This window comes from Saccharomonospora piscinae (assembly GCF_005862235.1).
In the GTDB taxonomy this organism is placed as follows: domain Bacteria; phylum Actinomycetota; class Actinomycetes; order Mycobacteriales; family Pseudonocardiaceae; genus Saccharomonospora; species Saccharomonospora piscinae.
Window position 1 is genome coordinate 284,070 of sequence record NZ_VCEK01000004.1, and the last position, 114,307, is coordinate 398,376.

The window sequence follows — 114,307 nt, forward strand, 5'->3', positions numbered from 1 at the left end:
GAGAAGGCCACCGGTGCCTGGCCGGGCAAGGAGTAGGTTCCTGCTCCACCCGCCCGGGGTGTACCGGCCGCAGGACGACACGGCCCTGCTGACGGAAGCACTGGCCGAGGTCACCGTGCCGCCCGGAGCGCGGGTGCTGGATGTGGGCACCGGTACCGGTGCGCTGGCACTGACGGCCGCGCGGGCGGGTGCCGGGGAGGTCACCGCCGCCGACGTGTCCCGCCGGGCGCTCGCGACCGCGTGGGTCAACGCGCGGGTGCGGCGCCTGCCCGTGCGGCTGTGCCGGGCCGACGTGGCGACGAGCCCGCCGCGAGGACCGTTCGATCTGGTGCTGGCGAACCCGCCGTACGTTCCGTGGCCGGGCGGTACGCGGCCGTCGCATCGCTGGGACGGCGGCGACGACGGGCGGGCCGTGCTCGATCCGCTGTGCGGGGTGCTGCCCGCGCTGTTGTCGGGGCGGGGGTGCCTGCTGCTGGTGCAGTCCGCGCTGTCGGGGGTGGACCGGACCGTGACGGCCTTGGCCGAGGCGGAACTCAAGACCGCCGTCGTGGCACGCAGGCGGGTTCCGTTCGGGCCGGTGCTGCGCGGCCGCGCGCCGTATCTCGAACGGCGGGGCCTGATCGCGAGGGGAGAGCGTGAGGAGGAGTTGGTGGTGATCCGTGCCGACCGGACGCGACGAGGCGGCTGACGGCCGGGGGCGGGAACCCCGGCGGGTCACGGTGGTGCCGGGCGGACCGGTACTGGTCGAGGGCCCCGTGGAGCTGTGCCTCGACGACGGCACCACCGTCGTCTCCGACCGCTTCCAGGTCGCCGTGTGCGCGTGCCGCCGCAGCAGGACCTACCCGTTCTGCGACACCAGCCACCGCCGCAAGCGCCGCTGAGGTGCGCCGGTCCGGCGCACACCGGCACCGGCGCTGGGCCGTCTACGCCGTCACCGGGAGGCGCAGTGCGCTGGAGCCTTCGCGCCAGTGGCGCAGGGTGTGGGCGGCGAGGTGGCCTTCGAGCAGCTCGGTGGCCTGGATTCCGAACACGACGTCGGCGGCCAGTTCCGGTTCGCGCGCCAGCAGGTCGCCGATCACCTCGCGGCGCATGACCTGTTCGTGTACCGCGTCGGCCTCGACGTGCTCGGTGAAGAAGAACCGGCACGCCTCCGGTGCGCCGAGGCGGTCGAGCGCCAGCACCATGCGGTGCGCGCTGGGCGCGGTGCTGATCTCGGCCGCCGCGAAGTGGCCCACCAGCGCTGCCCGGAGGCCGCGGTGCAGCCCGAACAACGACATCAGGTTCACCGTGGCGAACGCCTCCGGCGGAACGTGCTCGACGTAGCCGAGATAGCCGGTGCGCAGCCCCGCCGCCGCCAGCAGGTCGGCGTAGAGCTGCGAGTGCATCCGCTCGCCCCGGCCGCCGCCGAACTCGTCGAACTCCACCGCCACCAGCGCCGCCTTCGCCTGCCCGCGCAACCGCGGGATGACCCAGGCGTGCGGGTCGGCCTCCTTGAGGTGGTAGATCGACCGCATCGCCAGGTACTCGCGAACCTGCGGCCAGCTTCCCCGGTCGCGCAGCCAGTGCGTCAGGCCGTCGCCGTTCACGGGCTCGACCAGCAGCTCGTCGAGGGCCTCGGTCACGTCGGCGGCCACGCCGTGCCCGGGCACGTCCGCCCGTAGCGCCGCGAGAAACCGTTGTTCCAGGGCGTTGCGGAGCCGCAGCAGTTCGGGATGCCACTCCCAGGCGGCGTCGACGTCGACGAACCCGCGGTAGTGCAGCTCGTAGCACACCTGCAACGCCACTTGCAGGTCGTCACCGTAGGGCTTCGGCCTGCCGATGTCGGTCGGCAGCCGGGCACGCGGGCCGGGCCGTTCCCGCAACGCCGTGATCACCGCCGCGGACAGCGGGCCGCGCGCCAGCGGCAGTGCGGCCACCGGCGCGGGCGACGGGTCCGGCACTCGTGGGGTGCTCACTGTGGTACTCACACCACCGGGCTACCCGAGCCCCCGTGGGCGTACACGAGGTGCGGATCACCAGCAGAAGGGGTTCCACCAGGGGCAGCCGTCGTCGTCCTCGTCGTCGTCATCATCGTCGGGCGGGGTGGTGGTCGTGGTGTTCGCGGTCGACGACGTCGGTGGCTCGGGATCACCCGGATCGCTCGGCTGGCTGGGCTCGCTCGGCTCGGACGGGTCGGACGGCTCCTCCGGAACGGTGCTGTCCTCGTCGGTCCGCTCGTCCTCCCCACCGCCGGAGTCCTCGCCGTCGTCCTCCTCGCGGCCGTCGTCGCCGGTCGTGTCGCCACCGCCGTCGGGGTCGGGTGTGGTCGTGGTCCCGGTGTCGACCGTGGAGTCGGTGACCACCGCGCTGCTGTCGGTGTCGCTGGTCCGGTGGGATGCGGTCGGGATCGCGCTGGTGGGTTCGAGCGAGAGGCGGTCGGGATCGACGATCACCACGGTGCCGTCGTAGTCGTCGGCGCGCTCGCTGCCCTCACCAGGAGCCAGCGCGACCACGACCGCCGCGACGAGGCAACCCACGACGACGGCACCCATGACCGCGAGCAGGCGCAGCCGTGACCGTGGCCCGGGAGGAACGCGGTCGTTCCAGTCGTCGTCGGCGGAAAGCCGTCTCACCGACACATCGTTGTCCAGGTTGTCCACGCGCTAGCCTTCCGGACCGGGTATCAGCCGAGCGGAGCTGTCTCACCGTAGATCATTACGCTCCGCCACCACGGTGAGGCATTGTCCCGGAACGCGCACTCGCTGTGGCAGAATCACCCGATTTCGATCCGCCGTTCACCGTGAGCGATGTCGGGTGTCACAGGGCGTGTCCGTCGGCTGGTTCCGTCCACAGTGGTATTGCGAGTGGGCGTGCTCGCGGAGAAACGCGACGAGCCGGTCGTCGAAGCCGACCTCGTTCTCCAGGTTCGGCAGGTGCCCCACACCGTCGAGCACGGCCAGCGTGGCGGCGGGGATGCGCTCGGCCAGCAGTTCGGCCTCCGGCACCGGCGTCAGCACGTCGTCGGTCCCGACCACGACCAGGGTGGGCACGGCGATGCGGCCGAGCAGGTCGACGTGGTCGTCGCGCTGCGCACGGCCCCGCAGTGCCGCCGCCGCGCCCTCGGGTGAGGTGTGGCGCATCATGCGCCACACGTGTTTCACCGTCGAGGGCAACGCGCGGGCGCTGTCCTCGGCGAGCAGCCGTGCTCCCAGCGCCGCCGCGTGCCCGTCGATCCCGTCCTGTGGCAGCGCGTCGGCCAGCGCGAGCCGCTGGGCCCGCACCTCGGGGGAGTCGGCGCGGGCCGAGGTCGCCGCCAGCACCAGCCCGTCGAGCCGGTCACCGAGGTGCCGGTAGCACTCCAGCGCCAGCTGTCCGCCCATCGACAGTCCACCGAGGACGAACCGGTCGAGACCGAGGTGATCGATTAGCGCGGTGAGGTCCAGAACGTGGCGCTCGAACGTCGTGACCGGGACCGGCGGGGTGAGCGGGCTGGCGCCGTAGCCCCGCAGGTCGGGTGTGACGACGCGGTAGCCCTCGCGGACGAGCCGCTGGATCTGGGGCCGCCACATCGTGCGGTCGAACGGGTGGCCGTGGAGGAGAACGACGGGAGGTCCGTCGCCGTCGTCGGCATAGCCGAGGGTGACACCGGGGAGGGCGATCGAGGGCATACCGCGACGCTATTCACGGAGCCAGCTCAGAGCAATAGAAACATTGTGCTCGGTGCAATAATGCGGTATGCGTGACTACCGCTCCATCGCCGACGGCATCGCCGACGACATCGCGGCCGGGCGTCTGCGGCCCGGTGACCGCCTGCCCACCCAGCGCCGTTTCGCGAGAACCCACCGCATCGCGGCGTCCACGGCCGCGCGCGTCTACCGCGACCTGACCAGGCGAGGGCTCGTCGTCGGCGAGGTCGGCCGTGGCACGTACGTGCGGGCGGCACCCGTGCGCCCTGATCCCGCACTCGCCGAACCCGCGGCGGCCACGACCGTGGACCTGGAACTCAACACGGTCCTGCCGCCGGGCTCGCCCGCCTCGCTCGACGCGCTGCGGCCCGGACTGGACGGCCTGCTGCGTCCCGACGTCCTCGCCGCCGCGCTGCGCTCGCGCAGTGTCACCGGAACGCCCGAGGCCCGCGCGGCGGCGGTGCCGTTGCTGTCGCGCGCGAACTGGTCGCCGTCGCCCGGCGACCTGGCGTTCGCGGGCAACGGTCGCCAGGCGATCGCGGCGGCCGTGTCCGCGCTGCTGGGCGTCGGCGGCAGGCTCGGAGTCGAGTCGTTCACCTACCCGGTGATGAAGGGCATCGCCGCCCGGCTCGGGATCACGCTCGTGCCGCTGCCGGTGGACGAGCAGGGCCTCGTTCCCGGTGCCGTCGCCGACGCGGGTGTGGACGCGCTCTACGTCCAGCCCACGCTGCACAACCCGCTGGGCGTCACCATGCCGGTGAACCGCCGGGAGGAACTCGCGGACGTGCTGCGGCGGCACGAGCTGTACGCCGTCGAGGACGCGGTCTACACCTTCCTGCGCGACGACGCGCCGCTGGCGGCCTACGCTCCCGACCGGACCGTGCTGGTGGACAGCCTGTCCAAGCGGTTCCTGCCCGAGCTCACAGTGGGGTTCGTGGTCGCACCGCCCGCCGTGGCCGGGCGGGTCGCCGCCGCGCTGCGCTCCGGTGCGTGGGCGGCGAGCGGCTTCGCGCTGGCCGCGGCGACCCGGTGGATCGAGGACGGCACGGTGTCCTCGGTGCAGGAAAGCAAGCGGGCGGACGCGGCCGCGCGGACAAGCATCATCCGAACTGGACTGTCCGGTTTCACCGTGCGATCCGACGACCGCTCCTACCACTGCTGGTGGGAACTCCCCTCCCCGTGGCGGGCCGACACCTTTCTCGCCGCCGCCGCGCGGCGGGGGATCGCGGTGAGCCCCGCGGGAGCCTTCGCGGTCGGCGCGGCCCACACCCCTTCCGCGGTGCGGCTCGCCCTCGCGGGACCCGATCTTTCCACTGTGGAACACGCCGTCACCGTGCTCGCCGATCTGGCGCGGCGCGACCCCGAGTCGGAGGGCGTCGAATGATCGACTCGTTTCACCCGTGCGGTGGGTGGGTAGCCGCGCCGTGGAGGTGAGCACGATGGCAACGACCGTCGAACGACTGCACTCGGCGCTGTCCGGGGCGGACTTTCCCGCGCAGCGGGACGATCTCGTGCGCAGTGCGGAGAACGCGAACGCGGACGCGGACACGATCAAGGAACTCCGGGGCATCCCGCCCGAGAGCTACGGCAGCCTCGCCGACGTCGAGCGCGCGGTGTCGTTCGCGTCCCCGGAGAGCGACCACGAGCGGGCGAAGCGCCGGGGCAGGCACACCAAACCGGGGCTGGCCGAGCAGGAGAAGGACGTGCCCGAGCACCCGATCGTCGAGGAGCTCGGCGAGAACCGGGGAAGCTGACTCGTTTGTGCGGCCGGGCGGCGGGTAGCTCCTACAGCGCGAGAGTCGGACGAGAGAACAAGGCGATCATGGAGCTTCCCGCTAACGGCGACCTGGACGACTCCCCGGCCCGGCTGGCCGCGCTGGCCGAGGACGCCGTCAGGGCACTCGCCCTGCGCACCTCCGGTCCGGTGGACGGCGACGTCCTCGCCAGCCCCGGCGAGATGTACGAGGTACTGGGGTCGATGAAGCTGCTGGTCGACCATCTCGCGCGCTGCGTGCCCGAGCTGGCGACCTGGCTCGAACAGTGTCTGTGGTGCGGCCGGGTCGGCGGTCGTGATCCCGAGGTGTACGGGGCCACGGCTGAGTCGATCTTCGAGGTCACCTCGGCACTCGCGCGGGCTCACCGGCTGGGAGTCGGCCTGAGCCGGGAGTTGCAGGCCGCGCAGGCGGCCAGCACGGACCTGGTCGTCAGCGAGTGAGGCGGGCCGGGCCCCGGCTCAGCCGGGTTCCGGCTCCGGCCGCCGGGGCTCGGGCGGGGCCAGCTCGTTGGTCTCCCGCTGCTGCTCGATGGCCTCGATGAGTTCCGTGAAGCTCATGTGTGCCACGAAGGTGATGCCCTCCCGGCGTGCTTCCTCGGTCAACTCCGCCGTCGTCTTGCCGTACATGTTCTCGCCTGACATGAGGTCCTCCGCATTCGCTTACGCCTTTCGGGTATCCCCCGGAGCGAAGCGTTAACCCGATCGGACGCTGCGGGAGGCGTCACATGTCCTCGACGTTCACTCTCGGTACGGTCGCGGGGATTCGCGTGGGCGCGCACTGGAGTGTGCTCGGCATCCTGGTGATCCTCGTGGTCGCGCTGGGGTTCCGTAGCTGGCCGGTGATCGTGCCGGGCTACGCCGCCGTCGCCTACGTCGCGGCGGCCGTGGTGGCGGCGCTGCTGTTCCTCGTCTCGCTGCTCGCCCACGAACTCGCGCACGCGGTCGTGGCCCGGCGGCAGGGGGTCGAGGTGAACGACATCACGCTGTGGCTGCTCGGCGGGCTGGCTTCGCTGCGCAGCGAAGCGAAGACCCCCGGCGCCGACCTGCGCATCGCGGCGGCGGGGCCACTGGCCAGTGTCGTCGCCGCCGCCGTGTTCGGTGCGCTCGCCTGGCTGCTGGTGGTGGTCGACGCCCCGACGCTCGTGGTGCTGGTCGCCGCCTATCTGGCCGTGCTCAACGTCGTGCTGGCCGCGTTCAACCTCGTTCCCGCGGCACCGCTGGACGGTGGGCGCATCCTGCGTGCCGCGCTGTGGGCGTGGCGCGGCGACCGCGACCGGGCGGCCTGGTGGAGCGCCAGGGCCGGGCGGGGCTTCGGCATCGCCCTCATCCTGCTCGGAGCGTGGCAACTGCTGTTCGTCGGCACGGGAAACGGGCTGTGGTGGGTGCTGATCGGCCTGTTCGTCGTCACGGTCGCCGGCGCCGAGGAACAGCAGGCACGTCTGGGCAGCACGCTGGCCGACGTCCGGGTGTCCGAGGTGATGAGCGCGGACCCGGACACCACCGAGGGAGCCCGGTCGGTGCACGACTTCCTGCACGGGGTGCTGCTCCAGCGGCGGCACTCGGCGTTTCCGGTGGTCGACGAGCAGGGCCGGGTCGAGGGCCTCGTGACCCTCAACCGGCTGCGGTCGGTACCGCTCGCGCAGCGCGCGACCACCACGGTGCGCGAGATCGCCGCGCTGCTCGCCGACGTGCCCGTCACCGAACCGGACGCCCGGCTCACCGACCTGCTGCCCGCACTGCGCGACGCGGCCGACGGCAGGGCGCTCGTGTTCGACGGCGACCGGCTCACGGGCATCGTCACGCCCACCGACGTCAGCAGGGCCGTGGCGGTGCGTGGTCTCGTGGCAGGCAGTGGTTCCGGCGGCTCCGGCGGCTAGGGACGCCTGCCCACACCCGTGGCGAGTTCGCCGAGCCTGCCTCCCGGCACGGACGGCGCCAGTGGCGGGGTGTCCCGGCCCGCACGCTCGGCCAGGCCGGTGAGGAACTCGGAGATCGCCTCGGCCGCCGAATACCGCGGAGCCCACCGCAGTTCGGTGCGTGCTCGCGTGGTGTCCATCAGCGGCAGCCGCACCACCGCGTCGAACAACCCCGGCGAGGCGGGCACCAGCCGCAGGTTCCAGGCCGCCGACAACGCGGACCGCAGCAGCCGAGACGGCATCCGCACCGTGCGCGCGCCCAGCAGGCCCGCGAGCAGGCGCCCGTCGACGGGCTCGTCGGCCGCCACGTTGAAGGCGCCGCGCACGTCGCGCACCGCCGCGAGCCGGAACGCCTGCCCGGCGTCGGAAGAGTGCAGGACCTGCATCCGCAGATCCCGGGGGTTCGGCACCACGGGCACCAGGCCGGGGCGCAGGAGCCCCGCCGGGACGAAGGGGCCGAGGAACAGCCGCCGCTGCTGGCTGGCCGACTCCCGCCGGAAGACGAAGCCGGGCCGCAGCCGCACCACCCGGGTACCGGTGTGCTCGGCCTCGAACGCGTCCAGCGCCCGCTCCAGGTACGCCTTCTCCCGGGTGTACGCCGCGCCGGGCCAGCCGTGCGTGGGCCACTGCTCCGACACCAGCCGGTCCTTCGGGCCCGGCGAGTAGGCGCCCACCGACGACGAGTACACCAGCGCGGGCACCGCGCACCGCCCCGCCGCCTCGAAGACCCGGACGCTGCCCAGCACGTTGTTGCGCCACGTCGTCACCGGATCGCGGGTGGGCTGGAACAGCCACGCCAGATGCACGACCACGTCGGCGTCCTCGAACAGTGCGTCGAGGGCCGCGTCGTCGGCCTTGCCGAGGTCGAGCGGCTCGATCCGCAGTTTCGGGTGCGACCAGCGGGGCTCGCGCCGTGCCACACCGATGATCGAGGACACGCCGGGGTCGGCGCCCAGCGCCTCCACCGTGCTCGTGCCGATGTTGCCGGTGGCGCCGGTGACGACGACGCGCAACCCGCTCATCCGGCGCTCCCGGCGTCGCGCACGAGGGCCACCAGCCGGTCGAGCGCCTGCTCGATACCGCGGTCGACCTCCTCGCTGTACTCCCCGCCCAGGGTCTCGGGCTGGGAGCCCGAGAAGGTCACGTGCAGCGTGGCGAGGGTGGCCTGCCCCGCCGGTGCGCCGCCTCCGGTGTCGTGCGGCTCGACCTGCAACCAGCCCTCGTAGTCGCGGTCCGTGCCGCCCCAGCGCAACCGCATCCGGTCGCGGTCGGCGTCGAGGTAGCCGTCCTCGTCGTGGACCTCGCTGCCGCTGGCGATCCACGCGTGCAGGGCGCCGTCGCCCTCGGGCTCCACCTCCACGCCCTCGGGAGTCCAGCTGTCCAGCACCGACGGCGACGACGCGAGGTCGAAGACGACCTCCGGCGAGGCGGCGATGACGCGGGTGTGCTCGAAATCGGCCATGCGGCGGGCATACCCGTCCCGGCGGCGGCTATGCCGGGACGTGCCGGTCAGCGCCGGTCACGACGCGCGCTCCGTCGCTACGTGAGCCCTCGCAGGCACCACGACGGCGGGCGAGTGCCCCGGATGCTGGCCACCATGTCCACGACCTGCCGCGTTCGGCGCACCTCGTGGGCGCGGAAGACCGCCGCGCCCTCCCACGCGGCGACCGCCGTCGCGGCCAGCGTGCCGTCGACGCGCTCGCCCAGCTCGGCGTCCAGGGTCTCGCCGATGAAGTCCTTGTTCGACAACGCCAGCAGCACCGGCCACGGTGTCGACGTGAGCTCCCGGATCCGGCGCAGCAGTTCGAGCCCGTGCCACGTGTTCTTGCCGAAGTCGTGGGTCGGGTCGATGAGAATGCCGCCGCGCGGCACACCGAGCTCGGCGACGTGTTCGGCGCGGGCCGTGACCTCCTCCGCCACGGCGGCCACGACATCGGTGTAGCGCACGCGATGCGGCAGACTGCGCGGCGAGGCGCCGCCGGTGTGGGAGCACACGTAGCCCGCGCCGAATTCGGCGGCCACCTCGGCCAGCGCGGGATCGGCGGACTGCCAGGTGTCGTTGATGAGGTCCGCACCCCGCTCACACGCCCGCCTGCCGACCTCCGAGCGCCAGGTGTCCACGCTGAGCAGCAGTCCGGGATGGCGGTCGCGCACGGCGGCCACCACGGGCACGACGCGGCGGATCTCCTCCTCGGCGCTCACGTCCGAGCCCGGTCCCGCCTTCACCCCGCCGATGTCGACGATGTCGGCGCCGTGGGCGACGGCGGCGTCCACGGCCCGCACCGCGGCGTCGAGGCCGAAGGTGGCGCCCCGGTCGTAGAACGAGTCCGGGGTCCGGTTGACGATCGCCATGACGAGCGCCCGGTCGCGCTCCACCACGCGCCCACGACAATGCAGGGTGACCACGACGCGACCCTAGCCGCCGGATGACGCACTCCGCCGCCGTGCCGTCAGATCCAGCCTTCCTCCCACGCGCGGCGGGCCGCCTCGTAGCGGGTGGACACGCCCAGCTTGGTCATGGCCGACGACAGGTAGTTGCGCACCGTGCCCGGTGCAAGGTGGACCCGGTCCGCGATGGCGCCGACGGTGGCACCGGTGTGGGCGTGGCGCAGCAGTTCCAGCTCGCGCTCGGTGAGCGGGCACGCGGTGGCCGTCAACGCGGACGCGGCGATCTCGGGGTCGACATAGCGCCTGCCCGAGTGAACGTCTCGCAGGATCTCCGCGAGCCTGCTCGCCGCGGTGGTCTTCGGGACGAACCCCCGAACACCGGCGGCCAGCGCCCGTTTCAGCACCCCCGGCCGTGCGTGCCGGGTGACGATCACGACGGGCACGGCGAACTCGGTGTGGACCAGGCTCGCCGCCTCGAGTCCGTCGGTGCCGGGCATCTCCAGGTCGAACACCGCCAGGTCGGGCCGGGTGCCGCGCACCAGAGCCACGGCCTTCGCGCCGTCACCGGCCTGCCCGACGACCTCGATGTCGTCCTCCAGGTCGAGCAACGTGGCCAGCGCGCCGCGGATCAGGTCCTCGTCGTCGGCGAGCACGATCCGGATCAGTTCGATCACCTCCGCGCGGGGGCGTGCCCGCCCAGCTCGAATGTCGCGGCCTCACCCGAGCCGGTCACGCGGGCGGCCACGTCACCGCCGAGTGCGGCGAACCGCTCGCGCAGCCCGGCGATGCCGCTGCCGGGCCGGGCGGGGCCCGGGGTGACGCCGTCGTTGGCCAACCGTACGCGGACGGTGTCACCGCCCGTGTCCAGCGTCAGCGTGCAGGAACTCGCGTGGGTGTGCCGCAGGATGTTCGTGGTGCCCTCCCGCACGAGCGAGCCGAACAACGCCTGCAGGGGCGGCGGGACCTCCCGCGCGGCTCCTCGGACCTCGGTCTCGATTCCCGCGGCGGCGAGGACGTCGACGGCGTTGGCGATCTCGCTGTGCAGGGTGGTGGCCCGGTAGCCGTGGACGACGGTGCGGGTGTCGGTCAGCGCCGTCCGGGCCAGCTCGGTGAGTTCGGCCGCGTGGGCTCGCGCCGCGTCGTCGTCGCGGCCGATGAGCCGCTCGGCCAGCTCGCCCTTCAACAGGATCGCCTGGAGGTGGTGGCCCTGCACATCGTGCAGTTCGGCGGCGAACCGGAGGCGTTCCCGTGCCACGGCGAGTTCCTCCGCCATCGCCCGGGCCCGGTCGATCTCGACGACCATGTCCCAGAACCACAGCTGGGCCACGTCGATGACCACGATGGTCACGACGAACGCCGCGGCCAGCCCGGCCAGCACCCACGGCCACCACGCACCACTCGCGTCGTCCCTGCCGGAGGCGGCGACCAGGCCGGCCGTCGCCGTCGTCAGCGCCAGAGCCAGCGTCAGCCACAGCCGCCTGCCGGGTGCGGTGTTGCTCAGTATGCCGCCGGCGAGCAGCGCGGGGGCGAACGCCCACGACGTCGGATTGGCCACGACCACGATCGCGTAACACCAGATCGCGGTCGCCACGGCGAACGTCGCCAGGTGCTCGGCCGTCGGTCCGGTGTGCCGGACCCGCTCCCGCAGAGCGTGGCTGACGAACCGCATGCGCTGCACGATCGTGAGGACCGTGGTCAGCACGGCGGGCACCAGGATTTCCGCTGTGTGGGTCCGGTCGGCGACGCTTTGCAGCACGGGCAACGCGGCGAGGTAGCCGATTCCCGCCAGCGACCACCACGTGTAGCGGCGCAGCCGGTGCAGGCCCTTGCGGGTTCCGTCGGGTTGGTCGTCGTTCACTTCGCGGAGTGTACGCGCGGGTGCCCGCATGACAGATGTCATCACCGGGGCGTGCGCGATCGCATGTGGACCGTTGACGCCCGGCTCTACCGCCGGCCTCGCGAGGGCGGCCAGGCTGGCGGCCATGAATGAGGTGATGGTCGACGTCCAGGGGCTGCACGTCGCCTACGGCGATTTCGTCGCCGTGCGCGAGGTGAGCTTCTCGGTGCGACGGGGAGAGCTGTTCGCGCTGCTGGGGACCAACGGAGCGGGCAAGACGACGACGATGGAGACACTGGAGGGGCACCGGAGGCCGACCCGGGGCACCGTGCGGGTGGTGTCCAAGGACCCGTTCCGCGAGCGGGCGAGCGTACACGGCCAGTGCGGCATCATGCTCCAGTCGGGCGGGTTCGCGGGCGATCTCACGGTGCGCGAGACCGCGCGTCTGTGGAGCCGGATCGTGACCAGCCGGTCTACTGTGGACGAGGGGCTGGAGCGGCTTGGGCTGGCACATCGCGCGGGCGTGCGGGTCAAGCAGCTCTCGGGCGGGGAACGGCGCAGGCTGGATCTCGTGCTGGCCACGCTGGGGCGGCCCGAGGTCCTGTTCCTCGACGAGCCCACGACCGGGCTCGATCCCGAGTCGCGGCAGGCGACGTGGGAGCTGGTGAGCGAACTACTGGCCGAGGGCACCACCGTGCTGCTGACCACCCATTACCTGGAGGAGGCCGAGCGGCTGGCGCACCGGCTCGCGATCATGCACGAGGGCCGGATCGCCGTGGCGGGCAGCCTCGCCGACGTGCTCGCCCGCTACCGTGCGCGGATCGACTTCCGGGTGGTGGGCGACGCGGGTGCCGCACCGGTTCCCGACCTTCCCGTGCTGTCCGGGACGATCGAGCCGCAGCGCGCGGCCGAGCAGGCGGTGCGCGTGGTGACCGACGACCTGCAGGGTGATCTGGAGCGGGTGCTCGCGTGGGCGCGGACCCACGGGCTGCGGCTGCACGGCCTCAGCGCCCGGCACGCCTCGCTCGACGAGGTGTTCCGCGACGTCGTCGACTCGGGACGGCCGCAGGAGGTGGCGGCGTGAACGTGCGGAAAATCGCGGCCATCTCCGGAGCGGAGGCCCGGCTTCTGGTGCGCAACACGGCGGTCGCCGTGGCGGCGCTGGTGATGCCGCTGGTCATCGCGGGCATGTTCGTCGTGTCGGGGCTCCAGCAGTCCCCGCCGGACGGGTGGGGCTATTTCGTGGCGCTGATGCTGGTCACGGTGTTCGGTATGTCGGGCTGTATCTCCGCGGCGGGCACGCTGACCTACCGCCGGGACGAGCTCTACCTGAAACGGCTGCGGTGCTCGCAGTCCTCCGACGCGACCATCCTCGCGGGCGTGCTGGCCCCCGCCGTGGTCGTGACGATCGCGCAGTGTGCCATCGTGCTGGCGATCATCGGGATCGCCGCGTCGTCGCTGCCCGCCCACCCGCCGCTGCTCGTGGCGGTGATCGTGCTGGGCACGGTGATGAGCGTCGGGCTCGGCATGGCCACCACCGGGTTCTCGTCCTCCGGTGAGCAGGCCCAGACCGTGGCGACCCCGGTGTTCTTCGTGCTGATCGGAACGGCGATCTGGGCCGGGATGAGCCTCGGCGACGGGCCGGACGGACTCAGCCCGGTGCAGGCCCTCTCACCCGGCGGTGCGGTCGTGCAGCTCGCCCAGCTTTCCTACGACTCCGGCAGCACGCTGGCCGGTGCGGCGGCCGAGGCGCTGCCCTCCTTGGCAGCACTCGCCGGGTGGGCCGTGGTGGGCGCGGGCGCGGCGCGCAGGTACTTCCGCTGGGAACCGCGCGCCTGAGGTGGCCGGGGGCGGGCCGGACCGTGAGCCAGGCCCGCCCGGCGCCGGGTCTCACCGTCCGGGCTTGCGTGCCACACCCGCCACCGCGCGGGTCCGCGCGGGGTCCCCGACGAAGGTGTCGTCGGGGCGCCACTGCGGCAACCACACCAGCCCGGGGTCGAGCAGGTCGAAGTCGTCGAAGAACTCCGCGATCGCCGCCCGGTCGCGCAGCCCGTTCGAGCCCTGCACCGCCGTACGGGAGCGATAGTTGTCGCTGATCTCCTCGAACGCCTCCTTGGCCCGGTCGTCGCCGGTGTCGACACAGGCGTGCGAGAGCACGAGCAGGCTGCCCGGCGCCAGCCGTTCCCGGTAGAACGCGAGCGTGCGTTCGGGCTCCCGCTCCGAGGGCAGCAGGTGCAGCAGTGCCACGGTCAGCAGGCAGATCGGGCGCCGGGGGTCGATGCCCTCGCCGACGATGCGCTCCCACAACTCGGGGCCGTCGAAGAAGTCACCCGCCAGCGCGCGATGCCGTTCGGGGTCGGCGGTGTCCTCCAGCAGGATCTGGGAGTGCGCGTGCGCCACCGGTTCGTTGTCGATGTAGACCACGCGCGACTCGCCGGGCGCCACCTCGTCGGCGGTCTCGTGGACGCTGCCCTGGGTGGGCAGGCCGCTGCCGATGTCGACGAACTGGCGGATGCCTTCCTCCGCCGCGTGGCGCACCGCCCGGCGCAGGAAGGCGCGGTTCTCGCGCACCGCCTCCCGGATCTCGGGGGCCAGAGCGAGCTGTTTCTCGGCGAACTCGCGGTCGACGGCGTAGTTGTTCGTCCCGCCGAGCCAGTAGTCGTAGACCCGGCCGGACGAGGGGCGGCTCAGGTCGAGGTCGAGAGATCGTTTCGGTGTCGGCACGGGCGAAGCGTAGCGACCAGGGTGCCGCGAAGGCCACCTTCGCGGCACCCTGACCGAGCCGTCTCACTCGTAGATCGCGGCCTGGATCTCCGGCGAGTCGATGTTGTCCTTGTCGTACCAGTAGAAGTTCGTGTCGATGGTCTCCGGCAGTTCCTCGCCGTTGATCGCCTTGGTGGCCGCCTCCACGAGCTGGCGGCCCATGTCGATGGGGTCCTGGGTGACGGCGCCGGTCATCGTGCCGTCGTTGATGGCGTCGATCTGCGCCTGGCCCGAGTCGAAGCCCACCACGGTGAGCCCGTCCGCGCCGCTCTCGCGCACTCCGTTGATCACACCGATGGCCGAACCCTCGTTGGAGGCGTAGATGCCGTCGAGGTCGGGGTTCGACGAGATGATCGACTTGGTGATGTTGGCGGAGGTGAGCTGGTCGCCGCCCCCGTACTGCGGGTCGAGCACCGTGATGCCCGGCGCGTTGGCTTCCATCCACTCCCGGAAGCCGTCGCGGCGGTCGGTGCCGGAACTGCTGGTCTGGTCGTGGACCACCATCGCGACCGTGCCCTCGCCGCCCAGCTCTTCGGCCATGTTCTTGGCGGCCTCGGCCGCGGCGGCCTTGTTGTCGGTCGCCACCGTGGTCACCGGAATGTCGCTGTCCACGCCCGAGTCGAAGGCCACCACCGGAATGTCCTGTGCCTGGGCCTGGTCGAGTAGTGGCGCGGCGGCCTTGCTGTCGAGTGCCGCGAAGCCGACCGCGTCGGGGTTCTTGGCGAGGTCGTTGGTCAGCATGTTCAGCTGCTCCTCGACCTCCTGCTCGGTGGCCGGGCCGACGAATGTCACCCGCGCGCCCTGCTCGGCCGCGGCCTCGTCGGCACCCTGCTTCACGGCCTGCCAGAACTGGTGCTGGAAGCCCTTCGACACGATGGCGATGTACGGCTCGTCGCCGCCACCCCCGCCCTCTCCGGAACCCGAGCCGCACGCGGCGAGGGTCAGTGCCAGCGCGGATGCCGCGGCCGCCGCGAGGAACTTGTGCGTTTTCATGACCAGATCTCCTTTGTTCTGGTGGGGCGGCGTGTCAGGCCGACACGTCCTTCGTGCGCATCCGGTCGGTGTAGACGGCCACGAGGATGACGCAGCCGAGGATGACGTTCTGCCACTCCTGCGGGATGGACATGATCTGCAGCCCGTTGTTGAGCACCGAGATGATCAGCGCGCCGATCAGGGTGCCCACGATGGAGCCCTTTCCGCCCGACAGCGACGTGCCGCCGATGACGACGGCCGCGATGGCCTGCAGCTCGTAACCCATGCCGGTGGCGGGCTGCGCGGAGCCGAGCCGGGCCGAGATCATCACACCGGCGAGTCCGATGAACAGCCCGGCGAAGGTGTAGATGACGATCTTCCACCGGCGCACGTCGATACCGGACAGCGCGGTGGCCTCCTCGTTGCTGCCGATCGAGTAGGTGTAGCGCCCGAGCACGCTGCGGGTCAGCAGTACCCCGGCGATGATGGCCACGGCGAGCAGGATGAGCACCGCGTTGGGGAAGTCCACACCGGGGATCAGGTTGCCGCGCGACAGCTCCACGTAGCCGGGCACGTCGTTGAAGTAGATGGGGCTGCTGTCGGACAGCACCAGCGCGAGCCCCTCGGCCACGAGCATCATCGCCAGCGTCGCGATGAACGGGGGGATTTTCAGCAGCGCGATGTTGAGCCCGTTGACCAGTCCCACCAGGCCGCCGAACAGCACCGCCGCGAGCACACCCAGCGGCAGGGGCAGCCCGAGGTCCACGAGGAACACCCCGGACATCACCGCGCACAGCGCCATACCCGTTCCGATGGACAGGTCGATGCCGCCCGCGATGATGACGAACGTGGTGCCGATCGCGAGTGTGCCGATGACGACCGTGGAGAACAGGATCGCGGTGAAGTTGTCGTAGGTGAAGAAGTACGGACTCGCGATCGAGAAGAACGCGTAGATGGCGATGAGACTGGCGAACGCCAGAAGCTGCTGGAGCCTGCTCTTCAGCAGGCCCGAGACGCCACTGTCCGATGTGCTCGTCGACTGCGGGGTGACCGTTGTCATCGCTGAGCCTCTTTCCCGGCCTCGTCGCCGGCCGTGTCCTCGTCCCCGCCGTTGTCCCCGGGGCGCAGCGTCGCGTAGTGCATGATGTTCTCCTGACTGGCCTCCGCCGCGTCGAGTACGGCGGTGAGCCGTCCCTCGCTCATCACCGCGACGCGGTGCGACATGCGGAGGATCTCGGGCAGCTCCGACGAGATCATGATGATCGACTTGCCCTGCTCGGCCAGGTCGTTCAACAGCGCGTAGATCTCGTCCTTGGCTCCCACGTCGATGCCCCTGGTGGGCTCGTCGAAGATCAGAATGTCGCAGTCGGTGACCAGCCACTTGGCGATGACGACCTTCTGCTGGTTGCCACCCGAGAGATGCTTGGCGATCTGGTCGATCGACGGCGTCTTGATCTTCAAAGTCTCGACGTAGCGCTGCGCGACGCCCCGGGTCTCGCCGTCGCGCACGAAGCCCGCCGTCGAGAACGAGCGCCGCAGCGCCCCGAGGGCGATGTTCGCGCGCACGTCGTGGTCGAGCAGCAGTCCGAATCGTTTGCGGTCCTCGGACAGGTAACCGATGCCGTGCCGGGCCGCGTCGGCGGGCCGTTTCAGGCGCACCGGTTCGCCGTGCAGGGTGACCGTGCCGCCGCTGATCGGGTCGGCACCGACCAGCGCCCGCGCGACCTCCGTGCGCCCGGCACCCATCAGCCCGGCGAATCCGAGGATCTCGCCTCGCCGCAGGTCGAACGCGACGTCGGTCAGCAGTTCCTTGGTCGACAGCCCGCGCACGTCGAGCACGACCTCGCGGTCGTCGCGCACGCCCACCGGACCGGTGTCGGTGTCGAGCGACCGGCCGACCATCCTCGCGATGATCTCGGCCGTGGTGGTCGTGGCCGACTCCACCGTGTCGATGTACGCGCCGTCGCGGATCACCGTGACCCGGTCGCAGATCCGCCTGATCTCCTCCATGCGGTGCGAGATGTAGATGGCGCCCGTGCCGGGCCGCACGAACCGGCGGATCAGCTCGTGCAGCGTCTGGACCTCGGCCTCGTTCAGCGCGGCGGTCGGCTCGTCGAGGATCAGCACCTTCGGCTCGTACGACAGCGCCTTGGCGATCTCGACCATCTGTGCCTTGGCGACGGTGAGGTCGCCCACGATCGTCCTCGGGTCGAGCGGCAGGTGCAGGCGGTCGAGCAGCGCGGCCGCGTCGGCGTTGAGCTTGCGCTCGTCGAGCAGCATCCGGGCCCGTCGCGGTTCCCGCCCGATGAAGATGTTCTGCGCCACCGTCAGGTGCGGTACGAGGTTGAGCTCCTGGTGGATGATGCTGATGCCGAGCGAGGTGGCTTCCTTCGGGCTGCCCGCGCGGTAGGGCCTGCCGTCGAGGGCGAACTCGCCCGCGTCCGGGGTCTCGATGCCCGACAGCAGCTTCATCAGCGTGGACTTGCCGGCACCGTTCTCCCCGACGAGCGCCAGCACCTCGCCGGAGCGCAGCTCCAGCCGCATGTCGTCCAGCGCCCTGACTCCGGGGAACGTCTTGCGCACACCCTCGACGCGCAGCAGCGTCTCCGGGGCCGCCGTGGCCGTCTCGCTCATTCGTTGCGCTCCCTCGCGTCGGTTGCCCCGAGCCGGTACACCGCACGGGCCGTTCCGCCGAGCACGGCCGCCTGCTCGCCGGGCGACAACTCGGCCACCAGCTGTGCGGTGGCTCGCCACATCGGCTGGTAGCCGCCGTGTGGCAGGGTCATCGGCCAGTCCCCGCCGTACAGCAGGCGGTCGGGGCCGAAGGCGTCCAGCGCCGCCTCCCACGCGGGCCGCAGTGCCTCGGTCGTCACCGGCCTGCCCGGAGCGTGCAGGCCCGAGACCTTGGCGACGGTGTTCGGCCTGCGTGCCAGTTCGGTCACGACCGCGTGCCACTGGGCGAACTCGGCGGGGTCGTCCGGCGGTTTGCCGAGGTGGTCGAGCACGATGCGCAGCCGCGGAAGCGCGTCGGCCAGTTCCACGGTGGCGGCCAGGTGGCGGGGCCAGGCGTCGGGGACGTCGAACGGCAGTCCGTGCTCGGCCAGCGCGGCCAAAGACGTCCGCACCCGCGGCAGCGCCAGGAAGTCGGCTCGCGGATCGTCGTGGACGAGGTGCCGGACCCCGCGCAACGCCGTGTGAGCGCCCAGCTCCTCCAACCGCTCGCGGGCCTGGCGGGGCTCGTCGAGCCGGACCCAGCCGACCACGCCGGCCAGCCACGGGTGCGCCGCGGCCTGGGAGAGCAGGAAGTCGGTGTCGCGGTCGGAGTCCTCGGCCTGGACCAGCAACGCCGAACCGATGCCCGCCTCGGTCAGCTCCGCGCGGGCGCGCTCGGCGGTGACGGTGGTGTGCAGGGGGCCACCCGGTGGAATCCAGGAGTAGGAGCTGACGGAGAGGTCCCACACATGCAGGTGGGCATCGACGACGGCGTCGGCGGGCCACGGAAACGACACTGTCGACACTGTCATAGCCGCGTCAGTCCTCGCTCCCGCAGGGCCGCCCACAGTGCGTCCGGGACGGGGGCGGCCATGCGTCGGGTGTTGTCACGTACCTGGCCGGGGGTGGCCGAACCGGCCACGACTGTACGCACCGACTCGTCGGTGAGGGAATACCTCAGCGCCGCCGTCGGCAGGTCCACTCCGAACTCCCGGCACACGCCCGCGACGGCGCGTGCCCGCGCCAGAACGTCGCCGGGGACGGGCGCGTACTCGTACCGCCCTCCTGGGCCGGGTTCGGAGCTGGTGAGCAGGCCGGAGTTGAAGACGGCAGCGGCGATCACGCCGATGCCGCGACCGCGACACTCGGGCAGCACGTCCTCGGCCGCCGACTGGTCGAGCAGCGTCAGCCTGCCCGCGACCATGAGCAGATCGGGGACGCCGGTCCGCGCCGAGGCCAGCAGCGCGGGGGTGGCCTTGGAGCCCACGCCCACGGCGGCCACGACGCCCTCGTCCCGCAGGGCCGCGAGGGTGTCGAGGCCCGGCCGCAACGCGCCGTCGAGGCCCCCCAGGCCGTCGGCGGCGCGGTACTCCTCGGGATCGTGCAGGTACACGACGTCGACCGAGTCCAGCCCCAGCCGGTGCAGCGACTCGTCGAGTCCGCGCCGGATGCCGTCGGGGGAGACGTCCCACACCCGCTCCTGGTCGGCGGGCACGACGAAGTTGTGGGCGGTGTCGAGTGCCCCTGCCGGTGCGTCCACGGGCCGGGGACGCAGCCGCCTGCCGACCTTGGTGGAGACCACGAAGTCGGCGCGGGGCTTCGTGGCGAGGAAGGCACCGAGCCTGCGCTCGGACAGCCCGAGCCCGTAGTGCGGAGCCGTGTCGAAGTAGCGGATGCCGAGCTCCCACGCGGTCTCCAGCACCGCCCAGGCAGTCTCGTCGCTCATCCGCTCGTAGAGGTTGCCGAGGTTGGCCGCTCCGAGCGACAGCGGGCCGAACCGCGCGCCCACATCAGTCATGCGCGTACTCCCGCAACGACGCGGCGTACATCTCGGTGCCCGCCCCCGGCGTCGTGGGCGCGCGGTAGCGGCCGTCGCGCACCACGACCGGCGACAGGAAGTGCTCGTGCAGGTGATCCACGAACTCGATCATCCGCCCCTGGGTGCTGCCGGACACGGCGACGTAGTCGAACATCGCCAGGTGCTGCACGGCCTCGCACAACCCCACACCGCCCGCGTGCGGGCACACCGGCACACCGAACTTCGCGGCCAGCAGCAGGATCGCGATGTTCTCGTTGACCCCGGCGACGCGGGTCGCGTCGAGCTGCAGCACGCTCAGCGCGTCGGCCTGCAGGAACTGCTTGAACACCACGCGGTTGGCGATGTGCTCGCCGCTGGCCACCGGAACCGGCGCCACCGCCCTGGCGATGGCCGCGTGGGCCAGCACGTCGTCCGGGCTGGTGGGCTCCTCGATCCAGGCCAGGTCGAACGGTTTCAGCTCCGTCACCCAGCGCACCGCCTCGTCGACGTCCCACCGCTGGTTGGCGTCGACGGCGATGCGAATGCCGGGCCCGCACGTGTCGCGGGCGATGCGGAGCCTGCGCAGGTCGTCGTCGAGGTCGGCGCCGACCTTGAGTTTGATCTGCGTGAAGCCGTCGGCCACCGCCTCGCGGCACAGCCGGGCCAGCTTCTCGTCGTCGTAGCCGAGCCAGCCCGGTGTGGTGGTGTAGGCCGGGTAGCCCTCGGCGAGCAGGCTCCGCTGCCGCCGCGCCCGCCCCGGCTCGGCCGCGCGCAGCAGCTCCAGCGCCTCCTCGCGGGTGAGCGCGTCGGTGAGGTAGCGGAAGTCGACCAGGTCCACGAGCTGTTCCGGGCTCATCGCCGCCAGCACCTGCCACAGCGGCCTGCCCTCGCGTTTGGCCCTGAGGTCCCACAACGCGTTGATCACGGCGCCGACGGCCATGTGCATGACGCCCTTCTCGGGCCCCAGCCACCGCAGCTGGGAGTCGTGGACGAGCTCGCGCCACACCCCGCCGAGGTCGTCGAGCGTGGCGTCGACGTCGCGGCCGACGAGGTGGGACTCCAGCGCGCGCAGCGCGGCCACCTGGACGTCGTTGCCCCTGCCGATGGTGAAGACGAAACCGTGGCCCGAGAGCCCGTCGTCGGCGTCGGTGAGAACGCGCACGTAGCTGGCCGAGTAGTCCGGGTCGGGGTTCATCGCGTCCGAGCCGTCCAGCGTCTGCGACGTCGGGAAGCGCACGTCGTGGGTGTGCAGGGCGAGAATGCGCGCCACGGAAGCTACCGCCTTCGTTGTCCGGGGTGACTCACTGCGGCGAACGATAGACATCCGATGTATCGGGCGTCAAGACTTTCGCTCGGCAGAGGCAGGCGGCATGATGGTGCAGGCGCACAACCAAAGACCCGACCAATGATGCTGGCCCCCGTAAGGAGTACACACCGTGAGATTCGCCCGCCTCGGCCCGGTCGGCGCCGAGACACCCGTCGTGCTCGACGGCGACACGGCCTACGACCTCAGCGCGCTCACCTCCGACCTCGACGGCGCGTTCCTGGCCTCCGGGGGCACCCGGCTGGCGGCCGGTGCGCTCGCGGCGGGGGAGCTGCCCGTGCTCGCCGACGCCGCGCGGGCCAGGGTCGGTGCGCCCGTCGCCCGGCCCGGCGCGGTGATCTGCGTGGGCATGAACTACGGCGCGCACGCCGCCGAGTCCGGATCGGCGCCCCCCGAGGTGCCCATCCTCTTTCTCAAGACGCCGAACACCGTCGTGGGCCCGTACGACGACGTGGCGATCCCGCCCGGCAGCGAGCGCACCGACTGGGAGGTCGAACTCGGCATCGTCATCGGCCAGTCGGCGTCCTATCTGGACTCGCCGGAGCGGGCGCGGGAGCACATCGCCGGATTCGTCGTGGCCAACGACGTGTCGGAACGGCAGTACCAGCTGGTGGACTCCGGCGGCCAGTGGAGCAAGGGCAAGTGCGCTCCCGGCTTCAACCCCGTGGGCCCGTGGCTCGTCACCCCCGACGAGGTGGACCACACCGCGCTGCGGCTGCGCAGCTGGGTCAACGGCGAGGCGAGGCAGGATTCGCTCACCTCGGACATGATCTTCGGAGTCGACCATCTCGTGTGGTACATCAGCCAGTACGCCGCGCTGGAACCCGGTGATCTGATCATGACGGGAACGCCCGAGGGAGTGGCCCTGTCGGGCCGGTTCCCGTACCTGGCTCCCGGCGACGTGGTGGAGCTGGAGATCGACGGTCTCGGCAGGCAGCGGCAGACGTTCACGGAGACGAGGAGGTCCCGGGCATGACAGACACCACGGAGTTCGGCGGAGTGCGTGCCCTCGTGACGGGTGGTGCGTCGGGCATCGGCGCGGCCGTCGTGGCGGAGCTGCGCGAGCGGGGAGCCACGGTGGCCGCCCTGGACCGCAGCGACGGCGCGGCCGACGGCGGGTACGCCGTGCGCGCCGACGTCACCGACGACGACTCCGTGCGCGCCGCCGTCGACGAGGTGGCCGGCCGGTTCGGCGGGCTGGACGTCGTCGTGAACAACGCGGGCACCGGAGCGCAGGGCACGGTGGAGGCCAACGGCGACGACGAGTGGCACCGCGTGTTCGACGTGAACGTGGTCGGCATGGTGCGGGTCAGCAGGGCGGCGCTGCCGCATCTACGGCGCTCGTCGCGGGCCGCGATCGTCAACGTCGGCTCGATCGCGGCCACGGCGGGACTGCCGCAGCGCGCGCTGTACAGCGCCACGAAGGGCGCGGTGACGGCCCTGACCCGCGCGATGGCGGCCGATCACCTTGCCGAGGGCATCCGCGTCAACGCCGTCAATCCGGGCACGGCCGACACCCCGTGGGTGGGCAGGCTGCTCGACGCCGCCGACGACCCCGAGGCCGAGCGCGCCGCGCTGGAGGCGCGCCAGCCGCACGGGCGGCTGGTGTCGGCGCGGGAGATCGCCCACGCCGTGGCCTACCTCGCGAGCCCACTGGCGAGCTCCACCAACGGCGTGTCGCTGGCCGTCGACGGCGGCATGCAGGACCTGCGGCCGCGCCGGGGCTGACGCTGGCTGCACCGCCTCCGGTGCCGAGATCACGAGTCGTGGCGGGTCAGGCGCAGGGACGTGTGGGGCAACTCGCCGGGGGAGCGGGTCGCCAGAGCGCGCCACCCCACGGGCCAGACGTGGTCCCGCCCGGCGACGGCGCGGGCGTCCTCGAAGTACGTGTGCCGCGAGACCAGTGTGCGGGCGAAGTCCGCACGTCCACCGAACCGAGCCGCCGCGAAGTCCGCGTTGCCGTGGAACCGTGCCTCCGCGAAGTCGGCTCGCCCGCCGAAGTCGGCGTGGAGGAACCGCGCCTCGCCTGTGAACTCGGCTCCGCGGAATCCGCAGGGGCCGAGGAACACGGCGCGGTCGAAGCGGGCGATTCCGGCGAAGAGGGCACGGTCGAATGCGGTCTCACCGACGAAGCGCGCACCCGCGAACGTGGTGTTCCGGTGGAGCCGGCGGTCGCTGAGGTCGAGCTGGTGCAGGGTGGCTCCGGTGAGGTCGATGTCGAGGTCGTCGCCCCAGTATTCGGGGTCGGGGGGCAGCTCGCTTCGCGGTGCGCGGTGGACGTGCTCGCGCAACAGCGTCTGCACGGTGTGGCGGACCTGAAGCTCCTGCCGGTGGGCGGTGCGCTCCGCCTCGCTGAGCTCGGCCGCGTCCGGGTCGGGGGCCGACATACGCAGGTACGCGCACCACACGTTGACGATGAGGCGGCGCTGGACCGGATGCTCCTGCCCGAGCCGCTCCAGCGCGTACAGGCCGCCGAGCCGCAGCGCGGCGCTGTCCTCGCCGAGTTGCTCGACCGCGACGGTGTAGAGGTCGGTGACCCGCCGCTGGTCGGCGTCGTGCCGCGTCGCGGTGTCCATCAGTTCGGTGGAGCGCTGCCGTCGCACCGCGAGCAGCAGGGTGAACGCGGCGCCCGCCCCGCCGGTGGCGGCCAAGCCCGTGCGTACGGACTGGATCTCGATCGTCGCCCGCTGCGCCGCCGTCCCGACCTCGCCAGGCCAGGTCCACCACGCGACACCGGCCCCGATGGCGACCGCGGCGGCGGCGTAGGCCGCCACCAGCCACCACGACAGCGGACGCGGCGCTGGCTCGGTGAAACGCCGGCGCGGCCGTGCCGTGATCATGCGACCACTATGCCGATCCCGCGTGGCGAAGGCGAGGGGCTGTCAGAAGTCCGATCAGGACGGTCGAGGAGGTGGGGGCCGCCCCGTCAGTGAGCCCGGGGCGACGTCCTGGGCGGCGAGAAGCTCGTCGCCGTGCTCGGTGGCCCAGCGCGCCAACGCTGCCACCGGGCCGTCGAGCAGGCTGGCTCCGAGCGGCGTGACGGCGTAGTCCACCCGGGGCGGCGCCTGCGCTCGGCGGTGCCGCGTGATCAACCCGTTCGTCAGCAGCCGGTGCAGCGCCTCGGTGAGTGCCTTGTCGCTGATACCGCCGATGTCCGCACGCAGGTCCCGGCGACGGCGCGGACCGCCATGCAGTGCGGCGAGCACGACCGGCCAGATGTGGGTGAACAGGTCCGTGGCCGCGCGGAGGCGGCAGTCCGCGACGGCGTGTGCGCGGTCGTGACGGTCGCTCATCGGCACAGTCTGCCGTGCCGAAACGCACCGTTCGGTGCGGATCGGGCTGGCTACGATCCCGGCCGAGTGATCGAGAGAAAGGGCAACTCATGCGAATCGGGATTCTGGGCACGGGCACGCTTGCGCTGGCACTGGGACGCCGCTGGGCCGAAGCCGGGCACGATCTCGTGGTGGGGGGCCGCTCGGCACCGAAAGCGACCGCTGTGGCGCAGCGGCTCGGTGGAAGAGCGGGCACCTTCCTCGCCGCGGCCACCGAGCGGGACGCCGTGTTGCTCGCCGTGCCGTGGTCGGCGGTGGAGGACGTGCTGAGTCAGGCGGAGGCCCAGCAGCGGACCCTCGCTGGGACCACGGTGATCGATCCCGCCAACGCGCTCGACGACACCGGTGCTCTGCGAACCGCGCCCGCGGCCTCACACGCGGAACACGTTGCGACGCTGGCGCCTGGTGCGCACGTCGTCAAGGCGTTCCACCTCTGGCCCGCGCGGCGGTGGAACGAGCACGAGGACGCCGGGGACACGGTGGTGATCTGCGGCGACGAACCCGGACTGCCCGTGGTGAGCGCCCTCGTGCGGGATGCCGGAGCCACTCCCGCGGTACTCGGCCCGCTGTCACGGGCACGTCAACTGGAGGAGACCGCGGGCTTCGCGCTCGGTCTCGCACTCGCGGGAACCGAACCCCGGTCGGCGCTGCCGGCGGTCGGTGCCCGCTGATGGCCGGTGGCACGCGGCACCGGCCCGGCCCGCTAGTCCCTTCGGACCAGGGTCTCGCGCAGCCACTCCTCGACACCCGCGATGTGCACGGTCGCCCAGGACCGGGCGACGTCGGGCTGCCGCTGCGCGAGCGCCTGCTGGATGGCCCTGTGCTCCGACAGGGTGCGGGCCACGGCGGCGTCCTGGGTGATGCCCCGCCACGTCCGCGCCCGCTGGGTACGCCCGGAGACACTGTCCACGAACGAGCACAGCACCTGGTTGCCGGAGCCCGCCGCGATGCGGTGGTGGAACTCCAGGTCGTTGGTCACCAGCTGCTCGACGGTGGGATTGTCGCCCAGCGAGTCGAGCAGCGTCCCCAGCTCGGCGATGTCGGCCTGGGACATCGACCGCGCCGCCATCGCCGTGGCTGCGGGTTCGAGGATGCGGCGCACCTCGAGGAACTGCAGCACGGTGTCGTCGCGGTGGAAGTCCACGACGAAACCCATCGCGTCCATCAGCAGCGCCGGTTCCAGGCTGGTGACGTAGGTGCCGTCACCCTGCCGGACGTCGAGGACGTGGATCAGCGCCAGCGCCCGCACGGCCTCGCGCAGCGAGTTGCGGGAGAGCCCGAGGCGGTCGGCGAGGTCGGCCTCGCGCGGCAGCCGGTCGCCGGGACGCAGTTCACCCGCGACGATCATCTGTTTGATCGCTTCGATGGCGCTGTCGGTCACGGACACGGGTTCACTCCGCTTTCGGTCTCGCGGTCGCGCTGCTCGGCCAGGCTCCACACCAGCGGAATGCCGTCGTCCTCGCCCGAGTAGTCGTCGGCCTTGGCATGCAGTGGAGCGACGGTGGCCTGCCAGCGCACGTTGGCGGGGTGATCACGCAGTGCGTCGCGCATGGCGTGGTAGTCGGCCACGTCGATGAGGTGGAACAGGTGCCTGCCGTCGCGCCAGATGCGCCAGTCACGAACGCCGTTGTCGGCGAGCGCCGCGGCGACGTCGGCGGGAATCGTCTCGTGGACGGCCTCGTAGTCGGCTTCCCTGCCGTGGTCGAGCACGGTGTGCAGAGCGATCTGGGGCATCGCGGCTCCCTTCGGGTTCAGCCGTCACGATACATCCGATCTTTCGTCCGGGGGAGGTTCGGTCCGCTCCCGGCCGTCCTGCCGGAGCGCGGCACGAGCGCGGATGACGGCCTGGCGCGCTCGCGCCGTCCATGCGGGGTAGATCTCCCCGGACAGAGAGGTGGCGCACGCGACGAAGTGCCGTAGCGCCCTCGCAGGCTCGCCGTCGTGCAAGTACACCTCACCGAGGGCGTAGGCGGTCAGAGCCTCGCCGTAGCTGTCACCTGCCTGGCGGAACATCGCCAGGCAGGTGTCGAGCAGCCGAAGCCCCGCCTCGCGGTCGCCGGTGGCGGTCCTGGCCTCGCCAAGCCTGCGCAGGGTGATGCGCTCGCCCTTGCGCCAGCCGAGTTCGCGGCTCAGCCGCAGGCTTTCCTCGTAGTGCGCGAGCGAGTCGGCCGCACGACCGGACTCGAAGGTCGCGATACCGAGGACGCGCAGGAACGCGGCCCGGTGAGTCCCGCAGACCGCCTCGTTCAGTGCGAGTGCCCGGCCGCACACGGCCACGGCCTCGTGGCGACGGCCCCGGTGCAGCAGACTTCCGGCCCGCACCAGCCAGACACGCAGCAGGCCGTGCACGTCGCCGAGCGCGGTGAACACCGCCTCCGCCCGCACGGCGTGGCGGTCGGCGTCCTCCAGCGTCCCGGCCATGACCGCGCACGCAGCGAGACCGGTGAGCGCGTAGGCCGCGGTGTGGTCGTCGGCAGCGCGGTCGCCGCGGTGCCGCAGCCGGTGGAACTCCTGGCTCGCCTCCCTCACCCGGCCCCGGTCCACCTCGACATCGGCGCGGACGAGCCGCAGGCGCGTCTCGATCTCGCGCGCACCGGTGGCCCTCGCGTGCGAGGCCACGGTGTCCAGGACCCGCACGGCGTCGTCGTGACAGGCCGCGTTGATCAGGTAGGGCGTCAGATCGCATGCGAGCGAGGCCGCCGCGGTCAACTCGTCCGCCGTGTCGATCAGGGAGAGCAGCGTGGCCCGTTCCGCGTCGAGCCAGGCCCGCGCCTCGGGACTCGGTTCCACCCGGTCGGGGCTGCCCGGAGGCGGCGGCGCGAAACACAGCGGGAACTGACGGGACGCGGTGACCACGTGTGTGCGTGCCTGGGCTACCAGCCGGCGCACGGCCTCGGCCTCGCCTGCCCGGTCCCGCCCGGCCGCGCGCTCCTGGGCGAAGGAACGGAGCAGGCCGTGCGTGCGGTAGCGCAGCCGGCCCGCGGCGTCGCGTTCGTGAGCGGTCAGAAAGCCCGCGCCGGTCAGCGTTTCCAGCACCCGCTCGGTGCGGGCCGAGGCCGGGGGTTCGCCGAGCAGGGCCGCGAAGGCCCACGGGGCGAGCGAGTCCGCGCCCGTCCGGCCGGCCAGCCGGAAGATCAGCCGGGCGTCGCCGGGCAGGGTGGCGTAGGCGGCCTCGAACGTGGCCCGGACGTCGAGCGAGCCCGCGCGCAGTTCGTCGAGGCGCGACCGGGCGTCGCGCAACCGCTCGGCCAGCGCGGACACGGGCCACGCGGGCCGTGCCGTGAGCCGGGCCGCGGCCACCCGGATCGCGAGCGGGAGGTGACCGCAGGCCGCCAGCAGAGCTTCGGTGGCCTCGGGGTCCTCCGCCACCCGGTCCCGGCCGATCAGCCGCGCCAGCAGCGCGGTGGCCTCGGCCGCTCCGGGCGCGGCCACGGTGATCGGCGTGGTCCCCGGCAACGCGACCAGCGGATGACGCGAGGTCACCAGCACACCGGTGGCGGACGTGCCCGGCAGCAACGGCTCGACCTGCGCGTCGTCGGCCGCGTCGTCGAGCACCACCAGAATGCGCCGGTCCGCCATCCGCGCGCGGTACAGCGCCGCGCGCTCGGCCGTCGACGGCGGCACGACGGCTCCGTCCACCCCGAGCAGCCGCAGCAGCTCGCCGAGTAAGTCACCCGGGTGCCGTGGCTTGTGGTCCCCGTCGTGGAGGCGCACGAACAGCTGCCCCTCCGGATACGCCGCTCTGACCCGGTGGGCCGCGTGGACGGCGATCGTGGTTTTCCCGACGCCGGGCGGCCCGCTCAGGACCACGATGGGCGGAGCTGCTCCGTTGGAGTTCAAAGCCAGGTCGACGGCGGCCAGTTCCGGGGCGCGCCCCACGAAGTCGGCGATGTCGGGCGGCAGCTGGCAGCCCGGCGCGGCCGCCTTCGGCATGCCCGTGAGGGCGAGCTGCGGCGGGTCCGGGGGATGCGGTGGCGAGTCCGGCGGCTCGTCGTGCAGCACGGCCAGGTGCAGGTCCCGGAGCTCGGGACCGGGTTCGACCCCCAGTTCGGCGACGAGTACGGTCCGGGCCCGGTGGAAGGCACGCAGCGCCTCCGCCCGCCGTCCCGCCCGGTGCAGTGCGGTGATCAGTTGCCGCCACAGTTGTTCCCGCAGCGGGTCGGCCTCCACGGAGGCGGACACCTCCGTGATGACGTCCGTGAGCAGCCCCAGCCGTAGCCGCACGTCGATCCAGTCGGTGCGCGCGTTGCGGGCCCGCTCCGCCAACTCGGCGATGCGGGTGTGGGCGGGCAGAGCCAGCGGCACGTTCTCCGCCGGTCTGCCGCGCCAGAGGGCGAAAGCCCGCTCGAAGGCGACGTGCGCACGATCCGCCGCGCCCGCGTCGGCCGCACGCCTGCCCGCGCGGATCGCGTCCTCGAACTCGACGAGGTCGAGCCGGTGTCCGTCGAGGCCGAGCCGATAGGCGTCACCGTCGTGGTCAACGCCGATGCGGGACCGCCGGAGCTGCGACACGTACGTCTGCACGTTGGCCACCGCGGACTTCGGCGGCTCGTCCCACAGCCAGGACACGAGCTTGTCGCGCGTGACAGCGGCACCGGGATGGAGCAGCAGGGTCGCGACGACGGCCGACCGCTTGCCCCGGAGCGGCACCGGTGTGCCGTCGCAGTACGCGGTGAGGGGGCCGAGGATCGCGTACTCCATCCAACCTCTTCCGGCTACCGCTGACGGGGTGACTGGGGTTGATTGTCGTCCACGTCGCCGCGTGCCGGTGCGCGCCCTCGCCGAGCCGGAGACTCAGGCCGTCAAGATCACGGGGCCGTCCTCGGTGACGGCGACGGTGTGCTCGGAGTGCGCGGTGGGTGAGCCGTCGGCGGAGCGCAGCGTCCAGCCGTCGGGGTCGGTGACGATCCGGGCGGACCCGGCCGTGAACCACGGTTCGAGCGCCAGCGTCGTGCCCGGCCGCAGCGGCAGGCCCCGCCCCCGCCGTCCCACGTTGGGCACGTGCGGGTCCTCGTGCATCGTGCGTCCCAGGCCGTGCCCGCCGAACTCGGTGTTCACCTCGTAGCCGTGGTAGTCGGCCACCGCCCCGATGGCGGCCGAGACGTCGCCGAGCCGGTTACCCGGCCGCATGGCCGCGACGGCGGCGGCCAGCGCCTCCTCCGTGGCGCGCACCAGCCGGAGATCGGCCTCGCGCGGGGTTCCCACGACGACGGTCACGGCGGCGTCGGCCACCCAGCCGTCGATGCTCACGGCGAGATCCATGCTCAGCACGTCGCCGTCGCGCAGGAGGTAGTCGTGCGGCAGACCGTGGAGCACGGCGTCGTTGACCGACAGGCAGACGGTGTTGCGGAACGGTCCCCGGCCGAAGGAGGGGGCGTAGTCCCAGTAGCACGAGTCGGCTCCGCGCTCGCGGAGGCGGGTGCGGGTGTGGTGTTCGAGGTCGAGCAGGTTGACGCCCACCTCGGCCTTCGTGCGCAGGTCGGCCAGGACGTCGGCGACGAACGCGCCGGTGACACGCATGCGGTCCAGCTCGGCGGGCGACTTCAACTCGATCATGCCAGCTCCAGGGGTAGGTATAATAATACCAACCACTATAGCACTTGTCGGTATTGTTATACCCATCCTAGGCTGGTGGGATGGTGCGTCTTCCGCTCACGGCTGAGCAGATCCAGTCCGGAACCCGGCTCGGGGCCGCGGTGCGTGAGCTGCGGGCGGGCCGTGGTCTTGACGACGTCGCACGCGCGGCGGGTATTTCTCCGGAGACGCTGCGCAAGATCGAGACCGGCAGGTTGCCGAGTCCGGCCTTCGGCACGGTCGTGGGTCTCGCGGACGCGCTCGGGGTGCCGATCGGGCACCTTGCCGACGTCTGGCGCGGTGACCCGGCGCTGGATGCGGCGTCCTGACGGACCGGCTTGACGCAGCGAAGGCCACCTTCGCCGCACCTCACGCAGTGAAGGTGGCCTTCACGGCACTCCGGGCCCCGGCACCTCAGCTTGGGCAGGCGGCCGTGGAGCCCCGCACCACCAGTTCCGGCTGGAAGAGGTACTCCTCGGTGGGCACCTCCGCGCCCGCGACCTCGTCGAGCAGCGTGCGCACCGCCGCCGTCACCATCGCGCTCACCTTCTGCTGGATGGTGGTCAGCGGCGGGTCGGTGAACGCGATCAGCGGCGAGTCGTCGTAGCCGACCACGGAGAAGTCCCTCGGCACTTCCAGACCACGGCGTCGTGCCGCCCGGATCGCGCCGAGCGCCATGAGGTCGCTGCCGCACACCACCGCCGTGCAGCCCTGTTCCATCAGCGCCCACGCGGCGGAGTGCCCGCCCTCCACCGAGAACAGCGAGTGCACGATCAGCGAGTCGGCCTCCGCCTCGCCGCCGAGTACGGGCACCATCTTCCGCCGGAACTGCTCGGTCTTGCGCTGCGCGGGCACGAACCGGTTCGGCCCGACCGCGAGCCCGATGCGTTCGTGACCGAGTTCCCGCAGGTGCGTGATGGCGAGATCGACCGCCGCGCCGTCGTCGTCGGAGAAGAACGGCGCGTTCACCTCCGGCGCGTAGCCGTTGACGAACACCACCGGCACGCCCTCGTCGATCAGCCGCCGGTAGCGGTCGTGGTCGGCGGTGGTGTCGGCGTGCAGTCCCGACACGAACACGATGCCGGACACGCCGCGCGCGGTGAGCGTCTCGATGAACTCGTCCTCGGTGGCCCCACCGGGAGCCTGCGTACACAACACGGAGCGGTACCCGCGCAGCACCAGCGTGCGGTCGATCACCTGCGCGAACGCGGGGAAGATCGGGTTGTCCAGCTCGGGGATGATGAGGCCGATGAGACCCGCGCTGCGCTGGCGCGACCGCGGGGGCCGCTCGTACCCGAGCCGGTCCATCGCGGCGTGGACCGACTGCCGGGTGGTCGCGGCGACCCCCGGCCTGCCGTTGAGCACGCGGCTCACGGTCGCTTCGCTGACCTTCGCCAGCTCGGCGATGTCCGCGAGCCGGACGCCGTCGAGGGCGTGTCTAACCATCCACGTCTCCGCTCCACCACACAGCGCTCTCGGCGGGCAGCGTCACCGTGTCGGCGCCGAGGCCGAGTTCCGAGTCCGGGCAACTCGCCAGGCGCACCGTTCCCGGCCGGGGCATCGTCACCGGCGACGACGTGAAGTTCACCGTGCAGGTGAACGACTCGCCCCGGCGGAACGCGAGGACGCCATCGGGTGCCTCGTCCCAGGTGATGCCTTCCGAGGGAAGCGCACGTCGCTGCCGCAGTGCCTCACGGTACAGCGACAGGGTGGACTCGGGGTCGTCGTGCTGCGCCTCGGCGGTGAGCGCGGCCCAGTCGGCGGGCTGCGGCAGCCAGGAGGACCCGCCGAACCCGAACGGCGGCTCGCTGCCCGACCACGGCAGCGGCACCCGGCAGCCGTCGCGTCCCCGGTCGGTGTGGCCGGAACGCTCCCACACCGGGTCGGCCAGCACCTCGTCCGGCAGGTCGGTGACCTCGGGAAGCCCCAGTTCCTCACCCTGGTACACGTACGCCGAGCCGGGCAGGGCGAGTGTGAGCAGGGCGGCGGCCCGCGCGCGCCGCAGGCCCTGTTCGCCGCCGCCGTAGCGGGTGACGTGCCGGTGAACGTCGTGATTGGACAGCACCCACGTCGAGGGCGCAGCGAGCCCGGCCACCGCGTCGAGCGATTCGTCGATCACGCGCCGGAACACGGGAGCCGACCACTCCGCCTCGACGTAGTGGAAGTTGAACGCCTGGTGCAGCTCGTCCGGCCGGAGGTAGCGCGCGAGCCGCTCCGCCGTGGGCACCCACGCCTCCGCGACACCGATGCGTTCCCCCGGGTACGAGTCGAGGATCTTGCGCCACTCACGGTAGATCTCGTGGACGCCGTCCTGGTCGAAGTAGGGCAGCGACCGCGTGGTCAGCAGCGATGCCTGCTCGGTGCATTCCGCGTCGGGCAGCCCGTCGGCCTTCACCATGCCGTGCGCGACGTCGATGCGGAAACCGTCGACTCCCCGGTCGAGCCAGAAGCGCAGGATGTCGGCGAACTCGGCCCGCACCTCGGAGTTGCGCCAGTTGAGGTCGGGCTGGGCGGGGTCGAACAGGTGCAGGTACCACTGCCCGTCCGGCACCTGGGTCCACGCGGGTCCGCCGAACACCGACTCCCAGTCGTTGGGCGGCCCGCCGTCCCGCCCGTCGCGGAACAGGTAGCGGTCGCGCGCCGCCGAGCCCGGTGCCGCCGCCAGTGCCTCGGCGAACCACGGATGCTGCGAGGAGGTGTGGTTGGGGACGACGTCCACGATCACCCGCAGGCCGCGTGCGTGGGCGTCGGCGATCAGCGCCTCCGCGTCGGCCAGGTCGCCGAACAACGGGTCCACGGCGCGGTAGTCGGCCACGTCGTAGCCGCCGTCGGCCATCGGGGAGGTGTAGAATGGGGTGAGCCACACCGCGTCCACACCGAGGTCGGCCAGGTAGTCCAGTTTGGATCGCACACCCGGGAGATCGCCGATGCCGTCACCGTTCGCGTCGGCGAAACTGCGCACGTACACCTGGTAGATGGTCGCGGTCCGCCACCACTCGTTGCTCATGATTTCCTTTCAGCTCTTGACGCCGCCCGCGGTGAGCCCCGCGACGAGATGACGCTGCACGAGGAAGAACACGACGGCCGACGGCACCATGACCAGCACGGAACCGGCCGTGAGCAGCCCCCACTCGGCCTTGAAGTCACTGACGAACGTCGCCATGCCCACGGGCAGCGTGTAGTGGTCCTGACTCTGCATGAACACACCGGCGAAGGCCACCTCGCCCCAGGCGGTGACGAACGAGTAGAACACGGTGACCGCGATGCCGGGCTTGGCCAGCGGCACGATCAGCCGCCAGAACGTGCCGAACGGGCTGAGCCCGTCGACGCGGCCCGCCTCGTCGATCGAGACGGGGATGGTGTCGAAGTATCCCTTGAGCATCCAGGCGCAGTACGGCACGGCCACGGTGGAGCACGCCAGCACCAGCCCGCCGTACGAGTCGAGCAGGCCCAGCTCCGACAGCACGTTGTACAGCGGGACGATCAGCACCGCGGCGGGAAACATCTGGGTGATGAGAAACGACCACATCAGAGGCCGTTTGCCGGGAAAGCGCATCCGCGACGCCGCGTAGCCCGCCGTGGCCGCGATCACCACCGCGAACACGGTGGTGGCCGACGCGACGATGAGGGAGTTCGCGAACCACGTGAGGAACTCGGTGCTGCCGAGCACCTGGGAGTAGTTGTCCAGTCCGAGTGCGCCGACCTCGTCGGGCCGGGTCCAGGTGTTGCGGTCGGTCTTGAGCGAGGTGAGCGTGACCCACGCGACGGGGAAGACGGCCACCACGCTCGCCAGCACGAGGGTGGTGTGCAGCGCGGTGGACGAGAGGAGACTTCGCTGGCCCCGCTGGTTCCCGCGGCGGTGAACTGTGTCGGTCATGAGAGCACCTCAGCGGACTGCCGTTCGAGCCAGCGCCGGTAGAGCACCGCGAACACGATGAGCATCGAGGCGATGATGGCGCCGTAGGTGGCGGCGCCCGCGTAGTCGCGAATGCCCTGGAACGCGCGTTCGTACGCCTCGGTGACGAGGATGTTCGTCGCCCCTCCGGGCCCGCCGCCGGTGAGCAGCGCGATCACGGGGAACTGGTTGAAGGTCCAGATCGTGCCCAGCAGGATCACCGTGCCCGACACGGGGCGCAGGCCCGGCAGGGTGACCGCACGGAACCGTTGCCACGGTGTCGCGCCGTCCATCTCGGCCGCCTCGTACAGCTCCCTCGGCACGGTCTGCAACCCGCCGAGCAGGGCCACCATCATGAACGGCACGCCCAGCCAGATGTTCACCATCAGCACGGAGATCTTCGCGGCGAACGGCTCGCCGAGCCAGTTGACGCTGCCGAGGCCCAGTGCGTTCAGCACGGAGTTGAGCACACCGCCCTCGGTGTTGAGCACGAGCCGCCACGCGAACGCGGCGACGAACGGCGGTACGGCCCACGGCAGGATCAGCAGCATGCGGTACGCCGACCGGCCCCGCATGGCGCGGTTGAGCAGCATCGCGAGCCCGAGGCCGAGCGAGTAGTGCAGCAGCACGCACGTGACCGTCCACACCAAGGTCCACGCCAGACGCGGGTAGAACGCGCCCTCCGCGCCCGAGAGCACCTCGAAGTAGTTGTCCAGCCCGACGAACTCGTAGGTCGCCTCGATCTCGTTGACGCCGATGGTGCGGGCGCTGTTCATCTCGTTCGCGTTGGTGAGCGAGAGGTACACGCCCTGCGCCAGTGGGTAGAGGACGAGCACGACCAGCACGAGCATGACCGGGGCGATCATCGCCCACGCGTACCAGTGCTGTCCCGTGCGTTCCCGCAACCGCCCGCGGGGCGGCACCGGATCCGGTGCCACCCCGGCGGGGGGCCGTACCGCCGTGCTGGTCATGACTCGAAGCCCGGCACCGCGTCCTTCGCCTTGCGCTGCGCCTGTGCCAACCCGTCCTCGACCGACGCCTGCCCGCCGAGGATCTGCTCGTAGAAGGGGGTGAACAGGTCGTACAGGGTGCCCGCTCCCGGCGCCGCGGGGCGCGGTTTCGCCTGCGTCAGGGGCTCCTCGAAGGCGGCGATCACCTCGTTGGCGGCCACGTCCTCGTTGTCGTAGACCGAGCCGCGGGTGGGCAGCGTGTTGTTCTCCGCCGCCACGTGTGCCTGGCTCTCGGCCGAGTTCAGGAACCGCACGAACAGGTAGGAGGCCGCCAGGTCGGGCGAGCCCGCGTAGACCGTGTAGTTGTGGCCGCCGACGGGGCCGCCCTGGTCCTGCGGTCCGGCGGGAACCGGCGCGACACCCAGGTCGGCCGCATCGGAGAAGGCGTCGCCCGACAGCGTGTCCGACACCGACCACGGACCATTGATGATCATGCTGACGGAGCCGTCCTTGAACCCGTCCTGCATGTTCGTGTACTTGTTCGCGCTGGTGTCGGTGGTTCCCACGCCGTCGGCGGTCAGCTCCTGCACCGTCTCGACCGCGGCACTCACCTCGGGGCTGTCGATCGTGATGCGCTCGGCCTCCGTGTCGACGTAGTCCGCGCCCTCGCCGTAGACGAAGGGCAGCAGGAAGTAGGAGTCGGCGTTGAGGAAGACGCCCGTGGTGCCGGAGATCTCCTCCTCCAGCGTGCTGGCGGTCTCGCGCAGCTCGTCCCAGGTGGCGGGCGGGGCGTCGATGCCGGCCTGCTCGAAGTGGTCCTTGTTGTAGAGCAGGGCGAGGGTGTCGGTGACCTGCGGCACGCCGTAGGTCTTGCCCTCGTAGACGTTGCTCTCCATGGGAACCTGGAGGTAGTCGTCGGCGTTGTCGAGCGCCGGTGTGCCGTCGAGCGGCTGGAGGTAGCCGAGCGCGGCGAACGTCGAGGTCCAGCCCACGTCGGTGCGCATCACGTCCGGTGCGCCGTCGCCGCTCTGGGCCGCCGTCTTGAACTTGTCGTCCGCTCCGTCGAAGGGCACGTTGACGTACTCGACGGTGATGTTGGGGTACTGCTCTTCGAACCGCGTCACCAGCTCCTTGTACGCGGGTGACTCGCTGGTGGCGTCCGAGGTGTCCCAGAAGGTGACGGTGCCCGTCACGGCCTGGGGGTCGGCCGCCGCCTGGTCGGCCGCGTCGGTCTGGTCGGTGGCGGACTCGCCGCACGCGGTCACCGTCAACGCGGTGGCGGCGGCGAGCGCCAGCACTCTGCTGCCTCGTGTCATGGTTCTCCTCGCTGAGACCGGGGTGCGCAAGACGGTAACCCCGCGTCCCCGGGAGCGCAAGGATCTTGCAGAAAGTTTCAGCGATCTCTGTGCAAGAGGTTGCGGTCCGCGAGCCAGTCGACAACGGTGTCGGCGAGCTGGGCCTCCGTGTACTCCGTCACGTCGAGTTCGAGCACCGGAAGCCGCCCGCGCGCCGCCGCCGTGCGCAACGCGTCCTGTTCCCGCACGAACACACCGAGGTCGTCGTACTGGCGCGGGTTCGCCGAGACCCGGAGCCGTTCCTCGCGTGCCTCTTCGAACGTCTCCGGCTGCCGCGTGCACAACACCACCGCGAACCCGAGCGCGGCCAGCCGCTCCTCCAGCGGGCCGAAGTCCAGGTGGCGGCCGGTCCGAGCCTGATGGACCAGGGTGGAGAGGTGGAACCGATCCACGATCCACGTGTAGTAGCGGTGCAGCTCGAACAGCCGGACCCACGTGCGGTACGCCTCCAGCGCGGCGTCCTGCTGTTCCGGCTCGAAGGTGATGAGGCTCGGTCCCCACGCCTCGTTCGTCAGCCCACTCCACTCCGCCGACACCAGCGGCAGGTGGTAACGATACCGGCGGGCGCCCGCGAAGCGGGCGTGATCCCGCAGTGTGAACGCCAGTTCGGTCTTCTTCGTCAGCCGGGTGCCTTCGAGGATCACCTTGGGGCACAGCGGTCGGGAATCCGTCATCTCGGTATCCAACAGTATTTCCGCGACGACTGGCCACAATGTCTGGTTCGCCAGCTGAAACCGCGGTGACTCGGTGCTTTCGTCGGATTGACGGTGCGGCTGCGCGGCTGGGCGGCGGGCGGGAAACCACTGATGGTGCTGGTCGTCAAGGACCTCACGGCGCCGGGGACGCGCCGGGACACCGTGTCCGCAGCCTGCGTTGCCATCTTTGCACCGCACGATGCGGACACGGCTACCTGGCCTGCGGACACGGTGAGGGCTCGCGCGTCGGTCAGGTCGTGGCAGCCGCTCATGGTGAGGGTGGTGGTGAGTTCGTCGGCCAGCAGCCCCAACGCGTCGCGGGCCAGTGCGCACAGGATGTCGCTCCCGGAGCGCACACCGCCGTCGAGCAGCACCGCACACCGGCCCGCCACCGCGTCGCGGACGGCGGGCAGTGCCGTGAGCGCGGGGACGGTGCGGTCGAGCTGGGGGCCACCGTGTACCAGCGCAATCTGAGGCGGCTGCTGGACGGTCTGGCGGCCCGGTTCCCCGAGGGCGGCGGTGTGCGCTGGAACCGGCCGTCCGGCGGATTCTTCGTCGTGGTCGATGTGCCCTTCGCCGCCGACGACGCCGCGCTGGAGGAGTCCGGGCGGGAGTTCGGTGTGCTGTGGGTTCCGATGCGGCACTTCTACGACCACCCCGATGCGCGGTGCCGGTTGCGGCTGTCCTGTTCGGCCGTCGGGCCTGATGAGATCGACACGGCGCTGGACCGGTTCGCCGCCTTCGTCGGGTCGCGGTCGTGAGTCCCGGCGCACTGCCGCGCCCGCGCCGCCCGGTGCCACCGTGGTCGCACACCTGTTCGGCTGTCATCGAGCGGCAAGTGTGCTTGTATAGCGCCCCATGTCGGGAACTCACGCAACAAGCGCACTCGCCGAGGAACCCTCGGCCACCGCGGGAATCGAAGAGACGATCAACGGTGTCTTCGAGCCGGTCTCGGACGTCGCGAACGACATCGTGTTCGCCACGATACCGATGTTCGGCACGGAGGTGCCGTGGATCGTGTTGTGGCTGGTGGTCGCCGCTGTCACGTTCTCGGTGTACTTCAAGTTCCTCCAGGTCAGGCGCATGCGACTCGCGTTCGACGTGGTGCGCGGCCGGTACACCAGCGACCGCGATCCCGGGGAGGTCAGCCACTTCCGCGCGCTCACGGCGGCACTGTCCGGAACCGTCGGGCTCGGCAACATCGCCGGTGTCGCCGTCGCCGTGACGATCGGTGGCGCGGGGGCGACGTTCTGGATGATCCTTTGTGGATTCCTCGGGATGGCCACGAAGTTCGTGGAGTGCACGCTGGGCGTGAAGTACCGGGAGGTCCACGCGGACGGCACCGTGTCCGGCGGCCCCATGCACTACCTGCGTCGTGGGCTGGTCGACCGCTTCGGGCGTAAGGGAGCGATTCCGGGCCGGGTGCTGGCCTTCGGCGCAGCGCTGCTGATCCTCGTGTTCGGGATCGCGGGCGGCAACATGTTCCAGTCGAACCAGACCTTCGCCCAGCTGCGCTCGGTGACCGGTGGCGACGACGGCCTGCTCGGCGGCAGCGGGGCCGCGCTCCTCGTCGGCGGCATCATGGCCGGTCTGGTCGCGCTGGTGATCATCGGTGGCATCAAGTCGATCTCGCGCGTGACGTCCCGGCTGGTGCCGCTCATGGCGTTCGTCTACGTCGCCGCGTGCCTCACCGTGATCGCGGTGAACCTGCCGCAGGTTCCGGCCGCGTTCGGCGAGATCCTGTCCGGTGCGTTCGCCCCTGAGGGCGTCGCGGGCGGGGCGATCGGCGCGCTCATCGTCGGTTTCCAGCGCGCGCTGTTCTCCAACGAGGCCGGGATCGGGTCCGCGCCGATCGCGCACGCGGCCGTCAAGACCCGCCACCCGGTCACCGAGGGGCTGGTGGCCATGCTGGAGCCGTTCGTCGACACCGTGGTGGTCTGCACGATGACGGCCCTGACGATCGTGATCGCGCAGACCCCGAGCTGGCAGCAGGCCAGGGACGCGGTCGCGGCGGGCGGCGACTCGCCGGAGGGCGTCACCCTGACCTCGGACGCGTTCGCGACGGTGCTGCCCTGGTTCCCGGTCGTGCTGTCGGTCGCGGTCGCGCTCTTCGCGTTCTCCACCGTGCTGAGCTGGGCCTACTACGGGCAGAAGGCGTGGAACTACCTCTTCGGCCTCGGGCCGGTGCGCGGTGCGGCGTACAAGGTCGTCGTGTGCGGCTTCATCGTGCTCGGCGCGGTGCTGACGCTTGACGCGGTGGTGAGCTTCATGGACGCGATGATGTTCGTGCTCGCGTTCCTCAACATCATCGGTCTCTACCTGCTCGCACCGGTCGTCAAGCGGGAACTGGCGGACTTCATGGCCAAGCTGTCCTCCGGCGAGCTCAAGCGGACGGACCGAGAGAAGGTCGACGTCACGGACTGACCGGATCGCCATTGGGAGGCCACCGCCACGGCATTCCCGTGGCGGTGGCCCTCGCGTACTCGCGGCGCACGGGGACTCTCAGGCGGCCTCGCTCGGCTTGTCCGGTGACGGCGGGTCGCGGTCGATCCAGTGCTTCCCTTCCGCCGCGATTCCCTCAAGAATGTGCAGAGTGTGCGCGAACCCGGCGGCGTCGAGGTTGATCGCCGACAGGTGCTGCGGTGATTCTCGCGCGTCGAGGTATCCCATCTCCGGATCGGTGACCTGGATGTCGCGAGGCTCGCCGTTCAGCAGCGTCATCGTCAGGTGGTTGCCGAAACGGCCGTCCGTCGCTACCAATACGGAGGACACCGCATCGAAGCGGAAGTTGTTGCGTTCGTGGATGGTGGTCGTTGCCTGGCCGAAGTCGAGTTCGGCGCTGATCTCCCGAACGCCGTCTCGCGTGATCAGAAAAAGTCGGACGGCGTATCGGGAGTATCGCCACGGGCCGTGAGTGACTCGCGCTCGCTTCGCGTTCTTCGCCGGAGTCAGCAGGAAGGCGTGGGCGATGACGTCGCGCCAGGCGAGCCGGTAGTGGCGGAGAGCGTCGTCGAGTAGCGCGGTTTTGTCGCAGTCGAGCCAGGTCTCCATCTCGGTCTCGGTGGGACGCGCCCGGTCGAGTCTGTTCTTCCACCGCCGGTACGCCCGAGAGCGTTCTTCAAGCGCTTCTTCCTGCTCTTTCCCCTCGTCGTTCGTTCGACGACGTTCGGCCACGATGCGAACCCACCGGGTCGTCGCGCACAGGACGCTCACGACGAGTGCGAGCGTGGCGACGGTGGCGGACACCGGCGTCACCGCGGCGGTCGCGACGACCACGTAGCCCGCACTGAGGGCGAGGATGCCGAGGCAGAGCACGCACCACCACTTGGTCGAGCGGCCGACGTCGTACCGCGCGCGGTAGTCCCACAACGTGCCCTCACACCACCAGCGCCGCACGTCGCGCACCAGATGCCGGATCAACCACCGGAGCCCGGCCACACCGGTTCTCTGCTCCCGGTAGGTCTCCACGAGCTCATCGCGCAAGGCCCTGCGAAAGCCCGCAGTCGAGACGAGCCACTCCTCCCGCTGTACGCCGGAAGGGGCGTACTTGTGTGCGTAGTACTCGAACGCGTGGCTTACCTGGCTGGCGAAGCCGCCGCCTTCGGATGCTCTGCCGACCCCGGGCCGCCACTCGTACAGTCGGTCTTTGGCGCGTCGTCGCAGCGTGTGGTAGTACCACTCGAAACCGTTCCGAAGGCCGAAGAATCCCGCGACGAACGCCACCGCGTACGACACCACCGGCATCGGGCCTGCGTGGTTGACGACCAGCCACGCGAAATAGCCTGCCGCAGCGACGGCGATTCCGGACCAGAGGACGGCCGGGAGGCGGTCGCCGGGCAGGGTGCCGCCGACTCTGGTATTCGGGGCGCGAGGCGGCGTCGGTTTCGGGTGGAAATACACCCACGCGCGCCCCGAGCGATCGTTGCTGGTTCGCTTCCTGCTCGCCTCGTGTCGTAGATCGGCCCAGATCTTGTCCTTGTTGTTCCCGGTGAGGATCAGGTCGAGATGACGGACGATCACCGTTCGGTGCTGTTGTGGCAGCGCGGTGAGCGCCTCCAACACCACCGCGTGGTCTTCCCTAGCTCCGGTGTGTAGGTCCAGCAGGTCGAAGACCACCTGCGCCGCTCGCCACCAGTCGTCGGTACTTCCGTACCGGAGCGTCGTTCTGGTCTGCTCGAGCTGGTCCCGTTCCTGATGTGTGAGGTCGCGTGCGGTTCGCTTGCTCAGCATGGCGAGCGTCCAGTGAAAGCGCACTTCGTTGTTGTCATGACCGTGCGCGAGAGCATCCCCGATGAGCTCGCGCGCCTTCAACGGTATGCCGTCCGCCAGGGATTGAACACCGACCGCGTACTTCTCACTCGGGGGCGCGGTCGGTGACGTGATGTACACGTTCGAGTCGTGTACTTCGTTGGCCTGGATGCCCACCATCGCGCCGTGCTCGGCCGTATTGGTGGTGAACGTGGGGTGCTCGCTCACGACAGTCCCTTCGCTGCCGTGATGAGAGCCGCGACCTTCGTGGCCAGATCGGCCAGGTCGGCCGTGAGGCCACCCAGTCGCTTCAGCGCGAGTACGACAGTGCCTCTGCTCTCTGGCGTGTTCTCTTCGAGTGCCTTCCCTGCGAGATCGAGTTCCGCCCGAGCGGCCTCGTGGGTCTCGGAATCGAGGGCTCCCTTGCTCAAGCTCTTGTGCAGCTCCTGGCGCAGTGCGGTCAACTCGGTGGAGATCGCGGCAGTGGTCGGCCGGTCCGGCGCGGCACCGACGTAGATCGTGCTCCCGCTCACGTGCGCGGCCTGGATGCCCACGGTCGAGGAGGAGGCGGTGTTGTGCACCGTAGTGGATGTCTCCCGTGGTTTCGGGTGCTCGGTTTCCCCCATTGCGACGTACTCCCCTTCCTTGGTCAGTTCTTCGGCGAGTCGAGTCGCGAACGCCGCCGCGTTCTCCGCTGCCCTGGGTTGCCAGGTCCCGTCGTGCGTGGTGGTCTTGGTCCCGTCCGCCCGGTCGCTGATTCCCCGGACGATCGCTATCGGCGACCCGCTCAGGTGTCCGGCCTGCGCCACGCCTGCGGCTTCCATTTCGATCGCCAGCGCGTCGTTGTAGTGCTGCCGGAGCCAGCCGGCTTCTGCCGAGATCGAGGAGTTCTGCACGACCTCTCCCGCGGCGATCGCCCCGAAGTGGACCGATGGCGCGGGTGCCTGGGTCGTCCAGTCCCCGACCCGTTTCAGGTGTGAGGCGAGCTGACTGATCGCGTGCGAGATCTCCCAAACCCGTGGTCGTGCCTTGAGACCGTCGTCCTCGCTGGTGCCTCCGTGATAGGCGTAGACGTGCGTCGCCACCACGACATCGCCGAGCCGGGCGCTCTCCTGAAGCGCACCTGCCACGCCCACGAAGACGACGGCCAGCGGGGCGAACATCTCGATGGCACGTTCCGCCAGAATGCCCGCGGCGTGATTGCCCTTGCCCGTCAGTCCCAGGGCGATTCGAGAGTCCGAGTTTTCGAGGGAACCGACCTCGAACCGGGTGCCTCTGGGGTGCCGGTGAACCCGTGTGCCTGTCATGCGCTGCCGGACCGCGCGGTACTCGAGGTCGAACGCGGTCAGCAGTACCACCACGCCTTGTGTCATCGGTCCCCCTTGTCGGCTGGTGACTTCTCGGGCCGTGCTATGGGTGGGTGGAGCACGGTTCGCGGTCCCGCACTGAAGAGTCGTGCGGGGCGTCCATTGGTGGTCCTGCGATTCGAGCCCGCCGGGACGATGAACCCGTCCGTTCGCTGGACCTTCCGATAGAAGTTCCGAGGATCGAGCCGCAGTCCCCATACCGCTTCGTAGACCCGCTGTAGTTCCGCGATGGTGAATTCGTCCTCGCAGAAGGCGGTGGCCAGAGCGGAATGTTCCAGCTTGGTACGAGCGCGCTCAACACCGTCGAGAACGATCTGTTGATGGTCGAAAGCCAACGTCAGCCGTCCCGACAGAACGGGCTCCACGGGTGTCCATGTCGCCGCCGCGGCGTCGGTACCGGCGACCGGCTCGGGGAGTCCTGGCGCGATGGCCAGGTAGGCGATGGACAAGACACGGCCTCGCGGGTCACGGTCCGGCTTGCCGTAGGCGCCCAGCTGTTCGAGATGCAGCCGGGAAGCCTCGAGATCCGCCTCTTCCTTGAGTTCGCGGGCGGCTGCGACGGCGATGTCCTCGCCGTCGTTGTTGAGAAAGCCGCCAGGTAGGGCCGGTGCTCCGCGAAACGGTTCGATGCCTCGCTGCACGAGCAGCACGTGAAGCTGGTTCGAGCGCAGCGTGAGGATGACGAGATCCACGGCGATCAGGACCGGCGGCGGCGACCACGACTCCTGAGACATGAGGCGACCGTAGCTTCCTGTCTGAATGACAGAAAGGGGCCATTTCCCGGTGAGTGGCCCGCGAACGGTGGCGGAGTGCGCGAACTGGCCGCGGCGGCCGGCGCCAGGTCGCTGTGCGAATCGCGACTTCTGTCGGGTTCCGCGCCGGGAGTGCGCGTCGTACAACCGAGTGAGCGCACAGTGGCGCCGGACTCGTCGTCCCGCGCCGTCGGCCACGGCGAGGGGAGCACCGGTGAGTGAATCAGGGACGTCGCGGCGCCGGCCGTGGCCGGTCCGAGTCCTGCTGACCATCGCGGTGGTCGTCGCCACGCTCGTCGGGCCCACGGGGGTCGCGTCGGCGGTGACGGCGACCGTTGGCAACACCGACGGCGACGGGCTCAACGTCCGCAGCGGCCCGACCACCAGTAGTGCGGCGGTCGGCCTGGTGTGGGACGGCCGGGTCGTGGACATCTCGTGTCAGGCCCGGGGCGAGACCGTCACCAACACCTACGGATTCAGCAGCGATCTCTGGGACTACGTGCCCGAACTCGGTGGGTACCTCGCCGACGCCTACATGGCCACCGGGCACGACGATCGCATCCCTGGCGTACCGGACTGCGGGGACTCCGGCGGCAGCGACCTGGTTCCGGTGTCGCAGTTCCAGGGGCAGCCCAACCAGAGTGAGGACTGCGGTCCCACCAGCGTCGTCACGGCTTTGCTGGCTCTCGGCGTCACGCCGCGGTCGTGGAACGCCAGCGTTCCGGTGACGGCCATCAACCAGGCCCGGGCCGACATGGGATACGACCCGAGTTGGAACGATCCGAACCAGTTCGGCACCAACGAGGCCGACGTGCGGCGAGCACTGGCCGCGAACGGCGTGTCCGCACAGGCTTCCTGGAACTTCGACACCGCACTCGCCCATGTGCGCGGAGGCAGGCCGGTCATCATGGCCGGGAACATGAAGGACCTGCCGTGGTCGGGTGCCAACGTCGCCCACTTCCTCACCGTCACGGGCTACGAGAACGGGCAGTACCTCGTACTCGACCCGGCTTCCGACACGGTGGTGTACCGCGCGTCGGCCGCGGTGCTCGGCGCGTACTGGGACAACCACCTCGGCCGAGCGGGCGTGCTGTTGTAACTCGGGTCAGGCAGTGAGTTCCGCGACGGTTCGGTGACTCTTGGGAAACAGGGAGCTAGCCAGAGCCCGATCCAGTCCGGGCACCCGCATGGCTCGGAAGCCCCAGCGTCGGAGTAAGAGCTTGACCGACGAGGTCGGCAGGAACCACTCGCCCACCCGGTTCCGGGCCGCCTGTTGGACGCCGGTGGCGACCGGGCGCCAACGCTGTTCGTACTCGGCCAGCCCTTCCGGCACCGAGGACGACGAGTGCAGCCGCTCCGCCAGCACGTAGGCGCCCGCGGTGCCGAGAGACGCGCCTTGGCCCGCGATGAGGGAGACCGCGTGAGCGGCGTCCCCGATCAGTGTCACCGGCCCGTCGGTCCAGCGCGGCAGGTCGGTCTGGGCCACCTGGTCGTAGTAGATCTGTTCGGGCGGTGGGCAGAGCGCCAACGCGCGTTCGGCCAACTCGCCCATATCCGCGTACTCGCGGCGCAGGGCGTCGCGAGGGTCGTCAGGCAGTGCCGGGTCCGAGCTGCGATGTACCGCGAAGACCGCGACCCGGTCGTCACCGAGTCCATAGAAGCCGAGCTGGCGGTTCAGTGTCTCGGTGAGCACGAACCGGCCGCGGACCTGTGCGAAAACGTCGGGGTCGGTGAAGACGAACGCACCGGTGTGCATGCCGAGATAACGGAAGTAACGGTGTTCGGGGCCGAACACGAGCGAGCGCACGCGGGAGTGAACCCCGTCGGCACCGACGATCAGATCGGCGTCGATCGTCGTGCCGTCGGAAAGGGCCGCCCGGTGGCCGTCGATGCGGTCGATGGTGGTGCCGTAGCGGAGTTCGACGGTGTCCGCGACCGACTCCCGGAGCAGGTGTTCCAGCGCGGGGCGCATGATGCTCGCGATCTTGCCGTCGAGCGCCTTGCCGAAGCGGTCGTAGTCGATGCTGACGGTCGCGCGCCCGTCGCCGTCGATGTAGCGGAACTCGTCGACCTGGCTCGCGTGCTCACGGAGGGCGCCGGAAAGGCCCATTGCGCTCAGGGCCTCGAATCCGGGGCCGAAGAAGTCGATCATGTAACCCTGGGCGCGGGGGCCGGAGGCGTGATCGACGAGGTGCACCTCCCATCCGTGGTGGTGCAGGCGGTTGGCCAGCGTGAGACCGGCGATTCCCGCGCCGCAGACGAGTGCCCTCATTGCCGTGCTCCGTTCTCTTCGGTGTCCGCCACCTGGCTGAGTAGTGGCCTGATCCGAGCCGCTGACAGCGTCGGGTCGAGACCTCGGTGCAGGAGTAGGCCGTCGATCACGGCCAGCAGGACCACCGCGACGCCGTCGGGATCGGGATGGCCCGCCCGCGCCAGTGTGGTGGCGACAGCGGATCGGAAATCCTTCATGAGTTCCGCGATGCTGTCGTGGAGGACCGCATCACGGGTGGCAGCGAGGTAGGCCTCGAGAAACAGTCGCGACGCCGGGTCGCTGCCGTCGTACCGGTCGACCTCGGACACGAGGGCGCCGACCGTCGCGGCAGGGTCGGCGGCAGCCTTGAGGTGCGCCGCGGTCTCGGCGACCACGCGACGCATCTCGTCGAGGGCGGCCTGGCGCAACAGCGCGGCGAGTGAGTCGAAGTGGTAATGCACCAGGCCCGCCCGGACACCTGCTCGCTCGGCCAGAACCCGGGTGCTCACCGCGTTCCAGCCCAGCTCTCCGACTAGTTCGCGCGCGGCCTGAAGGAGCCGTGCGCGAACGTCGCGGCCCCGTTCGACGTTCGTCCTACCGTTCACGGCACAGTCCTTGGTCGTTCGTCTTGGTCATATGACCAATATAGCCGTCGCTACCGCCAGGGTCGAGGCGAGGGCTGGCGCGCGACCGCTGAGTTGCAGAAGGCTCACGGCACGGTGCGGTGTCCGGGGGCCGTTTCGCTGTGTTGTCAGACCGGCGGGTGGAATCCGGGCCGTCGTCCGGTGCCCTTGCACCAGCGGCACTCGCGGGAGGACACCATCGTCTGCGGCGTCCCGCTGGTGATCGCGAGCTTGGGGTCGGGGATGCGGCCGTCGCCGTTGCAGGCGTTACACCACACCCCGGTCGGTTCGTCGTGCTTGTCGCTCATGCCGGACCTCCCACGATCTGACCTGACCCGTCGCAGGCACGGCAGTCTACGACCGAGAAGGAGGCGTGCCGCCGCTCGCTGCCGCGCACCGGCGTACGGCCGGGTGGTGTTGCGGCGCACGCGTTCACCGGAGATCAGGCATGGTCCGTTGGACTGTCCTGCTCGTGCAGGTTTGTGCCCCCGGCAGGACTCGAACCTGCGACCTAGAGATTAGAAGGCTCTTGCTCTATCCAGCTGAGCTACGGAGGCCGGCGACGACCACTTTGATCACGCCACGTAATCCCAGCTTAGTCATCGCTGTCGGTCTGATCGTCCGATACCGCCGATTCGTTTCACCCCTCACCCGGCCCGGTGACCGAATCTTCGCCCAAGGTAAGCGAAATCGTGATCACCGGGACCGGGCGGGGTGTCCGGGGGCGCGGCGGCGGTCGTTCCACACCCGCCGGACAGGGGTCACGCGGTCGGGGCGGGCGTGACCCCTGGGATCGGTACGGTCACGACGCGTTCCCCTGCGAGGTGCTGCCGTACCGGTCCGGTCCGAGTTCCTCGGCGGCCTGCGGCGGGCGTCAGTTCCAGATCTTGACCGCCCGGACCACGTAGGGACTTCGCGGGACGAACGTGCCCGGTCCCGGGTACGTGCTGAAATCGCCCTCGGTGGCACAGTCACCGTCCTGGTACACGGTCACGTGCCGGTCGAGCAGATTGCCGAAGGCACGGCCCTCGACGCCGTCCGGAACCTCCCTGCACTGCTCGGGATTGGTGTTACGCAGGTCGAGACGCACCAGGGTGCCGCCGTAGTCCTGTTCGCTCCAGAGACAGAACTCACCCCGCTCGCATGCGTGCTGCCCCGACGACCGGATTTCGCCGGGCGACGACTCCGCGGCGGTGGCGGCGGTGGCGGCCGTGGGCGCGAGGACGAGCGTGAGCCCGGCGAGCAGCACTGCGGAACGGAGGCGCGAGCCGAGGCTGTTGCGGTGCGACTGGTGGTTCATGACGAGGTCCTCCCGGTGCGGGCCCGGCGCCGAGGGCCGGGCGTGTGCGCTGTGGTGTGGTCCACGATGTCGTGCGTACGGATGCCCTGTCAGGCCCGGAATCCTGGGCTGTGGACAACTGGGACAGCTGTGCCCGTACCAGGTGAAAGTCGTCCCCAGGTGCTGCGATGCCGTCGTGGCGGGGCGTGGAAAGTGGTAGGGCGTCGTGCCGCGCCGTGACCTTGCGGGTATGGGGTCGCTCGGCCAGTGTGGTCGTCGGACGGGTGGGCGGCAGGCACACGGGACGGGGGCGTTGTGGCGCGGCAGTGGGCTGTGTTCGTGGTCTTCGCCCTGAACGGGCTCGTGCTCGGCTCGTGGGCACCGCGTTCGCCCGCGCTGATCGAACAGGCCGGGGTGGGCCCAGGAGCGTTCAGTGTGGCGCTGCTCGCGGGCAGTGTCGGCATGCTGCTGGCGGCGACGGCGTCGGGGCGGCTGCTCGAACGCTTCGGCGCGCGGCTCGTCATCGCCGTGTCGGGACTCGCGCTGTTCGCCGCCCTGACGCTGCTGGGGTCGGCCCAGTCGCTGCCCTGGCTCGCCGCCGGGCTGCTCTGCCTGGGTGCGACCTCCGGGGTGCTCGACGTCGGGATGAACGTGGCCGGTGTCGCGGTCGAGCGCGCGGCGGGAAAGCCGCTGATGCCGCTGTTGCACGCGGGGTTCAGTGTCGGTTCGCTCGTGGGCGCCGGTGCGGCGGGGCTGGCCGCCTCGGCGGACTGGTCGCCCGCGCGGCAGTTCGTCGTCGCCGCCGCATGCGCGGCCGTCGTGCTGCTGGCCGTCCTGCGTCCCCTGCCGGGTGTTGCGCGGCCGGTGGACACCGCGGCCCCGGCCTCACCCGCCACGTTGCGGGTCCTCGCCCGCAGGCCGGTGCTGTGGCTGCTCGCCGTCGTGGCACTCGGCTCGGCCATCGCGGAGGGCGCCAGCTCGGACTGGTCGGCGCTGCTGCTGGTCACCGAGCAGGGGGTCGACGAGGGTGCGGCGGCGGCGGCCTACGCCGGATTCTCCTTCGCGATGGCGCTGGCACGGCTGGTCGGCTCGTGGGCGCAGGCCCGCTTCGGCGCGGGACGGGTCCTGGTCGTGGGATCGCTGGCCGCGGGGGCGGGCCTGCTCGCGACCGCGCTGGCCGGGGTGCCGTGGGTGAGCTATGCGGGCTTCGCTCTCGCCGGTGCCGGGCTGTCCGCCTGTTTCCCCCTGGCGCTCGGCCTCGCGGGGGAGGCGGGCAGGCGTGCCGACGGCAGCGGGGGCGAGCGGGAGGTCGCGTTCGTCACGGCGATCGCCTACGCGGGGTTCCTCGCGGGGCCACCCATGATCGGCGGTGTGGCGGCACTCACGTCGCTGTCGGTGTCGTTCGTCGTGGTCGGGCTGGTCGCGGTTGTGATCGCCCCGGCCGCCGCCGCTGCCACCCGGCGCCTCGGCGCCGGTGCCGCGGATCGCCGCACCGCCCTCCGTTGAGCTGCGCTCCGACGACCGGGCATACCCTCGTAGCGTGTCCGCCGCAGCCGAACCCGACGCCTCGCCCACCGGTACCGAGCCCCGGCGCAGGCGCGCCGCGCTGGCGCCCCTGCTGGCCGTGGGCGCACTGCTCGCCACCGCGATCGCGGTGGGCATCGTGGCGCTCACCGGAGGGCTCAGTTACGGAGTGGCGGGGCTGACCGATCCCGGTGACGTCACGCGGTACGGGATCATGGTCGTGCGGGTGGGAGCGCACCTGTCCGCCGCCGTGTGCATCGGGTCGCTGCTGCTGGCGGCGTTTCTGGTGCCGCCGCAACGGTCGGGCACGCTCGACGTGGACGGCTACGCCGGGCTGCGCACGGCGGGAACCGCCGCGTGGGTGTGGTTCGGCTTCGCGCTCGCGTCCGTGTTCTTCACCGCAGCCGACGGGGCGGGCCGGCCCGTGGCCGACGTCCTCGACCCGGTGGTGCTGCTGAACTACGTCGAGGCGATCGAGCAGCCGAAGGCGTGGCTGATCACGGCGGGCATCGCGTTGCTGCTCGCGCTCGGGTGCAGGCTCGTGTTGTCGTGGGGTTGGACCGCCACCCTGTTCTTCGTCTCGGTCGCCGGGTTGTTGCCGATCGCGGCCACCGGCCACTCCGCCAGTGGCGGTTCGCACGACATCGCCACCGACAGCCTGCTCTACCACCTCATCGCCGCCGCGCTGTGGGTCGGGGGGCTCATCGCGCTGCTGGCGCACGGCAGGCGGCGAGGCGCTCACCTGCCGCTGGCCGCATCCCGGTTCTCGACGCTCGCGCTGGTGTGCTGGCTTGTGCTCGGGCTGTCCGGGCTCGTCAACGCGCTGGTGCGGGTGGCGCCGGGCCAGCTGCTCACCACCGACTACGGCCTGGTGGTGCTGGCCAAGGTGGTGGCGCTCGCGGTGCTGGGCGTGTTCGGGCACCAGCATCGGCGCCGCAGCGTCCGGGAACTCAACGACGGCGAGGGCGGAGGCACCCTGGTGCGGCTGGCCGCCGTCGAGGTGCTGGTCATGTTCGTGACGTTCGGCCTGGCCACGGCGCTGGGCCGGACGCCGCCGCCGCTGGAGGTCGCGGCCCAGCCGTCGACCACCGAGCTGCTGATCGGCTACGACCTCGACCGGGCGCTGACCCCGCTCGGGGTGTTCACGGAATGGCGGTTCAATCTGGTCTTCGGGGTGGCGGCGCTGGTGCTGGCCGCGCTGTACGTCGCGGGTGTGCGGCGGGTGCGGGCGCGGGGAGACGCCTGGCCGGTCGGCCGTAGTGTGGCCTGGCTGGCGGGGTGCGCGACGCTGCTGCTGGCCACGTCGTCGGGACTGGGCCGATACGCGCCGGGCATGTTCAGCATCCACATGATCGTGCACATGCTGCTCGGCATGGTCGTGCCGGTGCTGCTGGTGCTCGGCGGGCCGGTGACCCTGGCGCTGCGGGCGCTGCCGCCTGCGGGCAGGCAGCGGCCACCGGGGCCCCGTGAATGGCTGCTCGCGCTCGTCCACTCCCCGCTCGCGCGGTTTCTGACGAACCCGATCGTCGCCCTGGTGATCTTCGTCGGCTCCTTCTATGGGCTGTACTACTCGGAGCTGTTCGACAGCGCGCTGAACCTGCACTGGGCACACCTGGCGATGAACGCGCACTTCCTGCTCGCCGGGTACGTGTACTTCTGGCCGATCATCGGGATCGATCCGGCCCCCCGGTCGCTGCCGCATCTCGGCAAGCTCGGGTTGCTGCTGGCGTCGGTGCCGTTCCACGCCTTCTTCGGCGTGATCCTCATGAACATGCAGACCGTGATCGGCCAGGACTTCTACCGCGCGATCGATCTGCCGTGGGTGGACGACCTGCTCACCGACCAGCAACTGGGAGGCGGCATCGCCTGGGCGTCCGGTGAGCTGCCGGTACTGGTGGTCATGATCGCCCTGCTGGTGCAGTGGACACGGGCCGACGACCGGGAGGCCCGGCGCAGGGACCGGCGCGAGGACGCGGGCGGTGACACCGAGCTCGCGGCCTACAACGCGATGCTGCGGCAGCTGGCCGACCAGGGCCGTCGGAGGGACTGACGGCCACCCGTGGCGCACGGCGGGTGACGCAGCATGAGGTGGGGTGAGGGAGCCACCGGGCTCGCTCTACGATCGGGGTATGGCCGAGTTCATCTACACCATGAAGAAGGTGCGCAAGACCGTCGGCGAGAAGGTCATTCTCGACGACGTCAGCACCGCGTTCTACCCCGGCGCCAAGATCGGCGTGGTGGGGCCGAACGGCGCGGGCAAGTCCACCGTTCTCAAGATCATGGCGGGGCTCGACCAACCGAGCAACGGGGAGGCGTTTCTCCAGCCCGGCGCGAGTGTGGGCATCCTGCAGCAGGAGCCGCCGCTGAACGAGGACAAGACGGTGCGCGGCAACGTCGAGGAGGGCCTCGGCGAGATCAAGGTCAAGCTCGACCGGTTCAACGAGATCGCCGAGCTGCTGGCCACCGACTACAGCGACGCCCTGATGGAGGAGATGGGCAAGCTGCAGGAGGACCTCGACCATGCCGACGCGTGGGAGCTGGACTCGCAGCTGGAGCAGGCCATGGACGCGCTGCGCTGCCCGCCGGGGGGCGAGCAGGTGACCCACCTCTCGGGCGGTGAGCGCCGCAGGGTCGCGCTCTGCAAGCTGCTGCTGTCGAAGCCCGATCTGCTGCTGCTCGACGAGCCGACCAACCATCTGGACGCCGAGAGCGTGCTCTGGTTGGAGCAGTTCCTCGCGAACTATCCCGGCGCCGTCCTCGCCGTCACCCACGACCGGTACTTCCTGGACAACGTGGCGCAGTGGATCATGGAGCTCGACCGGGGCCACGTCGAGGGCTACGAGGGCAACTACTCCACCTACCTGGAGAAGAAGCGCGAGCGGCTGGCCGTGCAGGGCAAGAAGGACGCCAAGCTCGCCAAGCGGCTGCAGAAGGAGCTGGACTGGGTCCGCTCGAACGCCAAGGCGCGCCAGACGAAGTCCCGGTCGCGCCTGGATCGCTACGAGCAGATGGCGGCCGAGGCGGAGAAGACGCGGAAGCTGGACTTCGAGGAGATCCAGATTCCGCCCGGGCCCCGGCTGGGTAACGTCGTGGTCGAGGTCGAGCACCTCAACAAGGGGTTCGACGACCGCCTGCTGATCGACGACCTCACGTTCACGCTGCCTCGTAACGGCATCGTCGGCGTGATCGGCCCCAACGGCGTCGGCAAGACGACGCTGTTCAAGACGATCGTGGGCCTTGAGCAGCCCGACTCGGGTACGGTCAAGATCGGTGACACCGTCAAGCTGTCCTATGTGGACCAGCAGCGGGCCGGGATCGACCCCGACCGGACGGTGTGGCAGGTCGTGTCCGACGAACTCGACTACATCCACGTCGGCCAGACCGAGATGCCGTCGCGCGCCTACGTGAGCGCGTTCGGTTTCAAGGGCCCCGACCAGCAGAAACCCGCCGGAGTGCTCTCGGGCGGCGAGCGCAACCGCCTGAACCTCGCGCTGACGCTCAAACAGGGCGGCAACCTGATCCTGCTGGACGAGCCGACCAACGACCTCGATGTCGAAACGCTCGGTTCGCTGGAGAACGCGCTGGAGGAGTTCCCCGGCTGCGCCGTGGTGATCTCCCACGACAGGTGGTTCCTCGACCGGGTCGCGACCCATATTCTCGCCTGGGAAGGTACCGACGAGAACCCGGCGAAGTGGTTCTGGTTCGAGGGCAACTTCGAGGGCTACGAGAAGAACAAGGTCGAGCGGCTCGGCGCGGACGCGGCACGGCCACATCGGGTGACTCATCGGAAACTGACCCGCGACTGACGTCGTCACCTGGCCGCGAGGCCACGGCGCCATGCTGCACCGGCGCCGCGCGAGCGACGTCAGTGAGCCCCCGGAAGCCGACAGTTGAGGACAGACCCAGTGGCGACCACTGAGCAGACAGGCGCAAGAGCGGCAGGCGGCAGGCGGGCGAGTGCTCCCGGCGGTGAGGGCCTGCCCTCGGTGGAGCGGCTGGTGCAGCGCGCGTCGGGCCTGCAGGTCAGGGCCCCCGAGGTGGCGCTCGTGCTCGGTGAGCGGGCGGCGGCCGTGGCCGAGACGGCTGGGGCCAACGAGCTGTGGGTGCGGGCGGAGAGTCTCGCCGTGCAGGCCAAGGTGCGGCTCGGTCACCGTGCCTCCGCCGTGGGCAGGGCGGTGACCGCGCTGCGGGCCGCCGAGGACGCAGGGCACCCCGTCATCGCGGCCCAGCTGCGTACGGACCTGGCCGTGTGCGCGCGGTCGCTGGGCGCTCCACTCACGGGTCTGGCACTGCTGCGACCGGTGCTGACCGTGAACGGCCTTTCGTCGGTGCAGCGGGCCACGGCTCTGTGTCACCTCGTCGGCTGTCTCGGCACGTTCGGCCGGAAGGTCGAGCTGGATCGGGTGCTGATGGAGGGCGACCGGCTGATCTCCCGGGACTCGCAGCTGTCCGGGGACGACCGGCAGCTGGCACGGGCGCTGCTGCGGGTGGGCGTCTCGGCCCATCGTCGTCGCCACGGCGATCTCGTGAGTGCCGCCGACGCGGCCCGGACGGGGCTCGGGTTCCTGACGGAGCTGGACGACGCCGGTGCCGACGGCGGGCTGGCGCGCGTGCGACTGGTGCTGGAGCTGGTGTGCGCGCTGCTCGACCGGGGCGACGGCGAGCTGGCGCTGGAGGTGGCCGAGCCGCTGCTGTCCGAACCCGAGCGGGCGGCGGCCGTCGCCCCGCTGGGCTGGCTGCGGATGGCCATCGCCACGCGGGTCCACCTGGTGAACGGGTCGGCCGAGACGGCGGCGCGGACCCTGCGTGACGCCGTTCATAGCACCGGCAGGCACGGGCTCTACGCGCTGACGTCGCGGCTGTGGCTGGAGCTCGCCCACGTCGAGGAACGCATCGGCCAGGCGAGCGAGGCCATCCAGTGCCTGTACCGCGCGCGCTCGGCCGAGCACCTGCACACCCGGGTCAGCAGCCAGGCCAGGGCCCTGCTCACGGGAGTGTTCGGCACGGGGGAACAGGCCCCGGTCGATCTCGCGGAGATGGTCGCGGCCGCCGCGCAGGCCGCGTCGGCCCAGCCACCCGCACAGCGGAGTTCGCCCGAAACCCAATCGGAAGCACCGGCACCGGAGACACCGGAGGCTCGCGGTGGCAGGCGCCGGGCCGACGAGCGGGACGGAAACTCGCGTCCCCGGGTGGTGTTGCCCATGCTGCGGCGCTCCCCGCCGGGCCGGGAGCAGCAGGCTCCCTCGGCGCAGCCACCCGCGCCGCGAACGAGCGCCGAGGAGGTCTCCGCCACGGAGGTCACCGCCGTGACGCCGATCATCACCGACGACACCGCGCCGCCGCGCCCGAAGCGCCGCAGGCGCAAGCCCGAGCCGGACTCGGCCGACGCGGCCCAGACAGCACAGGCAGCGCAGGCGGCACAGGCAGCGCAGGCGGCGCAGGCAGCGCAGGCGGCGCAGGCAGCGCAGACCGGGCAGCCTGCGCATGAGACGCCGGAGAAGGCGGTAGCCGACCCGGCCGACCCGGGCGGCGCGGAACGCGGCGGGGGCACCGACGAGGACACCACCCGCTCGCGGGAGCCGTCACCCGCCGAGCCCGACTCGGCCACGTGGGACGTCGGCAAGCCGCCGTTCACAGCGCCGACCACCCGGCACGACTCCGAGCACGGGTCCGTGGCCGCCCGGTCGGTGCTCGACCGCCTCGGTATCTCCCCCGGCGCGAGCGGGGGTCGCCGTCGTGCCGCCGACGGCGAGCACAACGGCACGGGCGAGCCGGGCCGCCGCGAGGACGGCTCCGGTTCCGCCGCGCGGAGGGAGGGCACCGGGAGCACGTCCGTGCCTGCCGCGGACGGTGACGGGTGGCTGCCCCGGTTGAAGCTGCCGCCCTCGCTGGCTCCGTTGTCCGAACAACTTCCGTCGCAGGACTCCGAACCGGCTGACGCGGAGCGGGAGCAGGCGCGCAACGCCGCCGCCGAGCACACGGAGCAGTTCTCCGACCCCGGTCCCGCCTACGGCGCACCCACCGACGACCCGCCGGCGGACGCGGGCCTGGCCGAGCTGCTGGCGCGAGCGCTGGCCGAACACCAGGCCGGCACGTCGAGTGCTGCTGCCCTGGTGCGGCGACTCGGCGTCGAGGACGAGCAGCCGCGCGTCAACGGCAGGCACCGCGGCGACGGGTAGGTCCTCACCCCGTCGAGGGGGTGATCCCGCGCCGCGCGGACGGCATGTGACCATAGCCGTGAGAGGCGTGACGTTGGGGTCTAGCCAGGACAGTGGAGACTTGGGTTGCCTGAGATGAAGTCGACCGGAACACCGACCCACCCCGGCACCGAGGACGGGCACACCGACCTGGCCGGACGAGCGCGCAGCCCGGAGCAAATCCGCGACGAACTGGTGGAGGCCGCCGCCGCGCAGGCCCCGGACATCGCCGAGCTGGTGCGGTTGTACTACCGGCTCGTGCCCGCCGAGGAGATCCTCGGCGACGACCCCACCGACCTCGTCGGGGCGGTTCGTGCGCACCTCGACCTCGCCGGGCAGCGCGTGCCCGGCAGGCCGGTGGTCCGGCTGTTCAACCCCAACGCCGCGCACGACGGCTGGGCCCGCGAGGCCACGGTGGTCCAGGTCGTCACGGACGACATGCCCTACCTGGTGGACTCGGTGGCGGCCGAGCTGTCGCGCAGCGGTGTTCAGGTGCAGCGCATCGTGCATCCCATCGTGGTGGTCAGCCGCGACGTCACCGGGACACTGCAGGAAGTGCATCCGAAGGCCGACGTCGCGGATCCTCCGCCGAGTGCCTCCGCCGAGTCGTGGATGTATCTGGAGATCGATCCCATCGGCGATCCCGCCAGGGCGCGGGACCTCGACAACCGGCTGGGCGCGGTACTGAGCGACGTCCGCGAGGTCGTCGAGGACACCGACAAGATGCGGCAGGCGGCGACCGGTATCGCCGCCGCGCTGGACGAGCGTCCCCCGCCGCTGTCCGAGGAGGAGGTCGGCGAGGGCGCGGCGCTGCTGCGCTGGCTGGCCGACGGACACTTCACGTTCCTCGGCTATCGGCACTACGAGGTGGTTCCGGAGTCGGAGACCGGCGACGAGCCCGTTCTGCGGGCCGTGCTGGCGACCGGGCTGGGGGTGCTGCGGCAGGACAGCTTCACCGCCCGCAGTCTCACGACCGGGCCGGACACCGCGTCCCGGGTCCTGTCCCCGACGTTGCTGGTGCTGACCCACGCCAGCTCACCGTCCACTGTGCATCGGCCGATTTTCCCGTACTACGTGGGAATCAAGACGTTCGACGACGCGGGCCGGGTCACGGGGGAGCACCGCTTCCTCGGCATGTTCACTTCGTCGGCACTGCACGAGGACGTGCTCGACATCCCGGTGGTGAACCGCCGGGTGCGGGAGGTCATTCGCCGGGCCGGGTTCCCGATGGCGTCGTACTCGGGCCAGCGCATGCTGGAGGTGCTGCAGAACTGGCCACTGGCCGATCTGCTGTCGGCCGACTCGGACTCGCTGTACGCGACCGCGACGGGGGCCATCACGTTGGCCGACCGCCGCAGGCTGCGGTTGTTCCTGCGCAGGGACCCGTACGGCCGGTTCTACTCGTGCCTGGTCTTCCTGCCGCGCGACCGGTACACGACGCGGTCGCGGCTGGCCATGCAGCGGGTGCTGCTCGACGAACTGGACGGCACGTCGCTGGAGTACAGCACGCGGCTCGGTGAGACGCTGCTCGCGCAGATCCACTTCACGGTCCGCACCGAGCCCGGTGCCGACGGCGAGCCCGACACGCTGCGCATCCAGGAACGGCTCAACGAAGCCGTCCGGACCTGGGACGACTCGCTGGTCGAGGCGATCCTGGCCGAGCGGAGGGCGCGGGCGAACAACGGCAAGGCGGTGACGCTGGCCGGTGAGGAGTCCGCCACCGAGCAGGCGCAGCGCTTCGCGTCGGCGTTCCCCGAGGCGTACAAGGAGGACTTCGACGCCGCGACGGCGCTCGCCGACCTGCGGCGCCTGGAAGGGCTCGGCGGGGACGACGCGCTGGACATGTCGTTCTACCTGCCCGCCGACGCGGAGCCCGGACAACGCCGGTTCAAGCTGTACCTGCGCGAGGGCGTGACGCTGTCGACGTTGCTGCCGATGTTGCAGCGCATGGGCGTCGTGGTGGTGGACCAGCGGCCGTACGAGGTCCAGACCGAGGACGGCCACCAGTGCTGGATCTACGACTTCGGGCTGCGGATCGACCCGAAGGTGCTCGCCGAGCTGGGAGAGGCCGCCGAGGAGGACCTGCGGGTCCGGTTCCAGGAGGCGTTCGCGGCCGCGTGGCACGGTCTCGCGGAGACGGACGGGTTCAACGCGCTGGTGCTGCGCGCGGGGCTCACGTGGCGGCAGGTCGCGGTGCTCCGGGCCTATTCGCGTTACCTGCGCCAGGCGGGCTCGCCCTACTCGCAGGACTACATCGAGGCCGCGGTGCTGGCGCACACCGAGATCGCCAGGGCACTGGTCCGGCTCTACGAGGTGCGCTTCGCGCCGGAGCGGGACAGCGCTCACCGCGCCGAGGACGCCGATGCCCAGGTCGCCGACATCAACGCGCTCGTCGACGCGGTGACCAGTCTGGACACCGACCGCATCCTGCGGCGGCTGCTGTCGGTGATCGTGGCGACGCTGCGGACGAACTACTGGGTGACCGACGCGGACGGGGAGTACCGGCCGTACCTGGCGTTCAAGCTCGACCCGCAGCGGGTGCCGGACCTGCCGGAACCCCGGCCCGCGTACGAGATCTTCGTGTACTCGCCCAGGGTGGAGGGGGTACACCTGCGCTTCGGGTCGGTGGCGCGGGGCGGCCTGCGGTGGTCGGACCGCCGTGAGGACTTCCGCACCGAGGTGCTGGGGCTGGTCAAGGCGCAGGCGGTGAAGAACGCCGTGATCGTGCCCGTGGGCGCCAAGGGCGGGTTCGTGGTCAAGCAGCCGCCGTCGGCGACCGGCGACCCGGGTATCGACCGCGAGTACCAGCAGCGGGAGGGCATCGCCTGCTACCGCATGTTCATCTCCGGCCTGCTGGACCTCACCGACAACCTCGTGGACGGCGTCACCGTGCCCGCGACGGACGTGGTGCGCTACGACGGTGACGACAACTACCTGGTCGTGGCCGCGGACAAGGGCACGGCCACGTTCTCCGACATCGCGAACGAGGTCGCGGCGGGCTACGGGTTCTGGCTGGGCGACGCGTTCGCCTCGGGCGGCTCACGTGGCTACGACCACAAGGCCATGGGCATCACGGCCAAGGGCGCGTGGGAGAGCGTCCGGCGCCACTTCCGCGAACTGGGCAAGGACACCCAGCGCGAGGACTTCACGGTCGTCGGTGTCGGCGACATGGCTGGTGACGTCTTCGGTAACGGGATGCTGCTCTCTGAGCACATCCGGCTCGTGGTGGCGTTCAACCACCTGCACGTGTTCCTCGACCCCGATCCGGACGCGGCGGCCTCGTACCGGGAGCGCGAGCGGCTGTTCGCGCTGCCCCGGTCGTCCTGGGAGGACTACGATCGCTCGCTGATCAGTGAGGGCGGCGGGATCTATCCGAGGTCGGCGAAGACGATCCCGGTCAGCCCGCAGGTCCGGCGTGCGCTCGGACTCGCCGACGACGTGTCGACGATGTCACCGGCCGAGCTGATCCGGGCGGCGTTGCTGGCGCCGGTGGATCTGCTGTGGAACGGCGGAATCGGGACGTATGTCAAGGCGAGCGGCGAGAGCCACGACGAGGCGGGCGACAAGGCCAACGACGCGGTGCGCGTCAACGGTGGCGAGCTGCGCGTGAAGGTCGTCGGCGAGGGCGGCAACCTCGGCTTCACGCAGCGGGGCCGCATCGAGTTCGCCCGGCACGGCGGCAAGATCAACACCGATGCGCTCGACAACTCGGCCGGGGTCGACTGCTCCGACCACGAAGTCAACATCAAGATTTTGCTCGACCAGCTTGTGGCCAGCGGAGAGCTGGACGAGGACCGGCGGAACACGCTGCTGGAGGACATGACCGGCGAGGTCGGCGAGCTGGTGCTGGCCGACAACTACCGGCAGAACACCGTGCTCGGGGTCAGCCGGGCGCACGCCGCTCCCATGCTGTCGGTCCACCGCAGGGTGGTCGCGGCGCTGGAGGAGAAGGGCGCGCTCGACCGCGAGCTGGAGGCGCTGCCGAGCGAGTCCGAGTTCGCCGCCCGCGAGAAGGACGGCGAGGGGCTGAGCTCGCCCGAGCTCGCGACCCTGCTCGCGCACGTGAAGCTCGACCTCAAGGACGAGATCCTCGCGAGCGACCTGCCGGACGCCGACGTCTTCGCGCGCAGGCTGCCCGAGTACTTCCCGGCGCCGTTGCGCGACGCCTTCGCCGCCGAGATCCCGAAACACCCGCTGAGCCGGCAGGTCACCACCACACTGCTGGTGAACGAGGTCGTCGACGGGGCCGGAGTGTCGTACGCGTTCCGGCTCGCGGAGGAACTGAACGCGACGGCCACCGACGCGGTGCGTGGTTTCGCGGTCGTCACCGGCGTCTACGACCTGCCCTCGGTGTGGGAGGGGATCGCCGAACTCGACAACGTGGTCTCGACCGACGTGGCCGACACGATGGTGCTGGAGACCCGGCGCCTGCTCGACCGGGCGGCACGGTGGTTCCTCACCAACCGGCCGCAGCCGCTGGCCGTCGGCGCCGAGATCAGCCGGTTCGCCGAGCCGGTCGCCACACTGGTGCCGAAGCTGGGTGGCCTGTTGCGCGGACGGGAGGCCGACACCGTCTGCCGCGAGGCGGAGACGCTGGTGGCCGAGGGCGTGCCGGAGGATCTCGCGCGGCGGGTCTCCATGCTGTTGCCGAGCTATTCCCTGCTCGACATCGTGGAGGTCGCGGAACTGGCCGAGCGGGAGGTGGGACTGGCCGCCGAGCGCAGCCCCGAGGAGACCGCCGAGCTGTACTACGCGCTGTCCGACCACCTGGGTATGGATCGGATGCTCACGTCGGTCAACGCACTGGAACGCGGCAACCGTTGGCACGCACTCGCCCGCCTCGCCCTGCGCGACGACCTGTACTCGTCGATGCGGGCGATCACGCTGGACGCGCTGCGGCACAGCGAGCCGGACGACCACGTCGACGACAAGATCGCGCAGTGGGAGCAGGCGAACTCGTCGCGGCTGGCCCGCGCGCGGGTCACGCTGGACGAGATCGAGACCTCCGGCAGGCTCGACCTGGCGACGCTCTCGGTGGCCGTGCGGCAGATCCGCGGCACGGTCCGCTGACGTGGCGGTGTGATGAGGCAGGACAGCACGCGGTACGTGACCCTGGTGCGGCCGCGCTGGTCGGACATGGACGCCTTCGGGCACGTCAACCACGCCAGCCTGGTGACGTTGCTGGAGGAGGCCCGGGTACCGTTGCTGTTCGGTGACGGCACGGGCGGCACGGGCGGCACGGGCACAGCGCCGCCGGGCGGGCTCGCGGACTTCGCGAAGGGCATCGTGGTGGTGCGCCTGCGCGTGGACTACCGGGCACCGATCGTGGTCGACGGCAGCGCGGTGCGCGTCGAGATCGCGCTCGCCGACCTGCGCCACGCCTCCTTCACGCTCGACTACCGCGTGCGCGGTGGCTCCGCGGCGCATGATCCACTGGCGGCGACCGCGGCGACGGTGCTCGCGCCCTACGACCTCGATCGAGGGCGACCGCGCAGGCTGACCGTCGCCGAGCGGGCGTTGCTCACCGAACACGTGCCGAGCGGAGGACAGGCGTGACTGAGCTACGGATTCCTGACGCGGGAGACCGGGAGAGCCTGGGCGCGTTCGTCGCGCGGGCGGTGCGGCTCGACGCGCAGGCGCTGGTCCGCCTGCGCCGCCGGGACGAATCGGTGGTCGAGGTCTGGGCGAGCACGCCCTTCGAGGTGCTGGTCACCAGGGCCGTCGTCGGCGAGTTGAGCCCCTCGGACATCACCGTGTCCGGGAACGAACTGCTCGCCGCGCTCACCGTCGCCCGCAGCGACCGGATGGACCCCGGCCCGTCGCGGGATCTGCTGTGGCGCTCCGAACTGCCGGCGGGCGGTGAGTGGCGAGCCGTCGACGACCTGCCGGTTCCGGTGATCAGCGACCTCGCCGACCGGGGTGTGGAACTGGCCCGCGACAACGTGGGGCCGCAGGGCACTCCGCCCGTGTCGCTGCTGGACCAGAACGTGCTGACGGTTACGGGCTCCGACGTCGAGGTGACGGTGCCGATGCGGTGCCTGCTCGCGCTGTCGGGCATGGGGTTCGTGAACTCGTCGCTGTCCGGCGACGTCGTGCGCGTGTCGGCCACGGACACGTGGTTGCGGCTCGACGCGCGCTACGGCGCGGTGCTGCGTCGTCGCCGGGCGTTGCTGCCGCTGCTGTTCTGAGTCGTGTCCGCATCGTGCCGCGCAAACACGGCTACCTAACCTGCGGACACGGCTACCTAACCTGCGGACACGGCCTGCCAGAAGTTCGCTCCGAGCCGGCTGATTCGCAGGGTGTGGCGCACAGACGTGGGCCCTCGGCCGTGACGGGGGAGCTCGCCGGTCAGGGCATCATCTCGCGCAGGTGCTCGATCTCCGCGTTCTGCGTGGTCACGACCTCCTGTGCCATGGCCAGCGCGCGGGGTTCCAGGCCGTCGGGCAGGTAGTCCTCGGCCATCGTGAGGGCACCCTCGTGGTGCGTGATCATGAGCTCGCAGAAGAGCCGGTCGAACTCCTCGCCCTCGGCCGCGCGTAGTGCGTCCAGCTGCTCCGGCGTCGCCATGCCGGGCATCAGGCCGTGCTGCCCGCCGTGCCCGTGCTGACCAGGGTCCGCTCCCTGCGCGTACTGGTCGAGCCACGAGCGCATCACGCCGATCTCGCCGTCCTGCGTCACTTCGATGCGCTCCGCGATGCTCTTGACCTTGGCGCTGTCGGCGCGTTCGGGCACCAGCTCGGTCATGACGAGCGCCTGCTCGTGGTGCGGGATCATCCCGAGCATGTAGTCCACGTCGGCGTCGGCCACCGCGGTCTCGGGCGCGTGCTCCGCCGCCTGCTCGCCGGGGACGACGCCGGCTTCCTCACCGGGCCCCTCCGGCACGATCACGTCGGGCCCGGACCCCTCGGCGGAGTCCGGGGAGTCGTCCTCCGCCGTGCAACCACCGAGCACCATCACGAACACGGCCAGTCCGGCCGCCAGGCCACCACGCATGCGAGTAAGGGAACCGGGGGACACCCGGTCGCGTCAAGCCGTCACCCTCGGCAACCACAAAAACCGTCCATTCGTCGCTATCCCCGGGGGCCGCTGCGTGACCACAATGACTCGATTGTTCACCGCCCGGATGGGGGAGAGGAGAACAGAGAGTGAACACAATTCGGAGACGTGGACGGCTGGGCGTGGTCCTGGCCGGAGCCGCCGCGCTCGTCGTCACAGGACTCAGTGCGCCCGCAGCGGCCCAGAACGACATTCCCGACGTGGACGAGGTGGTCCACAGCAAGAACATCGGGCACGTCGCGAACCTGCCGAAGGAAGGCCCGTTCGAGGGACAGGACGCCTTCAACAGTGACATCGCGTTCACGAAGGGCCACGCGATCGTCGGCAACTACAACGGCTTCACGATCTACGACGTGCGCAGGCCCAACAACCCCAGGGTCGTGAGCCAGGTGCTGTGCCCCGGCGGGCAGGGCGACGTCTCGGTGTCGGGTGACCTGCTGTTCGTGTCCACCGACTACGCCCGCACCAACGACTCCTGCACGAGCGAGGCGGCGCCCGCGTCGAACCCGGACTCCTGGGAGGGCATGAAGGTCTTCGACATCAGCGACCTCGCCAACCCGGAGTACGTCTCCGCCGTGCGCACCGACTGCGGTTCGCACACGCACACCATGGTGCCCGCGCCCGAGCGGGGCTCGGTTCTGCTCTACGTGTCGTCGTACTCGCCGGCTCCGGACCTGCCGAACTGCCAGCCGCCGCACGACAAGGTGTCGATCGTCGAGGTCCCGACCGAGCGCCCGCAGGACGCGAAGCTGGTGTCCGAGCCGGTGCTGTTCCCCGAGGGCGGCAACTCCGGCGACGGCTACTCGCGGCAGACCACGGGATGCCACGACCTGACCGCGTACCCGGAGAAGGACCTCATGGCGGGGGCCTGCATGGGTGACGGCATCCTCGTCGACATCAGCGACCGGATGAACCCGAAGGTCGTCGAGCGCGTGCAGGACAACACCAACTTCGCGTTCTGGCACAGTGCCACCTTCAACAACGAGGGCACGAAGGTCGTGTTCACCGACGAGCTCGGTGGCGGCGGCATGGCGACCTGTAACGAGGAGGTAGGGCCCGAGCGCGGCGCCAACGGCATCTACGACCTCACCGGCAGCGGCGACGACTCCGAGCTGGAGTTCCGCAGCTACTACAAGATCCCGCGCCACCAGGGCGAGACCGAGAACTGCGTGGCCCACAACGGGTCGCTGATCCCGGTCGAGGGCCGCGACATCATGGTGCAGGCCTGGTACCAGGGCGGGGTGTCCGTGTGGGAGTTCACCGACTCGGACAAGCCGGAGGAGATCGCCTACTTCGAGCGCGGCCCGCTGTCGGACACCGAGAACATCACGGCGGGATCGTGGTCGGCGTACTACTACAACGGCCGGATCTACTCGTCCGACATCCAGAAGGGTTTCGATGTGCTGCACATCAGGGACCCGAGGACCGCACCCGCGAACTCGGTGCGCTTCGACGAGTTCAACGCGCAGACCCAGCCGTCCTACGGAAAGGGACGCTGAGCTGACGACGTGAGCTGACCGAGGGCCCCGGCACGCCGAGCGCGAGCCGGGGCCCTCGGCTCAATCCCAGCTGTTCATCAGGGAGTGGGCTGCCATCTCCAGGTAGTTCCAGAGCTGGGTGCGGTGCGGTTCCGTGATGCCGCACTCGTCCACCGCGATCCGCATGGCGCGCAGCCAGGCGTCCCGCTCGATCGGGCCGATCTTGAACGGCATGTGCCGCATCCGCAGCCGGGGATGGCCCCGCCGGTCCGAGTAGGTGTGCGGGCCGCCCCAGTACTGCATGAGGAACAGCCTCAGGCGCTCCTCGGCGGGCCCGAGATCCTGCTCGGGATACAGGGGCCGCAGGACCTCGTCCTCGGCGACCTCGGCGTAGAACCGAGCGACGAGCTTGCGGAAGGTCTCCTCGCCTCCCACCGCGTCGTAGAACGACCCGGGTTCGGGCGGTGGGGAGTGCTGGGCATCGCTCACGTCTGTCACCTCTCCATTGTGCCGCGCGTCAGCCGGCGGCCTCGCCCTCCCGGCCGCGCATCGCTCCCAGGAAGCGACCCAGCGGCGGTTGGAAACCCTCACGTTCGAGCGCCCGCATGATCTCTGCTCGCAGCGCGCGCTGCACGGCCCACTGACGGCCGGGCCGCACCTTGGTGGTCAGCCGGAACTGGACGGCCTCCGCTGTGACGTTCTCCACGCCCAGTACCTCAGGGTCCTCCAGCACGTCGGGAGCGATGGACGCCAGTTGCGCGGCTTCCTGCGCCACCTGCTCCAGGACGGCGGTGGCCTTGGTGACGTCGGTGTCGTAACCCATCGGCACGTCCACCACGGCGACCGCGTGGCCCTGGCTGAAGTTGCCGACGCGCAGGATCTCGCCGTTGCGGACGTACCAGACCGTGCCGCCGAGGTCGCGCAGCGTCGTGATGCGCAGCCCGACCGTCTCGATGGTGCCGATGGCCTCGCCGACGTCCACGACGTCACCGACGCCGTACTGGTCCTCCAGCATCATGAAGATGCCGGACAGGAAGTCCCGCACGAGGTTCTGCGCACCGAAACCGATGGCCACACCCACGATCCCGGCCGAGGCGAGAATCGGAGCGAGGTTGATGCCCAGCTCGCCCAGGATGAGGACGAACGCCAGGCCGAACACGACCACACTGGTGATCGACTTGAGGACCGAGCCGATCGTCTGGGCTCGCTGCCTCCGCCGTTCCAGCACGACCGGCCCGAGCATCTCCGGAGCACGGTCCTTCAGGGGTCGCAGCAGCGCGGGCAGTTTGCCCCCGCCGTCCGCCGGTGTGCGCGTGAGGCGGTCGATCAGTTTGCGGACGGCATAGCGGATGATCACGGCGCCGATCAGGATCAGCAGGATCGCCAGTGGGCGCGCCACGAGCCAGTCGGCCGAGGCCGCCAGCCACTCGTTACCCGTGATCTCCCAGACCTGGTAGCACCAGGTGCCCTTGTCGGCGACGCACGCGGGCTGCTCGCTGAGGAACTGTTCCACCGCTGCTCGGCACTCCCTCCATGATGTGACACAGCACACGGCCGGTTGGGCCGGGGGGCCTCGATCGGGGTGTGTGGGCCGGAAAGTTGACGCCCGCCACCGTACCGAGCCGTCTCTCGTGGCAGAACGCACGTGCGTGACCGGTGGTGTTTGTGGTCGACTAGGGCTGCACCGGTGGAGGTGGTCGCGTGCCAGACCGACAACCCAGCCCCGACGGCGTGCGGTCCCGGCAGCCTGCCGGGACCACGCCGGAGATGATCACGACCTGCGTTCCGGCGAACGCGGCTGTGACCGGCCTGCCGACCGCGGGCCCGCCCGCCAGGGTGGCCAGGGCCGCGCGGGCGGTGGCCCGGCGGCGTGGTGAGCCTCCCGACACCGGCGGCCCGGCAACGACAGGGCCGGGGCTGGGCAGGCGGAGGGTGTTGCTGCTCAACGCCACGTTCGAACCGCTCACGGCGCTACCGCTTCGGCGCGCCATCGTGCTCTTGGTCTGCGGCAAGGCGGAGGTCGTTCACGAGGACCCCACGGGCCTGCGGCTGCACTCGGCCACGATGAGCGTGGACGTACCGTCGGTGATCCGGCTCAGCACCTACGTGCGGGTACCCTACCGAGCCCAGGTTCCGCTCACCCGGGCGGGCCTGATGCACCGGGACCGGTTCCGGTGCGCCTACTGCGGCGGCAAAGCGGAGACCGTCGACCACGTGGTGCCGCGCAGCCGGGGTGGTGCGCACTCGTGGGAGAACTGCGTCGCGTGCTGCGCACGGTGCAACCATCGCAAGGCGGACCGGCTGCTGACCGAGCTGGGCTGGGTGTTGCGTGTCGTGCCGAGGGAGCCGCACGGGCCGCACTGGAAGCTGCTCGCGCACGCCAGGGAGAGCGACCCGCTGTGGCGGCGCTATCTCGGAGCGCCTGCCGCGTGAGTCCGGGGCGCGGGCCGTCGAGCGCCTGAGCCTCAACTGGTGACGCGCGTGCCCGCTGTCACCCGCGTGCCGCGCGTGACCCGGGTACCGCGGGTGACGCGGGTGCCGGCAGTGACCCTGGTGCCGCGCGTGACCCGGGTACCGCGGGTGACGCGGGTGCCCGCTGTCACCCTGGTGCCGCGCGTCACCCGGGTGCCACGGGTGACGCGAGTGCCGCAGGTAACGCGAGTGCCGCACGTGACGCGGGTACCGCGAGCGACGGAGTGGGCCTCGGGGGTGGGAACGCTCGAAATGGTGAACATGGCAGGTCCTCCTGTGACCGAATGGTGACCTGGTAGCGGTGGGGGGCGGGGCGCAAGGCCCGTACAGGTGAAAAACGTACGAGTGATTGCGGTGCCGAACAAGGTCATGAAGGCGGGTGCCCCCGCACGTACGTGGAATTGCAACCTTTCGCGAGCAAGCTATCCGCTCATCGTGGGATGATCGACACGGCAAGCGGGTGACGCGGGGGCCGGATCGCACCCCGTGCTCGCCGACGGTTCTCGGCGCTTCACCGTGGCAGGTGAGGCGCCTGTGCGCCCGGTCGGATACCCTGCGGCCGTGAGCATCCTCGAGACGATCCTGGTCTTCGTGGCGATACCACTGGCCATCTACGGCTTCTTCGCTCTGGTGACGCTGCGGTCGAAGTTCGCCAGCCGCCCCCGCTACCGGCCAGGACAGGCATGGGACTATCCACCGGCGTGGTGGACCGCCAACCCGGAGGGTGCGGGCGAGCACCACTCGGGCGACGCCGACGGCGACGCCACCCCGTCCACGGTCCGAGGAGGTGCCAGTGGGAACTGGTGAACTGACCCGCGAGAGCCCGTCCACCGGGTTGGAGGGCACGGAGCTCCAACCGGGCGCCGCGGTCACGGCGAGCGGCCGACTGTCCGTGGCGCAGATGTACGAGCCGGCTACTCCGTCCGGGCCCTTCACGACGGCGCAGCTGGCGCGCCTCGACGAGGCCCTGACCCTGGCCAGCAGGGAGACCGAGCTCCACTTCAGCATCTATCTCGGTGAGCTCGGAGACGAGCCGCGCACGGGAGCGGAGTCGCTGCACGACACGCTCGGCGCGACCGGTGACGACGCCGTGCTGATCGCGGTGTCGCCGGGTGAACGCGCCGTCGAGGTGGTCACCGGCGCCCGCGCGTTGCAACGCCTCTCCGATCGCGGCGCGAAGCTCGCCGTCATGAGCATGGTCGCCTCCTTCAAGGAGGGCGATCTGATCGGTGGGCTGGTCAGCGGCCTGCGCATGATGGCCGACCAGGCTGGCTCGCCGCCCCGCGGCTGACAGCGCCACGAACACGACGAAGGCCGCCGCCCCACCCGGGACGGCGGCCTTCGTCATCACTGCCGAGTCAGCTCTCGTCGAAGCGCCGGGCCGCCAGCGCCCGCACGACCCCCGCGCGGCCCTCGGTCACCAGGCGCCGCAACGCGGCCGCGTGTGCCCCTTCCAGCCAGGCGTCGGCCGCTGTGATGCCGCCCTGCGACACCTCCCACGACGGGTACAGGCCAAGCACCGTCGGCTGAGCCCGCTCGCTGGAGCGGCGGCCCCACACCTCGTCGAGCATGTCGAAGTAGCGCTGTGTGTAGTCGCCGAGCAGGTGCTTCTGCGCCGGATGCGAGAAGCCCGCGATGACGGCCTCGTTGACCGCGTTCGGCGACTCGTCGTCGTAGACGGCACGCTCCCAGGCCGCCGCCTTGGACTCCGGCGTCGGCCGGAGTGCCCGCGCGCGTTCGGCGTGCCTGCGCCCGGTCGCCGTGTCGTCGCGCCGCAGCTCGGCGTCGATCTCGGGGGCACCGGCGCGGCCGTGGGCGACGAGGGCGTGCAGCAGCCGCCACCGCAGGTCGGTGTCCACCGTCAGGCCGGCCAGCGGCGCGCTGCCGTCCAGCCAGCCGGACAGGGCGTCGAGCGCCGCCGCGTCGAGCACGGCGCCGGCGAGTGAGTTGACGAACGCGAGTTGGTGGTCCGAACCCGGTTCGGCCGCGCGGGCCAGCTCCAGCAGCCGGGCGGTGAACGACGGCCAGCCCTGCTCGGCGGCCCAGGACGGCTGTGCGTAGGAGTTCAACGCCGTCTGGGTCTGGAGCAGCAGCCGCTGCACGACCCCGACCTCGGTCTCGGCGTGGATGCCACGGAGCACGAGCGTGACGAAGTCGCGGGCCTTGAGTTCGGCCTGGCGCGTCATCTCCCAGGCCGCCGACCAGCAGAGGGTGCGCGGCAGCGGATCGGTGATGTCGGCGATGCGGTCGACGAGGGTCGTCAGGGACGTGGTGTCGAGTCGCATGGCGCAGTAGGTGAGGTCGTCGTCGTTGACGAGGACGAGCGCCCCGGCCGGGACACCGACGAGGTCACCGACCTCGGTCTGCTGGCCGGTGATGTCGAGTTCGACGCGGTGGGTGCGGGTGAGGGTGCCCGTGCCGGTGTCGTCGTAGACGCCGACGGCGATGCGGTGGGTGCGGTACTCACCCTCCCCGGGTTCGGCCCCGGTCTGGGTGACGGTGAAGCTGCGGTAGTTCCCGTCGTCGTCGAGTTCGTAGTGGGGGCGCAGGGTGTTGAGCCCGGTGGTCTGCAGCCATTGCGCGCTCCACCAGGACAGGTCGCGCCCGGATGCCTCTTCGAGTGCGGCGAGCAGGTCGGCGAGGGTGGCGTTGCCGTAGGCGTGTTTGGCGAAGTAGACCTTGAGCGCGGCGAGGAAGTTGTCGAGTCCGACGTAGGCCACGAGTTGCTTGAGGACGCTGGCGCCCTTGGCGTAGGTGATGCCGTCGAAGTTGACCTCGACCGCGTGCAGGTCGACGATGTCGGCGGCGATGGGGTGGGTGGAGGGGAGCTGGTCCTGGCGGTAGGCCCAGGACTTCTCGATGTTGGCGAAGCTGGTCCAGGCTCCGGTGTACTCGGTGGCTTCGGCCTGGGCGAGCACGCTGGCGAAGGTGGCGAAGGACTCGTTGAGCCAGAGGTCGTCCCACCAGCGCATGGTGACCAGATCGCCGAACCACATGTGCGCCATCTCGTGGAGCAGTGTCTCGGCGCGGCGTTCGTAGGCGTAGCGGGTGACGCGGCTGCGGAAGACGTAGTCCTCAAGGAAGGTCACCGCGCCGGCGTTCTCCATGGCACCGGCGTTGAACTCGGGCACGAACAGCTGGTCGTACTTGCTGAACGGGTAGGTCACGCCGAAGGCCTGGTGATAGAAGCCGAAGCCCTGCTTGGTCTCGGTGAACAGCCGTTCGGCGTCCATGTGCTCGGCCAGCGAGGCCCGGCAGTACAGGCCCAGCGGGATGGTCGTGTGTTCGTCGCGGTAGGTGTCGTGCCACTGCGCGTAGGGACCCGCGATGAGCGCGACCAGGTAGGTCGAGAGCCGTTCGGTGGTCTCGAACTCGACGCGCACCGCCCCGTCGGCGGTGTCCTGCCGCTGGGCCACCGCCGCGTTGGACACCACCACCCAGTCCCGGGGTGCGGTCACCGTCATCCGGTAGGTGGCCTTGAGGTCCGGCTGGTCGAAACAGGCGAACATCCGCTTGGCGTCGGCGGTCTCGAACTGGGTGTACAGGTACACCCCGCCGTCGACCGGGTCGACGAAGCGGTGCAGTCCCTCCCCGGTGTTCATGTAGCGGCAGTCGGCGCGCACCACCAGCTCGTTCGACGCCGCCAGTTCCGGCAACGCCAGCCCCTCGTCCTCGACGTACTGCGAGACGTCCAGTGCGAGGCCGTTGAGCTCAGCCTCGCTGACGTCGGCGGCCACGATGTCCACCCAGCTCGACTCGCCCGGCCGGGCGGCCGAGAACGACACCCGCGTCGAGGACGAGAACGTGCCCTGCCCGGGATTACCCCGGCCGTCGGTCAGATCGAGTGCGATGTCGTAGTGAGCGACCTCCAGGGCCTCGGCACGCTGCTGGGCCTGGACACGGGTCAGATTCGGGGCGGGCACGGGCACCTCTGCGCTTGTCGACGATGGTTCGGACGGGGACGGCGGTCGCGGCCGCCGCGTTCCCACATGTGCTGAGCGCATCCAATCATGCGCCGCGTGGTGTGGCGACGGGAACAACGCGCCCGGGCGCGCTGTTGGTCGTCACTGGGGACCCGGCTACCCGGCTCCCGGCGACACCAGTCACGGTGAGGAGAGGCGATGACGGACCGTTCCGAGCGCACGAAGGTCGACTTCTACTTCGACCCCATGTGCCCGTTCGCGTGGATCACGTCGCGATGGATTCTGGAGGTCGAGCGGCAGCTCGACATCGACCTCCGCTTTCGCGTGATGAGCCTCGCCGTGCTCAACGAGGGACGTGACCTCGACCCCGGCTACCGCGAGTTGCTGGATCAGGCGTGGGGTCCGGTCCGCGTGGCGATCGCGCTCGCCCGGGAGCACGGCGAGGAGGTGCTGCGCGACTTCTACACCGCATTCGGCACCCGCTATCACAACGAGGACACCAAGGACGTCGAGTTGGTGCTGAAGCAGGCCGTCGAGCAGGTGGGCGGCTCCCCGGACGTGTTGGCAGCGGCGGGCTCCACCGACTACGACGAGGCGCTGCGAGCCAGCCACCACGAGGGCATGGACCCGGTGGGCATGGACGTGGGCACCCCGACCCTGCACGTCGACGGCGTGGCCTTCTTCGGCCCCGTGCTCTCGTCGATCCCGAAGGGCCAGGACGCCGTCCGGGTCTTCGAGGGCGCGAGGGCGCTGGCCAGCTACCCGGACTTCTTCGAGCTCAAGCGCACCCGCACGGGGTCGCTGTCGTTCGACTGAGTTCGCCTCAGCCGGGTGCGGCGAGGGCGGCGACCGTCACGTCGGCGGGCAGTCGTGAGCGCGCCGCCGCCGCGTCCGGGCTCAGCTCACCGTTCCGCACGGCGTGGTGCAGGTCCAGCAACAGCCGCAACTCGTGGCGGCAGCGGGCGAGGAAGCCCGGTCCGACAACCTCGCCGTGACCCGGCACCACCGTGTGCGGTGCGAGGCCGAGCAGCCGGGTGAGGGCGGGCGGCCAACCGGCGAGCGTGGTGTCCGCACCGAACGACTCGGTGCCGAACGAGCCACCCGGCACGTGCTCCACGAGGTCGCCCGCGAAGACCACTCCGGTGCCGGGCACGTGGACGTACACATCGCCCCGGCTGTGGGCCGCGCCCGGATGGTCGAGCACCACGCTGCGCCCGCCGAGGTCGAGTTCGACCCTCCCGTCGACGGGCCGGTAATCCGGCACCGCGCGGTCGCGCTCGCGCAGCGCGGCCGCGCAGGCGGGATGGGCCCACACCTCGCACGGCAGGAAGGCAGGCAGGCCGTCGGCGTGGTCGAAGTGGTCGTGCGTGAGCACGACGCTCCACGGCAGTGACGTGATCTCGCGGACGGCCGCGGCGAGTTCGGCGCCCTCGTCCGGGCCCTCGCGCGTGTCCACCACCAGGCACCGTGCCGCGCCCACGACCAGGCCCACCGACAGGTCCCATCCGGCATAACGGCGCGTGAACACCCCGGGCGCGAGTTCACGCCAGCGTGGCGCGGGGACCGTTTCCGTCATGGGTGCAGCGTAGGCGGGCGGCTGCGTGGGGCGGTCGCGGAGATGGCAGACTGAGCAGCCGTGCGCGTGTACCTCGGAAGCGACCATGCCGGTTACGAGTTGAAGAACCACCTCGTCGAACACCTGCGCGGGCAGGGCCACGAGGTGACCGACGTCGGCCCCCACGTCTTCGACGCCGCCGACGACTACCCCGCGTTCTGTGTCGAGACCGCCCGCAGGGTGGTCGCCGACGAGGGCAGCCTCGGCGTCGTCATCGGCGGTTCGGGCAACGGCGAGCAGATCGCGGCGAACAAGGTCCCCGGTGCCCGAGCCGGTCTGGCGTGGAGCGTCGAGACGGCCCGGCTCACCCGCGAGCACAACCACGCGCAGCTGATCGGGGTGGGTGCCCGCATGCACACCGTCGGTGAGGCAGCCGAGATCGTCGACGCGTTCGTGACCACACCGCCGTCCGAGGACGAGCGGCACCTCCGCCGGATCAGGCAGATCACGGAGTACGAGCGCACCGGCACGCCGCCGCCGCTGCCGCGGGACTGATGCCCGAGGGACACACCCTGCACCGGCTGGCGCGGCTGCACCGGCGGCGTTACGCGGGTACGCCGGTGCGGGTGTCCAGCCCGCAGGGGCGCTTCTCCGCCGAGGCGGCCGCGCTCACCGGACAGGTCCTGACGTCGGTGGAGGCGCACGGAAAGCACCTGTTCCACCACTACGGTCCACACGGGACAGTGCATGTCCATCTCGGACTCTACGGAATGTTCACCGAGGCCGTGCTTCCGGTCGCCGAACCCGTGGGGCAGGTACGGATGCGGCTGGTGGGCAGGACGCACTTCACCGACCTGCGCGGACCCACCCGGTGCGAACTGCTGAGTGCGCCCGAGGTCGAGGCGCTCGTCGGCAGGCTGGGCCCGGACCCCCTGCGTTCCGACGCCGACCCAGACCGGGCGTGGCGGCGGGTCTGTCGCTCGCGGGCGTCGGTGGCCACTCTGCTCATGGACCAGTCGGTGGTCGCCGGAGTGGGCAACGTCTACCGGGCCGAGGTGTTGTACCGCCAGCGCGTACCCCCGGCGACGCCGGGGCGATCACTGTCGCGCGAGCGCTGGGACGCGATATGGGCCGATCTGCGTCACCTGATGGGCGAGGGTGTCAGGGTGGGCCGGATCGACACCGTCGCCGAGGAGCACCACCCCGACGTCACCGGCAGGCGACCCCGCAACGACCGGCACGGTGGCGAGGTCTACGTCTACCGCAGGGCCGGGCAGCCGTGCCTCGTGTGTGACACGCCGGTGGCCCGGACGGAACTGGCAGGCCGGAACCTGTACTGGTGTCCGGCCTGCCAGTCGGCGTGACTCGCCTAGAACCCTCCGAAGTCGCCTCCGAAGTCGCCGCCGCCGAAATCACCACCGCCGAAGTCGCCGCCGCCGAAGTCGTCACCGCCTCCGGCGTCACCTCCGTCTCCCGCGTCGCCGCCGTCACCGCTCTCCATCGCGTCCTCCTGGCCGGCGTCGTAGCCGTCTTCCCAGGCTTCGGCGCTCGGGATTCCGGCCATCCCGGAGAACATTGTGGAGAACAGCAGCATGGAGCCGAGGCCCCATGCGCCGGCGACGAGGGCGGGCTTCCACCACGGCTCGCTGTACCAGCCCTGGGGGACCGGGCGACCCGCGACGCGCCCGCCGGGGTAGTAGTGCGGGGTGTTCGACGTCGGCTGCGGCGACGCCTCGTAGTGCTGGCCCTCGACGTCGACCGACCGGTGCTCGGTCACCTTGCCCGCGCGCTCGCGTTCGGGGTCGTCGGGCAGCGCGGGACCGGGGTCGATGCCCATCGCCGTCCGTGCCGCACGGACGTAGTAGAGCCCTTCCAGCGCGGTCTGCTTGGCGAGTTGTGCCTGCTCGGCGGTTTCGGCGCGTTCCATCTCGGAACCCGCGGCGGTGTACCGCTCGCTCGCGTCGGCCAGTGCCTGCTGTGACGCCAGGTCGGTACCGGTCAGGTTCAGAACCTGCCCGCCGAGGCGTTCCACCCACCGGCGGGCGTCGGCTTTGGCGTCCTCCACCCGGCGTTGTTTGGCCTGCGCCTGGGACCGCACGAGATAGGCCGTACCGGCGACGACGATCAGCAGGAGCACGATCACCGTGATCGTGGTTCCCATGGGCTACTCCCGGGTTGTTGGATGCGCTGAAACAGACAACGCGGACAGTGTCCCAGGAGTTCCCGTGACCCGTCACCAAGCCCGGCCGACGGTGAACGAATCCGTCCAGATGTGCTGCAGTTTGACCACGTCGCCCGGTTCGGGTGCGGCCCACATCCGGCTCTCTCCCGCGAAGATGCCGACGTGGTACACGCGGCCGCCCTCGTGGAAGAACAGGAGGTCGCCGGGGCGCATCTCACTCTTGGGGACATGGGGCAGCGCGGCCCGCTGTTGGCTCGACGTCCGGGGGAGGTCGATTCCCGCCCTCGCGTGGACGTACTGCGAGAGGCCGGAGCAGTCGAATCGGTCGGGTCCCTCGGCCCCGTAGACGTAGGGGTCACCGGCGTGCCGGGCGGCGAGGTCGACGATGCGTTCCCCGTCGGGAGCCGCGGGTTTGCCCACGTTGCCGCCCGGCTTCGGTTTGTCCTTCACCGCGGTAGAGGGAGGCTTCCCGCCACCACCGGCGGCGTTCGCGTTCTGGTTCATCATGGCCGATCCCACGGCCGGGGTGCTCAGCAGCGCCGACGCTCCGACGGCCAGCACGGCCACGGATCGCGCGAAAGCGTGTCGGGACATGTTTCCTCCGTGTGGATTTGCGCGTTCAGGAACTCCTCTTAGGACTTCCGGCCGCCGTTTTCGGCGACACAGAACGGTAAACACGTCCACGCTGTACACAGCGAATTGTTCTTTGGGGATTGTCGGGAAAGGAACGCGATTGGAGAGGAACAGGTTTGGCCGCGACCTGCCGCCGACCAGCGGGTCTGCTCACGGTGCGGAGTCGCTTGACCACTATCGGTGGTGACTCGGATCACAGAAATAAGTGTGATTTGAGTCACGTCTCGGGTGGGTGTCGCGGCCGGTGCGACGGGCTGCCGACGTCAGCGTTCCGGCTGTTGGGTCGCCCGGCGTGCGCCGCGCAGGATCAGCTCGGTGGCCGCCACCACCGCATCGGCCGGGATCGACTCCGGATCGAGGGCGCGTTGGATGGCCAGGCCGTCCTCCAGCGCGTGGATCACGAGGGCGGGAAACGAAGCCTCGGTGGCATCGATCCCCAGCTCGTGCGCCACGGCGCCGGTCAGCGCTTCGCGAGCGAACTGCTCCCGGTCGGCGAGCGGCGAGCGCCTGCCGGGTGTGCGCTGGAGCGCGTCGCGAACCAGTTCCAGGCGAAGCGCCAGCCATTCCTCGACGTGGGCCGAGCGCGTGCGGTGCCAGGCGCGCAGTGCTTCCCAGGGGTCGTCCTCGGCCTCGGCGAGTTCGGCCACCTCGTCGCGCTCGCGGCGGGTTCGCGCCGCCAGCAGTGCCGCGACGAGGGCGTCCTTGTCGGCGAAGTGGCCGTAGAACGCTCCCCGTGTGTAGCCGGCTCGATCGGCGATCCGCTCGACCGAAGCCCCTGCCACCCCCACCTCCGCGAACACCTCGGCGGCTGCGGCAAGCAGCCGGGACCGGGTGAGTTCCTGCGATTCCCGACGGGACAGCCGCCTAGCCACGAGAGCTCCCGCAAACTTTCAAATTCACTGCTGAATCCAGAGACATATGTGTATCTTAAGCGCCATGACCGCCACTGTGCACGATCCGACCACCTGGACGGCGACACGCATCCGGAGCTCGGTCGCGTCCGGCCGAGCCAGCGCGGCCGAAGTCCTGAGGGCCCACCTGGCCCGCCTCGATCGCCTCAACCCGTCGCTGGCGGCCGTGACCTCCCGCCGTGACGACGAGGCGCGGCGCGACGCGGCGGCCATCGACGACGCCGTGGCGCGTGGCGACGCTGTCGGCCCCCTCGCCGGAGTCCCGGTCACGGTCAAGGAGACGACCGACGTCGCCGGGCTCGCGACGACACACGGCCTGCGGGCCTTCGCCGACCGCGTGGCCAGGGTCGACGCCCCGCCGGTGGACCGGCTGCGCCGTGCCGGCGCCGTCGTGATCGGTCACACGAACATGCCGACCCTGACGCTGACCGGCATGCACCCGCGCAGCGAACTGTTCGGCGACACCGTGAACCCGTGGGACCCGCATGTCACCCCGGGCGGGAGCAGCGGTGGCGACGCCGTGGCCGTGGCCGCCGGGCTGGCCGCCTGTGGACTCGGGAACGACTCCGGGGGTTCGACACGGCTTCCCGCGCAGTTCTGTGGCGTCGCCGGGCTGAAGCCGACACCCGGCCGGGTTCCCGCCGATCACCGGATCGGCTCGGCCGATCCCTCACCGGCCGCGGCGTTGTTCCCCGTCGACGGCCCGCTCGCGCGGACCGTGGCCGACCTGCGCGCCGTGTTCGACGTGCTCGCCGGGGCCGATCCACGTGATCCACGAGCCGTGCCGGCGCCGCTGCGCGGGCCGGAACTCGCTCGCACGGTCGGCATCGTTCGCGATCCGGGTGGGCACGGTGTGGACCGGGCCGTCGTCACCGCGCTCGACGACGCGGCTCAGGCGCTCGCCGACAGCGGATACCACGTCGTCGAGGCCGAGGTGCCGATGCTCGACGAGGCGCTGGAGGTGTACACGGGCATGGTCCTCACCGAGTTCGCCGGGAACTGGCCCGCGATCAGCGCGCTCGTCGGCCCGGAAGCCTCGCGCTACATCGACTTCGACCTCGACGAACACCCACCGCTGGACCTCGAGGGTTATCTCGACCGCGCGGCCCGGCAGCTGACCGTCCGCCGGGCGTGGGCCCAGCGGGCGGTGGACACACCGCTCCTGCTCGGCCCGGTCAGCACCCGAGCGTCGTTCGCGCCAGGGCAGGAGTCCAGCTCTGCGGAACAGAAGCGTCGCTTCGGCCGTTCGATGACGCTCGCGACCTGGTCCACCGCCGTCGGAGCACCCGCCGTCGCCGTGCCGACCGGGCTCGTCGACGGGAGGCCGGTCGGTGTGCAACTGATCGGACCGGCATGGCGGGAAGACGTCGTGTTCGACGCCGCGCAGGCGATCGAGGACACCTGCGGAGTCCTGACCCCGATGGAGCCCGTGGCGAACCGCACGTGAGCGGAAATGCGAACGGCGCCCCTCCGCGGAGCGGGAATGGGCGCCGTTTTCGCTGGTAGAAGCCTTGAGCGGGCGACGGGAATCGAACCCGCGTAGCCAGTTTGGAAGACTGGGGCTCTACCATTGAGCTACGCCCGCGCGCGGCCCGTGTACCCGGCCGCATGGGTAGTGTAGCGGTACCCGCTAGAGTGGTCGCACACCGCCCTCGCGTGGTGACCGGGGTGTGGCGCAGCTTGGTAGCGCATTCGCTTTGGGAGCGAAGGGTCGCAGGTTCAAATCCTGTCACCCCGACAGCAGGGTTGGCCTGCTACTACACGGACAGGTGTGCAGTAGCAGGCCGAACCGGCACAGCGCTCGGCGACGCGAACCGCGACCACGCCTCACGTCCGCCCATCGCGGGGAGAACGCGATCGTTCACAGCGCGGCGCTGACTGCGGGCGTCTCGCGGACGGCGGCACGGTCCTCCCGATGACACGATGCGGACGAAGGACGCCCCTGTCCTGCCGGGGCGCTCCCCGCCCGGTCGAGACGTCGGAGGTGGGTGGTGAAGTGTGTCCCCTGGATATCTCGCTGGCGGCGCTCGGGAGCGGAGCGCGGGAACACGCGGACGGAGGCTGAGCACCCTCGACCGTCCAGGCGCTCACCCGGAATTGCTCGAGTGCCGCGAAGGCCACCTTCACCGCGTCAGACGCAGTCAAGGTGGCCTTCGCGGCATCACCCATTCAGTGGGAGGTCGCCTTTTCGGAGCCCGCGCCCGTCAGGGCCCGGACCTCCATCTCCTTGTGCTTGTCCTCCAGGTGTTCCTTCGACAGCACGGTGCCCAGCCAGCCGAGGAAGAACGACAGCGGGATCGACACCAGGCCCGGGTTCTGCAGCGGGAACCAGTGGAAGTCCACGCTGGTGATCATCGAGCTCTCCGTGCCCGAGACGGCGGGCGAGAAGACGATCAGCACGATCGTGCAGGTCAGGCCGCCGTAGATCGACCATAGTGCGCCGGAGGTGTTGAACCGCTTCCAGAACAGCGAGTACAGGATCGTCGGCAGGTTCGCCGAGGCCGCCACCGCGAACGCCAGTGCGACGAGGAACGCCACGTTCTGGTCCTTCGCGAAGATGCCGCCGACGATCGCGACCGCACCGATGACGCACGCGGTGATGCGGGCGACCTTGACCTCGGTGTTCTTGCTGTCCACCTTTCCTCGCTTGATCACGTTGGCGTACACGTCGTGGGCGAACGACGCCGATGCCGTGATCGTCAGTCCCGCCACCACGGCCAGGATCGTCGCGAAGGCCACCGCGGCGATGAAGCCCAGCAGGACCGGGCCGCCGAGTGCCTCCGCCAGCAACGGTGCCGCCGAGTTCTCCCCGCCGGGCGCGTTGCTGATGGTGTCCGAGCCGACGATGGCGGCGGCACCGTAACCGAGCACCAGGGTGAACAGGTAGAACAGGCCGATCAGCACGATGGCCCAGACCACGGACTTCCTGGCGTCCTTGGCGGTGGGCACGGTGTAGAAGCGCATCAGCACGTGCGGCAGGCCCGCGGTGCCGAGCACGAGTGCCACACCGAGCGACAGGAAGTCGAGCTGCGAGGTCTCGCTGGCGCCGTACTTGGCGCCCGGGTTGAGCAGGCTGTCACCGTCACCGGCGCGCTCGGCGGCCGAGCCGAGCAGCTCGGAGAGGTTCAGACCGTAGCGGCCCAGCACCCACACCGTCATCGCGAACGTGCCCGCGATGAGCAGTCCGGCCTTGATGATCTGTACCCAGGTGGTGCCCTTCATCCCGCCCACGAGCACGTAGATGATCATCACGACGCCGACGACCGAGATGACGACGGCCTGTCCGACGTCGCCCTCGATGCCCAGCAGCAGCGACACCAGGGCACCCGCGCCCGCCATCTGGGCGAGCAGGTAGAAGAACGAGACCGCCATCGTGGAGGTGGCCGCGGCGGCCCGCACCGGGCGTTGCCGCATCCGGAAGGCCAGCACGTCGCCCATCGTGAACTTGCCGGTGTTGCGCAACAGTTCCGCCACCAGCAGCAGTGCGACGAGCCAGGCGACGAGGAACCCGATGGAGTAGAGGAACCCGTCGTAGCCGTACACCGCGATGGCGCCCGCGATGCCGAGGAACGACGCCGCCGACAGGTAGTCACCGGCGATGGCGGTGCCGTTCTGCGGCCCCGAGAAGGCCCGGCCCGCGGCGTAGTAGTCGGAGGCCGTCTTGGTGTTGCGCGAGGCCCGGAAGACGACGACGAGCGTGCCGATCACGAACAGGCCGAAGATGGTGATGTTGAGGACGGGGTTGTTGCCCTCGATGCTCTGGGCGAGTGTGGTCACGAGGCGTCCCCTTCCATGTCCTCCCGGATCCGGTCGGCGATCGGATCGAGCTTGCGGTTCGCGTAGCGGACGTAGAGACCGGTGATCACGAACGTCGACACGAACTGCAGCAGGCCGAGGACGAGCCCGAGGTTGATGTTGCCGACGACCTTGGTGGACATGAAGTCGTGCGCGTAGTCCGCCAGCAGCACGTAGGTCAGGTACCAGACCAGAAACAGCGCGGTCATGGGGAAGACGAACCGCCGCAGCCTGCTGCGCAGCCGCTGGAAGTCCTCACTCGCGTGGACCTCGGCCCAGGACTGCGGCCCTGGCGGATGTGTCGAGGGCTCGGTGGTGCTCACTCCTGACCTCCTCGTCAGACACGTGCGTTGTGCGTGGTGCGTCACAGTAGGGAGGAGGACCTACCGGACGTAATCGTCAGCGGACCAATCGGCGTGTGATGCGACGAACGGCCGACGAGCGGCGGGCCGACCACGATGAGTGGCCCAGGTCACGTGCGAGTGACGAGCGTTCGGCGAACGGCGAGCGCCGGTGCTCGTGCAGGTGCAGGCGCAGCATGGCCGCCGTGGCCCAGGGCGGCGGCCTGCCGAACAGTGAGACCACCACCATCGTGGCGAACGCCAGCGGTACCGACCAGGGCGCGGGTTGGATGAGCAACACGGTGACCCAGCCCGGTACCGGCGGTTCGGCGATGCCCAGGGCGAACCCGCCGCACGAGGCGAGCAACCCGACCGCGATCCCGGCCACGGCTCCCGCCGCGGTGAGCCGGGACCACCAGATTCCGAGGACGAGCAGCGGGCAGAACGTCGAGGCCGCCACAGTGAAGCCCCAGGTCACCAGCGTGCTCGCGTCGAAGGACAGTGCGGGCAGCGCCAGCAGGACCACCACCGCTGCCGCGCCCACGACCGCCACCCGCAGCTGGCGCAGTCCTCCCGGCACGAGGTCGTGCGAGATGGCTCCCGAGACCACCAGCAGCAGCCCGAGCGAGGTGGCGAGGAACGCCGCGAACGCGCCCGCGGTGAGCAGCCCGGTGAACACCCCGCCGAGCGGGCCGGGGTCGACCTGCGCCGGCAGAGCCACGACGGCGCTGTCCGACGCTCCCGACAGGTACAGGTGCGGCACGAGCACCCGGCCGAGCATCCCGTAGATGCCGGGAAACACGTAGAACACGCCGAGCAGCGCGACGGTGAGCGCGGCCGTACGCCGGGCCGCTCTGCCGTCGGGACTGGTGTGGAAGCGCATGATGATGTGCGGCAGCCCCATCGTGCCCAGCATGGTTGCCACCAGCACGGCCCAGGTGGCCAGCAGTGGGTGGCCGGTGTCGCCCAGGTCGAGCAGCGGTCGTTCCCAGCCCGCCGAGCCCGGCGCGCTCTGCCCTTCCGGGACCGGCGCCGCGCTGCCCGCCTCGAACACGATCCTGGTGCCCCCGGCGACGTGCCACTCGCCCGGCGAGACGAGCCGGGTGCCGCCGTCCTCGACGACCCGCACGCCTTCCGGTACCTCCAGCGTGGCCGGAACCCGGAACGACACGGCCGTCTCGGTGTCGAAGTGGGTGAACTCGGCCGGATGCAGCGCCTCCTGCCGCACGTCCGGCCCCGCCTGGGCGAGCAGCCACAGTGCGGGGACGATGAACAGCGCCAGTTTGAGCGCGAACTGGAACGCCTGCACGTAGGTCGCCGCCCGCATGCCTCCGAGGGCGAGCGTGACGCTGACGGCGATCCCGGCGAGCAGCACCCCCACCCAGTACGGGGTGCCGCTGACGACGCTGAGCACGAGCCCTGCCGTGCGGAACTGGGGCACCAGATACAGCACACCCACCACGAGCACGACGACGGCGGCGAGTCGGCGCAGCCCGGCCGAGCCGAGCCGGGCCTCGGCGAAGTCCGGCACCGTGAGCGCGCCGGAGCGGCGCATCGGCGCCGCCACGAGAGCGAGCATGGCAATGTAGCCCGCGGTGAACCCGACCGGGTACCACAGCGCCCCCACCCCGTCGCGCACCATGAGCCCGGCCACGCCCAGGAACGAGGCGGCGGACAGGTACTCGCCGGAGACGGCGGCGGAGTTGAGCAGGGGGGAGACCCGCCGCGAGGCCACGAGGAAGTCCGACGTCGTGCGCATGGCGGCCACGCCACGCAGCCCGATGGCGAGGGTGATGAGCAGCACCGGCGCCACGGCGAGTGCGACGATCATCGCGGGGCCTCGTCGGGTCCCACGTCGTCGAGCGCACCCTCCTCCCGCTCCACCCGGCGCAGGTGCCAGAACGCGAGCCCGACCATCGCCGGAAACGGCAGCACCATCACCGCGAGCCACGACACCGGCACGTCGAAAACCCGTAGCCGGTCGAGCGACGGCAGCACGGCCAGCAGCAGTGGCAGCCCGAACACCAGAGCGCACGCCACGCCGAGCGCCGTGGCCGCGAGCCGCCGCTGCCGCCGGTACAGTGCCACGGCGAGCGGCGCCTCGGCGGGGTCGAGCGTCGTGGGCCGCCACGGACCCCGGTAGCGACGCCGCGCGTGAGCCAGCCGGGTCTGCGGGCTCGTCACCGCCACCCTGCGGTGGCCGCTCACGGTGCTGAGCCCTTCGCGCCCTTCGCGCCTCCTGCGCCCTCCGCGCGCAGTTCACCGCGTTGCGCGGCCCGCAGCAGGCGCTCCCTGAGCTGACGGGCGTGCCTGCGGCTCACCGGGACGTCACCGAGGTCGGTGTGGGCGAGCAGGCCGCCGACGGAATCACTGCGCAACTCCCGTACGGCGGACAGCGCCACGAGAAACCCGCGGTGGGCGCGCACGAAGCCCGCCTTCGCCCAGTACTCCTCCAGCCGGGAGATCGGCATCCGCACGAGATGCACCCCGGAGTGCGCGTGCAACCGGACGTAGTCGCCGTGGGCCTCCACGAAGCGGACGTCCTGGCGCCGCACGTACCGGGTGCGCCCCGCGGACTCGACGGGAAGGGCGGCCAGCGCGTCGGGCGCCTCCTGCGGCGTGGCGGACACGGTGGGCCCGGTGGGCACGGAAGGCACGGCCTCGGCGGGGTCGAGCGTCACCATGCGTCCCACCCGGGTCAGCGCGTCCGCGAGCCGTTCGGCACGCACCGGCTTGAGCAGGTAGTCGACGGCGCCGATGCCGAACGCCGCGACGGCGTGCTCGTCGTAGGCGGTGACGAACACGATCACCGGTGGACGGGCGAGCTTGGTGAGCAGGCCGGCGAACTCCAGCCCGTCGAGCCCCGGCATCGCGATGTCCAGGAACACCGCGTCGAACTCCTCCGAACGCAGGCGCTTGAGCGCGGCCACGGCGTCGCCCGCCGGCACGACCTCGCCCACCTCGGGCGCCTCCCGCAGCAGGCCGCACAGGTCCTGCAGGGCCGCCGGCACGTCGTCGACGGCGAGCACCCGCAGCGGTGGCTGGTGCCCCGTGGTCACGGCATCACCCCCGGCTGGAACCGAGGCACCCGCACGACCACCCGGGTGCCCTCGCCGTCGGCGGTCTCCACGACCAGCCCGAACCACGGCCCGTACACGTTGCGCAGCCTGCGGTCGACGTTGGCGAGTCCCATGCTCGTCGAGTCGCCCGCGCCCGCGAGCAACCGTTCGGCCGTGCCGGGTTCCATCCCCACTCCGTCGTCGTCGACGCTGATGACACAGTCGGTGCCCTCCGCTTCGCCGAGCACGGTCACGGTGCCGCCGCCGGAGCGGTGTTCGATGCCGTGCCGCACCGCGTTCTCCACCAGCGGCTGGAGCACGAGGTAGGGGATGGCCACGGGCAGGACCTCAGGTGCGACGCGCACCTGGACGCGCAGCCGGTCACCCAGCACCGCGCGTTGTAGCGCGAGGTAGGTCTCGATCGCGTGGAACTCGTCGGCGACCGTGGTGTACTCGCCGTGGCTGGCCAGGCTGTACCGGATGTAGTCGGCGAAGTCGAGCATGAGTTCGCGCGAGCGGTCCGGATCGGGGCGGACCAGCCCCGCGATCACCGTGAGCGCGTTGTAGACGAAGTGCGGCGAGATCTCGGCCCGCAACGCCCGCAGCTCCGCCTCGGCCGCGTCCTCCGCCGAAGCCTCCAGCCTGCCCCGCTCCAGCGCCGCCTCGCTCAGCCCGGCCACCTCGCGCAGTGCGGTCATCCTGGCCGTGCCCGCGACCACGAGCACCCCGGCCAGCTCGTCGTGCACGATCAGCGGGAGTGCCACCACCTCGGCCTTGCGGCACTGGTTCTCGGTGTGCAGGACCTGCTCGATCATCGAGTGGACCTCGACGTCGGGTGGCAGCGCGCCCGCCGTGAGCAGCCTGCCCGACAGGTCGGCCAGGCCGACGCCGTCGGCGGCGAGCAGGCGCCGGATACCGCGCGCCGCGGCCCGCACCCTCGGCCCGGACAGCCCGTCGACGAGGTCCTCGGAGACGTGCCGTGCCGTCTCCAGGGTGGGGCCGGGGTCGCGCAGCCTGCGGGACAGCGGTGTCCAGGACGGCCACGAGGAGTGTGGAGTCGTCCGGGCCGTCGCTCGTCCGGAGGACATCGACATGGGGCTCCCAGCTACGTCGGCGGTACGGGGAATCTAACGGCGAGCCACGCTCGCGGGAAGGGGTGACGGGGGACGAATGGCGGATACCGGGCCGCTCACCACCGGCTGCACTGTCGCCGGCGTCGCGTCCGGACCCATAATCGCGGTGGTGGTGCGTGATGGCACGGGACGAGGAGCAGCGTCGGCTGCTGGCCGAGATCGAGCGCCGGTTCATCGAGGACGATCCGGTGCTCGCGCGGCGGCTCGCGCACCTGGGGTCGGCGCGGTGGGCGCGCCGGATCGTCGCCATCGTGCTGTTGCTTGCCTCCTTCGTGCTCGGTCTCGCGGTCGTGGCCTTCGGCGCGGAGGTGGGTGTCTGGCCGCTCAGCGTGGCCGGTTTCGCGCTGACGGTTCTCGTGCCGACGCTGATCGTGTGGCGGGTCTGGGTGCGCGGGCGGGGTAGCCCGCCGTAAATCTGGCGATCTTGAAAGCTCCGGGTCGTTAGGTTCGGCAAGTAAGGTGTGGGCTGTTGTGCCGGAGTTTCACCCGACCGGGAGGGGTTGACGATACCCAGATGAGCACCGCGCCCCCCACGAAGAACACCATGTTCAGCCGTACGTCCTGGCGCGAATGGAAGCGCGTGGCGGACGTCCTGAGGCTGGAGACCGTCGGCGGCATACTCCTGCTCGCGGGAGCCGTCATCGCTCTGGTATGGGCGAACTCGCCGTGGTCGGAGTCGTACACGACGGTGAGCGAGTTCACCTTCGGCCCGCACGCACTGCATCTCGACCTGTCGGTGTCGCACTGGGCGGCCGACGGCCTGCTGGCGATCTTCTTCTTCGTCGTGGGGCTGGAGCTCAAGCGCGAGTTCGTGGTGGGTGACCTGCGGGACCCGCGCAAGGCGGCGATTCCGATCGTGGCCGCCGTCGGCGGTGTGGTCGTGCCCGCCCTCATCTACGTGCTCGTGAACCTCGGTGACCCGAGCGCACTGCGAGGCTGGGCCATCCCCACCGCCACCGACATCGCGTTCGCCGTGGCGGTCCTCGCGGTGATCGGACGCTTCCTGCCGTCGGCGCTGCGGATGTTCCTGCTGACGCTGGCCGTCGTCGACGACCTCATCGCCATCTTCATCATCGCGGTCTTCTACACCGAGGAGCTGGCCCTCGTCCCGTTGCTGCTGGCGCTGGTGCCGCTGGCGCTGTTCACCTTCCTGGTCCAGCGGCGGGTGCGCGCGTGGTGGGTGCTGCTTCCGCTGGCGCTGACGGCGTGGGCGCTCGTCCACGCCTCCGGTGTCCACGCCACGGTGGCGGGCGTGCTGCTCGGGTTCGCCGTTCCCGCGCTGCTGCGCAAGGGTGAGGCCGTCTCGCTGGCCGAGCACTTCGAACACCGGTTCCGGCCCATCTCGGCAGGCGTGGCGGTGCCGATCTTCGCGCTGTTCGCGGCCGGCGTCTCCTTCGGTGGGCTCGACGGCCTGACCTCGGCGCTGACCGACCCCGTCGCCATCGGCATCATGGCCGGGCTGCTGCTCGGCAAGGCCATCGGCATCTTCGGCACGACCTATCTGATGGGCCGGTTCACCCGGGCCGAGCTCGACAGCGACGTGGCCTGGGTCGACGTGTTCGGCATCGCCGTACTGGCCGGGATCGGGTTCACGGTGTCGCTGCTGGTCGGGGAGCTCTCCTTCGACGCCGCCGACGAGCGCAGTGAGCTGGTCAAGATCGCGGTGTTGTGCGGATCGCTGCTGTCGGCCGCGGTCGCCGCCGTCGTGCTGCGCCTGCGCAACCGCACCTATCGCCGGATCCACGAGAAGGAGACGCGCGACGAGGACGCCGACGGCATCCCCGACATCTACCAAGGTCGTTCCGCCGGGCAGGGCGACGCCGGGTGAGTCACCTCCGCCTCACCCGTGGTGCGGACCCGCACCACGGGTGGGTGCGGTCGGTGGCCTAGACTCGGACATCCGGTCCCTGCTTGACCTGCGGTCGCTGGACCGGTTCACAGTACCGACACCGTCCCGGCGAGGAGATAACGTTGAAGAGCACCGTCGAGCAGCTGAGCCCGACGCGCGTGAAGATCAATGTCGAGGTGCCGTTCGACGAGCTCAAACCGAACTTCGACCGCGCCTACCGGAAGATCGCTCAGCAGGTTCGGATCCCAGGATTCCGTCCCGGCAAGGCCCCGGCCCGCGTACTCGAGAGCCGGATCGGCCGCGCCCCGGTGCTCGACGAGGTCGTCAACGAGGCCATCCCCGCGAAGTACCTCGAAGCCGTCCGCGGTGGTGAGGTGCGCACGCTGGGTCAGCCCGACTTCGAGGTGACCAAGCTCGAGGACCGCGAGGTGCTCGAGTTCAGCGCCGAGGTGGACGTCCGCCCGGAGATCGAGCTCCCCGACCTCGGTGACCTCACCGTCAGCGTGGACGACGTGGAGCTCGACGAGTCCGAGGTCGACGAGCAGCTCGACGAGCTGCGCGCCCGGTTCGGCACGCTGACCGGGGTGTCGCGGCCCGCCGAGAACGGCGACTTCGTCTCGATCGACCTCGCGGCCACGGTGAACGGCGAGGAGGTCCCCGACGCCTCCACGGAGGGCCTGTCCTACGAGATCGGGTCCGGCCAGCTGGTGGACGGCATCGACGACGCGATCATCGGAGCCAACGAGGGCGACACGCGCACCTTCACGACCAAGCTGGTCGCGGGTGAGCACGCCGGCTCCGACGCCGAGGTCTCCGTCACCGTCGGCTCGATCAAGCAGCGGGAGCTGCCCGAGGCCGACGACGAGTTCGCGCAGCTCGCCAGCGAGTTCGACACGCTGGACGAGTTGAAGGCCGACCTGCGCGAGCGGCTGGAGCGCATGAAGCGGGTCCAGCAGGGTGTGCAGGCGAGGGACAAGGTGCTCGACACACTGCTGGAGCAGGTCGACGTGCCGCTGCCCGAGAAGGTGCTCGAGTCGGAGATCTCGAACCGCAAGCACGACGCGATTCACCCGTTCGACCACGACGAGGACGCCTACAAGCGCTCATTGGAGGCGCAGGGCGGCAATCCCGAGGAGTGGGAGACCGAGATCCGCGACGAGGCCGAGAAGTCGGTCCGCACCCAGCTTCTGCTGGACACCATCGCCGACGACCGGGACGTCTCGGTGAACGATTCCGAGCTGACCGAGCGCATCATCTACCAGGCGCAGCGCTTCGGGATGAACCCGGACGAGTACGTTCGCCGGGCGCAGGAGGCGGGCCAGCTCGGCGCCATCTACGCCGACGTCCGGCGTGGCAAGGCGCTGGCGGCCGTGGTGCAGGAGGTCACGGTCACCGACGCCTCGGGCGAGACCCTCGATCTGCGCGAACTGTTCGGCACGGAGTCGGACGAGACCCCCGAAGGGGCCGACGCCTCCGACTCTTCGGACTCTGCGGACCGGGCGTCGACCGAGGACACTGCCTCTGACGGGGCCTCGACAGAGGACAGTGCGACCCCGGCCTCCGGCGAGGCGGGCACCACGTCCGATCGGTGACCTCTTCTCATGCTCTGAGCGAACTCGGGCGGTGTCAGGACTTCTGCGCCGCCCGAGTTCGTTAGGGTCGGTGACAAGATCTTCGCAACTCCGAAAAGGCAGGCAGACGTGACGCAGCACATGCCCGAGGGGCGGACCAGCACCGCGGGGCTCAACCTGACCGACTCGGTGTACGAGCGGCTGCTCCAGGAGCGCATCGTCGTGCTCGGCTCCGAGGTGAACGACGAGGTCGCCAACCGCATCACAGCGCAGCTCCTGCTGCTGTCCGCGGAGGACCCGCAGTCCGAGATCCGGTTCTACATCAACTCGCCCGGTGGTTCGGTGACCGCGGGCTTCGCGATCTACGACACGATGCAGCTCATCGAGCCGGACGTCTCCACCTACGCGATGGGGCTTGCCGCGTCGATGGGGCAGTTCCTGCTGTCCTCCGGGACGCCGGGCAAGCGCTACTCGCTGCCGCACGCGCGCATCCTCATGCACCAGCCCTCGGCCGGTGTGGGTGGCACGGCCTCGGACATCGCGATCCAGGCCGAGGTGTTCGGCAAGTGGAAGCACGAGCTGGCCCGCATCACCGCCGACCAGACCGGCCAGTCGGTGGAGCAGATCATCGCCGACGGTGACCGCGACCGGTGGTTCACCGCGACGGAGGCCAAGGACTACGGCTTCGTCGACCAAGTGCTGACCCGCGACAACCCGACCCCGAACGCGAACTGACCGGGCAGGGTAGGAGGAGAATCATGAACGGTTTCCAACTTCCGCAGTCCCGGTACATCCTCCCCTCGTACGTGGAGCGCACCAGCTACGGGATCAAGGAGTCGAACCCGTACAACAAGCTCTACGAGGAGCGGCAGATCATGCTGGGCGTCCAGGTGGACGACGCCTCGGCCAACGACGTGATGGCCCAGCTGCTGCACCTGGAGCACGAGGACCCGGACCGCGACATCATCCTGTACATCAACTCGCCGGGCGGGTCCTTCACGGCGCTGATGGCGATCTACGACACCATGCAGTACGTCCGTCCCGACATCCAGACGGTGTGTCTCGGGCAGGCCGCCTCGGCGGCGGCCGTGCTGCTGGCGGCCGGGACGAAGGGCAAGCGGCTCGCGCTGCCGAACTCGCGGGTCCTGATCCACCAGCCCGCCACCGAGGGTGCCTACGGGCAGGTGTCGGACCTGGAGATCCAGGCGGCCGAGATCCAGCGGGTCCGCAGGCTGATGGAGACCACGCTGGCCAAGCACACGAACAAGTCGCCGGAAGAGGTGCGCACCGACATCGAGCGTGACAAGATCCTGACTCCGGAGGAAGCCAAGGAGTACGGGATCATCGACCAGGTGCTGGAGTACCGCAAGGCGCACGGCTGACGGTTCCGCTCGTGGGGGCGGGCGGCGTGTCGACACGGGGCCGTCGCCCGCCTTCCACAGTAGGCTTGGGGTTTCGGGCGCTCGATCGCTGGTAGATCTCCCGTCGGGCGCGCGGGGCGGGTACCGTCAGTGGCAACGCAGGACACAGGTGTCATCGGCACCGGGAGGGGACGAGGTCAGCGGTCATGGCACGGATCGGCGACGGTGGGGACCTGTTGAAGTGCTCGTTCTGCGGGAAGAGCCAGAAGCAGGTGAAGAAGCTCATCGCCGGGCCCGGCGTCTACATCTGTGACGAGTGCATCGAGCTCTGCAACGAGATCATCGAGGAGGAGCTCGCCGAGACCAGCGACGTCAAGCTGGACGAGCTGCCCAAACCCGCCGACATTCACGAGTTCCTTGAGCAGTACATCATCGGCCAGGGCGAGGCCAAGCGGACGCTCGCGGTGGCCGTGTACAACCACTACAAGCGCATCCAGTCCGAGTCGAAGCCCGCGAAGGACTCGAAGGACGAGCCGGTGGAGCTCGCCAAGTCCAACATCCTGATGCTGGGGCCGACCGGGTGTGGCAAGACCTATCTGGCGCAGACCCTGGCCAAGCTGCTCAACGTTCCCTTCGCCATCGCCGACGCCACCGCGCTGACCGAGGCCGGTTACGTCGGTGAGGACGTCGAGAACATCCTGCTCAAGCTGATTCAGGCCGCCGACTACGACGTGAAGCGGGCCGAGACGGGCATCATCTACATCGACGAGGTCGACAAGATCGCCCGCAAGTCCGAGAACCCGTCGATCACGCGGGACGTCTCCGGTGAGGGCGTGCAGCAGGCGTTGCTCAAGATCCTGGAAGGCACCACCGCGTCGGTGCCGCCGCAGGGCGGACGTAAGCATCCGCACCAGGAGTTCATCCAGATCGACACGACGAACGTCCTGTTCATCGTCGCGGGCGCGTTCGCGGGCCTCGAACAGATCATCAACGACCGGGTCGGCAAGCGCGGCCTCGGTTTCGGCGCCGAGATCCGCACCAAGCGTGAGATCGAGGACAGCGACGTCTTCACCGACACCATGCCCGAGGACCTGATCAAGTTCGGGCTCATCCCCGAGTTCATCGGCAGGCTCCCGGTGGTCGCCAGCGTGACGAACCTGGACAAGGAGTCCCTGGTCCGCATCCTTACCGAGCCGCGCAACGCGTTGACCAAGCAGTACACCAAGCTGTTCGAGATGGACAACGTGGAGCTGGAGTTCACCAAGACGGCGCTGGAGGCCATTGCCGACCAGGCGCTGCTGCGGGGAACCGGCGCCCGCGGGCTGCGCGCCATCATGGAAGAGGTACTGCAACCGGTCATGTACGACATTCCGAGCCGCGACGACGTGGCGAAGGTCGTCATCACCGAGCAGACCGTGCGCGAGAACGTGAATCCCACGATCGTGTCGCGTCAGCCGACGCGACGGCAGCGGGAGCGTGGCGAGAAGTCGGCCTGAGAGGCTGACCGCTACTCTCGCTTCCCATGACAGCCACGCCGCCGACGACCCCGCCCGTTCCGCACGGTGACCAGGACGTCGACTTCGACGAACTCGCGCGCAAGATCGTTGCGGTAGCCGGGCTCCGGCGGCCCCGCGTGCACCGCGCGGTGGTGGTGACTCTCGGTGTGCTCACCGCGCTCTGTCTGCTCGCGACGGCGACCCGCCTCTCGCCCGCCCCACTGATCCCGCTTCCGGGGCTCGGAGTGGCCGCCTACGGGGCCTGGCGCTGGCGCAGCGCCGGAGACGACCGCCGCCGCGTCGCCGCGATGACGGTGGTGGCCGTCGCCGTGGCGGTGTCGTTGTGGGCGATGTCATTCGTAGCACGTAATCTGCTGTGACACGTTTACGTCGTCGGACCTCGGGATAACTCTTTCGGGTTAACGACGAGTACGAGGGACGCGGTGGTGGTGGAACAAGGTCGCGGTACCGGGGAGTTCTTCTCCCATCAGGCGCTGTTCTACCGGGACGACGCCAGCTACCTGGCGGGAACGGTGCCGTTCATCCTCGACGGCCTCGCCCGGCGGGAGCCCGTGGCGGTCGCGGTGCCTCCGGTCCGGCTGCGGCAGATCGACGACGCGCTGGGATCGGCCAGGGACCGGGTCCGGCTGCTCGACATGGTCGAGATCGGGCGGAACCCGGGGCGCCTCATCCCGGCGGTGCTGCACGCCTTCGCGGACGAGCACGACGGGCGAGTGCGGGTGATCGGGGAGCCGGTGTGGCCAGGGCGCTCCGAGGAGGAGTACGCGGCTTGCGTGCAGCACGAGGCGATGGTCAACCTCTCGTTCGAAGGGCGGGACGCGACGTTTCTGTGCCCCTACGACGTCGCGACGCTGAGCGACTCGGTGGTGGCGGACGCGGAGGCGACCCATTCCGGGCTCGTGGACACGGCCGGTGCGCGGCCGAGCCCCGCCTATGCCCCGGAAGCCGCGTACGAACGCTACAACCTGCCGCTGTCGGCGCCCGACGACGCGTTCTCGGTGCCGTTCGACCTCGAAACCCTCTCGAAGGCCCGCCACGTCGCCACCGAGTTCGCGCAGCGCGCGGGCTTCGAGGGCGACCGGCTGCACGATGTGGCCCTCGCCGTGGGCGAGGTGTGTGCCAACAGCGTCGAGCACGGTGGCGGTGCCGGAGTTCTCGCCGTGTGGCCGCAGCGCGACGGGATCGTCTGCGAGGTGACCGACCGGGGACAGCCCACCGACCGGCTCGCGGGCCGCAAACCCGCGACCGCGTACCAGACGGGCGGGCGTGGCTTGCTGCTCGTGAACCAGGTGGCCGATCTGGTCAGAACCCACGTCGGGCCCGAGGGTCTCACGACCCAGATCTACCTGCGGCCCTGAGCGACCGCTCGCCCCTCACGAGCGCTGCCATACCTGCTCGGGACAGTGGCGGGCGAGAAACGCCAGCAGTCCGGGCACGGTGGAGCTGAAGAACTCGCCGGTATGCCCGCCGGGTGCGAGGTGAGCGACCTCGGGATCCGCACGCCGGATGTAGGAGCGCGCCCCGTCGATGAACGGGTCCTCGGTGCCGCACCAGATGCCGGTCGGTGTACCGCGCAGCGTGTGGACGTGCCGCAGCGGGTCCATCGACGCCCAGTCGGCGCGGCTGTGCCAGGCCCGGCGCCGGCGCATCTCACGCCAGGGCATCAGTGCGGGAGCGAGTGCGGCGACGGCGCGGACGGGGGTCTGCCGCTCGGCCCGTCGCCGGGCGTAGAGCAGCGCGCCGAACCCACCCATCGAGGTGCCCGCGGCGGCGAACGGGGTGCCGTCGTCGCCACCGAGGTCGTGGCTGCGGAGCCATTCGGGCACCTCCTCCAGCAGCATCCCCATCGGATCGTCGCCGTGGTGGTGTTCGTGCCAGTACGTGTTGCCGCCGTCCACGGCGACGAACCCGAACGGGGGGACTCTGCCCCCGTCGACGGCGCGGGCCAGCGCCGGAACCAGCCCGCCGGGAGCGGCGAGCCGGGCGCGGGAGTGGCGGCCGTGCAACAGCACCACCATCGGCATCCCCCTCGGCGGCGTGCGTCGAGGCAGGAGATAGACGAGTTCCACGTTCCGGCCGCGAAGCCGGGACTTGCGTTGCTCGACGACGAGTGAGCCGCCCGCCTCGACGGAGCGTGCCGCGGGCGAGGCGGTACTGAACGTGACGGTACCGATCGTCGCCAGGCACAGCGTCGCGGAGAGTGTCAGGCGCCTGCTGATCCGGTGACGACCACGATCCGGTGTTTCCGGCACAGGCACCCCCAGCTCGGTCCTGGACGAATCCGCGGTTACTCGATCCCGTCTCCGGTGTAGACGTTCATGCTCGCTCCCCGCAGGAAGCCCACCAGCGTCATGCCGTTGTCCTCGGCCAGTTCGGCGGCGAGCGACGACGGCGCCGAGACAGCGGCGACGAGGGAGATACCCGCCATCGTGGCCTTCTGAACCAGCTCGAACGACGCGCGCCCGGACAGCAGCAGTCCCGCGTCGCGGGCCGGGACACGGGACTGCTGCACGGCCCAGCCGAGCAGCTTGTCCACGGCGTTGTGCCGCCCGACGTCCTCGCGGACGGCGAGCAACGTGCCGTCTGCGGTGAACAGCCCGGCCCCATGGAGGCCGCCGGTGGTGGCGAAGACACGCTGCCGCTCGCGCAGCGCGTCGGGCAGCGCCGCGAGCACCGTCCGGTCGACGGTGAGCGCCGGGCCGTCCTGCGAAAAGCGGCTGCGCACGCGGACGGCGTCCAGTGCCGCCTTGCCGCACACCCCGCACGACGAGGTGGTGTAGAAGTTGCGCTGCACTCCGGGATCGGGCGGTGGCACGCCGTCGCGCAACGTCACGTCGAGCACGTTGTAGGTGTTGCGGCCGGTGGCGTCGGCGCCGTCGCAGTAGCGGGCCACCGCGACGTCCTCTCTCGCGCCGATGACGCCCTCGGACAGCAGGAAGCCGTGTGCGAGCTCGACGTCGTGGCCGGGGGTGCGCATGGTGACGGCCAGCGGCGTGCCCTGGACGCGGATCTCCAGCGGTTCCTCGGCCGCCAGCGCGTCCGGCCTGCGCCGGTCGCCGTCGGGGGTGAGCCGCCGTACCGGGCGGCGCACAGTGACGCGGCCCATCGGCACCACCTCCTTCCCGTGGTCTCCTTCCATGATGGCCTCTGCCGCGCGGATTGCCAGTGAAAGATCAGCGGCGGGCGGAACGGCCCCGTAGGCTCGCGGGCATGTTGATCGCCGAGGACCTGCTGCTACTGGTGTACGACGACGAGGCGGGCAAGCCGGCGGGGATGATCTCCAACCTGGAGTACTCGCTGTCCGGGGCGCTGCTCGTGGAGCTGGCGCTACGGGAACGGGTCGATGTCACCACCGAGGCCGACGAGGGCGAACCCGGCAGGATGGTGGTTCGCGATGGCGCTCCCACCGGCTCGGCGCCACTGGACGACGCGCTGGAACGGCTGGCCGGGCTCGAAGGCTGCAAGCCCAAGGACGTGCTGGGGCCGCTGGCCAAGGGCGATCTCACGACCCGGCTGCTCGACGGGCTGGCCGAGCGCGGCATCCTCCGCAAGGAGCAGGGCAGGGTGCTGGGCCTGTTCCCCACGACCCGCTGGCCCGCCGAGGACTCGCGGCACGAGGACGAGGTGCGGGCCCAGCTGCGGCGGGTCCTGCACGAGGGTGTGGAGCCGGACGAGCGCACGGCCGCGCTGATCGCCCTGCTCGCCAACACCACGGCGCTGAAGCACGTGCTCGACAGCGGCGACAAGGACGCGGCCCGGACCGCGCAGCGCAGAGCCAAGGAGATCGCCGAGGGCAACTGGGCGGGCGACGCCCTCCGCAAGGCCGTCGAGGAGATCGTGACCGCGACCCTGCTGGTTCCCACGGTGCTGGCGGCGGGTAACCCCTGAGTGTGACGCCGCCCGGGCGGGGTGAGCCGGTGACGGCCGAGGTGAGCGACTTCGTAGACTGACTTACCGTGACGGAAAGCGCAGCCCGAACCGACGCTCTGCCCAACGCCTGGAACCCGGCCGACGAGGAGGCCGCGATCTACCAGCGGTGGGTATCCGCAGGCTACTTCGAGGCGGACGCGGACTCGCAGCGCCCGCCTTTCTCCATCGTGCTCCCGCCGCCCAACGTCACCGGCAGCCTGCACATGGGGCACGCCCTGAACCACACCCTGATGGACGCCATGAGCAGGCGCAGGCGGATGCAGGGCTACGAGGTGCTGTGGCTGCCGGGCATGGACCACGCGGGAATCGCGACGCAGAACGTGGTGGAGCGGGAGCTCGCAGGTGAGGGTCTGTCGCGGCACGACCTGGGCCGCGAGCGGTTCGTCGAGCGCGTCTGGGAGTGGAAGGCCGAGTACGGGGGCAAGATCCTCGACCAGATGAAGCGCCTCGGGGACGGGGTGGACTGGTCGCGGGAACGCTTCACGATGGACGAGGGCCTCTCGCGCGCCGTCCACACCATGTTCAAGCGGCTCTACGACGACGGCCTCGTCTACCGTGCCGAGCGGATCATCAACTGGTGTCCGCGCTGCATGACGGCGTTGTCCGACATCGAGGTCGACCACTCCGACGACGACGGCGAGCTGGTGTCGCTGCGCTACGGCGACGGCGATGACGCGATCGTGGTGGCGACGACGCGGGCGGAGACGATGCTGGGGGACACGGCCGTGGCCGTGCATCCCGACGACGAGCGCTACGCCCACCTGGTCGGCAGGGAGGTCGAGCTGCCGCTCACGGGCCGCCGCATCCCGGTCGTGGCGGACTCGCACGTGGACCCCGAGTTCGGCACGGGCGCGGTCAAGGTGACACCGGCGCACGACCCGAACGACTTCGAGATCGGCAGGCGCCACGACCTGCCCATGCCGTCGATCATGGACGAGCGTGGCGTCATCACCGCGCACGGTCCGTTCGAGGGAATGGGCCGGTTCGAGGCCCGCCCCGCCATCGTGGCGGCGCTGCGCGAACAGGGCCGGATCGTGGCGGAGAAGCGGCCCTACGTGCACGCGGTGGGGCACTGCTCACGCTGCGACACGGTGGTGGAGCCGCGCCTGTCGTTGCAGTGGTGGGTCCGGGTGGAGCCGCTGGCCAAGGCCGCGGGTGACGCCGTGCGCGACGGCCGCGTCCAGGTGCATCCGCCGGAGCTGGCGAAGCGCTACTTCGACTGGGTCGACGACATGCACGACTGGACCATCTCGCGGCAGCTGTGGTGGGGTCACCGCATCCCGGTCTGGTACGGCCCGAACGGCGAGACGGTGTGCCTCGGCCCGGACGAGCAGCCGCCGAGCGGTGAGGGCTGGACGCAGGACCCGGACGTCCTCGACACGTGGTTCTCGTCGGGGCTGTGGCCGATGTCGACGATGGGCTGGCCCGAACCGACCGCCGACCTGGCGAAGTTCTACCCGACCAGCGTGCTGTCCACCGGCTACGACATCCTGTTCTTCTGGGTCGCCCGGATGATGATGTTCGGCCTGTACGGCATGCGGGACAACGGTCCGCAGCGGGCGATCCCGTTCGACCACATCTACCTGCACGGGCTCATCCGGGACGCGCAGGGCAAGAAGATGTCGAAGTCGCGGGGTAACGTCATCGACCCCCTCGACTGGATGGACCGCTACGGCGCGGACGCCACGCGCTTCACCCTTGCACGTGGCGCCAACCCGGGCGCGGACATGGCGCTGGCGGAGGAGTGGGCTGCCGGGTCGCGCAACTTCTGCACGAAGCTGTGGAACGCCAGCCGGTTCGCGATGTCGAACGGTGCCACCGTGGCGACGCCGGTGCCGGACGCGAGCGAGCTGACCGAGGCCGACCGCTGGATCCTCGGCAGGCTGTCCACCGTCGTGTCCGATGTGGACGAGCTGATGGAGAGGTTCCAGTTCGCCAAGGCCACCAACGTGCTCTACCACTTCACGTGGGACGAGTACTGCGACTGGTACCTGGAGCTCGCGAAGGTCCAGCTCGCCGGTGAGCACGCCGACGGCACCCGCGCGGTGCTGGGCCACGTGCTCGACGTCGTGCTCCGGCTGCTGCACCCGTTCGTCCCGTTCGTGACCGAGCGGCTCTGGACGACCCTCACGGGCGGCGAGTCGCTGGTCGTGGCGGACTGGCCGGTCGGGTCGCGGTGGGGCTTCGCGGCCGACGCCGTCGCCGAGGCACACATCGCCGACGTGCAGAAGCTCGTCACCGAGGTGCGCCGGTTCCGTTCGGACCAGGGCCTCAAGCCGGGGCAGCGCGTGGCGACGCGGCTGTCCGGCGCCGGGTTCGACGCGATCGCGGGGCACGAGGAGTCGGTGCGGGCGCTGTCCCGGCTCAGCGAGCCGGGGGACGACTTCGCGGCGACCGCGTCGCTGGAGGTGGCGCTGGCGGAAGGCGCGGTGGTGGTCGAGGTCGACACCTCGGGCACGATCGACGTGGCCGCCGAGCGCAAGCGCCTGGCCAAGGACCTCGCCGCGGCCGAGAAGGAGCTGAAGCAGACCGACGGCAAGCTCGGCAACGCCTCCTTTGTGGACAAGGCTCCGGCCGACGTGGTGGAGAAGGTGAGGGCGCGGCGCGACGCCGCCGTCGCCGACATCGAGCGCATCAGGGCGCGGCTGGACTCCCTGCCGTCGTGAGGTCGTCGCGGGTGGCGGCTCGGCTCGCGGCGGTGCCGCCGTCACCACCCGCGTGCGGCCAGTTCGTCCTCGATGACGCCGGCCACGCCCGCCATGCCCCGGCGGTTCGGGTGGTAGGAGGCCGCGCCCAGCAGGTTGTGGTGCTGTCCCTGGATCCACGGGCGGTCGGCGCACGCGTCGTGGCCCAGCGAGGCGGGGTAGGTGTCGACGAACGTCGCCGTGCCGTTGGTGGCCGCCGCCGTGGCCAGCGCGGCGTTGAGGGTCTCCTCGATGTCGTTCAGCCAGGCGTAGTCGCCGTCGGCGAACGGCAGGATGCCGGGGCAGGTTCCGGTGGGCGGCGCGATCCGGGGATAGCCGATCAACAGCACGGTCGCCTCGGGTGACCGGTTCCGGACATCAGCGAGCACGTCCTCGACGTCGAGGCGGGTCTGCGCGATGGCCGTCTTGAGCGTGTCGACCCCGTCGACGGTGAAGTGGTCCTGGCACGGGTTGCCGGTGGGATCGGAGTCGCGAAGTTCGGGGCAGGTACTGATGACGCTGCCGAACACGCCGTGGTCGTTGCCCCCGATCCCGATCGTCACGAGGTCGGTTCCGGGCTCCAGCGCGTCGAACTGAGGGGCGTTGAAGCCGAGCGGAATCTCCTGCCGTTCGGTCATGTCGGTGGTGTCGGCTCCGGCGCAGCTCACGTCGTTGAGCAGCGTGTTTTCGAGCTCACGGGCGAGCGCGGCCGGATAGTTGTTCGTGGACCGCAGGCAGCCGAGGGGGTCGAGACGCTGGAACGGAATGAGTGGTCCGGACGTGTAGGAGTCGCCGAGCGCGACGTAGTGCCGGACGTCGTCGCGGGACGCGGCACCCGCCGTGGCGGGTTGCAGGAGGGCGAGGAACAGCACGGACACGAGGACGGCGAGCAGACTCCGACGGCTGCGCATGAGGTAGTTCTACTGGCTCACGACCGGCGGGGGAGCGGCCGATCGGGTGAGTTTCGGCGAACGTGGCCCGCATCTGGTTGGGTGCGCGATAGACGCCGTTAAGTGCCATTGGTCTTTACTTTTGTTTGACATACACAAAAGATCGACTAGTGTGCGCAGGCATGACTGTGACTGGCCTCACCGACGAGGCGCCGGTTGTCCGGATGAGGGGGATCACCAAGCAGTTCCTCGGCAACGAGGTGCTGCGTGGTGTGGACCTCGATCTGCGTGCCGGAGAGGTCCACGCCCTCGTCGGCGAGAACGGCGCGGGCAAGTCGACGCTGATGAAGATCCTCGCGGGCGTGCACACCGCGGACGGCGGGACCGTCGAACTCGACGGCACTCCGGTGGCCTTCACGTCGCCCCGGCAGGCCCAGGCCAAGGGGATCTCGATCGTCCATCAGGAACTGAATCTGCTGGACGACCGCTCCGTGGCCGAGAACGTCTACCTCGGCTCCGAACCGGTGCGACGTGGCATGGTCGACCACCGGCGGATGGCCGCCGACACGGCCGCGTTGCTCGACGACCTCGGCGCGGCCGGCATCTCGCCGCGCGACCCGGTACGGCTGCTCTCGGTCGCCCAGCGCCAGGTGGTCGAGATCGTCAAGGCGCTGTCGGCGGACGTGCGCGTGCTGGCGATGGACGAGCCCACCGCCGCACTCGCCGACAACGAGGTGGAGCTGCTCTACGGCCTGGTACGCAGGTTGTGCGACCGGGGTATCGCCATTTTGTACGTGTCGCACCGGCTGGTGGAGGTATTCGATCTCAGCCACCGCATCACGGTGCTCAAGGACGGTGCGCTGGCGACCTCGCGCGAACGCGACGAGCTGACGAGCGACCAGCTGGTGCGCCACATGGTCGGCCGCTCACTGGACGCGCTGTTTCCCGACCGTGCCACCGAGGACGAGATCGGCGGTCCCCGGCTGCGACTGGCGGGCTGCGGCAACGAACGCTTGCACGGCATCGACCTCGAAGTCCGGGCGGGCGAGATCGTGGGGCTGGCGGGTCTCCAGGGTGCGGGACGCTCGGCGGTGGCCAGGGCGGTGTGCGGGGCCGAGCCGTTCACCACCGGAACGATGCACGTCGACGGGCAGCGGGCACGGGTGGCCTCACCCCGGGCCGCCGTGCGCCTCGGGATCGCGCACGTCACCGAGGACCGCAAGGGTGAGGGTCTGGCTCTGCGCCAGTCGGTGCGCGACAACGCACTGCTCGTCCGGCGTGCCGCGTTCGGCAGACGGCCGCGCGGCGGCCCGGTGCGGATGACGGAGCTGCTGGAGTCGGTGACCGTTCTCGCCCGCTCACCGGAGCAGGAGGTGCGGTTCCTGTCCGGCGGCAACCAGCAGAAGGTCGTGCTCGCGAAGTGGCTGGCGGTGCGGCCGGGAGTGCTCATCGTCGACGAACCGACCCGGGGCATCGACGTGGGAGCCAAGCAGGCGGTGTACGAGCTGTTGCGCGGGCTGGCGCGGGACGGCGTCGCGATTCTGATGATCTCGTCGGAACTGCCCGAGCTGATCGGGATGAGCGATCGGGTGCTGGTGCTGCACGACGGCCGGGTGGCGGGCGAGTTGCCCCCCGGCCCGACGGAGGAGGCCGTGATGAGGCTGGCGACGGGCCATGCGGTGGAACCGAGCAGGACACAGGAGGCCGTGTGAGCGAGAATCGTGCGCTCGGTAAGGCCGACCGGGTTGGGCCCCCGCTGCGGCACACTGTGCTGCCGCAGCAGGGGAGGGTGTCCCGCAGGACACAGGAGGCCGTGTGAGTACGGCGGTCGCGGCGCCCGCCGCCCCACGGCGTCCACAGTGGACGCGCAGGCTCGCGAACCCGGTGGTGGGCGTCTACGCCGCACTCGTGCTGCTGCTGATCGTGGGCAGCGTGCTCGTGGCCGCGCAGGGCGGTGTGCTGCTCGACCAGGGCGGGATCGTCAACATCCTGACGCGCAGCACGGCGCTCGGGCTGGTGGCGATCGGGCAGACGATGGTGATCCTCACCGGCAAGCTCGACCTCTCGGTGGCCTACCTCGTGGGGCTGTGCTCGCTGGTGGCGGCGGAGACGATGGCCGGAAACCCGAACATGATCGTGCCGGCGGTACTGATCACGCTGGCGGTCGCGGCGGGTGTCGGACTGATCAACGGGCTGGTCGTCACGAAGCTCAAGGTCAACGCGTTCATCGCGACCCTCGGCACCGCGCTGGTGATCCGCGGCTATCTGGAGCACTCCTACACCGGCCCCGCCGGCGACGTGCCGACGGTGTTCCAGCGCCTCGGCTACGACCGGATCGGTCCGGTGCCGGTGGCCGCACTGCTGATGGTGGGACTCGCGGTGCTGGCGTGGTGGTTCTTGGGCCGAACGCGGGCCGGTTACCACATCTACGCCGTGGGCGGCGACGAGGAAGTGGCGCGGTTCTCCGGTATCCGCACCGACCGCACCGTGGTGCTGGTCCACGTGCTGTGTGCGGTGGCCGCGGGGCTCGCGGGCCTGTTCCTCGCGAGCCGGCTCGGCTCCGGCGCACCGTGGGTCGGAGCCGACGGCGGATACGACCTGGAGTCGATCGCGGCCGTGGTGCTCGGGGGCACGATTCTGGCGGGTGGCCGTGGCGGCGTCGCCGGGACCCTCGGCGGTGTTCTCATCCTCGCCACGCTGGACACGATCTTCGACGACCTCGGCATGAACTCGTTCTTCAAGGACGTCGTCCGGGGCGCGGTGCTGATCGTGGCCGTGGCGCTGTACGCCCGGCGCAGGAGGTCGCACCGATGACCGAGACCGTGACCCCGACACGCGCCTCGCGCGGACCGCGGCGACCCAAGCTGGGCGAGGGCACCGGGCCGGTGCTGGCCGTGCTCGCGATCGTGCTGGTGGCGCTGGCCTTCGCCGGTGGTGCCTACAACGACCCCGCCGGATATCTCGCGCTGCTCAAGCGGGCCGCGCCCTTGATGATCCTGGCGATCGGGCAGTACTTCGTCATCGTCAGCGGTGGTTTCGACCTGTCCGTGGGTTCACTGGTCACCGCCGAAGTGGTGATCGCGGCACGGCTGATCGACGGCGACGAGTCGGCGACGGTGTGGGTGATCGCGCTGCTGCTGGTGGTCGGTGCGCTGGTGGGCCTGGTGAACGGCCTGATCACCACGCGCCTGCTGGTGCCGTCGTTCATCGTCACGCTCGGCATGTTGCTCGTGCTCGACGGCGCCGTGTTCCTGTGGACCGGCGGAGCGCCGCAGGGCTCGCTGTCCGAGGCGTTCCGCACGGTGGGGCGCGAGGGCTTCGAGGTTCCGCTGCTGGGGCAGGTGCCCTGGTCGGTGCTGCTATTGGCGGCCGTGGTGGTCGCCGCGGTGCTGTTCATGCGGGGCGGCACGGGCCGCACCCTGGTCGCGGTGGGCGACAACGAGAACGCGGTGCGGCTCGGCGGCGGCAGCGTCGAGGGCATGCGCACGCTCGCGTTCGTGCTCTCGGGCCTCTCGGCGGCGGTCGCCGCGGTGCTGCTCGGCGGGTTCGCCGGGGTGTCGGCCCAGGTCGGCGAGGGGCTCGAGTTCCAGGTCATCACGGCCGTCGTGCTCGGTGGCGTGGTGCTCGGCGGGGGCAGGGGTTCCGTGGTCGCCGCGATGGCGGGCGCACTCACGCTGGAAGCCCTGTTCTCACTGCTCAACCTGCTCGGTGTCTCCGGTGGACTGGAGTCGGCCGTGCAAGGCGTGATCATCATCGCCGCCGTGGCCTACGCGGCACTGGGGCGGTCGAAGTTCCGGACAAGGAGAACCAGATGAGAAGGACCTGGCTGACCGTCGTCGCCGCCGTGGGCGCGTTGACGATGGCGAGCTGCACGAGCGACCTCCCGGCCGACGGGACGGGACCGGAGTCGTCGGGCCAGCAGGAGTCGTCGAGCGCGGACGAGTTCTTCGACCAGGCGGAGTACGAGCGCCAGCTCGCGCTGCGCGACGCCACTCCCGAGGGCCCTGAGGACCGGCCCTGGGAGCAGGCGCTGGAACCCGAGATGGTCGACACGTCCGAGTACGCCGCCGAGGGGCCGTACCACCTGTGCTTCTCCAACGCCTCGGTGGACAACCCGTGGCGCCAGGTCGGCTGGAAGACCATGCAGGCCGAGGTGGAGCTGCACGAGCAGATCGAGGAGTTCACGGTCCTCGACGCCGAGGCCAAGGACGACAAGCAGATCAGCGACATCGCCTCGCTGACCTCGCAGGGTTGCGACGCGCTCATCGTGTCGCCCAACACGACCTCCACGCTGACACCGGCCGTGGAACAGGCGTGCGGCAGCGGCATCCCGGTGATCGTGTTCGACCGCGGGGTGAACACCGACTGCCCGGTGACGTTCATCCACCCGATCGGTGGCTACGCCTTCGGCGCGACGGCGGCGGACTTCCTCTCCGACGAGGTCGGTGAGGGCGGATCGGTGCTGGCGCTGCGGGTGCTGCCGGGCGTGGACGTGCTCGAACACCGCTGGGCCGCCGCCGAGCGAATCTTCGAGGAGCGCGGCGTCGAGGTCGTGGGCACGGAGTTCACCGAGAACGACACGGCCGGCGCGAAGAACATCGTGAGCGACTACCTGCAGCGCGAGGGCCAGATCGACGGCATCTGGATGGACGACGGCACGGCCGCCGTCGCCGTGCTTGAGGCGTTCGAGGACCAGGGCATGGAGCTGCCCGCCATCTCCGGTGAGGACCAGCAGCAGTTCCTGGAGAAGTGGAGCAGCGACGGGCTGACCGCGCAGGCGCCGACCTATCCGACGTACCAGTGGCGCACCCCCGTGATCGCGGCCCTGAACGTGCTGGAGGGCGAGGAGGTTCCGAGCGAGTGGATCCTGCCGCAGCCCGTGGTCACCGACGACAACCTCGACCGGTACCTCACGGCGGACATGCCCCCGCTGCACTACGCCCTGTGCGGGTGCCAGGACATGCCCGGATTCCCGCAGCGCTGGCAGTGACGAGACGACAGGGAGGTCCCGGAGTGTCGACAGTGCATCCCGTCGGAGTGAACACGTGGGTCTGGACGTCACCGCTGGACGACGCGGGACTCCGGGAGCGGATTCCGGCGATCGCCGGGCAGGGGTTCGACGTCGTCGAGCTGCCCGTGGAGAACCTCGGCGACTGGGACCCCGCTGAGGCGAAACGCCTGCTGGGCGAGCACGGCCTCGGGGCCTCCCTGGTCCTCGTCATGCCACCGGGCCGGGAACTGGTGCGGGCGGAGCGGGCCACGGTCGCCGCCACCCAGGACTACCTGCGCCGCTGCCTGGACATCGCGGCCCAGCTCGGTGCCCCGGCGCTGAGCGGTCCCGCCTACGCCTCGGTGGGGCGAACCTGGCGGATGACCGAGGGCGAGCGGGCCGCGTGCGTGCGGGAGTGGCGCGAGGCCGTGACCCCCGTCGTCGAGCACGCCCGCGACGTCGGTGTCGTGCTCGGCGTCGAACCGCTGAACCGCTACGAGACCAGTCTGTTCAACACCGTGGACCAGACCGTGCGGGCCGTGGCCGGGCTGCCGTCCTGCGGCGTCGCGCTCGACATCTACCACCAGAACATCGAGGAACGTGACGTGGCCGCGGCGATCCGGTCGGCCCACGGCCACATCGCGCACGTGCAGGTGTGTGCCAACGACCGTGGCACGCCCGGCCGGGACCACTTCGACTGGCCGGAGCTGCTGGCCGCGCTCGCCGACGCGGGCTACACCGGGCCGTTGTGCATCGAGTCGTTCACGGCGCACAACAACAGCATCGCCACCGCCGCCTCCATCTGGCGGCCACTCGCCACGAGCCAGGACGCGCTCGCGGTCGACGGCCTGTGCTTTCTGAGGGAGGTGATGGCTCAGCAGCGGGCTCCACGGAACTGACTCCATGCGGCGCCGGCACGCCGTGATCGCTCATCGCACTCTTCACACGTGAGGATTCCATGGGTAGACGCAAGACAGTGCTGTCTCGCCTCGGCGCCACCGCTCTGGGCGGGATGCTGGCCGTCGCGGCGCTTCCGGCGACCGGGCAGGCGCAGGAAGCCGAATTCCACGCACTGCTGTTCACCAAGACCGAAGGCTACCGGCACGCCTCCATCCCGGCCGGGATCTCGATGTTCGAGGACCTGGCCGCCGACAACAACTTCACCTTCGACCACACCGAGGACTCGGCCGTCTTCAACGACGACGACCTCGCGGACTACGACGTCGTCATCATGTTCCAGACCTCGGGCATGGTGTGGGAGAACGACGCCCAGCGTGCGGCCATGCAGAGCTACGTGGAGAACGGCGGGGGCATCGCCGCGATCCACAACGCCACCGACATGGGCATCGAGAACGACTTCCCGTACTGGGACGACCTGGTGAACGCGGGCGCGCACATGCCATCGCACTCGCCCGGAGTCCTGGACGGCACGGCGAAGGTCACCGACCACCACCACCCCTCCACCGAGGATCTTCCAGCGCGGTGGGAACGCGCCGAGGAGTGGTACAACTTCGACAAGGACATGCGCGGCGACGTCCACGTGCTCGTGTCGGCCGACGAGTCCACCTACGACCCCGGACCCGACGCGATGGGGGCCGACCACCCGATCTCGTGGTGCCGCGACGTGGGCCTGTCCCGGGTGTGGGCCACCGCGATGGGCCACGACACCGCCGCCTACAGCGAGGAACTGTTCATCGAGCACATCCTCGGCGGGGTGCGCACCGCGGCCCGGACCGTCGACGCCGACTGCTCCGCCACGGTGGACAGCGCGTTCGAGAAGGTCGGGCTCGACACCAACACCGAGGCACCGACTTCGCTCGACATCGCGCCGGACGGCCGCGTGTTCTACACCGAGATCCTCGGCAGGGTCATGATGTACGACCCGGAGACCGAGAGCACTTCCACCGCGCTGGACATTCCCGTGTACTCCGGTGGCGAGGACGGCCTGGTCGGGATCTCGCTCGACCCCGGCTTCGCCGAGAACAACTGGGTCTACCTCTACTACTCGCCGCCCGGCGACGAGGAGATCAACCGGGTGTCGCGGTTCACCGTGGAGGGTGACTCGATCTCGCTCGACAGCGAGGTGGAGGTCATCGACATCCCCGCCTCGCGCAGGTCCGAGCCGGGACACACGGGCGGGCACCTGACGTTCGGCCCCGACGGCGACCTCTACATCGGCGTCGGAGACGACACCAACCCGTTCGAGTCGGGCGGTTACACACCGATCGACGAGCGGGACGGCCGCGACCTCTTCGACGCGCAGAAGACCTCGGCCAACACCAACGATCTGCGCGGCAAGATCCTGCGCATCACCCCGCAGGACGAGGGCGGCTACACGATCCCCGACGGCAACATGTTCGAGCCGGGGACCGAGAGCACGCTGCCCGAGATCTACGCGATGGGCTTCCGCAACCCGTTCCGGTTCACCGTCGACACCGACGGCACGATCTACATGGCCGACTACGGCCCCGACTCCAGCACGGCCGACCCCGAGCGCGGGCCGGACGGCAAGGTGGAGTGGAACATCGTGAAGGAGCCGGGCAACTACGGCTGGCCCTACTGCATCGGTGACAACATCGCGTACAACGACTACGACTTCGCCACCGGGACCTCGGGGGAGAAGTTCGACTGCGCCAACCCGGTCAACGACTCCCCGAACAACACCGGGCTGACCGAGTTGCCGCCCTCGCAGTCCGCCGACGTCTGGTACGGCTACGGCGAGTCGGCGGAGTTCCCGATCCTGGAGACGGGTGGGGCGGCTCCGATGGGCGGGCCGGTGTACCGCTACGACCCCGACCTCGAATCCGAGGTCAAGTTCCCCGAGTACTACGACGGGAAGCCGTTCTTCTACGAGTGGGCGCGCAACTCGCTCTACACGGTCACGCTCGACGAGCAGGGCGAGTACCTGAACCTCGACCCGTGGCTGACCAGCGAGGAGACGCTGGCGCCGATGGACATGCGGTTCGGTCCCGACGGTGCCATGTACCTGCTGGAGTGGGGCGGCGGCTACGGCAGGGACAACCCCGACTCGGGGCTCTACCGCATCGAGTACAACCAGGGCAATCGCAGGCCGGTCGTCGAGGTGGGTGCCACGCCGACCTCGGGTACCGCCCCGCTGGAGGTGTCGTTCCGCAGCGAGGGAACGCACGATCCCGAGGGCACGGACGTGACCTACTCCTGGGACTTCGGTGACGGCGACACCTCCACGGAGCCCGAGCCGACCCACACGTTCACCGAGAACGGTGAGTACGACGTCCAGCTCACGGTGACCGACGCCACGGGCAAGACGGGCGTCAACAACGTGACCGTCGTCGTCGGCAACACCGAACCGTCGGTGTCGGTGACCGCACCTGCCGACGGTGGGTTCTTCGAGTTCGGTGACCGGGTGCCGTTCGCCGTGGACGTCACCGACCCCGAGGACGGGGAGATCGACTGCGGTGAGGTCGTCGTCCAGCCCGCGCTGGGCCACGACTCGCACGCCCACCCGATCGACCCGATCAACGCCTGCGAGGGCACGATCGAGACGATCGTGGACGACGGCCACGCCGGCGCGAACATCTTCTACTCGATCGATGCCAGCTACACCGACCACGGCGGCGAGGGGGCGCCCGAGCTGACCGGTCGCGACACGGTGCTGCTCCAGCCGAAGCACAAGCAGGCCGAGTACTTCACCTCGTCGTCCGGTATCCGTGTGGTCAGCCAGGAGGGAGCGGAGAACGGCGAGCGGATCGGCGACATCGACGACGGCGACTGGATCGCCTTCACCCCGGTGAACTTCACCGGCATCGACGAGGTCTCGCTGCGCGCGTCGGCCCCCGACGGAGCCGGTGGGACCGTGGAACTGCGGGCCGGTGCGCCCGACGGTCCGCTGGTGGCCACCGTGGACGTGCCCAGCACCGGTGGCTGGGACAACTACGAGGACCTGGCTCCGGTCGAGGTCACCGATCCGGGCGGCACCACGGAGCTGTTCGCGGTCTTCGGCGGCGGCACGAGCCCGTTCGATCTCGACTCGCTCACCTTCATCGGTGACGGGGCTGCCGAGGTCGACGGCGAGGCGCCGTCCGTCACGGTGTCCGGTGTGGAGGACGGCGGGTCCTACGGCGACTCCGGTGACCTCACCCTGGGCTGGGAGGCCACCGACGAGGGCTCGGGCGTCGAGTCGGTGGAGGCCACCCTCGACGGCGAGGCCGTGGAGAACGGCGCCGAACTGCCGCTGCACACTCTCGACCTCGGAGAGCACCAGCTGGTGGTCACGGCCACCGACGCCGCGGGCAACGCCACCGAGCACACGGTGACGTTCACGGTGACGACCTCGCTCGGCGACATCCGTGCCCTGGTGGAGCGGTTCGCCGACGAGGACCGCGTCGACGCACGGGACGCCCGGCGGCTGACACTGCGGCTCGACCTGGCCTCGGGCCTCAACCGGTTCAGCTCGCATGCCGCGAGCTGGGTGCTGACGTCGTTCGTCCACGACGTCGAGCGGTCGGTCTCCGACGAGGAGGTGAAATCCGTACTGGTCCGCGACGCCGACGCTGTGATCGAACAGTGGCGCGCGTGACGGACCGGTGAGAGACGCGGGGGCGGATGCCGGGCCGCCCCCGCACGCCCGGCGCCGGGTGGCACGCCATGCCGCCCGGCGCCGGTGCCGTTTCTGGGCCGCGAAGGGCAGCAGGTCACCCACTTGGCCGGGCCGTAGACTCGACGGCGTCACCGCAAGAGTGAGGAGTGTGCGTGCCGTCCGACGACCAGGAGTTTCCCCCCGAGCTCTCGGAGGGGGACAACTTCATCGCGGGCCCGTTGCCGGACGACGAGTCCGAGGCCGAACCGGTCGACGAGGCCGCGATCGACGCGCGGGCCCGGCGCGAGCTGCTGGCCGTGGAGGCCGAGCTCGACCGCCGGTGGCCCGAGACGAGGATCGAACCGTCGTTGACGCGGATCACGACGCTCACCAACCTGCTCGGCGACCCGCAGCGGGCCTACCCGGTAATCCACGTGGCCGGGACCAACGGCAAGAGCTCGACGGCCCGCATGATCGAGGCGCTGCTCACCGGGCTCGGACTGCGCGTCGGGCGGTACACGAGCCCGCACCTGCAACTGGTCACCGAGCGCATCAGCATCGACGGCGCCCCGATTCCCGCCGAGACCTACGTCAACACCTTCGCCGACGTGGCGCCGTTCGTGTCGATGGTGGACAGCGGTTCCGGCGAGGACGAGCCCAAGCTGAGCAAGTTCGAGGTGCTGACGGCGATGGCCTTCGCCGCGTTCGCCGACGCCCCCGTCGAGGTCGCGGTTCTGGAGACGGGCCTGGGTGGCCGGTGGGACGCCACCAACGTCGCCGACGCCCAGATCTCCGTGATCACACCCGTCGGCTTCGACCACACCGACTACCTCGGCGACGATCTCCGGTCGATCGCGGGGGAGAAGGCCGGGATCATCAAGTCCGGCGGGGTGGCCGTGCTGGCGGAGCAGCAGCCCGACGCGGAGCGGGTGCTGCTGGAACGGACCGTCGAGGTCGACGCCATGGTGGCGCGGGCGGGCAGCGAGTTCGGTGTGCTGGGTCGCGACATCGCCGTGGGCGGGCAGCTGCTGAAGCTGCAGGGGCTCGGCGGTGTCTACGACGAGATCTTCCTCCCGCTGCACGGTGCCCACCAGGCAGCCAACGCGGCGCTCGCGCTGGCCGCGGTGGAGGCGTTCTTCGGCGCGGGCAAGGATCGCAAGCTGGTGGAGGACGTGGTGCGCGAGGCGTTCGCCACGGTCGCCACCCCGGGCAGGCTCGAGCACGTGAAGGCCGCGCCGACCGTGCTGCTCGACGCCGCCCACAATCCGCACGGGGCGGCCGCGCTCGCGAGCACGGTGGACGAGGAGTTCGCCTTCCGCAGGCTCGCGGCCGTCGTCGGGATCATGGCCGACAAGGACGCCGAGGGCATCCTGACGGCGCTCGAACCCGTGGTCTCGGACGTCGTCGTCACCAGCAACTCGTCGCCGAGGGCGATGCCGGTCGACGAGCTGGCCGCGCTGGCGGTGCGCGTGTTCGGCGAGGAACGGGTCACCGTGGAGCCCCGCCTCGACGCGGCCGTCGAGAACGCGATCGCGCTCGTGGAGCAGACCGACGACCCCGAGGAACCCATCTCCGGGGGCGGTGTCCTCGTCACCGGTTCGGTCGTCACCGCGGGCGAGGCTCGCACGTTGTTCGGCAAGGAGCCCGCATGAGCCAGCCGAAGGACCCGATGAAGGGTTTTCGCGGGGTGCAGGCCGGCACGCTGGTCCTCGAGGCGATCGTGGTCGGGCTCGCGCTTCCGGTCGTGGCACAGCTCGGCGACGGGTTGAGCAGCGTGCAGGGCTGGACGGTCGGTGGCATCGCCGTCGGCCTGCTGGTGTGCTGTGGTCTGCTGCGGTTCCCGTGGTCGATCTGGGTGATCCTGGCGCTCAACGCGGCCATGCTCGCGTTCGTGGTCAGCCTGCCGTGGGTGACCGTGATCGGCGTCGTGTTCCTCGCCGTGTGGGGCTGGCTGATGTGGCTGCGCCGCGACGTCGCGCGGCGCATGGCGGAAGGCCGTCTCCCCAGCCAGCAACAACCCGGGTAGCCGTGTCCGCAGTCTGTGTAGCCGTGTCCGCAGTCTGTGTGGTCGTGTCCGCAGACTGTGTAGCCGTGTCCGCACCCGGTGCATGCCCGTCTCGCGGGACAGGTCGTTAGGCTGCCTGCACCGGCTCCGTTCGCCGACCACCACTCGCGCGTCGAGCGCGGACCGGTTCCTGAACACGTCATCAGCGAAGGAGTAACGAACGTGAGTGAGCGCACGCTGGTCCTGGTCAAGCCCGACGGCGTCGAGCGCGGTCTCGTCGGCGAGGTCATCGCCCGCATCGAGCGCAAGGGCCTGACGCTGGCCGCCATGGACCTGCGCACCGTCGAGCGTTCGGTGGCCGAGGAGCACTACGCCGAGCACAAGGAGAAGCCGTTCTACGGCGACCTGCTGGACTTCATCACCTCGGGCAAGGTCGTGGCCATCGCGGTGGAGGGCCCTCGCGCCATCGCCGCGTTCCGGCAGCTCGCGGGCGGCACCGATCCGGTCGAGAAGGCCACGCCCGGCACGCTGCGCGGTGACTTCGCGCTGGAGACCCAGTACAACCTCGTGCACGGTTCCGACTCGCCGGAGTCGGCCGAGCGCGAGCTGAAGCTGTGGTTCCCCGACCTGTGACTCCCACCGGCCACCGCTGACCGGGCCGAGCCGCGGCCCCGGCCGGCGGTGGCCGCACAATTCGGTTTATTCCTGTCAGGGGGCTCTGGCAGGGTCTGTCTCGTGGCTGACGACGAGATGCTGGTTCGGGCGCAGGGGCTGCTCAAGCGCTTCGGCGAGTTCGAGGCGGTACGGGGGATCGATCTCCGGGTCCGCAGGGGAGAGGCGTTCGGCCTGTTGGGGCCGAACGGGGCGGGCAAGTCCTCCACCATGCGCATGATCGCCTCGACGTCGCCTCGTTCGGGCGGGGAACTCTCGGTGCTCGGCATGGACCCGGAGCGGGACGGGCCGCGCATCAGGGCGAGGCTCGGTGTGGTGCCACAGCAGGATCTGCTCGATCTCGAACTCACCGTGCGGCAGAACCTCCAGGTCTACGGGCGGTACTTCGGGCTGTCCCGGCCCACCGTGCGCGCGAAGGCCACCGAGCTGCTCGACTTCGCGCAGTTGACCGACCGCGCCGACGCCGAGGTGGAGTCGCTGTCCGGCGGTATGAAGCGCAGACTGGTCATCGCGCGCTCACTCGTGAACGACCCGGAGTTGCTGCTGCTCGACGAGCCCACAACGGGGCTCGATCCGCAGGCGCGGCATCTGTTGTGGGACAAGCTCTTCCGGCTCAAGTCCGAGGGCGTCACGCTGCTGCTCACGACTCACTACATGGACGAGGCCGAGCAGTTGTGCGACCGGCTCGTGGTGATCGACAGCGGGCGGATCGTCGCGGAGGGATCGCCCGCCGACCTCATCGCACGCCACTCGACCCGCGAGGTACTGGAGCTTCGGCTGCCTCCGGGGGAGCAGGAGGCAGCGGCCGTCACGGTCGCCGACCTCGGTGAACGTACCGAGGTCCTGCCCGACCGGGTGCTCGTCTACGCCGACTCCGGTGAGTCGGCGCTGGAGCAGGCGCACGCACGCGGCGTCCGCCCGGTGTCCAGTCTCGTGCGGCGCAGCACCCTCGAGGACGTGTTCCTCAGGCTGACCGGCAGGAGCCTGGTCGAATGACGACCACACGAACGCCCGAGCGGGCACGGCACCCGGTGCGCGACGAGGCCCACGCGGTCGGGGCGTGGCGAGGTGCCTGGCTGCGGGTGGAGGGCCTGTGGACGTGGTACCGCCGGTACTGGACCTCCAATCTGTACTCGTCCGGCCTGCAGCCGCTGCTGTACCTGCTGGCGATGGGGGTCGGCTTCGGTTCCCAGGTGCAGCGGGCGGCGCTGCCCTACGACGTGACCTACGTGCAGTACGTGGCACCCGCACTGCTGGTGGCCGGTGCTGTGCAGTTCGGGGTGGGTGAGTCGACCTACCCGGTGCTGTCCGGGTTCAAGTGGGAGAAGAGCTACCTCGCGATCACCGCGACGCCCGTGACGGCGGGCCAGGTCGTCGGCGGCCACCTGATCTGGGTGGGACTGCGGGTGACGCTGGCGGCGGTGGTGTACGCGGTGGTCGCCGCGTTCTTCGGAGCGTGGACGGGCGCCGGGGTGCTGGCCGCGGCCGTCGTCGGGATCGGAACCGGCCTGGCGTGCGCGGCTCCGATCACGGCGTTCACCGCCACCACGGACGACGACCAGCGGCTGGCGGCGCTGTTCCGCTTCGGTGTCATTCCCATGGTGCTGTTCGCCGGGACCTTCTTTCCCGTCGAGCAGATTCCGGTCGCGCTGCGGTGGCTCGCGTGGATCTCCCCGCTGTGGCACGGCAACGAACTCGCGCGCGGCGTGACGCTCGGTGGGCTCGACCTGCTGCCCGCACTCGGGCATGCGGCGGTGCTGGTGGCGTTGTTCGTCGTGGGCGGTGTGCTGGCCCGGCACTTCTTCTACCGACGGCTGGTGAGGTAGGCGATGGCGATCACCGACAGTGCGACACACCGGCAGAGCACCGTCCCGGCCCGGCGCCGGAGCGGGGTGTTGCTGCGGGTGCTGCCTCCGTCGCTCTATGCGGGACGGGCCAGTGCCCTCGTCGAACGCTCCGCCCTGGTCTACTCGCGCGCGTGGCTGGTGTTCGTCTCCGGCGTGTTCGAGCCGCTGTTCTACCTGCTGGCGTTCCGCGTGGGGTTCGGGCAGCTCGTTCCCGAGGTGACGGGACCCGGTGGCCAGACCCTGAGCTATGTGGCGTTCGTCGCACCGGCGCTGCTGGCGGCCTCGGCGATGAACGGCGCGGTCTTCGACGCCACCTTCGGTGTCTTCTTCAAGTTCCGCTACGACAAGACTTACGAGACCGCGCTCAGCACACCGTTGGGCCCGCTCGACATCGCTTTGGGCGAGATCGGCTGGGCCGTGCTGCGGGGCGGCATGTACGCGGTGTCGTTCTTCGGCGTGATGTGGGTGATGGGACTGGTCACCACACCGTGGGCCGTGCTCATCGTCCCGGTCGCGATTCTGGTGGCGTTCGCGTTCGCCGCGGTGGGCATGGTGTGCGCGACCCTGCTACGCACGCCGTCGCAGTTCGACTACGTGCAGCTCGCGGTGATGCCGCTGTTCTTCTTCTCGACGACCTTCTACCCACTGTCGGTGTATCCGGAGCCACTGCAGGTCGCCGTCCAGTGCCTGCCGCTCTACCACGGGGTCGAGCTGGCCCGCGGCTTCTCCGTCGGGGTGCTGGACTGGTCGATGGTCGGCCATGTGGCGTACCTGGTGGTGATGGCCTCGCTCGGCGTGTACGGGGTGGCACGGCGCATCGCCGGGCTGGTGCGGTGACACCGTCCGGGCCGCGGACATGATCCCTATACTGCGTCGATGCTGGCCTCGATCATCGCCGTGTCCGTTCTCGTCGTCCTCGTCGTCGGCGGCATCGTCCTGGTGGTGAAACTCGACTCGTGGCGGCCCTCCCGTGCCTTCAAGGCCCGCCATCCGCGGCTCTACCCCAAGGACGGTTGTCCCCAGTGCGGGCGGCGGCGGGTGACCACCGTGGTCTCGGACAACCGCCTCAACGGCATGAACGAGTGCCGGGCCTGCCGGTTCGTGTGGGATCCCGAGCGGTCCCTCCCGTAGCGGGGGTGTCGTAGGTCTCACCGGGCCGGCCGCCGTGCCCGTGCGCGTGTCGCGTGATCGCAGCGCCGCGGCACCGGGTACGAGCAGGTCAGCGACGGTTTGCCGGATGGCGGGCGGCCCCCGGGGCGGGTTCGTTGCCGAAGGCGAACGAGGACCTGACGCCGGTGTGGGATACTGGGTGTCGGTCGCCGGGCAGGCGTGGTCACCGACGTGGTGGCGAGGCTGCTCCGGGCGATCCGGCGATGTGCTGGGAGAACCCGCACGCTCGTCGCCGCCGCGCACACCCGGTGTCGGGCGGCTCGACGACGTGGCGACGCTTTGCAGGGCGTCGGGACTCGATCGGCGTGTCGTCGCGGGACCCGCCACCGACGGCGTGCCGGACACCGGCGCTGTGTCGCTGCGGTGGCATGACAGGCAAGGATTCCCGTCCCGGTGAGCACCACCGGGGCGGACACAACAGAGAACGGTCCCTGCGCGGCCGCGTGCCGAACGCGCCCGGGGGCGGAGGAGATGTATGTCGAACGCGGAGACACCCGCCGAGAACGCTGGCGGGACTACCGCCACACCCGCAGCTCGTGCCCTGGCCGATCTGCCGGACAAGACCAGAGTCCACCAGCTCGCCAAGGTGCTCGGCACCAGCAGCAGGGAGGTCCTGGCCACGCTGGCCCAGCTCGGTCACACGGCCCGCAGCCCGCAGTCGGGTGTGGCGAGGGAGGTGGCACTCCGGGTGGCGGAAACCCTGGGTGCGACGGGCGCCGAGCAGGGCGGGCAACCGCAGGATCCCACGCCTGAGCCCGCCACCGGCGCGGAGCCCGAGTCACAGCCGGAGCCCGAGAAGTCGGAGCAACCGCCGGGTCAGAAGAAGCGGGCGCGCACCCGCGCGGAGCGGCCCGCCCGGCCTGCCGACCGCCAGCCTGAGCCGACGCAGGAGGCCGGGTCCGCCGAGCCGGCCGAGTCGCCCGGCGCGGCGCCGGTGTTCGCGGCGCCGTCCCCCCTCTTCCTGCCGCCGGATCCGGTGACAAAGCCGACCGCGCGCCCCGCCGCCGCGAAGGACGAGGACGGCGCGGGCGCACCCGACCAGGAGGTCGGCACCACCACCACCACTAACACCGCCGACGGCGACGCCGGGCAGGACCGGAGCGGCGAGGACGATGACGGGTCCGACGGCGGGCGCCGCCGTCGTCGCCGGGGGCGTCGTGGCCGCGGCCGGGGCAAGGGCGGGGACGACACCGCCACCGACGAGCAGCAGGGCAAGCAGGCCGAGGCGACCCAGAGCGCGACCCAGAGCGACGAGAAGGCCGCGCCGGGTGAGGACGACTCGGGCGGGCAGCAGGAGGGTCAGGCCGCGAAGGACACGTCCGAGCAGGGCGGCTCCGGTGACAGCGATTCGGCCAGCAAGCGCCGCCGTCGCCGCCGTCGCCGCAAGAACGGTGACGAGGACGGGGCCGACAGCACGTCGTCGTCGGACGACCCGCCCAACACCGTGGTGCACGTACGGGACGGCAAGCAGGCGGACGAGAAGGCAGGCGAGAAGGCAGGCAAGGCCGAGGACGGCGTGCGCAGCGTGCGTGGG

The 114,307-nt window shown here is 70.6% G+C and carries 107 protein-coding genes and 3 tRNA genes (2 of these 110 only partly in view); 55 read left to right on the forward strand and 55 right to left on the reverse strand.

Annotated features, from left to right (window positions below):
- The 3 genes in view from FFT09_RS17630 to FFT09_RS17640 are tightly spaced (at most 22 nt apart) and all read left to right on the forward strand, a layout consistent with a single transcriptional unit that may run on beyond the window.
- Positions 1-36, forward strand: the 3' portion of a protein-coding gene (locus tag FFT09_RS17630; RefSeq protein ID WP_024876004.1) for a DUF4235 domain-containing protein. The gene continues 228 nt to the left of window position 1, outside the view; the window shows 36 of its 264 coding nt (coding positions 229-264); its start codon lies beyond the left edge, outside the window; its stop codon occupies positions 34-36.
- Between the two features lie 22 nt (positions 37-58).
- Positions 59-688 (forward strand): HemK2/MTQ2 family protein methyltransferase, encoded by a 630-nt coding sequence (locus tag FFT09_RS17635; protein WP_244231404.1) that lies wholly within the window; start codon positions 59-61, stop codon positions 686-688.
- Positions 660-881, forward strand: coding sequence for a CDGSH iron-sulfur domain-containing protein (locus tag FFT09_RS17640; protein ID WP_081194834.1), 222 nt, complete (start codon positions 660-662; stop codon positions 879-881). The genes FFT09_RS17635 and FFT09_RS17640 overlap by 29 nt, the downstream gene beginning before the upstream one ends.
- Positions 882-923: 42 nt before the next feature.
- Here FFT09_RS17640 and FFT09_RS17645 read toward each other — a convergent pair whose 3' ends face one another.
- The 3 genes from FFT09_RS17645 to FFT09_RS17655 all read right to left on the reverse strand — a co-directional run bounded on the left by FFT09_RS17645 (position 924) and on the right by FFT09_RS17655 (position 3,647).
- On the reverse strand, positions 924-1,955 hold the full coding sequence (locus FFT09_RS17645) for an iron-containing redox enzyme family protein (protein WP_244231405.1): 1,032 nt from the start codon (positions 1,953-1,955) through the stop codon (positions 924-926).
- 57 nt (positions 1,956-2,012) lie between these two features.
- Positions 2,013-2,612 (reverse strand): hypothetical protein, encoded by a 600-nt coding sequence (locus FFT09_RS17650; protein WP_244231406.1) that lies wholly within the window; start codon positions 2,610-2,612, stop codon positions 2,013-2,015.
- A 162-nt stretch (positions 2,613-2,774) separates the two neighbouring features.
- Positions 2,775-3,647 (reverse strand): alpha/beta fold hydrolase, encoded by an 873-nt coding sequence (locus FFT09_RS17655; RefSeq protein ID WP_138383376.1) that lies wholly within the window; start codon positions 3,645-3,647, stop codon positions 2,775-2,777.
- A gap of 67 nt (positions 3,648-3,714) precedes the next feature.
- On the opposite strand from FFT09_RS17655, the gene FFT09_RS17660 reads away from it, so the two are divergent.
- From FFT09_RS17660 to FFT09_RS17670, 3 genes are all read left to right on the forward strand, one after another.
- On the forward strand, positions 3,715-5,049 hold the full coding sequence (locus FFT09_RS17660; RefSeq protein ID WP_138383377.1) for an aminotransferase-like domain-containing protein: 1,335 nt from the start codon (positions 3,715-3,717) through the stop codon (positions 5,047-5,049).
- A 55-nt stretch (positions 5,050-5,104) separates the two neighbouring features.
- Positions 5,105-5,419, forward strand: a complete 315-nt coding sequence (locus FFT09_RS17665; protein ID WP_024875997.1) for a DUF2795 domain-containing protein — start codon at positions 5,105-5,107, stop codon at positions 5,417-5,419.
- A gap of 68 nt (positions 5,420-5,487) precedes the next feature.
- Positions 5,488-5,880: a hypothetical protein gene (locus tag FFT09_RS17670; RefSeq protein ID WP_138383378.1), complete on the forward strand. Its 393-nt coding sequence runs from the start codon at positions 5,488-5,490 to the stop codon at positions 5,878-5,880.
- An 18-nt stretch (positions 5,881-5,898) separates the two neighbouring features.
- On the opposite strand, the gene FFT09_RS17675 is transcribed toward FFT09_RS17670, so the two are convergent.
- On the reverse strand, positions 5,899-6,081 hold the full coding sequence (locus FFT09_RS17675; RefSeq protein ID WP_081194844.1) for a Rho termination factor: 183 nt from the start codon (positions 6,079-6,081) through the stop codon (positions 5,899-5,901).
- 83 nt (positions 6,082-6,164) lie between these two features.
- Between FFT09_RS17675 and FFT09_RS17680 the strand changes: the two genes are divergently transcribed.
- Positions 6,165-7,316, forward strand: coding sequence for a site-2 protease family protein (locus FFT09_RS17680; RefSeq protein WP_138383379.1), 1,152 nt, complete (start codon positions 6,165-6,167; stop codon positions 7,314-7,316).
- Here the strand turns inward: FFT09_RS17680 and FFT09_RS17685 are convergent.
- The 5 genes from FFT09_RS17685 to FFT09_RS17705 form a co-directional block, all read right to left on the reverse strand.
- A complete protein-coding gene (locus tag FFT09_RS17685; protein WP_138383569.1) occupies positions 7,313-8,368 on the reverse strand; it encodes an NAD-dependent epimerase/dehydratase family protein in 1,056 nt (351 codons plus the stop codon). The two genes, FFT09_RS17680 and FFT09_RS17685, sit on opposite strands and share 4 nt — an antisense overlap.
- 5 nt (positions 8,369-8,373) lie before the next feature.
- Complete coding sequence (locus FFT09_RS17690) at positions 8,374-8,817, reverse strand: SRPBCC family protein (protein WP_081194847.1); 444 nt, start codon at positions 8,815-8,817, stop codon at positions 8,374-8,376.
- A gap of 77 nt (positions 8,818-8,894) precedes the next feature.
- Positions 8,895-9,761: a dihydropteroate synthase gene (folP, locus tag FFT09_RS17695; protein WP_138383380.1), complete on the reverse strand. Its 867-nt coding sequence runs from the start codon at positions 9,759-9,761 to the stop codon at positions 8,895-8,897.
- Between the two features lie 44 nt (positions 9,762-9,805).
- Positions 9,806-10,417 carry a response regulator transcription factor gene (locus tag FFT09_RS17700; RefSeq protein WP_081194851.1) on the reverse strand — a complete coding sequence of 204 codons (612 nt, stop codon included), beginning with the start codon at positions 10,415-10,417 and terminating at the stop codon, positions 9,806-9,808.
- Positions 10,414-11,601, reverse strand: coding sequence for a sensor histidine kinase (locus tag FFT09_RS17705; RefSeq protein ID WP_244231407.1), 1,188 nt, complete (start codon positions 11,599-11,601; stop codon positions 10,414-10,416). Before FFT09_RS17705 ends, FFT09_RS17700 begins: the two co-directional genes overlap by 4 nt.
- A 124-nt stretch (positions 11,602-11,725) precedes the next feature.
- Here FFT09_RS17705 and FFT09_RS17710 point away from each other — a divergent pair, with 124 nt between their 5' ends.
- Together FFT09_RS17710 and FFT09_RS17715 are read left to right on the forward strand one after the other, a co-directional pair.
- Positions 11,726-12,664: an ABC transporter ATP-binding protein gene (locus FFT09_RS17710; RefSeq protein ID WP_081194855.1), complete on the forward strand. Its 939-nt coding sequence runs from the start codon at positions 11,726-11,728 to the stop codon at positions 12,662-12,664.
- Positions 12,661-13,419, forward strand: a complete 759-nt coding sequence (locus tag FFT09_RS17715) for an ABC transporter permease (protein ID WP_081194857.1) — start codon at positions 12,661-12,663, stop codon at positions 13,417-13,419. The genes FFT09_RS17710 and FFT09_RS17715 overlap by 4 nt, the downstream gene beginning before the upstream one ends.
- A gap of 51 nt (positions 13,420-13,470) precedes the next feature.
- On the opposite strand, the gene FFT09_RS17720 is transcribed toward FFT09_RS17715, so the two are convergent.
- The 7 genes from FFT09_RS17720 to FFT09_RS17750 all read right to left on the reverse strand — a co-directional run bounded on the left by FFT09_RS17720 (position 13,471) and on the right by FFT09_RS17750 (position 21,095).
- Positions 13,471-14,304 carry an SAM-dependent methyltransferase gene (locus tag FFT09_RS17720; protein WP_138383381.1) on the reverse strand — a complete coding sequence of 278 codons (834 nt, stop codon included), beginning with the start codon at positions 14,302-14,304 and terminating at the stop codon, positions 13,471-13,473.
- A 63-nt stretch (positions 14,305-14,367) separates the two neighbouring features.
- Positions 14,368-15,336 carry an ABC transporter substrate-binding protein gene (locus tag FFT09_RS17725; RefSeq protein ID WP_081194859.1) on the reverse strand — a complete coding sequence of 323 codons (969 nt, stop codon included), beginning with the start codon at positions 15,334-15,336 and terminating at the stop codon, positions 14,368-14,370.
- 34 nt (positions 15,337-15,370) lie between these two features.
- Positions 15,371-16,375: an ABC transporter permease gene (locus FFT09_RS17730; RefSeq protein ID WP_081194861.1), complete on the reverse strand. Its 1,005-nt coding sequence runs from the start codon at positions 16,373-16,375 to the stop codon at positions 15,371-15,373.
- Positions 16,372-17,949, reverse strand: a complete 1,578-nt coding sequence (locus FFT09_RS17735) for a sugar ABC transporter ATP-binding protein (protein ID WP_138383382.1) — start codon at positions 17,947-17,949, stop codon at positions 16,372-16,374. The genes FFT09_RS17730 and FFT09_RS17735 overlap by 4 nt, the downstream gene beginning before the upstream one ends.
- Entirely contained in the window at positions 17,946-18,839 is an 894-nt protein-coding gene (locus FFT09_RS17740; RefSeq protein WP_138383383.1) for an amidohydrolase family protein, read from the reverse strand. Before FFT09_RS17740 ends, FFT09_RS17735 begins: the two co-directional genes overlap by 4 nt.
- On the reverse strand, positions 18,836-19,825 hold the full coding sequence (locus FFT09_RS17745) for an aldo/keto reductase (protein WP_138383384.1): 990 nt from the start codon (positions 19,823-19,825) through the stop codon (positions 18,836-18,838). Before FFT09_RS17745 ends, FFT09_RS17740 begins: the two co-directional genes overlap by 4 nt.
- Positions 19,818-21,095, reverse strand: a complete 1,278-nt coding sequence (locus FFT09_RS17750) for an enolase C-terminal domain-like protein (RefSeq protein WP_138383385.1) — start codon at positions 21,093-21,095, stop codon at positions 19,818-19,820. The genes FFT09_RS17745 and FFT09_RS17750 overlap by 8 nt, the downstream gene beginning before the upstream one ends.
- 166 nt (positions 21,096-21,261) lie before the next feature.
- Between FFT09_RS17750 and FFT09_RS17755 the strand changes: the two genes are divergently transcribed.
- On the forward strand, positions 21,262-22,125 hold the full coding sequence (locus FFT09_RS17755; protein WP_138383386.1) for a fumarylacetoacetate hydrolase family protein: 864 nt from the start codon (positions 21,262-21,264) through the stop codon (positions 22,123-22,125).
- Positions 22,122-22,877, forward strand: a complete 756-nt coding sequence (locus tag FFT09_RS17760) for an SDR family NAD(P)-dependent oxidoreductase (protein WP_138383387.1) — start codon at positions 22,122-22,124, stop codon at positions 22,875-22,877. The genes FFT09_RS17755 and FFT09_RS17760 overlap by 4 nt, the downstream gene beginning before the upstream one ends.
- 29 nt (positions 22,878-22,906) lie before the next feature.
- Here FFT09_RS17760 and FFT09_RS17765 read toward each other — a convergent pair whose 3' ends face one another.
- Together FFT09_RS17765 and FFT09_RS17770 are read right to left on the reverse strand one after the other, a co-directional pair.
- Positions 22,907-23,989, reverse strand: coding sequence for a pentapeptide repeat-containing protein (locus FFT09_RS17765; RefSeq protein ID WP_138383388.1), 1,083 nt, complete (start codon positions 23,987-23,989; stop codon positions 22,907-22,909).
- A 54-nt stretch (positions 23,990-24,043) separates the two neighbouring features.
- Positions 24,044-24,442, reverse strand: a complete 399-nt coding sequence (locus tag FFT09_RS17770; protein WP_138383389.1) for a winged helix-turn-helix transcriptional regulator — start codon at positions 24,440-24,442, stop codon at positions 24,044-24,046.
- A gap of 89 nt (positions 24,443-24,531) precedes the next feature.
- Here FFT09_RS17770 and FFT09_RS17775 point away from each other — a divergent pair, with 89 nt between their 5' ends.
- Positions 24,532-25,152, forward strand: a complete 621-nt coding sequence (locus FFT09_RS17775) for an NADPH-dependent F420 reductase (RefSeq protein WP_138383390.1) — start codon at positions 24,532-24,534, stop codon at positions 25,150-25,152.
- A gap of 32 nt (positions 25,153-25,184) precedes the next feature.
- On the opposite strand, the gene FFT09_RS17780 is transcribed toward FFT09_RS17775, so the two are convergent.
- The 4 genes from FFT09_RS17780 to map form a co-directional block, all read right to left on the reverse strand.
- Entirely contained in the window at positions 25,185-25,868 is a 684-nt protein-coding gene (locus FFT09_RS17780; RefSeq protein ID WP_081194881.1) for a FadR/GntR family transcriptional regulator, read from the reverse strand.
- Positions 25,859-26,215: an L-rhamnose mutarotase gene (locus FFT09_RS17785; protein ID WP_024875976.1), complete on the reverse strand. Its 357-nt coding sequence runs from the start codon at positions 26,213-26,215 to the stop codon at positions 25,859-25,861. Before FFT09_RS17785 ends, FFT09_RS17780 begins: the two co-directional genes overlap by 10 nt.
- 24 nt (positions 26,216-26,239) lie before the next feature.
- Positions 26,240-29,182, reverse strand: a complete 2,943-nt coding sequence (locus tag FFT09_RS17790) for an AfsR/SARP family transcriptional regulator (protein WP_138383391.1) — start codon at positions 29,180-29,182, stop codon at positions 26,240-26,242.
- Positions 29,183-29,275: 93 nt separating this feature from the next.
- Positions 29,276-30,037 (reverse strand): type I methionyl aminopeptidase, encoded by a 762-nt coding sequence (map, locus tag FFT09_RS17795; protein ID WP_138383392.1) that lies wholly within the window; start codon positions 30,035-30,037, stop codon positions 29,276-29,278.
- Between the two features lie 80 nt (positions 30,038-30,117).
- Between map and FFT09_RS17800 the strand changes: the two genes are divergently transcribed.
- A complete protein-coding gene (locus FFT09_RS17800) occupies positions 30,118-30,384 on the forward strand; it encodes a helix-turn-helix domain-containing protein (RefSeq protein WP_138383393.1) in 267 nt (88 codons plus the stop codon).
- Between the two features lie 85 nt (positions 30,385-30,469).
- Here FFT09_RS17800 and FFT09_RS17805 read toward each other — a convergent pair whose 3' ends face one another.
- The 7 genes from FFT09_RS17805 to FFT09_RS17835 form a co-directional block, all read right to left on the reverse strand.
- Positions 30,470-31,501, reverse strand: coding sequence for a LacI family DNA-binding transcriptional regulator (locus tag FFT09_RS17805; RefSeq protein ID WP_138383394.1), 1,032 nt, complete (start codon positions 31,499-31,501; stop codon positions 30,470-30,472).
- On the reverse strand, positions 31,494-33,062 hold the full coding sequence (locus FFT09_RS17810; RefSeq protein WP_138383395.1) for a glycoside hydrolase family 13 protein: 1,569 nt from the start codon (positions 33,060-33,062) through the stop codon (positions 31,494-31,496). Before FFT09_RS17810 ends, FFT09_RS17805 begins: the two co-directional genes overlap by 8 nt.
- A gap of 9 nt (positions 33,063-33,071) precedes the next feature.
- Positions 33,072-33,932 carry a sugar ABC transporter permease gene (locus FFT09_RS17815; protein WP_024875963.1) on the reverse strand — a complete coding sequence of 287 codons (861 nt, stop codon included), beginning with the start codon at positions 33,930-33,932 and terminating at the stop codon, positions 33,072-33,074.
- Positions 33,929-34,921 carry a carbohydrate ABC transporter permease gene (locus FFT09_RS17820; RefSeq protein ID WP_138383396.1) on the reverse strand — a complete coding sequence of 331 codons (993 nt, stop codon included), beginning with the start codon at positions 34,919-34,921 and terminating at the stop codon, positions 33,929-33,931. The genes FFT09_RS17815 and FFT09_RS17820 overlap by 4 nt, the downstream gene beginning before the upstream one ends.
- Positions 34,918-36,216, reverse strand: a complete 1,299-nt coding sequence (locus FFT09_RS17825) for an extracellular solute-binding protein (protein ID WP_024875961.1) — start codon at positions 36,214-36,216, stop codon at positions 34,918-34,920. The genes FFT09_RS17820 and FFT09_RS17825 overlap by 4 nt, the downstream gene beginning before the upstream one ends.
- Before the next feature lie 77 nt (positions 36,217-36,293).
- The gene (locus FFT09_RS17830; protein WP_081194895.1) at positions 36,294-36,929 is read right to left on the reverse strand and encodes a hypothetical protein; all 636 of its coding nucleotides are present in this window, start codon (positions 36,927-36,929) and stop codon (positions 36,294-36,296) included.
- Positions 36,926-37,750 carry an alpha-hydroxy-acid oxidizing protein gene (locus FFT09_RS17835; protein WP_138383397.1) on the reverse strand — a complete coding sequence of 275 codons (825 nt, stop codon included), beginning with the start codon at positions 37,748-37,750 and terminating at the stop codon, positions 36,926-36,928. The genes FFT09_RS17830 and FFT09_RS17835 overlap by 4 nt, the downstream gene beginning before the upstream one ends.
- A 58-nt stretch (positions 37,751-37,808) precedes the next feature.
- Between FFT09_RS17835 and FFT09_RS17840 the strand changes: the two genes are divergently transcribed.
- Positions 37,809-39,374 carry an alanine/glycine:cation symporter family protein gene (locus tag FFT09_RS17840; protein WP_138383398.1) on the forward strand — a complete coding sequence of 522 codons (1,566 nt, stop codon included), beginning with the start codon at positions 37,809-37,811 and terminating at the stop codon, positions 39,372-39,374.
- A 78-nt stretch (positions 39,375-39,452) separates the two neighbouring features.
- Here the strand turns inward: FFT09_RS17840 and FFT09_RS17845 are convergent, their stop codons facing one another.
- From FFT09_RS17845 to FFT09_RS17855, 3 genes are read right to left on the reverse strand one after another with little or no spacing between them, the layout of a single operon-like run.
- The gene (locus tag FFT09_RS17845; protein ID WP_138383399.1) at positions 39,453-41,426 is read right to left on the reverse strand and encodes a hypothetical protein; all 1,974 of its coding nucleotides are present in this window, start codon (positions 41,424-41,426) and stop codon (positions 39,453-39,455) included.
- Positions 41,423-42,571 (reverse strand): 5'-methylthioadenosine/S-adenosylhomocysteine nucleosidase family protein, encoded by a 1,149-nt coding sequence (locus tag FFT09_RS17850; RefSeq protein ID WP_138383400.1) that lies wholly within the window; start codon positions 42,569-42,571, stop codon positions 41,423-41,425. The genes FFT09_RS17845 and FFT09_RS17850 overlap by 4 nt, the downstream gene beginning before the upstream one ends.
- Positions 42,568-43,299, reverse strand: a complete 732-nt coding sequence (locus FFT09_RS17855) for an NUDIX hydrolase (protein WP_138383571.1) — start codon at positions 43,297-43,299, stop codon at positions 42,568-42,570. Before FFT09_RS17855 ends, FFT09_RS17850 begins: the two co-directional genes overlap by 4 nt.
- 232 nt (positions 43,300-43,531) lie before the next feature.
- Here FFT09_RS17855 and FFT09_RS17860 point away from each other — a divergent pair, with 232 nt between their 5' ends.
- Positions 43,532-44,416 carry a C39 family peptidase gene (locus FFT09_RS17860; protein ID WP_138383401.1) on the forward strand — a complete coding sequence of 295 codons (885 nt, stop codon included), beginning with the start codon at positions 43,532-43,534 and terminating at the stop codon, positions 44,414-44,416.
- A gap of 6 nt (positions 44,417-44,422) precedes the next feature.
- On the opposite strand, the gene FFT09_RS17865 is transcribed toward FFT09_RS17860, so the two are convergent.
- From FFT09_RS17865 to FFT09_RS17885, 5 genes are all read right to left on the reverse strand, one after another.
- A complete protein-coding gene (locus tag FFT09_RS17865; protein WP_138383402.1) occupies positions 44,423-45,589 on the reverse strand; it encodes an FAD-dependent monooxygenase in 1,167 nt (388 codons plus the stop codon).
- Positions 45,586-46,173: a TetR/AcrR family transcriptional regulator gene (locus FFT09_RS17870; protein ID WP_138383403.1), complete on the reverse strand. Its 588-nt coding sequence runs from the start codon at positions 46,171-46,173 to the stop codon at positions 45,586-45,588. Before FFT09_RS17870 ends, FFT09_RS17865 begins: the two co-directional genes overlap by 4 nt.
- A gap of 146 nt (positions 46,174-46,319) precedes the next feature.
- On the reverse strand, positions 46,320-46,499 hold the full coding sequence (locus tag FFT09_RS17875; protein ID WP_138383404.1) for a hypothetical protein: 180 nt from the start codon (positions 46,497-46,499) through the stop codon (positions 46,320-46,322).
- A 175-nt stretch (positions 46,500-46,674) separates the two neighbouring features.
- Positions 46,675-46,748 (reverse strand) — tRNA-Arg (locus FFT09_RS17880).
- A gap of 317 nt (positions 46,749-47,065) precedes the next feature.
- Entirely contained in the window at positions 47,066-47,491 is a 426-nt protein-coding gene (locus tag FFT09_RS17885) for a peptidase inhibitor family I36 protein (protein ID WP_138383405.1), read from the reverse strand.
- Positions 47,492-47,785: 294 nt separating this feature from the next.
- Between FFT09_RS17885 and FFT09_RS17890 the strand changes: the two genes are divergently transcribed.
- The 7 genes from FFT09_RS17890 (at position 47,786) to FFT09_RS17920 (ending at position 61,379) form a co-directional block, all read left to right on the forward strand.
- A complete protein-coding gene (locus FFT09_RS17890) occupies positions 47,786-48,976 on the forward strand; it encodes an MFS transporter (protein WP_138383406.1) in 1,191 nt (396 codons plus the stop codon).
- A gap of 100 nt (positions 48,977-49,076) precedes the next feature.
- Positions 49,077-51,044 carry a bifunctional copper resistance protein CopD/cytochrome c oxidase assembly protein gene (locus FFT09_RS17895; protein WP_081195426.1) on the forward strand — a complete coding sequence of 656 codons (1,968 nt, stop codon included), beginning with the start codon at positions 49,077-49,079 and terminating at the stop codon, positions 51,042-51,044.
- Positions 51,045-51,123: 79 nt separating this feature from the next.
- Positions 51,124-52,800: an energy-dependent translational throttle protein EttA gene (gene ettA, locus FFT09_RS17900; protein ID WP_024875918.1), complete on the forward strand. Its 1,677-nt coding sequence runs from the start codon at positions 51,124-51,126 to the stop codon at positions 52,798-52,800.
- A 99-nt stretch (positions 52,801-52,899) separates the two neighbouring features.
- The gene (locus FFT09_RS17905; protein WP_138383407.1) at positions 52,900-55,173 is read left to right on the forward strand and encodes a hypothetical protein; all 2,274 of its coding nucleotides are present in this window, start codon (positions 52,900-52,902) and stop codon (positions 55,171-55,173) included.
- A gap of 114 nt (positions 55,174-55,287) precedes the next feature.
- Positions 55,288-60,261: an NAD-glutamate dehydrogenase gene (locus FFT09_RS17910; protein WP_208544450.1), complete on the forward strand. Its 4,974-nt coding sequence runs from the start codon at positions 55,288-55,290 to the stop codon at positions 60,259-60,261.
- A gap of 12 nt (positions 60,262-60,273) precedes the next feature.
- Positions 60,274-60,747 (forward strand): acyl-CoA thioesterase, encoded by a 474-nt coding sequence (locus FFT09_RS17915; protein ID WP_138383409.1) that lies wholly within the window; start codon positions 60,274-60,276, stop codon positions 60,745-60,747.
- Positions 60,744-61,379: a DUF8010 domain-containing protein gene (locus FFT09_RS17920; RefSeq protein ID WP_138383410.1), complete on the forward strand. Its 636-nt coding sequence runs from the start codon at positions 60,744-60,746 to the stop codon at positions 61,377-61,379. The genes FFT09_RS17915 and FFT09_RS17920 overlap by 4 nt, the downstream gene beginning before the upstream one ends.
- A gap of 160 nt (positions 61,380-61,539) precedes the next feature.
- Here the strand turns inward: FFT09_RS17920 and FFT09_RS17925 are convergent, their stop codons facing one another.
- Positions 61,540-62,184 (reverse strand): DUF305 domain-containing protein, encoded by a 645-nt coding sequence (locus tag FFT09_RS17925; RefSeq protein ID WP_138383411.1) that lies wholly within the window; start codon positions 62,182-62,184, stop codon positions 61,540-61,542.
- Positions 62,185-62,336: 152 nt separating this feature from the next.
- Between FFT09_RS17925 and FFT09_RS17930 the strand changes: the two genes are divergently transcribed.
- On the forward strand, positions 62,337-63,746 hold the full coding sequence (locus FFT09_RS17930; RefSeq protein WP_024875912.1) for an LVIVD repeat-containing protein: 1,410 nt from the start codon (positions 62,337-62,339) through the stop codon (positions 63,744-63,746).
- Positions 63,747-63,806: 60 nt separating this feature from the next.
- Here FFT09_RS17930 and FFT09_RS17935 read toward each other — a convergent pair whose 3' ends face one another.
- Both FFT09_RS17935 and FFT09_RS17940 read right to left on the reverse strand, forming a co-directional pair.
- A complete protein-coding gene (locus FFT09_RS17935) occupies positions 63,807-64,214 on the reverse strand; it encodes a globin (protein WP_138383572.1) in 408 nt (135 codons plus the stop codon).
- A 28-nt stretch (positions 64,215-64,242) separates the two neighbouring features.
- Positions 64,243-65,238, reverse strand: coding sequence for a mechanosensitive ion channel family protein (locus FFT09_RS17940; protein ID WP_138383412.1), 996 nt, complete (start codon positions 65,236-65,238; stop codon positions 64,243-64,245).
- Positions 65,239-65,660: 422 nt separating this feature from the next.
- Here FFT09_RS17940 and FFT09_RS17945 point away from each other — a divergent pair, with 422 nt between their 5' ends.
- The 3 genes from FFT09_RS17945 (at position 65,661) to FFT09_RS17960 (ending at position 67,488) form a co-directional block, all read left to right on the forward strand.
- Positions 65,661-66,158 carry an HNH endonuclease gene (locus tag FFT09_RS17945; protein WP_341869018.1) on the forward strand — a complete coding sequence of 166 codons (498 nt, stop codon included), beginning with the start codon at positions 65,661-65,663 and terminating at the stop codon, positions 66,156-66,158.
- A gap of 600 nt (positions 66,159-66,758) precedes the next feature.
- The gene (ctaJ, locus tag FFT09_RS17955; protein ID WP_138383414.1) at positions 66,759-67,004 is read left to right on the forward strand and encodes an aa3-type cytochrome oxidase subunit CtaJ; all 246 of its coding nucleotides are present in this window, start codon (positions 66,759-66,761) and stop codon (positions 67,002-67,004) included.
- Positions 66,991-67,488, forward strand: a complete 498-nt coding sequence (locus FFT09_RS17960; RefSeq protein ID WP_024875907.1) for a DUF5130 family protein — start codon at positions 66,991-66,993, stop codon at positions 67,486-67,488. Before ctaJ ends, FFT09_RS17960 begins: the two co-directional genes overlap by 14 nt.
- 67 nt (positions 67,489-67,555) lie before the next feature.
- Here FFT09_RS17960 and pepN read toward each other — a convergent pair whose 3' ends face one another.
- Positions 67,556-70,120, reverse strand: a complete 2,565-nt coding sequence (pepN, locus tag FFT09_RS17965) for an aminopeptidase N (RefSeq protein WP_138383415.1) — start codon at positions 70,118-70,120, stop codon at positions 67,556-67,558.
- A gap of 198 nt (positions 70,121-70,318) precedes the next feature.
- Here pepN and FFT09_RS17970 point away from each other — a divergent pair, with 198 nt between their 5' ends.
- Entirely contained in the window at positions 70,319-70,936 is a 618-nt protein-coding gene (locus FFT09_RS17970) for a mycothiol-dependent nitroreductase Rv2466c family protein (protein WP_024875905.1), read from the forward strand.
- A gap of 7 nt (positions 70,937-70,943) precedes the next feature.
- Here FFT09_RS17970 and FFT09_RS17975 read toward each other — a convergent pair whose 3' ends face one another.
- Positions 70,944-71,696, reverse strand: a complete 753-nt coding sequence (locus FFT09_RS17975; RefSeq protein ID WP_138383416.1) for an MBL fold metallo-hydrolase — start codon at positions 71,694-71,696, stop codon at positions 70,944-70,946.
- Positions 71,697-71,756: 60 nt separating this feature from the next.
- Between FFT09_RS17975 and FFT09_RS17980 the strand changes: the two genes are divergently transcribed.
- Together FFT09_RS17980 and FFT09_RS17985 are read left to right on the forward strand one after the other, a co-directional pair.
- A complete protein-coding gene (locus tag FFT09_RS17980; protein WP_024875903.1) occupies positions 71,757-72,230 on the forward strand; it encodes a ribose-5-phosphate isomerase in 474 nt (157 codons plus the stop codon).
- Positions 72,230-73,039 carry an Fpg/Nei family DNA glycosylase gene (locus tag FFT09_RS17985; protein ID WP_081194938.1) on the forward strand — a complete coding sequence of 270 codons (810 nt, stop codon included), beginning with the start codon at positions 72,230-72,232 and terminating at the stop codon, positions 73,037-73,039. Before FFT09_RS17980 ends, FFT09_RS17985 begins: the two co-directional genes overlap by 1 nt.
- 5 nt (positions 73,040-73,044) lie before the next feature.
- Here the strand turns inward: FFT09_RS17985 and FFT09_RS17990 are convergent, their stop codons facing one another.
- The 3 genes from FFT09_RS17990 to FFT09_RS18000 all read right to left on the reverse strand — a co-directional run bounded on the left by FFT09_RS17990 (position 73,045) and on the right by FFT09_RS18000 (position 75,362).
- On the reverse strand, positions 73,045-73,836 hold the full coding sequence (locus FFT09_RS17990) for a hypothetical protein (RefSeq protein ID WP_081194940.1): 792 nt from the start codon (positions 73,834-73,836) through the stop codon (positions 73,045-73,047).
- 72 nt (positions 73,837-73,908) lie between these two features.
- Positions 73,909-74,451 carry a C40 family peptidase gene (locus FFT09_RS17995; RefSeq protein WP_081194942.1) on the reverse strand — a complete coding sequence of 181 codons (543 nt, stop codon included), beginning with the start codon at positions 74,449-74,451 and terminating at the stop codon, positions 73,909-73,911.
- Between the two features lie 302 nt (positions 74,452-74,753).
- Positions 74,754-75,362 (reverse strand): TetR/AcrR family transcriptional regulator, encoded by a 609-nt coding sequence (locus FFT09_RS18000; RefSeq protein WP_081194944.1) that lies wholly within the window; start codon positions 75,360-75,362, stop codon positions 74,754-74,756.
- A 64-nt stretch (positions 75,363-75,426) separates the two neighbouring features.
- Between FFT09_RS18000 and FFT09_RS18005 the strand changes: the two genes are divergently transcribed.
- Positions 75,427-76,848 carry an amidase gene (locus tag FFT09_RS18005; RefSeq protein WP_081194946.1) on the forward strand — a complete coding sequence of 474 codons (1,422 nt, stop codon included), beginning with the start codon at positions 75,427-75,429 and terminating at the stop codon, positions 76,846-76,848.
- 67 nt (positions 76,849-76,915) lie between these two features.
- Here FFT09_RS18005 and FFT09_RS18010 read toward each other — a convergent pair.
- Positions 76,916-76,986 (reverse strand) — tRNA-Gly (locus tag FFT09_RS18010).
- A gap of 79 nt (positions 76,987-77,065) precedes the next feature.
- Between FFT09_RS18010 and FFT09_RS18015 the strand changes: the two genes are divergently transcribed.
- A tRNA-Pro gene (locus FFT09_RS18015) sits at positions 77,066-77,139 on the forward strand.
- A 431-nt stretch (positions 77,140-77,570) separates the two neighbouring features.
- On the opposite strand, the gene FFT09_RS18020 is transcribed toward FFT09_RS18015, so the two are convergent.
- The 6 genes from FFT09_RS18020 to FFT09_RS18045 all read right to left on the reverse strand — a co-directional run bounded on the left by FFT09_RS18020 (position 77,571) and on the right by FFT09_RS18045 (position 83,684).
- Positions 77,571-79,178 (reverse strand): solute symporter family protein, encoded by a 1,608-nt coding sequence (locus FFT09_RS18020; RefSeq protein WP_024875896.1) that lies wholly within the window; start codon positions 79,176-79,178, stop codon positions 77,571-77,573.
- The gene (locus FFT09_RS18025) at positions 79,175-79,519 is read right to left on the reverse strand and encodes a DUF485 domain-containing protein (protein ID WP_024875895.1); all 345 of its coding nucleotides are present in this window, start codon (positions 79,517-79,519) and stop codon (positions 79,175-79,177) included. The genes FFT09_RS18020 and FFT09_RS18025 overlap by 4 nt, the downstream gene beginning before the upstream one ends.
- 76 nt (positions 79,520-79,595) lie before the next feature.
- Positions 79,596-81,368: a sodium/solute symporter gene (locus FFT09_RS18030; RefSeq protein WP_081194954.1), complete on the reverse strand. Its 1,773-nt coding sequence runs from the start codon at positions 81,366-81,368 to the stop codon at positions 79,596-79,598.
- The gene (locus FFT09_RS18035) at positions 81,365-81,745 is read right to left on the reverse strand and encodes a hypothetical protein (protein ID WP_081194956.1); all 381 of its coding nucleotides are present in this window, start codon (positions 81,743-81,745) and stop codon (positions 81,365-81,367) included. Before FFT09_RS18035 ends, FFT09_RS18030 begins: the two co-directional genes overlap by 4 nt.
- Entirely contained in the window at positions 81,742-82,596 is an 855-nt protein-coding gene (locus tag FFT09_RS18040; RefSeq protein ID WP_138383417.1) for a LytR/AlgR family response regulator transcription factor, read from the reverse strand. The genes FFT09_RS18035 and FFT09_RS18040 overlap by 4 nt, the downstream gene beginning before the upstream one ends.
- Complete coding sequence (locus FFT09_RS18045; RefSeq protein ID WP_081195430.1) at positions 82,593-83,684, reverse strand: sensor histidine kinase; 1,092 nt, start codon at positions 83,682-83,684, stop codon at positions 82,593-82,595. The genes FFT09_RS18040 and FFT09_RS18045 overlap by 4 nt, the downstream gene beginning before the upstream one ends.
- Positions 83,685-83,848: 164 nt before the next feature.
- Between FFT09_RS18045 and FFT09_RS18050 the strand changes: the two genes are divergently transcribed.
- The 8 genes from FFT09_RS18050 (at position 83,849) to FFT09_RS18085 (ending at position 91,385) form a co-directional block, all read left to right on the forward strand.
- Positions 83,849-84,142, forward strand: a complete 294-nt coding sequence (locus FFT09_RS18050; protein ID WP_081194960.1) for a DUF3040 domain-containing protein — start codon at positions 83,849-83,851, stop codon at positions 84,140-84,142.
- Between the two features lie 101 nt (positions 84,143-84,243).
- A complete protein-coding gene (gene nhaA, locus FFT09_RS18055; protein WP_081194962.1) occupies positions 84,244-85,557 on the forward strand; it encodes a Na+/H+ antiporter NhaA in 1,314 nt (437 codons plus the stop codon).
- Between the two features lie 143 nt (positions 85,558-85,700).
- Positions 85,701-87,170, forward strand: a complete 1,470-nt coding sequence (gene tig / locus FFT09_RS18060; protein WP_138383419.1) for a trigger factor — start codon at positions 85,701-85,703, stop codon at positions 87,168-87,170.
- A gap of 120 nt (positions 87,171-87,290) precedes the next feature.
- Positions 87,291-87,884, forward strand: coding sequence for an ATP-dependent Clp protease proteolytic subunit (locus tag FFT09_RS18065; RefSeq protein WP_024875887.1), 594 nt, complete (start codon positions 87,291-87,293; stop codon positions 87,882-87,884).
- A gap of 23 nt (positions 87,885-87,907) precedes the next feature.
- Positions 87,908-88,531, forward strand: a complete 624-nt coding sequence (locus FFT09_RS18070) for an ATP-dependent Clp protease proteolytic subunit (RefSeq protein ID WP_024875886.1) — start codon at positions 87,908-87,910, stop codon at positions 88,529-88,531.
- A 185-nt stretch (positions 88,532-88,716) separates the two neighbouring features.
- On the forward strand, positions 88,717-90,006 hold the full coding sequence (clpX, locus tag FFT09_RS18075; protein ID WP_024875885.1) for an ATP-dependent Clp protease ATP-binding subunit ClpX: 1,290 nt from the start codon (positions 88,717-88,719) through the stop codon (positions 90,004-90,006).
- 26 nt (positions 90,007-90,032) lie between these two features.
- A complete protein-coding gene (locus tag FFT09_RS18080) occupies positions 90,033-90,386 on the forward strand; it encodes a hypothetical protein (protein WP_081194968.1) in 354 nt (117 codons plus the stop codon).
- A gap of 66 nt (positions 90,387-90,452) precedes the next feature.
- On the forward strand, positions 90,453-91,385 hold the full coding sequence (locus tag FFT09_RS18085; RefSeq protein WP_244231409.1) for a sensor histidine kinase: 933 nt from the start codon (positions 90,453-90,455) through the stop codon (positions 91,383-91,385).
- Between the two features lie 15 nt (positions 91,386-91,400).
- Here FFT09_RS18085 and FFT09_RS18090 read toward each other — a convergent pair whose 3' ends face one another.
- Positions 91,401-92,285 carry an alpha/beta hydrolase gene (locus FFT09_RS18090; protein WP_081194970.1) on the reverse strand — a complete coding sequence of 295 codons (885 nt, stop codon included), beginning with the start codon at positions 92,283-92,285 and terminating at the stop codon, positions 91,401-91,403.
- A gap of 29 nt (positions 92,286-92,314) precedes the next feature.
- Entirely contained in the window at positions 92,315-93,133 is an 819-nt protein-coding gene (gene fdhD, locus FFT09_RS18095; RefSeq protein ID WP_138383420.1) for a formate dehydrogenase accessory sulfurtransferase FdhD, read from the reverse strand.
- Between the two features lie 104 nt (positions 93,134-93,237).
- On the opposite strand from fdhD, the gene FFT09_RS18100 reads away from it, so the two are divergent.
- A complete protein-coding gene (locus FFT09_RS18100) occupies positions 93,238-93,915 on the forward strand; it encodes a GOLPH3/VPS74 family protein (protein ID WP_138383421.1) in 678 nt (225 codons plus the stop codon).
- Between the two features lie 68 nt (positions 93,916-93,983).
- Positions 93,984-96,623 carry a valine--tRNA ligase gene (locus tag FFT09_RS18105; RefSeq protein ID WP_138383422.1) on the forward strand — a complete coding sequence of 880 codons (2,640 nt, stop codon included), beginning with the start codon at positions 93,984-93,986 and terminating at the stop codon, positions 96,621-96,623.
- A 41-nt stretch (positions 96,624-96,664) separates the two neighbouring features.
- Here the strand turns inward: FFT09_RS18105 and FFT09_RS18110 are convergent, their stop codons facing one another.
- On the reverse strand, positions 96,665-97,552 hold the full coding sequence (locus FFT09_RS18110; protein ID WP_081194976.1) for an SGNH/GDSL hydrolase family protein: 888 nt from the start codon (positions 97,550-97,552) through the stop codon (positions 96,665-96,667).
- A gap of 161 nt (positions 97,553-97,713) precedes the next feature.
- On the opposite strand from FFT09_RS18110, the gene FFT09_RS18115 reads away from it, so the two are divergent.
- The 14 genes from FFT09_RS18115 to FFT09_RS18180 form a co-directional block, all read left to right on the forward strand.
- The gene (locus FFT09_RS18115; RefSeq protein WP_138383423.1) at positions 97,714-99,243 is read left to right on the forward strand and encodes a sugar ABC transporter ATP-binding protein; all 1,530 of its coding nucleotides are present in this window, start codon (positions 97,714-97,716) and stop codon (positions 99,241-99,243) included.
- Between the two features lie 103 nt (positions 99,244-99,346).
- Positions 99,347-100,345, forward strand: coding sequence for an ABC transporter permease (locus FFT09_RS18120; RefSeq protein WP_138383424.1), 999 nt, complete (start codon positions 99,347-99,349; stop codon positions 100,343-100,345).
- Positions 100,342-101,346 carry an ABC transporter permease gene (locus tag FFT09_RS18125; RefSeq protein WP_138383425.1) on the forward strand — a complete coding sequence of 335 codons (1,005 nt, stop codon included), beginning with the start codon at positions 100,342-100,344 and terminating at the stop codon, positions 101,344-101,346. Before FFT09_RS18120 ends, FFT09_RS18125 begins: the two co-directional genes overlap by 4 nt.
- Complete coding sequence (locus tag FFT09_RS18130; protein WP_081194984.1) at positions 101,343-102,521, forward strand: substrate-binding domain-containing protein; 1,179 nt, start codon at positions 101,343-101,345, stop codon at positions 102,519-102,521. Before FFT09_RS18125 ends, FFT09_RS18130 begins: the two co-directional genes overlap by 4 nt.
- Positions 102,522-102,544: 23 nt before the next feature.
- The gene (locus tag FFT09_RS18135) at positions 102,545-103,420 is read left to right on the forward strand and encodes a sugar phosphate isomerase/epimerase family protein (protein WP_208544451.1); all 876 of its coding nucleotides are present in this window, start codon (positions 102,545-102,547) and stop codon (positions 103,418-103,420) included.
- 59 nt (positions 103,421-103,479) lie between these two features.
- Complete coding sequence (locus FFT09_RS18140; RefSeq protein WP_138383426.1) at positions 103,480-107,079, forward strand: ThuA domain-containing protein; 3,600 nt, start codon at positions 103,480-103,482, stop codon at positions 107,077-107,079.
- Between the two features lie 173 nt (positions 107,080-107,252).
- Positions 107,253-108,731, forward strand: a complete 1,479-nt coding sequence (gene folC, locus FFT09_RS18145) for a bifunctional tetrahydrofolate synthase/dihydrofolate synthase (RefSeq protein ID WP_138383427.1) — start codon at positions 107,253-107,255, stop codon at positions 108,729-108,731.
- Positions 108,728-109,105, forward strand: a complete 378-nt coding sequence (locus FFT09_RS18150; protein WP_024875870.1) for a DUF4233 domain-containing protein — start codon at positions 108,728-108,730, stop codon at positions 109,103-109,105. The genes folC and FFT09_RS18150 overlap by 4 nt, the downstream gene beginning before the upstream one ends.
- A 201-nt stretch (positions 109,106-109,306) precedes the next feature.
- Entirely contained in the window at positions 109,307-109,717 is a 411-nt protein-coding gene (gene ndk / locus FFT09_RS18155; protein WP_024875869.1) for a nucleoside-diphosphate kinase, read from the forward strand.
- A gap of 117 nt (positions 109,718-109,834) precedes the next feature.
- Positions 109,835-110,752 (forward strand): ABC transporter ATP-binding protein, encoded by a 918-nt coding sequence (locus FFT09_RS18160; protein ID WP_138383576.1) that lies wholly within the window; start codon positions 109,835-109,837, stop codon positions 110,750-110,752.
- The gene (locus FFT09_RS18165) at positions 110,749-111,582 is read left to right on the forward strand and encodes an ABC transporter permease (RefSeq protein WP_081194992.1); all 834 of its coding nucleotides are present in this window, start codon (positions 110,749-110,751) and stop codon (positions 111,580-111,582) included. The genes FFT09_RS18160 and FFT09_RS18165 overlap by 4 nt, the downstream gene beginning before the upstream one ends.
- A 3-nt stretch (positions 111,583-111,585) precedes the next feature.
- Positions 111,586-112,440, forward strand: a complete 855-nt coding sequence (locus FFT09_RS18170; RefSeq protein WP_024875866.1) for an ABC transporter permease — start codon at positions 111,586-111,588, stop codon at positions 112,438-112,440.
- 39 nt (positions 112,441-112,479) lie between these two features.
- Complete coding sequence (locus tag FFT09_RS18175) at positions 112,480-112,734, forward strand: hypothetical protein (RefSeq protein ID WP_081194994.1); 255 nt, start codon at positions 112,480-112,482, stop codon at positions 112,732-112,734.
- Positions 112,735-113,248: 514 nt separating this feature from the next.
- Positions 113,249-114,307, forward strand: partial view of a translation initiation factor IF-2 N-terminal domain-containing protein gene (locus FFT09_RS18180; RefSeq protein ID WP_138383428.1) — the beginning only. 1,986 nt of this gene lie beyond the right edge of the window; the window shows 1,059 of its 3,045 coding nt (coding positions 1-1,059); its start codon is at positions 113,249-113,251; its stop codon lies beyond the right edge, outside the window.

Coding starts and splice junctions, on each gene's coding strand:
- FFT09_RS17655 (WP_138383376.1), bottom strand. CDS start 3,647: ATGCCCTCGATCGCCCTCCCCGGTGTCACCCTCGGCTATGCCGACGAC.
- FFT09_RS17660 (WP_138383377.1), top strand. CDS start 3,715: ATGCGTGACTACCGCTCCATCGCCGACGGCATCGCCGACGACATCGCG.
- FFT09_RS17665 (WP_024875997.1), top strand. CDS start 5,105: ATGGCAACGACCGTCGAACGACTGCACTCGGCGCTGTCCGGGGCGGAC.
- FFT09_RS17670 (WP_138383378.1), top strand. CDS start 5,488: ATGGAGCTTCCCGCTAACGGCGACCTGGACGACTCCCCGGCCCGGCTG.
- FFT09_RS17675 (WP_081194844.1), bottom strand. CDS start 6,081: ATGTCAGGCGAGAACATGTACGGCAAGACGACGGCGGAGTTGACCGAG.
- FFT09_RS17680 (WP_138383379.1), top strand. CDS start 6,165: ATGTCCTCGACGTTCACTCTCGGTACGGTCGCGGGGATTCGCGTGGGC.
- FFT09_RS17690 (WP_081194847.1), bottom strand. CDS start 8,817: ATGGCCGATTTCGAGCACACCCGCGTCATCGCCGCCTCGCCGGAGGTC.
- FFT09_RS17710 (WP_081194855.1), top strand. CDS start 11,726: ATGAATGAGGTGATGGTCGACGTCCAGGGGCTGCACGTCGCCTACGGC.
- FFT09_RS17725 (WP_081194859.1), bottom strand. CDS start 15,336: ATGAAAACGCACAAGTTCCTCGCGGCGGCCGCGGCATCCGCGCTGGCA.
- FFT09_RS17730 (WP_081194861.1), bottom strand. CDS start 16,375: ATGACAACGGTCACCCCGCAGTCGACGAGCACATCGGACAGTGGCGTC.
- FFT09_RS17735 (WP_138383382.1), bottom strand. CDS start 17,949: ATGAGCGAGACGGCCACGGCGGCCCCGGAGACGCTGCTGCGCGTCGAG.
- FFT09_RS17740 (WP_138383383.1), bottom strand. CDS start 18,839: ATGACAGTGTCGACAGTGTCGTTTCCGTGGCCCGCCGACGCCGTCGTC.
- FFT09_RS17745 (WP_138383384.1), bottom strand. CDS start 19,825: ATGACTGATGTGGGCGCGCGGTTCGGCCCGCTGTCGCTCGGAGCGGCC.
- FFT09_RS17760 (WP_138383387.1), top strand. CDS start 22,122: ATGACAGACACCACGGAGTTCGGCGGAGTGCGTGCCCTCGTGACGGGT.
- FFT09_RS17765 (WP_138383388.1), bottom strand. CDS start 23,989: ATGATCACGGCACGGCCGCGCCGGCGTTTCACCGAGCCAGCGCCGCGT.
- FFT09_RS17770 (WP_138383389.1), bottom strand. CDS start 24,442: ATGAGCGACCGTCACGACCGCGCACACGCCGTCGCGGACTGCCGCCTC.
- FFT09_RS17775 (WP_138383390.1), top strand. CDS start 24,532: ATGCGAATCGGGATTCTGGGCACGGGCACGCTTGCGCTGGCACTGGGA.
- FFT09_RS17785 (WP_024875976.1), bottom strand. CDS start 26,215: ATGCCCCAGATCGCTCTGCACACCGTGCTCGACCACGGCAGGGAAGCC.
- FFT09_RS17790 (WP_138383391.1), bottom strand. CDS start 29,182: ATGGAGTACGCGATCCTCGGCCCCCTCACCGCGTACTGCGACGGCACA.
- map (WP_138383392.1), bottom strand. CDS start 30,037: ATGATCGAGTTGAAGTCGCCCGCCGAGCTGGACCGCATGCGTGTCACC.
- FFT09_RS17800 (WP_138383393.1), top strand. CDS start 30,118: ATGGTGCGTCTTCCGCTCACGGCTGAGCAGATCCAGTCCGGAACCCGG.
- FFT09_RS17805 (WP_138383394.1), bottom strand. CDS start 31,501: ATGGTTAGACACGCCCTCGACGGCGTCCGGCTCGCGGACATCGCCGAG.
- FFT09_RS17810 (WP_138383395.1), bottom strand. CDS start 33,062: ATGAGCAACGAGTGGTGGCGGACCGCGACCATCTACCAGGTGTACGTG.
- FFT09_RS17815 (WP_024875963.1), bottom strand. CDS start 33,932: ATGACCGACACAGTTCACCGCCGCGGGAACCAGCGGGGCCAGCGAAGT.
- FFT09_RS17820 (WP_138383396.1), bottom strand. CDS start 34,921: ATGACCAGCACGGCGGTACGGCCCCCCGCCGGGGTGGCACCGGATCCG.
- FFT09_RS17825 (WP_024875961.1), bottom strand. CDS start 36,216: ATGACACGAGGCAGCAGAGTGCTGGCGCTCGCCGCCGCCACCGCGTTG.
- FFT09_RS17830 (WP_081194895.1), bottom strand. CDS start 36,929: ATGACGGATTCCCGACCGCTGTGCCCCAAGGTGATCCTCGAAGGCACC.
- FFT09_RS17840 (WP_138383398.1), top strand. CDS start 37,809: ATGTCGGGAACTCACGCAACAAGCGCACTCGCCGAGGAACCCTCGGCC.
- FFT09_RS17850 (WP_138383400.1), bottom strand. CDS start 42,571: ATGACACAAGGCGTGGTGGTACTGCTGACCGCGTTCGACCTCGAGTAC.
- FFT09_RS17855 (WP_138383571.1), bottom strand. CDS start 43,299: ATGTCTCAGGAGTCGTGGTCGCCGCCGCCGGTCCTGATCGCCGTGGAT.
- FFT09_RS17865 (WP_138383402.1), bottom strand. CDS start 45,589: ATGAGGGCACTCGTCTGCGGCGCGGGAATCGCCGGTCTCACGCTGGCC.
- FFT09_RS17875 (WP_138383404.1), bottom strand. CDS start 46,499: ATGAGCGACAAGCACGACGAACCGACCGGGGTGTGGTGTAACGCCTGC.
- FFT09_RS17885 (WP_138383405.1), bottom strand. CDS start 47,491: ATGAACCACCAGTCGCACCGCAACAGCCTCGGCTCGCGCCTCCGTTCC.
- ettA (WP_024875918.1), top strand. CDS start 51,124: ATGGCCGAGTTCATCTACACCATGAAGAAGGTGCGCAAGACCGTCGGC.
- FFT09_RS17910 (WP_208544450.1), top strand. CDS start 55,288: ATGAAGTCGACCGGAACACCGACCCACCCCGGCACCGAGGACGGGCAC.
- FFT09_RS17915 (WP_138383409.1), top strand. CDS start 60,274: ATGAGGCAGGACAGCACGCGGTACGTGACCCTGGTGCGGCCGCGCTGG.
- FFT09_RS17925 (WP_138383411.1), bottom strand. CDS start 62,184: ATGCGTGGTGGCCTGGCGGCCGGACTGGCCGTGTTCGTGATGGTGCTC.
- FFT09_RS17970 (WP_024875905.1), top strand. CDS start 70,319: ATGACGGACCGTTCCGAGCGCACGAAGGTCGACTTCTACTTCGACCCC.
- FFT09_RS17975 (WP_138383416.1), bottom strand. CDS start 71,696: ATGACGGAAACGGTCCCCGCGCCACGCTGGCGTGAACTCGCGCCCGGG.
- FFT09_RS17985 (WP_081194938.1), top strand. CDS start 72,230: ATGCCCGAGGGACACACCCTGCACCGGCTGGCGCGGCTGCACCGGCGG.
- FFT09_RS17990 (WP_081194940.1), bottom strand. CDS start 73,836: ATGGGAACCACGATCACGGTGATCGTGCTCCTGCTGATCGTCGTCGCC.
- FFT09_RS17995 (WP_081194942.1), bottom strand. CDS start 74,451: ATGTCCCGACACGCTTTCGCGCGATCCGTGGCCGTGCTGGCCGTCGGA.
- FFT09_RS18005 (WP_081194946.1), top strand. CDS start 75,427: ATGACCGCCACTGTGCACGATCCGACCACCTGGACGGCGACACGCATC.
- FFT09_RS18030 (WP_081194954.1), bottom strand. CDS start 81,368: ATGATCGTCGCACTCGCCGTGGCGCCGGTGCTGCTCATCACCCTCGCC.
- FFT09_RS18045 (WP_081195430.1), bottom strand. CDS start 83,684: ATGTCCTCCGGACGAGCGACGGCCCGGACGACTCCACACTCCTCGTGG.
- FFT09_RS18050 (WP_081194960.1), top strand. CDS start 83,849: ATGGCACGGGACGAGGAGCAGCGTCGGCTGCTGGCCGAGATCGAGCGC.
- nhaA (WP_081194962.1), top strand. CDS start 84,244: ATGAGCACCGCGCCCCCCACGAAGAACACCATGTTCAGCCGTACGTCC.
- FFT09_RS18065 (WP_024875887.1), top strand. CDS start 87,291: ATGCCCGAGGGGCGGACCAGCACCGCGGGGCTCAACCTGACCGACTCG.
- FFT09_RS18070 (WP_024875886.1), top strand. CDS start 87,908: ATGAACGGTTTCCAACTTCCGCAGTCCCGGTACATCCTCCCCTCGTAC.
- clpX (WP_024875885.1), top strand. CDS start 88,717: ATGGCACGGATCGGCGACGGTGGGGACCTGTTGAAGTGCTCGTTCTGC.
- FFT09_RS18080 (WP_081194968.1), top strand. CDS start 90,033: ATGACAGCCACGCCGCCGACGACCCCGCCCGTTCCGCACGGTGACCAG.
- fdhD (WP_138383420.1), bottom strand. CDS start 93,133: ATGGGCCGCGTCACTGTGCGCCGCCCGGTACGGCGGCTCACCCCCGAC.
- FFT09_RS18100 (WP_138383421.1), top strand. CDS start 93,238: ATGTTGATCGCCGAGGACCTGCTGCTACTGGTGTACGACGACGAGGCG.
- FFT09_RS18110 (WP_081194976.1), bottom strand. CDS start 97,552: ATGCGCAGCCGTCGGAGTCTGCTCGCCGTCCTCGTGTCCGTGCTGTTC.
- FFT09_RS18115 (WP_138383423.1), top strand. CDS start 97,714: ATGACTGTGACTGGCCTCACCGACGAGGCGCCGGTTGTCCGGATGAGG.
- FFT09_RS18125 (WP_138383425.1), top strand. CDS start 100,342: ATGACCGAGACCGTGACCCCGACACGCGCCTCGCGCGGACCGCGGCGA.
- FFT09_RS18130 (WP_081194984.1), top strand. CDS start 101,343: ATGAGAAGGACCTGGCTGACCGTCGTCGCCGCCGTGGGCGCGTTGACG.
- FFT09_RS18140 (WP_138383426.1), top strand. CDS start 103,480: ATGGGTAGACGCAAGACAGTGCTGTCTCGCCTCGGCGCCACCGCTCTG.
- FFT09_RS18150 (WP_024875870.1), top strand. CDS start 108,728: ATGAGCCAGCCGAAGGACCCGATGAAGGGTTTTCGCGGGGTGCAGGCC.
- FFT09_RS18160 (WP_138383576.1), top strand. CDS start 109,835: ATGCTGGTTCGGGCGCAGGGGCTGCTCAAGCGCTTCGGCGAGTTCGAG.
- FFT09_RS18165 (WP_081194992.1), top strand. CDS start 110,749: ATGACGACCACACGAACGCCCGAGCGGGCACGGCACCCGGTGCGCGAC.
- FFT09_RS18170 (WP_024875866.1), top strand. CDS start 111,586: ATGGCGATCACCGACAGTGCGACACACCGGCAGAGCACCGTCCCGGCC.
- FFT09_RS18175 (WP_081194994.1), top strand. CDS start 112,480: ATGCTGGCCTCGATCATCGCCGTGTCCGTTCTCGTCGTCCTCGTCGTC.